The 115,343-nt window shown below is 44.1% G+C and carries 114 protein-coding genes, 1 tRNA gene and 1 riboswitch (1 of these 116 running past the window's edge); of the genes, 89 read left to right on the top strand and 26 right to left on the bottom strand.

The genetic code is table 11. From position 1 onward, the window contains the following. The 12 genes from AC1DBT_RS01940 to AC1DBT_RS01995 form a co-directional block, all read left to right on the top strand. Positions 1-311 (top strand): LPXTG cell wall anchor domain-containing protein (locus AC1DBT_RS01940; protein WP_480018377.1); only part of this gene is annotated, 311 nt, incomplete at its 5' end. Between the two features lie 324 nt (positions 312-635). Next, on the top strand, positions 636-1,214 hold the full coding sequence (locus tag AC1DBT_RS01945) for an HD domain-containing protein (RefSeq protein ID WP_480018378.1): 579 nt from the start codon (positions 636-638) through the stop codon (positions 1,212-1,214). 206 nt (positions 1,215-1,420) lie between these two features. Next, positions 1,421-1,549 carry a hypothetical protein gene (locus tag AC1DBT_RS01950; RefSeq protein WP_480018379.1) on the top strand — a complete coding sequence of 43 codons (129 nt, stop codon included), beginning with the start codon at positions 1,421-1,423 and terminating at the stop codon, positions 1,547-1,549. A gap of 215 nt (positions 1,550-1,764) precedes the next feature. Further along, positions 1,765-2,556, top strand: a complete 792-nt coding sequence (locus AC1DBT_RS01955; protein ID WP_480018380.1) for a class I SAM-dependent methyltransferase — start codon at positions 1,765-1,767, stop codon at positions 2,554-2,556. A 93-nt stretch (positions 2,557-2,649) separates the two neighbouring features. Further along, positions 2,650-2,982 carry a cupin domain-containing protein gene (locus AC1DBT_RS01960; protein ID WP_480018381.1) on the top strand — a complete coding sequence of 111 codons (333 nt, stop codon included), beginning with the start codon at positions 2,650-2,652 and terminating at the stop codon, positions 2,980-2,982. A gap of 309 nt (positions 2,983-3,291) precedes the next feature. Further along, positions 3,292-3,666, top strand: coding sequence for a 30S ribosomal protein S12 (gene rpsL, locus AC1DBT_RS01965; protein WP_006302362.1), 375 nt, complete (start codon positions 3,292-3,294; stop codon positions 3,664-3,666). Positions 3,667-3,735: 69 nt separating this feature from the next. Beyond that, a complete protein-coding gene (gene rpsG, locus AC1DBT_RS01970) occupies positions 3,736-4,206 on the top strand; it encodes a 30S ribosomal protein S7 (protein WP_006302363.1) in 471 nt (156 codons plus the stop codon). A gap of 34 nt (positions 4,207-4,240) precedes the next feature. Beyond that, complete coding sequence (fusA, locus tag AC1DBT_RS01975; protein ID WP_276776469.1) at positions 4,241-6,337, top strand: elongation factor G; 2,097 nt, start codon at positions 4,241-4,243, stop codon at positions 6,335-6,337. A 50-nt stretch (positions 6,338-6,387) separates the two neighbouring features. After that, entirely contained in the window at positions 6,388-6,696 is a 309-nt protein-coding gene (gene rpsJ, locus AC1DBT_RS01980; protein WP_006302365.1) for a 30S ribosomal protein S10, read from the top strand. 325 nt (positions 6,697-7,021) lie between these two features. Beyond that, positions 7,022-8,278: a serine/threonine transporter SstT gene (gene sstT, locus AC1DBT_RS01985; RefSeq protein WP_480018382.1), complete on the top strand. Its 1,257-nt coding sequence runs from the start codon at positions 7,022-7,024 to the stop codon at positions 8,276-8,278. A 233-nt stretch (positions 8,279-8,511) separates the two neighbouring features. Next, positions 8,512-10,002, top strand: coding sequence for a zinc ribbon domain-containing protein (locus AC1DBT_RS01990; RefSeq protein ID WP_480018383.1), 1,491 nt, complete (start codon positions 8,512-8,514; stop codon positions 10,000-10,002). A gap of 180 nt (positions 10,003-10,182) precedes the next feature. Then, complete coding sequence (locus tag AC1DBT_RS01995; protein ID WP_480018384.1) at positions 10,183-11,208, top strand: DUF6574 domain-containing protein; 1,026 nt, start codon at positions 10,183-10,185, stop codon at positions 11,206-11,208. Between the two features lie 261 nt (positions 11,209-11,469). On the opposite strand, the gene AC1DBT_RS02000 is transcribed toward AC1DBT_RS01995, so the two are convergent. Further along, complete coding sequence (locus AC1DBT_RS02000) at positions 11,470-12,768, bottom strand: serine hydrolase (protein ID WP_480018385.1); 1,299 nt, start codon at positions 12,766-12,768, stop codon at positions 11,470-11,472. Between the two features lie 158 nt (positions 12,769-12,926). Further along, positions 12,927-14,495 carry a YARHG domain-containing protein gene (locus AC1DBT_RS02005; RefSeq protein WP_480018386.1) on the bottom strand — a complete coding sequence of 523 codons (1,569 nt, stop codon included), beginning with the start codon at positions 14,493-14,495 and terminating at the stop codon, positions 12,927-12,929. A 510-nt stretch (positions 14,496-15,005) separates the two neighbouring features. On the opposite strand from AC1DBT_RS02005, the gene rplC reads away from it, so the two are divergent. From rplC to AC1DBT_RS02080, 15 genes are all read left to right on the top strand, one after another. Further along, the gene (rplC, locus tag AC1DBT_RS02010) at positions 15,006-15,626 is read left to right on the top strand and encodes a 50S ribosomal protein L3 (protein WP_480018387.1); all 621 of its coding nucleotides are present in this window, start codon (positions 15,006-15,008) and stop codon (positions 15,624-15,626) included. A 37-nt stretch (positions 15,627-15,663) separates the two neighbouring features. Then, positions 15,664-16,290, top strand: coding sequence for a 50S ribosomal protein L4 (gene rplD, locus AC1DBT_RS02015; protein WP_480018388.1), 627 nt, complete (start codon positions 15,664-15,666; stop codon positions 16,288-16,290). Next, entirely contained in the window at positions 16,290-16,595 is a 306-nt protein-coding gene (gene rplW / locus AC1DBT_RS02020) for a 50S ribosomal protein L23 (protein WP_006302373.1), read from the top strand. Before rplD ends, rplW begins: the two co-directional genes overlap by 1 nt. 129 nt (positions 16,596-16,724) lie before the next feature. Continuing rightward, positions 16,725-17,561 (top strand): 50S ribosomal protein L2, encoded by an 837-nt coding sequence (rplB, locus tag AC1DBT_RS02025; RefSeq protein WP_311439177.1) that lies wholly within the window; start codon positions 16,725-16,727, stop codon positions 17,559-17,561. Between the two features lie 31 nt (positions 17,562-17,592). Continuing rightward, entirely contained in the window at positions 17,593-17,850 is a 258-nt protein-coding gene (gene rpsS / locus AC1DBT_RS02030; protein WP_006302375.1) for a 30S ribosomal protein S19, read from the top strand. 15 nt (positions 17,851-17,865) lie between these two features. Beyond that, positions 17,866-18,225: a 50S ribosomal protein L22 gene (gene rplV / locus AC1DBT_RS02035; RefSeq protein ID WP_006302376.1), complete on the top strand. Its 360-nt coding sequence runs from the start codon at positions 17,866-17,868 to the stop codon at positions 18,223-18,225. A 7-nt stretch (positions 18,226-18,232) separates the two neighbouring features. Next, a complete protein-coding gene (gene rpsC, locus AC1DBT_RS02040; protein ID WP_006302377.1) occupies positions 18,233-18,943 on the top strand; it encodes a 30S ribosomal protein S3 in 711 nt (236 codons plus the stop codon). Beyond that, positions 18,943-19,368 (top strand): 50S ribosomal protein L16, encoded by a 426-nt coding sequence (gene rplP, locus AC1DBT_RS02045; RefSeq protein WP_006302378.1) that lies wholly within the window; start codon positions 18,943-18,945, stop codon positions 19,366-19,368. The genes rpsC and rplP overlap by 1 nt, the downstream gene beginning before the upstream one ends. 5 nt (positions 19,369-19,373) lie before the next feature. Further along, entirely contained in the window at positions 19,374-19,586 is a 213-nt protein-coding gene (gene rpmC, locus AC1DBT_RS02050) for a 50S ribosomal protein L29 (RefSeq protein WP_006302379.1), read from the top strand. An 18-nt stretch (positions 19,587-19,604) separates the two neighbouring features. Then, positions 19,605-19,871, top strand: coding sequence for a 30S ribosomal protein S17 (rpsQ, locus tag AC1DBT_RS02055; RefSeq protein WP_006302380.1), 267 nt, complete (start codon positions 19,605-19,607; stop codon positions 19,869-19,871). A 73-nt stretch (positions 19,872-19,944) separates the two neighbouring features. Continuing rightward, on the top strand, positions 19,945-20,313 hold the full coding sequence (rplN, locus tag AC1DBT_RS02060; RefSeq protein ID WP_010241540.1) for a 50S ribosomal protein L14: 369 nt from the start codon (positions 19,945-19,947) through the stop codon (positions 20,311-20,313). Between the two features lie 14 nt (positions 20,314-20,327). Continuing rightward, entirely contained in the window at positions 20,328-20,648 is a 321-nt protein-coding gene (gene rplX, locus AC1DBT_RS02065) for a 50S ribosomal protein L24 (protein ID WP_010241542.1), read from the top strand. Between the two features lie 229 nt (positions 20,649-20,877). After that, positions 20,878-21,855, top strand: coding sequence for a glycosyltransferase family 2 protein (locus AC1DBT_RS02070; protein ID WP_480018389.1), 978 nt, complete (start codon positions 20,878-20,880; stop codon positions 21,853-21,855). Next, positions 21,842-23,512 carry a hypothetical protein gene (locus tag AC1DBT_RS02075; RefSeq protein ID WP_480018390.1) on the top strand — a complete coding sequence of 557 codons (1,671 nt, stop codon included), beginning with the start codon at positions 21,842-21,844 and terminating at the stop codon, positions 23,510-23,512. The genes AC1DBT_RS02070 and AC1DBT_RS02075 overlap by 14 nt, the downstream gene beginning before the upstream one ends. Further along, positions 23,505-23,918 (top strand): GtrA family protein, encoded by a 414-nt coding sequence (locus AC1DBT_RS02080; protein ID WP_480018391.1) that lies wholly within the window; start codon positions 23,505-23,507, stop codon positions 23,916-23,918. The genes AC1DBT_RS02075 and AC1DBT_RS02080 overlap by 8 nt, the downstream gene beginning before the upstream one ends. A 219-nt stretch (positions 23,919-24,137) precedes the next feature. Here AC1DBT_RS02080 and AC1DBT_RS02085 read toward each other — a convergent pair whose 3' ends face one another. After that, the gene (locus tag AC1DBT_RS02085; protein ID WP_480018392.1) at positions 24,138-25,790 is read right to left on the bottom strand and encodes a lantibiotic ABC transporter permease; all 1,653 of its coding nucleotides are present in this window, start codon (positions 25,788-25,790) and stop codon (positions 24,138-24,140) included. An 11-nt stretch (positions 25,791-25,801) separates the two neighbouring features. Then, entirely contained in the window at positions 25,802-26,731 is a 930-nt protein-coding gene (locus AC1DBT_RS02090; RefSeq protein ID WP_480018393.1) for an ABC transporter ATP-binding protein, read from the bottom strand. 723 nt (positions 26,732-27,454) lie between these two features. On the opposite strand from AC1DBT_RS02090, the gene AC1DBT_RS02095 reads away from it, so the two are divergent. From AC1DBT_RS02095 to pyrE, 27 genes are all read left to right on the top strand, one after another. Further along, positions 27,455-30,100 carry an InlB B-repeat-containing protein gene (locus tag AC1DBT_RS02095; protein ID WP_480018394.1) on the top strand — a complete coding sequence of 882 codons (2,646 nt, stop codon included), beginning with the start codon at positions 27,455-27,457 and terminating at the stop codon, positions 30,098-30,100. 545 nt (positions 30,101-30,645) lie between these two features. Continuing rightward, positions 30,646-31,209: a 50S ribosomal protein L5 gene (gene rplE / locus AC1DBT_RS02100; protein WP_006302390.1), complete on the top strand. Its 564-nt coding sequence runs from the start codon at positions 30,646-30,648 to the stop codon at positions 31,207-31,209. An 82-nt stretch (positions 31,210-31,291) separates the two neighbouring features. Beyond that, the gene (locus AC1DBT_RS02105; protein ID WP_006302391.1) at positions 31,292-31,477 is read left to right on the top strand and encodes a type Z 30S ribosomal protein S14; all 186 of its coding nucleotides are present in this window, start codon (positions 31,292-31,294) and stop codon (positions 31,475-31,477) included. A gap of 85 nt (positions 31,478-31,562) precedes the next feature. Next, on the top strand, positions 31,563-31,961 hold the full coding sequence (gene rpsH / locus AC1DBT_RS02110; protein WP_048596368.1) for a 30S ribosomal protein S8: 399 nt from the start codon (positions 31,563-31,565) through the stop codon (positions 31,959-31,961). A 28-nt stretch (positions 31,962-31,989) separates the two neighbouring features. Continuing rightward, positions 31,990-32,526: a 50S ribosomal protein L6 gene (gene rplF / locus AC1DBT_RS02115; RefSeq protein WP_480018395.1), complete on the top strand. Its 537-nt coding sequence runs from the start codon at positions 31,990-31,992 to the stop codon at positions 32,524-32,526. Positions 32,527-32,586: 60 nt separating this feature from the next. Then, on the top strand, positions 32,587-32,955 hold the full coding sequence (gene rplR / locus AC1DBT_RS02120; RefSeq protein ID WP_006302394.1) for a 50S ribosomal protein L18: 369 nt from the start codon (positions 32,587-32,589) through the stop codon (positions 32,953-32,955). A gap of 11 nt (positions 32,956-32,966) precedes the next feature. Further along, complete coding sequence (gene rpsE / locus AC1DBT_RS02125; RefSeq protein WP_006302395.1) at positions 32,967-33,488, top strand: 30S ribosomal protein S5; 522 nt, start codon at positions 32,967-32,969, stop codon at positions 33,486-33,488. Between the two features lie 5 nt (positions 33,489-33,493). Then, positions 33,494-33,682 (top strand): 50S ribosomal protein L30, encoded by a 189-nt coding sequence (gene rpmD / locus AC1DBT_RS02130; RefSeq protein WP_006302396.1) that lies wholly within the window; start codon positions 33,494-33,496, stop codon positions 33,680-33,682. 11 nt (positions 33,683-33,693) lie between these two features. Then, positions 33,694-34,134, top strand: a complete 441-nt coding sequence (gene rplO / locus AC1DBT_RS02135) for a 50S ribosomal protein L15 (protein WP_480018396.1) — start codon at positions 33,694-33,696, stop codon at positions 34,132-34,134. A gap of 2 nt (positions 34,135-34,136) precedes the next feature. Beyond that, on the top strand, positions 34,137-35,417 hold the full coding sequence (gene secY / locus AC1DBT_RS02140; protein ID WP_061103260.1) for a preprotein translocase subunit SecY: 1,281 nt from the start codon (positions 34,137-34,139) through the stop codon (positions 35,415-35,417). Positions 35,418-35,696: 279 nt separating this feature from the next. After that, positions 35,697-36,323 (top strand): adenylate kinase, encoded by a 627-nt coding sequence (locus AC1DBT_RS02145; RefSeq protein WP_464362127.1) that lies wholly within the window; start codon positions 35,697-35,699, stop codon positions 36,321-36,323. After that, a complete protein-coding gene (gene map / locus AC1DBT_RS02150) occupies positions 36,320-37,114 on the top strand; it encodes a type I methionyl aminopeptidase (RefSeq protein ID WP_480018397.1) in 795 nt (264 codons plus the stop codon). The genes AC1DBT_RS02145 and map overlap by 4 nt, the downstream gene beginning before the upstream one ends. 175 nt (positions 37,115-37,289) lie before the next feature. Continuing rightward, a complete protein-coding gene (infA, locus tag AC1DBT_RS02155) occupies positions 37,290-37,508 on the top strand; it encodes a translation initiation factor IF-1 (protein ID WP_010241555.1) in 219 nt (72 codons plus the stop codon). A gap of 114 nt (positions 37,509-37,622) precedes the next feature. Next, positions 37,623-37,736 carry a 50S ribosomal protein L36 gene (rpmJ, locus tag AC1DBT_RS02160; RefSeq protein ID WP_002563183.1) on the top strand — a complete coding sequence of 38 codons (114 nt, stop codon included), beginning with the start codon at positions 37,623-37,625 and terminating at the stop codon, positions 37,734-37,736. Positions 37,737-37,751: 15 nt separating this feature from the next. Continuing rightward, the gene (gene rpsM, locus AC1DBT_RS02165) at positions 37,752-38,123 is read left to right on the top strand and encodes a 30S ribosomal protein S13 (protein WP_006302402.1); all 372 of its coding nucleotides are present in this window, start codon (positions 37,752-37,754) and stop codon (positions 38,121-38,123) included. A gap of 9 nt (positions 38,124-38,132) precedes the next feature. Further along, complete coding sequence (rpsK, locus tag AC1DBT_RS02170; protein ID WP_006302403.1) at positions 38,133-38,531, top strand: 30S ribosomal protein S11; 399 nt, start codon at positions 38,133-38,135, stop codon at positions 38,529-38,531. An 18-nt stretch (positions 38,532-38,549) separates the two neighbouring features. After that, positions 38,550-39,143, top strand: coding sequence for a 30S ribosomal protein S4 (rpsD, locus tag AC1DBT_RS02175; RefSeq protein WP_006302404.1), 594 nt, complete (start codon positions 38,550-38,552; stop codon positions 39,141-39,143). Positions 39,144-39,164: 21 nt separating this feature from the next. Continuing rightward, a complete protein-coding gene (locus AC1DBT_RS02180) occupies positions 39,165-40,109 on the top strand; it encodes a DNA-directed RNA polymerase subunit alpha (RefSeq protein WP_006302405.1) in 945 nt (314 codons plus the stop codon). 35 nt (positions 40,110-40,144) lie between these two features. Continuing rightward, positions 40,145-40,633 (top strand): 50S ribosomal protein L17, encoded by a 489-nt coding sequence (gene rplQ, locus AC1DBT_RS02185; RefSeq protein WP_006302406.1) that lies wholly within the window; start codon positions 40,145-40,147, stop codon positions 40,631-40,633. A 204-nt stretch (positions 40,634-40,837) separates the two neighbouring features. After that, positions 40,838-42,475: an ABC transporter ATP-binding protein gene (locus AC1DBT_RS02190; protein WP_480018398.1), complete on the top strand. Its 1,638-nt coding sequence runs from the start codon at positions 40,838-40,840 to the stop codon at positions 42,473-42,475. Between the two features lie 181 nt (positions 42,476-42,656). Beyond that, on the top strand, positions 42,657-43,994 hold the full coding sequence (locus AC1DBT_RS02195) for an ATP-binding protein (protein WP_480018399.1): 1,338 nt from the start codon (positions 42,657-42,659) through the stop codon (positions 43,992-43,994). Between the two features lie 195 nt (positions 43,995-44,189). Further along, on the top strand, positions 44,190-44,558 hold the full coding sequence (locus AC1DBT_RS02200) for a PadR family transcriptional regulator (protein WP_420027560.1): 369 nt from the start codon (positions 44,190-44,192) through the stop codon (positions 44,556-44,558). A gap of 149 nt (positions 44,559-44,707) precedes the next feature. Next, positions 44,708-45,295, top strand: a complete 588-nt coding sequence (locus AC1DBT_RS02205; RefSeq protein ID WP_061103255.1) for an HAAS signaling domain-containing protein — start codon at positions 44,708-44,710, stop codon at positions 45,293-45,295. A gap of 129 nt (positions 45,296-45,424) precedes the next feature. After that, positions 45,425-46,243: an energy-coupling factor transporter transmembrane component T family protein gene (locus AC1DBT_RS02210; RefSeq protein WP_480018400.1), complete on the top strand. Its 819-nt coding sequence runs from the start codon at positions 45,425-45,427 to the stop codon at positions 46,241-46,243. Positions 46,244-46,343: 100 nt separating this feature from the next. Further along, on the top strand, positions 46,344-47,279 hold the full coding sequence (gene truA / locus AC1DBT_RS02215; RefSeq protein WP_480018401.1) for a tRNA pseudouridine(38-40) synthase TruA: 936 nt from the start codon (positions 46,344-46,346) through the stop codon (positions 47,277-47,279). Positions 47,280-47,571: 292 nt separating this feature from the next. After that, positions 47,572-48,642, top strand: coding sequence for a glycosyltransferase family 2 protein (locus AC1DBT_RS02220; protein WP_061103253.1), 1,071 nt, complete (start codon positions 47,572-47,574; stop codon positions 48,640-48,642). A gap of 18 nt (positions 48,643-48,660) precedes the next feature. Continuing rightward, positions 48,661-49,314, top strand: coding sequence for an orotate phosphoribosyltransferase (gene pyrE, locus AC1DBT_RS02225; protein WP_311439009.1), 654 nt, complete (start codon positions 48,661-48,663; stop codon positions 49,312-49,314). 734 nt (positions 49,315-50,048) lie between these two features. On the opposite strand, the gene gltA is transcribed toward pyrE, so the two are convergent. The 13 genes from gltA to AC1DBT_RS02290 form a co-directional block, all read right to left on the bottom strand. Beyond that, positions 50,049-51,455, bottom strand: coding sequence for an NADPH-dependent glutamate synthase (gene gltA / locus AC1DBT_RS02230; RefSeq protein ID WP_311439008.1), 1,407 nt, complete (start codon positions 51,453-51,455; stop codon positions 50,049-50,051). After that, a complete protein-coding gene (locus tag AC1DBT_RS02235; protein ID WP_311431167.1) occupies positions 51,443-52,285 on the bottom strand; it encodes a sulfide/dihydroorotate dehydrogenase-like FAD/NAD-binding protein in 843 nt (280 codons plus the stop codon). The genes gltA and AC1DBT_RS02235 overlap by 13 nt, the downstream gene beginning before the upstream one ends. Before the next feature lie 123 nt (positions 52,286-52,408). Further along, on the bottom strand, positions 52,409-53,014 hold the full coding sequence (gene pth / locus AC1DBT_RS02240) for an aminoacyl-tRNA hydrolase (RefSeq protein ID WP_303869619.1): 606 nt from the start codon (positions 53,012-53,014) through the stop codon (positions 52,409-52,411). 8 nt (positions 53,015-53,022) lie between these two features. Continuing rightward, positions 53,023-54,018, bottom strand: coding sequence for a ribose-phosphate diphosphokinase (locus AC1DBT_RS02245; protein ID WP_276799053.1), 996 nt, complete (start codon positions 54,016-54,018; stop codon positions 53,023-53,025). 2 nt (positions 54,019-54,020) lie between these two features. Further along, the gene (gene glmU, locus AC1DBT_RS02250) at positions 54,021-55,427 is read right to left on the bottom strand and encodes a bifunctional UDP-N-acetylglucosamine diphosphorylase/glucosamine-1-phosphate N-acetyltransferase GlmU (protein WP_311439007.1); all 1,407 of its coding nucleotides are present in this window, start codon (positions 55,425-55,427) and stop codon (positions 54,021-54,023) included. Positions 55,428-55,659: 232 nt separating this feature from the next. Continuing rightward, a tRNA-Gln gene (locus AC1DBT_RS02255) sits at positions 55,660-55,733 on the bottom strand. Positions 55,734-55,906: 173 nt separating this feature from the next. Then, positions 55,907-56,827 carry a peptidoglycan-binding domain-containing protein gene (locus tag AC1DBT_RS02260; RefSeq protein ID WP_311439006.1) on the bottom strand — a complete coding sequence of 307 codons (921 nt, stop codon included), beginning with the start codon at positions 56,825-56,827 and terminating at the stop codon, positions 55,907-55,909. A 308-nt stretch (positions 56,828-57,135) separates the two neighbouring features. After that, positions 57,136-58,227, bottom strand: a complete 1,092-nt coding sequence (locus AC1DBT_RS02265; protein ID WP_311439005.1) for a polyprenyl synthetase family protein — start codon at positions 58,225-58,227, stop codon at positions 57,136-57,138. A gap of 2 nt (positions 58,228-58,229) precedes the next feature. Beyond that, complete coding sequence (galE, locus tag AC1DBT_RS02270) at positions 58,230-59,270, bottom strand: UDP-glucose 4-epimerase GalE (RefSeq protein WP_480018402.1); 1,041 nt, start codon at positions 59,268-59,270, stop codon at positions 58,230-58,232. A 171-nt stretch (positions 59,271-59,441) separates the two neighbouring features. Continuing rightward, a complete protein-coding gene (locus AC1DBT_RS02275) occupies positions 59,442-60,503 on the bottom strand; it encodes an NAD(P)-dependent alcohol dehydrogenase (protein ID WP_480018403.1) in 1,062 nt (353 codons plus the stop codon). Positions 60,504-60,785: 282 nt separating this feature from the next. Further along, the gene (locus AC1DBT_RS02280; protein WP_480018404.1) at positions 60,786-61,598 is read right to left on the bottom strand and encodes an energy-coupling factor transporter transmembrane component T family protein; all 813 of its coding nucleotides are present in this window, start codon (positions 61,596-61,598) and stop codon (positions 60,786-60,788) included. Beyond that, positions 61,595-63,505 carry an ABC transporter ATP-binding protein gene (locus AC1DBT_RS02285; protein ID WP_480018487.1) on the bottom strand — a complete coding sequence of 637 codons (1,911 nt, stop codon included), beginning with the start codon at positions 63,503-63,505 and terminating at the stop codon, positions 61,595-61,597. The genes AC1DBT_RS02280 and AC1DBT_RS02285 overlap by 4 nt, the downstream gene beginning before the upstream one ends. A 17-nt stretch (positions 63,506-63,522) precedes the next feature. Then, positions 63,523-64,200 (bottom strand): ECF transporter S component, encoded by a 678-nt coding sequence (locus tag AC1DBT_RS02290; RefSeq protein ID WP_480018405.1) that lies wholly within the window; start codon positions 64,198-64,200, stop codon positions 63,523-63,525. Between the two features lie 7 nt (positions 64,201-64,207). After that, positions 64,208-64,339, bottom strand: a riboswitch (FMN riboswitch). Positions 64,340-64,707: 368 nt separating this feature from the next. Here AC1DBT_RS02290 and murB point away from each other — a divergent pair. After that, positions 64,708-65,634, top strand: a complete 927-nt coding sequence (murB, locus tag AC1DBT_RS02295; protein ID WP_480018406.1) for a UDP-N-acetylmuramate dehydrogenase — start codon at positions 64,708-64,710, stop codon at positions 65,632-65,634. Between the two features lie 119 nt (positions 65,635-65,753). On the opposite strand, the gene AC1DBT_RS02300 is transcribed toward murB, so the two are convergent. Next, a complete protein-coding gene (locus AC1DBT_RS02300) occupies positions 65,754-67,118 on the bottom strand; it encodes a DUF711 family protein (protein ID WP_480018407.1) in 1,365 nt (454 codons plus the stop codon). 114 nt (positions 67,119-67,232) lie between these two features. After that, complete coding sequence (locus AC1DBT_RS02305; protein WP_480018408.1) at positions 67,233-68,024, bottom strand: Cof-type HAD-IIB family hydrolase; 792 nt, start codon at positions 68,022-68,024, stop codon at positions 67,233-67,235. Positions 68,025-68,538: 514 nt separating this feature from the next. Here AC1DBT_RS02305 and nrdD point away from each other — a divergent pair. Continuing rightward, positions 68,539-70,761, top strand: coding sequence for an anaerobic ribonucleoside-triphosphate reductase (gene nrdD / locus AC1DBT_RS02310; RefSeq protein WP_480018409.1), 2,223 nt, complete (start codon positions 68,539-68,541; stop codon positions 70,759-70,761). A 279-nt stretch (positions 70,762-71,040) separates the two neighbouring features. Then, positions 71,041-71,589, top strand: coding sequence for an anaerobic ribonucleoside-triphosphate reductase activating protein (gene nrdG, locus AC1DBT_RS02315; protein WP_048596344.1), 549 nt, complete (start codon positions 71,041-71,043; stop codon positions 71,587-71,589). A gap of 272 nt (positions 71,590-71,861) precedes the next feature. Here nrdG and AC1DBT_RS02320 read toward each other — a convergent pair whose 3' ends face one another. After that, positions 71,862-74,885, bottom strand: a complete 3,024-nt coding sequence (locus AC1DBT_RS02320) for an insulinase family protein (RefSeq protein ID WP_480018410.1) — start codon at positions 74,883-74,885, stop codon at positions 71,862-71,864. Positions 74,886-75,104: 219 nt separating this feature from the next. On the opposite strand from AC1DBT_RS02320, the gene AC1DBT_RS02325 reads away from it, so the two are divergent. Then, a complete protein-coding gene (locus tag AC1DBT_RS02325; protein WP_480018411.1) occupies positions 75,105-76,109 on the top strand; it encodes a DMT family transporter in 1,005 nt (334 codons plus the stop codon). 213 nt (positions 76,110-76,322) lie between these two features. Here the strand turns inward: AC1DBT_RS02325 and AC1DBT_RS02330 are convergent, their stop codons facing one another. After that, the gene (locus tag AC1DBT_RS02330) at positions 76,323-77,378 is read right to left on the bottom strand and encodes a coiled-coil domain-containing protein (RefSeq protein ID WP_480018412.1); all 1,056 of its coding nucleotides are present in this window, start codon (positions 77,376-77,378) and stop codon (positions 76,323-76,325) included. 162 nt (positions 77,379-77,540) lie between these two features. Next, a complete protein-coding gene (locus AC1DBT_RS02335) occupies positions 77,541-78,002 on the bottom strand; it encodes a universal stress protein (protein ID WP_480018413.1) in 462 nt (153 codons plus the stop codon). A gap of 193 nt (positions 78,003-78,195) precedes the next feature. Between AC1DBT_RS02335 and AC1DBT_RS02340 the strand changes: the two genes are divergently transcribed. The 8 genes from AC1DBT_RS02340 to AC1DBT_RS02375 all read left to right on the top strand — a co-directional run bounded on the left by AC1DBT_RS02340 (position 78,196) and on the right by AC1DBT_RS02375 (position 86,830). Then, positions 78,196-79,098 (top strand): undecaprenyl-diphosphate phosphatase, encoded by a 903-nt coding sequence (locus tag AC1DBT_RS02340; RefSeq protein ID WP_480018414.1) that lies wholly within the window; start codon positions 78,196-78,198, stop codon positions 79,096-79,098. 300 nt (positions 79,099-79,398) lie between these two features. Continuing rightward, positions 79,399-80,370 carry a transporter substrate-binding domain-containing protein gene (locus AC1DBT_RS02345; RefSeq protein ID WP_480018415.1) on the top strand — a complete coding sequence of 324 codons (972 nt, stop codon included), beginning with the start codon at positions 79,399-79,401 and terminating at the stop codon, positions 80,368-80,370. A 61-nt stretch (positions 80,371-80,431) separates the two neighbouring features. Then, positions 80,432-81,091, top strand: coding sequence for an ABC transporter permease subunit (locus tag AC1DBT_RS02350; RefSeq protein WP_480018416.1), 660 nt, complete (start codon positions 80,432-80,434; stop codon positions 81,089-81,091). Continuing rightward, positions 81,088-81,951: an amino acid ABC transporter permease gene (locus tag AC1DBT_RS02355; protein ID WP_006302447.1), complete on the top strand. Its 864-nt coding sequence runs from the start codon at positions 81,088-81,090 to the stop codon at positions 81,949-81,951. Before AC1DBT_RS02350 ends, AC1DBT_RS02355 begins: the two co-directional genes overlap by 4 nt. A gap of 9 nt (positions 81,952-81,960) precedes the next feature. Continuing rightward, on the top strand, positions 81,961-82,743 hold the full coding sequence (locus AC1DBT_RS02360) for an amino acid ABC transporter ATP-binding protein (protein WP_480018417.1): 783 nt from the start codon (positions 81,961-81,963) through the stop codon (positions 82,741-82,743). 106 nt (positions 82,744-82,849) lie between these two features. Then, positions 82,850-85,456, top strand: a complete 2,607-nt coding sequence (locus AC1DBT_RS02365; protein WP_480018418.1) for an ATP-dependent helicase — start codon at positions 82,850-82,852, stop codon at positions 85,454-85,456. Positions 85,457-85,558: 102 nt separating this feature from the next. Next, entirely contained in the window at positions 85,559-86,260 is a 702-nt protein-coding gene (locus AC1DBT_RS02370) for a 5'-methylthioadenosine/adenosylhomocysteine nucleosidase (protein WP_480018419.1), read from the top strand. 84 nt (positions 86,261-86,344) lie between these two features. Beyond that, entirely contained in the window at positions 86,345-86,830 is a 486-nt protein-coding gene (locus AC1DBT_RS02375; RefSeq protein ID WP_006302451.1) for an S-ribosylhomocysteine lyase, read from the top strand. Positions 86,831-86,981: 151 nt separating this feature from the next. On the opposite strand, the gene AC1DBT_RS02380 is transcribed toward AC1DBT_RS02375, so the two are convergent. Further along, on the bottom strand, positions 86,982-87,851 hold the full coding sequence (locus AC1DBT_RS02380; RefSeq protein WP_480018420.1) for a DegV family protein: 870 nt from the start codon (positions 87,849-87,851) through the stop codon (positions 86,982-86,984). Between the two features lie 261 nt (positions 87,852-88,112). On the opposite strand from AC1DBT_RS02380, the gene nhaA reads away from it, so the two are divergent. Next, positions 88,113-89,480, top strand: a complete 1,368-nt coding sequence (gene nhaA / locus AC1DBT_RS02385) for a Na+/H+ antiporter NhaA (RefSeq protein ID WP_480018421.1) — start codon at positions 88,113-88,115, stop codon at positions 89,478-89,480. 44 nt (positions 89,481-89,524) lie between these two features. Here the strand turns inward: nhaA and AC1DBT_RS02390 are convergent, their stop codons facing one another. Beyond that, positions 89,525-89,830, bottom strand: coding sequence for a hypothetical protein (locus tag AC1DBT_RS02390; protein WP_480018422.1), 306 nt, complete (start codon positions 89,828-89,830; stop codon positions 89,525-89,527). A 62-nt stretch (positions 89,831-89,892) separates the two neighbouring features. Between AC1DBT_RS02390 and AC1DBT_RS02395 the strand changes: the two genes are divergently transcribed. From AC1DBT_RS02395 to AC1DBT_RS02465, 15 genes are all read left to right on the top strand, one after another. Then, positions 89,893-91,188 carry an aspartate aminotransferase type Ic gene (locus AC1DBT_RS02395; RefSeq protein ID WP_480018423.1) on the top strand — a complete coding sequence of 432 codons (1,296 nt, stop codon included), beginning with the start codon at positions 89,893-89,895 and terminating at the stop codon, positions 91,186-91,188. Positions 91,189-91,371: 183 nt separating this feature from the next. After that, positions 91,372-92,292, top strand: coding sequence for a tetratricopeptide repeat protein (locus AC1DBT_RS02400; RefSeq protein WP_480018424.1), 921 nt, complete (start codon positions 91,372-91,374; stop codon positions 92,290-92,292). A gap of 28 nt (positions 92,293-92,320) precedes the next feature. Further along, positions 92,321-92,635, top strand: coding sequence for an STAS domain-containing protein (locus AC1DBT_RS02405; RefSeq protein WP_480018425.1), 315 nt, complete (start codon positions 92,321-92,323; stop codon positions 92,633-92,635). Between the two features lie 14 nt (positions 92,636-92,649). Next, the gene (locus AC1DBT_RS02410; RefSeq protein WP_480018426.1) at positions 92,650-93,423 is read left to right on the top strand and encodes a Sec-independent protein translocase subunit TatA/TatB; all 774 of its coding nucleotides are present in this window, start codon (positions 92,650-92,652) and stop codon (positions 93,421-93,423) included. After that, positions 93,414-94,193 (top strand): twin-arginine translocase subunit TatC, encoded by a 780-nt coding sequence (gene tatC / locus AC1DBT_RS02415; RefSeq protein WP_480018427.1) that lies wholly within the window; start codon positions 93,414-93,416, stop codon positions 94,191-94,193. Before AC1DBT_RS02410 ends, tatC begins: the two co-directional genes overlap by 10 nt. 50 nt (positions 94,194-94,243) lie before the next feature. Further along, positions 94,244-96,832 carry a DNA topoisomerase I gene (locus tag AC1DBT_RS02420; RefSeq protein WP_480018428.1) on the top strand — a complete coding sequence of 863 codons (2,589 nt, stop codon included), beginning with the start codon at positions 94,244-94,246 and terminating at the stop codon, positions 96,830-96,832. Then, positions 96,829-97,464: a dTMP kinase gene (gene tmk / locus AC1DBT_RS02425; protein WP_480018429.1), complete on the top strand. Its 636-nt coding sequence runs from the start codon at positions 96,829-96,831 to the stop codon at positions 97,462-97,464. Before AC1DBT_RS02420 ends, tmk begins: the two co-directional genes overlap by 4 nt. Before the next feature lie 129 nt (positions 97,465-97,593). Then, positions 97,594-98,730 carry a DNA polymerase III subunit gene (locus AC1DBT_RS02430; protein WP_480018430.1) on the top strand — a complete coding sequence of 379 codons (1,137 nt, stop codon included), beginning with the start codon at positions 97,594-97,596 and terminating at the stop codon, positions 98,728-98,730. A 27-nt stretch (positions 98,731-98,757) separates the two neighbouring features. Continuing rightward, complete coding sequence (locus AC1DBT_RS02435; protein WP_061103218.1) at positions 98,758-99,180, top strand: 6-pyruvoyl trahydropterin synthase family protein; 423 nt, start codon at positions 98,758-98,760, stop codon at positions 99,178-99,180. Positions 99,181-99,373: 193 nt separating this feature from the next. Further along, positions 99,374-100,420: a glycoside hydrolase family 5 protein gene (locus AC1DBT_RS02440; protein ID WP_480018431.1), complete on the top strand. Its 1,047-nt coding sequence runs from the start codon at positions 99,374-99,376 to the stop codon at positions 100,418-100,420. Further along, positions 100,411-101,412, top strand: coding sequence for a 16S rRNA (cytidine(1402)-2'-O)-methyltransferase (gene rsmI / locus AC1DBT_RS02445; protein ID WP_480018432.1), 1,002 nt, complete (start codon positions 100,411-100,413; stop codon positions 101,410-101,412). Before AC1DBT_RS02440 ends, rsmI begins: the two co-directional genes overlap by 10 nt. Positions 101,413-101,524: 112 nt before the next feature. Further along, the gene (gene metG, locus AC1DBT_RS02450) at positions 101,525-103,153 is read left to right on the top strand and encodes a methionine--tRNA ligase (RefSeq protein WP_480018433.1); all 1,629 of its coding nucleotides are present in this window, start codon (positions 101,525-101,527) and stop codon (positions 103,151-103,153) included. Positions 103,154-103,339: 186 nt separating this feature from the next. After that, complete coding sequence (gene rsmA / locus AC1DBT_RS02455; protein ID WP_480018434.1) at positions 103,340-104,287, top strand: 16S rRNA (adenine(1518)-N(6)/adenine(1519)-N(6))-dimethyltransferase RsmA; 948 nt, start codon at positions 103,340-103,342, stop codon at positions 104,285-104,287. Continuing rightward, entirely contained in the window at positions 104,274-105,377 is a 1,104-nt protein-coding gene (locus tag AC1DBT_RS02460) for a TatD family hydrolase (protein WP_480018435.1), read from the top strand. The genes rsmA and AC1DBT_RS02460 overlap by 14 nt, the downstream gene beginning before the upstream one ends. Before the next feature lie 148 nt (positions 105,378-105,525). Further along, positions 105,526-106,278, top strand: coding sequence for a DeoR family transcriptional regulator (locus tag AC1DBT_RS02465; RefSeq protein WP_480018436.1), 753 nt, complete (start codon positions 105,526-105,528; stop codon positions 106,276-106,278). A 54-nt stretch (positions 106,279-106,332) separates the two neighbouring features. Here the strand turns inward: AC1DBT_RS02465 and AC1DBT_RS02470 are convergent, their stop codons facing one another. Next, positions 106,333-107,157: a Cof-type HAD-IIB family hydrolase gene (locus tag AC1DBT_RS02470; protein WP_480018437.1), complete on the bottom strand. Its 825-nt coding sequence runs from the start codon at positions 107,155-107,157 to the stop codon at positions 106,333-106,335. A 248-nt stretch (positions 107,158-107,405) separates the two neighbouring features. On the opposite strand from AC1DBT_RS02470, the gene AC1DBT_RS02475 reads away from it, so the two are divergent. The 4 genes from AC1DBT_RS02475 to AC1DBT_RS02490 all read left to right on the top strand — a co-directional run bounded on the left by AC1DBT_RS02475 (position 107,406) and on the right by AC1DBT_RS02490 (position 111,149). After that, a complete protein-coding gene (locus tag AC1DBT_RS02475; RefSeq protein WP_480018438.1) occupies positions 107,406-108,350 on the top strand; it encodes a ComF family protein in 945 nt (314 codons plus the stop codon). A gap of 604 nt (positions 108,351-108,954) precedes the next feature. Beyond that, positions 108,955-109,926: a substrate-binding periplasmic protein gene (locus AC1DBT_RS02480; RefSeq protein ID WP_480018439.1), complete on the top strand. Its 972-nt coding sequence runs from the start codon at positions 108,955-108,957 to the stop codon at positions 109,924-109,926. 321 nt (positions 109,927-110,247) lie between these two features. Further along, positions 110,248-110,700, top strand: a complete 453-nt coding sequence (locus AC1DBT_RS02485; protein WP_480018440.1) for a LytTR family DNA-binding domain-containing protein — start codon at positions 110,248-110,250, stop codon at positions 110,698-110,700. Further along, entirely contained in the window at positions 110,700-111,149 is a 450-nt protein-coding gene (locus tag AC1DBT_RS02490; RefSeq protein WP_480018441.1) for a DUF3021 domain-containing protein, read from the top strand. Before AC1DBT_RS02485 ends, AC1DBT_RS02490 begins: the two co-directional genes overlap by 1 nt. Before the next feature lie 108 nt (positions 111,150-111,257). Here AC1DBT_RS02490 and AC1DBT_RS02495 read toward each other — a convergent pair whose 3' ends face one another. Continuing rightward, positions 111,258-112,544 (bottom strand): hypothetical protein, encoded by a 1,287-nt coding sequence (locus AC1DBT_RS02495; protein ID WP_480018442.1) that lies wholly within the window; start codon positions 112,542-112,544, stop codon positions 111,258-111,260. A gap of 359 nt (positions 112,545-112,903) precedes the next feature. On the opposite strand from AC1DBT_RS02495, the gene hpf reads away from it, so the two are divergent. The 3 genes from hpf to AC1DBT_RS02510 all read left to right on the top strand — a co-directional run. Further along, positions 112,904-113,482 (top strand): ribosome hibernation-promoting factor, HPF/YfiA family, encoded by a 579-nt coding sequence (hpf, locus tag AC1DBT_RS02500; protein WP_480018443.1) that lies wholly within the window; start codon positions 112,904-112,906, stop codon positions 113,480-113,482. Positions 113,483-113,570: 88 nt separating this feature from the next. Beyond that, positions 113,571-114,605, top strand: coding sequence for a DegV family protein (locus tag AC1DBT_RS02505; protein ID WP_480018444.1), 1,035 nt, complete (start codon positions 113,571-113,573; stop codon positions 114,603-114,605). 66 nt (positions 114,606-114,671) lie between these two features. Beyond that, positions 114,672-115,343, top strand: partial view of an NAD(P)-dependent oxidoreductase gene (locus tag AC1DBT_RS02510; RefSeq protein WP_480018445.1) — the 5' portion only. It continues 450 nt past the right edge of the window; only the first 672 of its 1,122 coding nucleotides appear in the window; its start codon is at positions 114,672-114,674; its stop codon lies beyond the right edge, outside the window.

Genomic DNA, 115,343 nt, shown 5'->3' on the forward strand with positions numbered 1-115,343 from the left:
ACTTAAAAGACAGCGCTCCAGCCACAATAGCAAAAGATGGCTATAAGTTTGACAAGTGGAGTCCTGCGCTTGATGCTACTGTCATAGCCAATGACTTAACAATAAAAGCCTGCTTCAAGGAAGCAGACGCACCTGCGCCAGCCCCAGCGCCAATGCCAGCTCCAGGCAGCAATAATCTACAAGCAGCAACCGCAACGGCTGTGCCACAAACAGGTGATAGCGCAAACGGGCTATTATACGCTGCGCTTATGGGGTTGCCAGGAGTATCGCTTCTTGCTGCAGGTTTTAGGAAAAGAAGAAAACAGCATTAAATAACTTAGTGCCAAATAGCCACTAAATGAAAACGACCTTTGGGATGCGTGTGCGTTTCTAAAGGTCGTTTTTGATAGCTGAGTTTATAGACAATTGCCATGGCGTAATCATAATCGTTTTAGATAAGCACAATCGTTTTATAGCTCATATATTTAGGTATCCAAGTTTTGGAGGAACATGACGTTTTTCGTGAGAATACGTAATGTGCTAAATACACGCCTTGGTATATTTATTTTATGTCGAGCACGCTTTCCAGCTTTGTCTTTTTTTGCTATAGTTAGTTTGTAAGAAAAAAGACTTTCGGAGATGTAAGTATGCTTTATATGAACTATGAAGATATGGTTTTATTTACGGACAAGAAAGAAGAAGTATTCGTAAATCTTGATGGTACATTGCAATATTCCCCTACAAGTTATAGTTTTTCCGGAGAGTCTATTGATGCAGAAGAAGTTGACGACTTAAATGAAGTTATTGCATTCTTTCAAACTAAATATTCTGTTGCATTAGCATTAGCAAAGAAAGCTTTCCGAGGGAAAAAAGACAAAGCTGGAAAACCTTATATTCATCATCTTATTGCAGTTTCTAATTCTGTTTCGACCTACCAAGAGCAAATTATTGGATTGTTACATGACCTATTAGAAGATACAGATTATACATATGATTATCTTCTTGACAATTTTGGTTATCTAGTGGCTAACGCAGTTCGTAGACTCACGCATAAAAAAGATGTTGATTACATGGACTACATTAAGCAAATTAAAACTGCAGCACCCTATGTTCGTAATGTCAAAATTGCAGATCTCTGTAATAATGTAGATCTTGGACGATTGTCAGAAGTAACTGATGAAGATAGACAACGCCAGAAAAAATATCTTAAAGCTTTAGTTTATCTACTATCTTAAGTTGGAAATTTCTGTTTCACATCAATAAAAAAGGCGAAAAAAGAATCTGCAGAGCGACTGTAGGTAAATGCAGATTTGCGAAACAACTTGTTGAAACTCCTATGTGAATTTTTATTTTTGGCAGAAACGCCTATAAGCAAACTATTCAACATGCAGCTCCTATTGAACCTTTTCTTTCTGCTATTGTTGACAGACAAGGCGGAACTATGGTTGGTTTGGAATTTAAGTTTAAGACAAAAGAAAGTTTGCCAAGTAAAACTAATGCCGCCAAGGAAATACAGATAGCGTCCTCGTATAATACGTTAGCCGAGCGCTTTGTTAAACAGGAGATGTAAGCTGGTTTGTGCCGCGTGTCTTACGGTGTGCGTCTCACGTATCGCCCCGTGCGTCTCACGCTGCGCGTCTCGCGCCTTGGGTCTCACGCCGCGCGTTCAAAATTGGTGATTCGTGTTTACGTCTCATACAATCGGGTATGATTAACCAAAGCTAACAATATTTCGTAGGCGGCACGCCTTTGCCAGCATGCCTGTCTTTTGGAGGTGAATCATACATGGATCACAACTCATACATGTTTGAAAACAAAAACATCGCAACCGTACCCGGACACTGGCTTTTGGCTCGTTTGGGCAAGCGCGTTTTGCGTCCTGGCGGACTTAAACTTACTCAAGCAATGCTTAATGAGGCCCAGCTTGCCAACAAAGTTGTGGTTGAGCTTGCCCCAGGTATTGGTAGAACGGCTCAAGAAATTCTCGCGCGCACGCCTTTGTCCTACACGGGTATCGATGCTAACGCCGATTCGGTTAAACTTGTATCGGCTTTGGTTAAAGATAAGGGAACATGCAGGCAAGGCATGGCTCAAGATACCAAACTCCCCGATGATTACGCCGATGTAGTTGTGTGCGAAGCTATGCTCACCATGCAAACGCCCGAAAACAAGCGTGCAATTCTTCGTGAGATTCATCGTATTTTAAAGCCGGGCGGAACCTTTGTAAGCCACGAATTAGGTATTACGCCTAACAACATTTCTGCTGACGATGAAGCGGACATTCAGCACGATTTATCTCGCGCAATTCGCGTAAACGTAAAGCCTATAACCCAACGTGAATGGGGAGATTATCTGCAGGAAGCAGGTTTTGAACTTACGTGGTCAAAAACCGCTCCTATGGCGTTGCTTAATCCTAGACGCAATCTTGCGGACGAAGGCTTATGCGGCGTTATAAAAATCATAAAAAACGTTCTTACTATTCCAGGTGCTAAACAGCGTGTTTTAGAAATGCGCGCAACGTTTAAGCGCCACGCTAACCACATGTGCGGAATTGCTATGGTTTCGCGCGCAAAGTAGCAGCATGAGCGCAACGCAAACAAAGCGGCAACACGTGCTGCGTGGCGACACACGCGCAAAGTAACTACACGCCTGACAAAAGAGGGAGACAACATGCCAATACAAGACGAACAAACATCGCGTGCGTTCTTGGGAATTGTACAGAATTTGCCAATCACGCGCGAGGGAATTGTGTCAAAAGTTCCATTTGAAACAAAAAATATGCAGGTAAGTGTCTTTTCGGTTGCAAAAGGACAAGAAATATCGGAGCACACATCGCCTAAGGCGGTAATCGTAACGCTTATATCGGGAGCACTTAACTTTACCGTAGGACAAGCCGCACATCATATGGTTGCAGGCGATTTTATATATCTTGCGCCTAACGAACCACATGCGCTTTCTGCGTGCGAAGATAGTCGCGTGCAGTTGGTTATGTTCAACGCATAATAAACTCGCGCTTGCGTATACAATGTGTATAAAAATTGTGAAGTATAGATACGCCCGAGTGCGCGGACTTTTGACAACTGTGTGTATTGGGCGTAAAATTCTTTCGCTTATGAACTTCGTGGGTAAATGCTGTCTCGTACAAGGTTCCATATACCTTGTACTACAGTTTTGAACAACCGCCTGTTGTTCCCAAGATTTGCCCTTGTCATATGTAATTCAACAATCAAAGACGGTGGTGCTGCACAGTCTTTTGATACATAGGTGCTCGCGCGCCGTTATTTCTGTATGTTCTAAGTAAGGAGAAGAGCTTTGCCTACAATCAACCAGCTCGTTCGTCAAGGACGCGTTTCTCAAAAGGCTAAATCCAAAAACGCAGCCCTTCAGCACAATCCACAAAAACGTGGAGTATGCACACGTGTTTTCACAACTACCCCTAAAAAACCTAACTCGGCACTTCGTAAAGTAGCTCGTGTACGTTTGGTAAACGGTATCGAAGTTACAGCATACATTCCGGGCGAGGGCCACAACCTCCAAGAGCACTCAATTGTTCTTATTCGTGGTGGTCGTGTTCGTGACCTTCCTGGTGTACGTTATAAGATCGTACGCGGCGCATACGACTGCGCGGCAGTTCAAGATCGTAAAAAAGCTCGTTCCCGTTATGGCGCAAAGCGTCCTAAGGAATAAGTTTTAGCTGCTCTTGTATTAGTTCGTTCAAACTTACAACGCTGTATTGTAAGGTTAAAGGAGAAAATTATGCCGCGTCGTTCAGCTGCCGTCCGCAGAGAAGTAATGCCGGACGCTGTTTACAACAATCGTCTTGTTACGCAATTGATCAATAAAGTTTTGCTCAACGGTAAAAAATCAACCGCTGAGCGCATTGTTTACGGTGCATTTGATTTGGTTAAACAAACTACCGAACAAGATGCCCTTGCCGTATTCAAAAAAGCTATGGATAACGTACGTCCAACTTTGGAAGTTAAACCTAAGCGTGTTGGTGGTGCTACCTACCAAGTTCCTATGGAAGTTAACTCACGCCGTGCTACTACACTTGCTATTCGCTGGTTTGTAACTTTTTCGCGTGCACGTAAAGAAAAAACCATGGCCGAGCGTCTTGCTCACGAAATCATGGATGCTGCCAATGGTGTAGGAGCTTCCGTTAAAAAGCGTGAAGACCTCTTCAAGATGGCAGAAGCAAACCGTGCCTTCTCGCACTATCGTTTCTAGATTATTGTTCAAGTCTTGAGAAAGTAGCACATAGATGGCAAAAGTTAAGTATAAGCTCGAAGATCTTCGTAACATTGGTATCATGGCGCATATCGATGCTGGTAAGACCACCACAACCGAGCGTATTCTTTATTACACAGGTAAAACTCACAAAATTGGTGAGGTACACGATGGTGCAGCAACCATGGACTGGATGGTTCAAGAGCAAGAGCGTGGTGTAACCATTACCTCTGCTGCAACTACCTGTTTTTGGAAAGATCACGTTATTCAAATTATCGACACCCCAGGTCACGTAGACTTTACCGCCGAGGTAGAGCGTTGCTTGCGTGTTCTGGACGGTGCTGTTGCAGTTTTCGACGCTGTAGCAGGTGTTCAACCGCAATCCGAAACCGTATGGCGCCAAGCTGCTAACTACGGTGTTCCTTGTATTGCATTTATTAACAAATATGACCGTGTTGGTGCAGACTTCTTCCATGCAATTGAAACCATGAAAGATCGTTTGGCTGCAAATGCAGTAGCCGCACAAATTCCTATGGGTGCCGAGTCTAACTTCTGGGGTCTTATCGACCTCGTTACCATGCAAGCATGGGACTTCAAGGAAGACGCTAAGGGAATGATTTACCCTGAGGTTATGGATGCAATCCCCGACGAATTCAAAGAGGTTGCTCAAGAGCGCCGCGACATGCTTTTGGATGCTGCTGCAAACTTCTCTGATGAGCTTATGGAAGCTGTTCTTGAGGAAGCAGACATCGATGTAGACATGTTGAAGGCTGCTATCCGTAAAGGTGTTCTTTCTGGCGAGCTTAACCCTGTATTTGTTGGTTCTGCATACAAAAACAAGGGTATTCAAGAGCTTTTGGATGCAGTTGTTGATTATCTGCCTTCACCTTTGGACGTTAAAGAAATCGACGGTAAAGACCTTAAAGGTAACGACGCCGTACGTCATGCCGATCCAAAAGAGCCTTTCAGCGCCCTTGCATTTAAGATTATGACCGACCCCTTTGTTGGTAAGTTAACGTATATCCGCGTGTATTCTGGTCAGGCCGAATCGGGTAGCTATGTTTATAACTCCGTAAAGGATAACCGCGAGCGCCTTGGTCGTATTTTGGAAATGAACGCTAACGATCGTGTTGATCGTGACGAGTGTTCTGCAGGTGACATTGTTGCATGCGTTGGTCTTAAAAATACTCAAACTGGTGATACGCTTTGCGACGAGAAAAACGCAATCGTGCTTGAGTCAATCGACTTTGCAGATCCTGTTATCGACGTTGCCGTAGAACCTAAATCAAAGGCCGAGCAAGACAAGATGAGCGTTGGTTTGGCAAAGCTTGCCGAAGAAGACCCAACCTTCCAGGTTCACACCGATCACGAAACTGGTCAAACCATTATTGCTGGTATGGGTGAGCTTCACCTTGAAATTATTGTCGACCGTCTGCGCCGTGAGTTCCACGTAGATTGTAACGTTGGTAAACCTCAGGTTGCTTATCGCGAAACTGCAGGACACGAAGTTAAACATGTTCAGGGTAAGTTTGTTCGCCAGTCTGGTGGTCGTGGTCAATATGGTGATGCAATTATTGATGTTGAGCCTAAAGAGCCAGGATTTGGTTATGAGTTTGTAGACGCAACGGTTGGAGGTTGTATTCCTAAAGAGTACATTCCATCTGTTGATAAGGGTATTCAAGAGGCTCTTACTTCGGGCGTTATTGCAGGTTACCCTGTTCAAGACCTTAAAGTTACCCTTGTTGAAGGTTCTTACCACGAAGTAGACTCATCAGAGGCCGCCTTTAAGATTGCAGGTTCTATGGCAATTAAAGCTGCATTGCAACAGTCCGATCCTGTATTGCTTGAGCCTATTGAGTCTGTTGTGGTAGAAACACCAGAGCAGTACATGGGTGATGTTATGGGTAACCTTACTGGTCGTCGTGGAAAGATCGAAGGTATGGAAGACCGTGCAAACACCAAGCTTATTCGTGCAAAGGTGCCTTTAGGTGAGATGTTTGGTTATGCAACCGATCTTCGTTCTCAAACTCAGGGTCGTGCTTCTTATACGATGCAGTTCGATTCATATGAAGCAGTTCCCAAGAGCATCCGTGAGCAAATTGTTAGCAAAGCCGGCGGAAGCGCAAATTAGTATTCGTAGCCTAAGATAGCGTGTGAGCTATCATTAATGGAGGTATTGAAGTGTCAAGTCAGAAGATCAGAATTCGCCTCAAGGGCTATGATCACGAGGTAGTTGATCAGTCCTCAAAGCTTATTGTAGACACCGCACAAAAAACGGGTGCACGTGTTTCAGGTCCTATTCCTTTACCAACCGAGCGCAAACTTTATACCGTTATTCGCTCACCTCACAAGGATAAAGATTCTCGTGAAGAGTTTGAGATGCGTACTCACAAACGTTTAATTGATATTCTTGACCCCAGCTCATCTACGGTAGATTCCCTTATGCGTATGGATCTTCCTGCTGGTGTTGATATTGATATTAAGCTTTAAGCGCTGTGCGTTTTAAGTAACGCGTTATATGCACGTGTATAAACCGAGCTCATCCGAGCTCGGTTTTTTGTTTCTTGTGCCTTGTGGCTTTGTAACTTGTGGCTTTAGGGCGCATGACTTTGCGGCTTGCGGCTTTTGCTACGCTCTTTGTTTCGGCCTGCATTTTGTATTTTTCTATTCTGTTAACTTTTGAGCTCAAAATTCGTTTGTCAGGCCTTTCAATCTTAATAACTTATATAATCTCTAAAACACGCACAAATCTTGTAAGAGTGAATACAAATTAATATCTATAAGACATTCTGCATAATTACCTAAGGAGGCTCACATGCATAGGATTGTTCAAAGGTGGAACAGCATTGACCTTATTTTGCGTATTGTCTTTGGTCTTTTTCTAGGTACGCTGCTTGGTATTTTTGTACCCGCTCACGTTTATGTGCTTGACCTTATTGGCAAGCTTTTTGTAAATGCACTAAAATCTGTTGCGCCAATTCTGGTATTTTTCCTTGTCATTGGTGCGCTTGCGCAAGCAAAAAGTGCGGGTAATATGAAGCTTATTATTGGGCTTTATACATTGTCTACCTTTAGCGCTGGTCTGGTAGCTGTGTGCGCAGCCATGCTTTTCCCCGTTGATTTTACCTTTGCGCATGTAGAAGCCGCGGCTTCGCCCTCGCCCGAAGGCATTGGCGAGGTCCTTAATTCGCTCGTGTTAAATATCGTAGTTAATCCCGTAGACGCGCTGGTAAAAGGTAATTTTATTGGTATTCTCTTTTGGGCAATTGCTTTTGGTGTTGCGCTTCGTTTAGCCGAGCCTTCAACCAAGGCATTTTTTGATAACGTATCTTCTGCCATTGGAAAAATTGTCCACTGGATTATTAACGCTGCACCATTTGGTATTATGGGTCTTGTTTATACAACCGTTGCAAGTAATGGTCTTCATATTTTCACCGAGTACGGCGCCGTTATTGCGCTGCTGGTATGCACCATGATTGTTACCGCTTTGGTTGTTAACCCTCTTTTGGTGTTTGCCCTTACGCGTAAAAATCCCTATCCGCTTGTATTGCGCACCTTGCGCGATTCAGGCGTTACGGCATTCTTTATGCGATCCTCAGCTGCTAACATTCCTGTTAACATGAATCTGTGCGAAAAACTTGGCTTTGACCCCGATAATTACTCTGTTTCCATCCCGTTGGGCGGAACCATTAATATGGGTGGAGCAGCTATTACGATTTCTATTATGGCTCTGTGTGCAGCTCATACGCTTGGTATTTACGTTGATATTCCAACGGCAGTTATTCTTTCGGTACTCTCAGCGGTTAGTGCTGCAGGTGCATCTGGCGTGGCAGGAGGTTCGCTTCTGCTTATTCCGCTTGCGTGTTCGTCGTTTGGCATTTCAAACGATATTGCCATGCAGGTAGTTGCTATTGGCCTTATTATTGGCGTCATCCAAGATTCGTGCGAAACGGCACTTAATTCTTCTACCGATGTTCTCTTTACCGCGGTGGGCGAGTATCGCATGTGGTTACGTGCTGGTTTGAGTTTTGAAATGGGTAAAGATCACGAACTTGTTCGTCTTAAAAAATAACGTATTGCGCCGTTGATTTCAGCTGATTTCATTAAAGTTAATTTATGCTATGTGCTTTTATAATGTGTTAAAATTATGTATGTTTAACATGTGCGTCAGTTTTGCGCGTGAGTAAGTTTAATCCGTGTGCTTCGTGTGCAGGCAATTACACACGCGCTCAATGCGCAGGTAAATTCTAGGCCTTTATGTGCTGTTTTGTTCTCATAGGGGCTATATAAGAGAAAAGAGGCTCTATGCAGTGCGAACGTTGTGGCGCGCCAAGAGAAGACAATACGAGCGTTTGCGCGCGTTGTGGCAACAAATTTCCTCAGCCAACTTCTAGCGAAGATGCAAGCATTCCTTCTATTGATAGTTTTGGCGATAATTCACGCTCCAATCAGGTAACTCCTCACGCGGACTCGTCCGCTCAAGAAGTTGCTCCTGTTCAGGTAGATCCGTCTTCTCACGTGGATTCAGCTGATGCTATTGAACCTGTGTTTAATCCCACGGTAGCTTCCGCTGTGGATCCTGCTGCAACCTCCGCCGCGCCCGTTGCCACACCTGCTGTTACACCAGCTGCCACACCAGTTGCATCGCCCGTGTCGCCTGTTGCATCGTCCTCACCTCAGGCGAACGGCTCCGTACCAGGTGCTCAAAACTCTCATGCCACCTCATTTTTCGCTTCAAAGAAAAATCGCAACCTTGCCTTTATCGGCGCAGCTGTTGTGGTAGTCCTTGTTATTGCATTTAATCTCTTTAACTATTTTTCGGGTCTTATTGGTCCTAACGATGTAAAACAAATTATAAGTAGTGATCAAGAACTTATGCAAAACGGCATCGTGCCTAGTCAATGTGTAACTCAGTCTACCTACACCGTTAAAGATGTTGTTGTCGAAGAGCAAAAAGACGTTACCGCAGAAATGCATAGAGGATACGGCGAAAAAGCATTTGGCGCAACCGCAACTAATATTGTGAGCGTGCGCGTAAAAGCAACCATTGTTAACGATAACTTTGAAACTACATTCATCACTCATTTATTGGTAACTAAAACTTCGCAAGGGTGGAAGGGTCTTGCTCCTATTGCCATAAATCCCAAGGATGCAACCACAACTCCATTAAAGGGTGTTGATAAGTCGGATAATTATTCATCCAAGGTAGAATATTCAGACAGCGATTTGCAAAATAACGACGGCACATATACCAGCACAATCACCGCAAGTATGCATGATGAAAATTGGTATGGTAAGACGGATTATTCCTGGTCTGATGTGTATACATTTTCCAACGATAAGGGCTGGACGTTAGACCACAGCACCAAGGATGAACCTACGATTAAAGTCGATTGGAATATGAAAGGGAAAACGTACGAATATGCCTATAAAAGTGATTACTATAGAAATGAAAACATCTCACTGACCATAAATGATATCAATGACAAAACTGCAGATATCTCATATAGTATTTCAAGTGAACCTGCTTCAAGTTCAAGTAGTGCTAAATCCATCAATTTAAGTGGTAGGAAAACAGCAACCATAAAGGCTAAACGTGGTGGTGATATTTCGATTGAGCTCAACGATGCCGATAACGGTGTAACCATTACTATTAGTGACGGAGAGAAAAAGCGCGTTGCAGGTCGTGGTGAAGTTGACGGCTTAGTTGTATCTATTGAAACTCAAAGCGACGATGGAAGTATTTTTGCAGGTAAATATTCCAAGAACTGTGTGTTGATAGAAAAGGCTCAATAGGCTTTGCATAACCAGACTTTAAGCGTCTGGTAGCTTAAGTCTTGCGCCAAGGCTGCCAGACGCAGCCATGCGCCAAGTTTGTCAAGCGCAGCTAACAAGTTGTTTTATATGGTTTGGTGCATTGTGTAACATGGGTGTACTCTAATATTTGCAAAGATGTATCTTTGAAAGTGAGGAACTATGGGAAATACAGTTTTTAGTTGTCCAAAGTGTGGGACTGGTTTAGGTATTGGCGACGCTCAATGCCCTGGTTGTGGTGTAAAAATTAACACCTCGGCATACGCTGCGTATCAGGCAGCGCCCCAGCAACCTGCAGCGCCCCAACAACCTGCAGCCGCGTCCAATCAGGCGGCATCTTCCAGCACGTTTACGGCATCCGCACCTGCATCTGCACCAACGTCTGCAGCCGCAAATAATGTCGGCGTCGCTCAAGGTCAGCCTGCGCCTGCCAGTACCGATTTTTCGCACGACTTCGAAAACGCTGCAAATCAGGCTGCTGCAAAATTTAACGATGTGATGTCTTCGCAAGAAATGCAGCAGGCAAAAGCACGTGCTAACCACTTTTTAGGCTGGCTTGTTGCATCATGGAAGCGTCCAACGCAAGAGCTTAACGCCCCTCATATGTATGGTGTTGTTTCATTTGCATTGCAGGCGTTTATTGTTTCGCTTATGCATTTTATTTCGATTTCTTCGGCTATCAATAGCCAGTCAAAAGCTGTATCTGGCTTTATGCCTCAGCTTGGCGGTGCCGCTCATGCAGTAGCTGGCGCAGCGAATAACTTTTTCTTTGATGTTTTTGTCAAAATGTTTTTCGTAACGCTTATATGCGAGCTTATTTTCCTTGCATGTTCATACGGTGCGTATAAGATGACGCACAGCCAGTCTATGAGCTTTTTTGCCTACATTACTAAGGTTGCACAATATTGTAATTTGAACTTCTTATTTGTGTGCATTGCTTTTGTTTGCAATCTTATTTCACTTTCGTTTTTCAGCGCAATCCTGTTGTGTGTTATGGGGCCGCTGTTCTTTATCGCTACGATCGTAGTAACGGCTAAAGACGCCGAACCAGCTCAAAAAGATATTATGCATGTTTCATTTTTGATGATGCTTGGTTCTTTTGTGTCGTTTGTGATTTATTTCATCTTTGTTTTATCGGTGCTCTTTGCTGGAATGGGATCAATAGCAAATAATCTTATGCATCTATAAAGCGGCTACAGTCTGGGCTGTTGCGGCTCATCAGTTCAGGCGTGCTAGTTGAGCTGCTTTTAGATTCTTTTGCATTGGTAATTAGTGAAGCGTGTTATGCCCGTTGGGTGTAACACGCTTTTTGCTGGTCCTTACGCGAGTGTTGACCAGTTTATGTGCAAGAAACGCTTGGTTTATGCGCGAGGGATACCAATACAAGGAATACCCAGTTTAGACGGGGAGTACTTGACTGGAGTACTTACTTTGTGTACAAATCTTTATTTAGTCAAGCTGGTTAAAATACGCATCTGCCTTTTGCGCAATTTCCTTCATAAGCTTGTTGGCATTGCCTGCTCCAATATCACATAACGCGACAATGACATAGGGGTGCTTACCTAAAACGATGCCCCCATCGTGACGCATTGAGCGCAAAGAGCCTGTTTTATGTGCAAATGCGCCACTTGATATGCCTTCGGCCATTCCTTCGTTGTCTGTTTGTTTGCTTAAGTACTCCAAGGCCTTGGTGCACATGGCGCTGCTTGCAGCTGTACCATTTTTAATTTTATACAAAATGGTAGCTGCGTCACGTGCACTTATCCAGTTTTCGGTATTAGTATTAAGCGCCATAAGTTGTCTATTCAGTGAGGTGTTCTTGCATCCCAACGTTTGAACGCGTTCGTTTATGGCGTCTTGCCCCAGCTTGTTGATAATCACGTTTGTTGCCGTATTATCGCTGTACATAATCATGTAACGACACAATTCGTCATACGAGTAAGATGCATGACGCTCTGTTTGTATAAGGCCGGTTCCTCCAACTACTTTCATGTTTTTAAGCGCAACCCGATCAGCGGGGTTCAACTGCCCATTGTCAACCGCTTCCATATATTTGCACAATACTGCTAATTTAATCATCGAAGCGGATACAAACGCTTTATCTGAATTTACTTGGCAATAGTTTCCATTAGAAGCGTCGATAATACACACCGAAACAGATGAGCCGTATGGCTGCGTAAGCCCCTCAATTTGTTGCTGAAGCTCTTTGATTTCTTGAGGCGCACTTTGTTCGGCTGAATTCTCATTTGTCTTGGTGGTATCCGCTCTGTCTGCGTTTTCTGCTATTCTATCTTGGACGATGTGAACTGTTGACGTGTCATCTGAAGCGCTTTGCGCCAATCTGGCTGATTGCTCTGCATTACAAGAAAATACATATGCAAGGACGAGCATCAAAAGCACAATTACTAAAACTATAGCTGCTAACGCGTACTTGTGCGCGGCGTACCAGGTTATCTTTTGGGCTGGATCGTTTGCGCTTGTGTTTGTATTTGTGTTTGCGTTTGTATGAGAACTTGTATTTGCGCTTGTACCTGCGTTTAGGCTTGCACCTGCGCCAGCACTGGTTTCGCCTGCGCCCACGCTTGCGCCTGCACCTGTGCCCACGCCTGCACCAACGCCCACGCCTGTGCCCATGCCTGCACCAACGCCCACGCCTGTGTCCACGCCTGCACCTGCACCTGTGCCCACGCCCGCGCCTGCACTAACGTCCACGCCTGCGCTCGTTGGTTGATTTTGTTTCTCAGTCATACAAGAGCCTATCTACCTGCTTGGATCATCAAATATATGCGGCAAAGAGAAAAACAAGGTGATTAGTCTCTTTGCCGGCATATCTTCCTTGACATATTTTTATAGCATTTCTTTTACCGTTATGTTTTAACGCTTTCGCCAATTGTGCGCGCCCAAAGCTAAACCTTTAAATACAACCAAGGGCTGTAGTCGCCGCGACCTTTAGCATAGGACTTGAACAGCTCGTTGTTAGCAGCCTCTACACCCTGAAGGGACACGTTGGCATGTGTGCACTTGTACCATGGGCAGTTGCGCTCAAAGTAGGTCTGAAGTCCTGGGTTCGAAAACGCATAGCCTTTGCGAGCAAATGGTTCGTTCCAAGCAACGCAGAGCTCTGCTGGAGTTAGATTTTTAGCTGCAAGTTCTTCTGCGGTGTATGCATGAGTATCCGAATCGGCAAGCACATAGCCATTTGCGTCGCGTCTTACCGATCCCGAAAGCGTTGCTCCTGTTGAAGATACGCATTCAAGAGTTACGCTGGTAGCTGACGCTGACGAGCTAATCTTTCCGCTGTATGAGGGCTTAAATGTTCCATAACCTGCGTCTTGGAGCGCTTGCACAGCATCTTTTGTTGATGCTTCGTCTTTCCATGTGCCAACGGTAACGGCGTATTTCTTGGTAAACTTTGCTTCGGGAATGGTTGCGGTATCAACGGTTATGGCAGTAAAGCCGTGAGAGGTAAAGTCGTGTGCGTGGTCATCGGCGTCTTTTTTGTCGTCGCTTTCGTAAACCCATATGCCCCAGAAAGGCTTGGAAGGATTGCACGAGATAGAAAGCGTGGCAGGAGTTTTACTTGAATTGTCGTCCGACTGATCTGTGCTGCTGTCTTCCGAGGTTGCGTCTTGGTCAGTTTGTTCTTGTTGTTGATTTTGCTCTTGCTGAGTGTGAAGATACCAAAATGCACCAGCGGCAATTGCAGCGATGCAAACAATTGCAACGATCAGCGAAATGATAATAATCTTTTTCTTATTTTTTTGCGCTTTCTGTTTAGGCGCTACAGCATTGTCGGCTTGCGCGTAGTCCATGGTATGAGGCTGTGCGGCTGCTGATACGTTGGGCAGCGCTCCTGTTTGCGCCGTTAAACCTTGGTTGTTATTTGCGAGATTGTTAACAGAAGGCATCACCATGGTGGGCATCACGTCTGCTGCAGGGTTAACAGCTTCGGGCATCACACCAGCCGTAGGGTTAACAGCTTCGGGCATCACACCAGCCGCAGGGTTAACAGCTTCGGGCATCACGCCAGCCGCAGGATTAACAGCTTCGGGCATCACGCCAGCAGCAGGATTAACAGCTGGTTCAAGCGCATCAGCCCCTAAGGAATTGGTCTCATGAGCATCCGCATTTTGCCACATATATACATCTGCACCCGTAACATCTTGGGCAGAAATCTCAAGCGGCTCCATTTCAAACGAAGCGTGTGCGTCAAGTGAAAGCGCAAGAGGCTCTTGTGGAAAAACATAGTCTTGACCGTCGCGCGCGTGCAAGGTAATGCTAGCTGCACATGAGGTTTGCGGCGCATCAAACGGATTTGAAATCTTAAGCTGCAAAAACGTTTTATGGGTTTGCGTGTTATTAAGAATTTGGAGCGCATCACAGGTTAGTTTGCACGGACTGTTTACATGAATATGATCCTGCATATTCGCCTGAGTTGCATCCAAACGATAGAGAACTTGCCACGGTGTACTCATGGGCTAGCCAAGCCTTTCTTTTGGCGCACAACAATATGCGTTGCGCGATACAGTTGCTATAACAATTTTGCCTCTTCAAGCAAGCAAAACCAAAGTGATTATTTGCAGCGGCGTGAGATGCCATGCGGCATAGCGGCGTGGGTCGCCATGCAGCAAACGTTGTCGCCTCTACAATTACTATAAATAATACAACAAAACGACCAAAAATATGAGTTATTCGTGAAAGTTTGCGTTCAGTCCCCAAAGTTAGTAGACTAATAAAGCTGCATTTTTATGGATATTTAGCATTTTGTTGCTTGTCTTATCCTGTGTTAAAGACAACTGCTCGCAACAAATGCCAAGTTCAAGCAGCATATATACGTTGTGGTCCGCTGAGGAAAGTGTAGGGTGCACTTGTTAGCAGACGTAAGGTTTTTAGGCCTTATTATGTGCGTTTAATGCACGCATAAGCACGCATAACGCGCGCATGCTAACGAAACGTCTCATGACCACCGAAGGTTAGGAAAACACATGGTCACAACGATTCTTGGTCGCAAGATCGGTATGACACAAGTATGGGATGAGAACGATAACATCGTTCCTGTAACGGTAATTCAAGCCGGTCCCTGCACGGTGTCGCAAGTTAAGACCAAAGCTACAGACGGCTATGACGCTGTTCAAATTGGCTTTGGTGACATTAAAGCTAAGCACGTTAACAAACCCTTGGCTGGTCACTTTAAAGCTCACAACGTTGAGCCTGCTCGCTATTTGACAGAAGTTCGCGTCGAAAACGGCGAAGATCACAAATGCGGCGACGTCGTCACCGTTAAAGATTTTGCAGACGTAGCTGCTGTAGATGTAATTGGTACCTCAAAGGGTAAAGGTTTCCAGGGAACCATTAAGCGCTGGAACTTCTCTTGTGGTCCTAAAGCTCATGGTTCACGCAACCAGCGCGAGCCGGGTTCCATTGGTCAGTGTGCATATCCTGCACGTGTTCGTAAAGGATTGCATATGGCTGGTCACATGGGCGATGAGCGTGTAACTGTTAAAAATCTTAAGCTTGTTCGTATCGACGAAGAGCAAAATCTTATGCTCGTTAAAGGTGCTGTACCTGGCGGCAAAAATGCTCTTGTCTCGATCCGTATGGCCTAAGGCCCAAAGCAAACCCTAGGCTACCAAGGAGATTAAGATGTCAAAGATTGAAGTAAAAAACGTAGAAGGGAAAAGCGCAGATACACTTGAGCTTTCTTCCGACGTTTTTGGTATTGAGCCCAATATCCCTGTTGTGCATCAAGTTGTTGTTGCATACGAAGCTTGCCTTCGTCAGGGTACTCACTCAACTAAAAATCGTTCTGCCGTTTCTGGTGGTGGTGTAAAGCCATTCCGCCAAAAGGGTACTGGACGCGCACGTCAAGGTACAATTCGTGCACCTCAATGGGTAGGCGGTGGCGTTGTATTTGGCCCCACTCCTCACTCACACGCACTTCGTAGCAACAACAAAGAGAAAAAACTTGCTATGAAAAGCGTTCTTTCTGGCAAACTTGCCGACGGCGAACTTATTGTTCTTGATAAATTCGCTTTTGATAAAGTTTCTACTAAACAAGCTGCTGCTATTATCAAGGCTCTTGAGCTTCAAAATAAGCGCGTTACGCTTGTTGTAGACGATGATGATGTTGAAACCTACCTTTCGTTTAGAAACCTTCCTAAGGTAGTTATCTATGCTGCATCCGAAGTAAACACTCGTATTCTTGTCGATAATGCTGCTCTTGTTATGACTGTTGATGTAGCTAAACAACTTGAGGAGGCGCTCAGCTAATGACTTGTGCCTATGAAGTAATTATTCGTCCAGTTGTATCAGAGCGTTCGTTCGATTTGATGAGTTCTGGAAAGTATACATTTGAAGTTGCTGCAAGCGCTCCTAAAGAAGAGATTGCAAGCGCAGTAGAAAAACTTTTTAATGTACACGTTACCAAAGTAAACACAATGTGGGTTCAGCCTAAAACAAAACGCGTTCGTTATGTTGCTGGCAAAACCCGTAAGTGGAAAAAAGCTGTAGTAACGCTTGCCGAAGGCGAGCAAATTGAGGTATTTGCAAATTCCTCTGCAGCTTCTGAAGAGTAAACAAGCGCCCGCTTTGTAATAAAGCGGGTACTTAGCCGCGCGTTATGGATACGCGCGGCAACGTGGTAGTCCGGTGTCGATAAGATAATCCCTAGGCTTATCGGCCAACGGAAAGAAGGGAAGAAAAGTATGGCAGTAAAGCACCTCAAGCCTACGAGTGCTGGTAGACGTTGGCAAACCGTCTCTGACTTTGCAGAGATTACAGCCACCGAGCCCGAGAAGTCACTTCTTGAGCCTCTTTCGTCTAAAGGTGGTCGTAACAACAACGGTCGCATTACTACTCGTCACCAAGGTGGCGGGAACAAACGCAAGTACAGAAGAATAGACTTCAAACGTCGTAAAGACGATGTACCTGCAAAAGTTGCTACTATCGAGTACGATCCAAACCGCTCTGCTCGCATTGCACTTCTTCACTATGTAGATGGTGAAAAGGCATATATCTTATGCCCCGAAGGCTTGCACGTTGGAGATCAGGTTCTTTCTGGATCAAAAGATGTAGATATTAAACCTGGTAACACGATGCCTCTGTCCGAGATTCCAGTAGGTACGCTCATCCATGCTGTTGAGTTCCAACCTGGTAAAGGCGCAGCTATGGCACGTGCAGCTGGAACTTCAATTCAGCTTATGGGTAAAGATAACGGTTATGCAATTTTGCGTATGCCGTCTTCTGAGCTTCGCCGCGTTTTGCTCACTTGTCGTGCAACTATCGGTGAAGTTGGCAATGCCGATCACTCCAACATTGTTGTTGGTAAAGCTGGTCGTCGTCGCTGGGCAGGCGTTCGTCCTACCGTTCGTGGTACGGTTATGAACCCTGTAGACCACCCACACGGTGGTGGTGAAGGTAAGAACCACACTTCTGGTCGTCCATCTGTTACACCTTGGGGTAAACCAACCAAGGGTTACAAGACTCGTGACCCGAAGAAGGCTTCAAACCGCCTCATCATTCGTCGTCGTCGTTCTAAATAGTTGGATACCTAAGTAAGAGGAGATTTACAAAATGAGCAGAAGTCTCAAGAAGGGCCCGTTTGTGGAGACTCGCCTCCTTGCGCGCGTAGCCGCTATGAACGAGGCAGGAAAAAAAGACGTCATTAAAACGTGGTCACGTTCTTCAACCATCTTTCCCGAGATGGTAGGACACACCATTGCTGTCCATGATGGTCGTAAGCATGTCCCTGTATATCTTACCGAGTCTATGGTTGGTCATAAGTTGGGCGAATTTGCTCCAACTCGTACCTTCCGCGGCCACAAGGCATAAAGGGGGTAAACGTTTATGGCTAACACTCAAGTTCAAGAGGTAAAAGCAACAGCTAAGTTTGTTCGCATGGCACCTCGTAAAGCACGTATGGTTGTTGATTTAATTCGCAACAAGTCTATTGACCGTGCTTTGGAAGCACTTCAATTCTCTACACGCGCTGCTGCAGAGCCTGTTACTAAGGTTTTAAAATCTGCTGTAGCAAATGCCGAGAACAATCACAACCTGCGCGCTCGTACGCTCGTTGTTAAAGCAGCTTACGTAAACGAAGGACCTACGCTTAAGCGTATTCGTCCTCGCGCTAAAGGTTCAGCTTCTCGTATTAACAAGCGCACGAGCCACATTACGGTCGTCGTCGCACCTGGAAAGGAGGCGTAGAGATAGTATGGGTCAGAAAGTACAACCAACCGGTTTTCGTTTGGGCATAACCGAGCAATGGCGTTCTCGCTGGTATGCAGGTAAAAATAACTATGCTCAAAATGTCGGTAGCGATCTTGAAATTCGTAAGTATCTCAAGAAGCGTCTTGCTTCTGCAGCTCTCTCTCGCGTTGAAATTGAGCGTGCCGGCGACAAGGTTAAAGTCGTCATCTTAACATCGCGCCCTGGTATTGTAATTGGTAAAAAAGGTACCGAGATCGATGATCTGCGCAAAGATGTTCAAAAAATTGCCAAGGTTGGCAAAGGCGACGTTAATGTCGAAGTTGTAGAAATTAAACAACCCGATCTCGACGCACAACTTACTGCTGACCGTATTGCAGAGCAGTTGGAAGGCCGTGTTGCATTCCGCCGTGCTGTAAGAAAAGCAGTTCAAGGTGCCACCAAAGCTGGCGCTAAGGGTATTCGTATTCAATGCTCTGGTCGTCTTAACGGTGCCGAAATGGGTCGTGTTGAGTGGTCGCGTGAAGGCCGCGTGCCTCTGCACACTCTTCGTGCCAAGATTGATTATGCACAAGCTACTGCAAGCACCACTATGGGCGCAGTAGGCATTAAGGTTTGGATTTATTTAGGCGAGAAACTTCCAGGACAAAGTGCTCCTAACCCTGCTTTAGAGGGAACAAGCCGTCCTCGTCGTCGCAATGAGAGGAGGAGTCGCTAATGCTGGCACCTAAGCGCGTTCTTCACCGTAAAGTACAGCGCGGCTCCATGAAGGGCCATGCAAAGGGTAATACTGAGCTGCATTTTGGTTCCTATGGACTTCAAGCTCTTGAAGCTCATTGGATCACCAATCGTCAAATTGAGGCAGCTCGTATTGCAATCACCCGTTACATGAAACGTGGTGGTAGAGTTTGGATTACAATTTTCCCGGACAAGCCGATTTCTAAGAAACCTGCAGAAACTCGTATGGGTTCTGGTAAAGGTAACCCAGAGGAATGGGTAGCGGTCGTTAAACCTGGTCGTATCATGTTTGAAATCGACGGCGTGTCTGAAGAAGTGGCTAAAGAAGCGTTGCGTCTTGCACAGCACAAGATGCCTATCAAGACCAAGGTTGTTGCCCGTGCCACGTCGGATGTGGAGGAGTAGACAACATGAAATACACCGAAATTCGTGAGCTGACCGATGAGCAGCTCGCTCAAAAACTCGAAGACGGTCGTTCTGAGCTTTTTAATCTGCGTTTTCAGATGGCAACCAGCCAGCTCGACAACACCGCTCGTGTAAAAGCTGTTAAACGCGACATTGCGCGCGTTCAAACAGAGTTACGTGCTCGTCAACTTGCAGCATCTAAAGCTGCAAATAACTAGTTGCAGGAGAGATAAGTTATGGCAGATACCGAAAGCAGGAATGCACGTAAGGTCCGCACCGGTGAGGTCATCTCGCTTTCCGGCGACAAGACCATCACGGTGCAAATTACGTATCGTAAACACCATCCTAAGTATGGCAAAATGATGACTATCAGTAAGAAGCTTCATGTTCACGACGAGAACAACGAAAGTGCTCTTGGTGATAAAGTTCGCGTTATGGAAACTCGTCCTTTATCTAAAACTAAGCACTGGCGTCTTGTCGAAATTGTGGAGCGCGCTAAATAACGATTTGTGATGCCCATCTCGTTTTAGTGTGTACGTGCTACATACTAAGCGAGGAGGGGTTGGAGGAACAGCAATGATTCAGATGGAGACCATGCTCAACGTCGCTGATAACAGCGGTGCTAAGCGCGTCAAATGCATCAAAGTCTTGGGTGGCTCAAAGCGCCGCTATGCTGGCCTTGCCGACGTCATTATGTGCGCCGTGCAGGAGGCTACCCCAGGTGGTTCAGTAAAGAAGGGTGACGTTGTTCGCTGCGTTGTCGTTCGTACTGTAAAAGAAACTCGTCGTAAAGACGGCAGCTATATTAAGTTCGATCAAAACGCTTGCGTTTTGGTTGACAAGCAAGGTGAGCCTAAAGGTACGCGTATCTTTGGACCCGTTGCTCGTGAGCTGCGTGATCACAAGTACATGAAGATCGTCTCGCTTGCTCCTGAGACGCTTTAGAAAGTGAGATGCTCATGGCTAAATTGAAATTCAAAAAGGGAGACCAAGTTCAGGTCATCTCGGGTAAGGACAAAGGTAAGCGCGGTGAAATTCTTCGTGCTTTGCCTTCCGAAAACAAAGTTGTTGTTGCTGGCGTTGCAGTGGTTAAAAAAGCTCAAAAGCCAACGCAGGCAAATCAACAGGGCGGTATTGTTGAGAAAGAGGCTGCAATCGACGCTTCTAACGTTGCGTTAATTGATCCTTCTACCGACAAGCCTTGCCGCTGCGGATTTAAGGTTCTTGAAGACGGTACAAAGGTGAGAATTTCTCGTCAAACTGGTACCGAGATCAAATAACTTTATCTGCATATATGCATATGAGAGCTCCGAAGCACATGTGGCTTCGGAGCTTTTTTGTTGACAAAAGAGCTTTTCTCTATGTGTTATACTGGTTACCAGGTTGTGTATGTTGGCCGTGCCAGCTTTGTATCTATGCTAACATGTGTTTTATCACCGTATTGATAGATTAGCATACGTAAAATTGGTATATAAGTTGTTTTATACAAGTATAGAAGGTTGTGTGTAGATGAAGGAAATAAATCTGTGGCTTGTTATTCCTTGTTATAACGAAGAGGAAGTTCTGCCTCTTACTGCACCTTTGTTTTTGAACGAAGTTAATCAACTGATATTAAGTCATAAAATTTCTTCTTCAAGCAAAATTTGTTTTGTTGATGACGGGTCAACTGATAACACATGGTCTATTATTAAGAAATTTTCTGAAACCAATCCAATATATCAGGGGATTCGTCTAGCACATAACGCAGGACACCAAAATGCGGTACTTTGTGGGCTTACGCACGCAGCTAACTCTAGCTTCTGTGATGCCTGTATATCTACTGACTGTGATGGTCAAGATGACATTCATGCCATATCAGCTATGGTTGATAAGTATTTGTCTGGATATGAAGTTGTATATGGAGTTCGTTCTAAACGTGCAACGGATACAGCATTTAAGCGAATAACTGCAGAATCGTATTATAAGCTTTTGGCAGCTTTGGGCGTTGATGTTGTATTTAATCATGCTGATTACCGCCTTATGGGTCGCAAGGCACTTACAGCGCTCATGAGTTTTAAAGAGAGAAACTTATTCTTAAGAGGTATTGTGCCTTCCATTGGGTTTAAAAGTGCACAAGTTTACTACGAAAGAAATGAGCGCATGGGGGGAGTATCTCACTACCCTTTGCGCAAGATGCTTGCTCTTGCAATTAACGGCATAACAAACTTTTCTGTTACCCCCATACATTTTATTGCGGCTTTAGGGTTTGCGTTTAGTTTATTGGGATTTTTAGGCATTATATGGGTTCTCTTAAGCTATTTCCTTAATTTAACAATTCCTGGTTGGTCGAGTATTTTATTATGTATTTGCCTTTTTGGTGGCTTGCAACTTCTTGCCTTGGGGATCATAGGAGAATATGTCGGCAAGATTTATATAGAAGTCAAGCAAAGACCTCGCTTTGTAGTTTCTGATTATACGTGGAAAGTATCAAATTATGTGCATGACTAAAGCCCGAGAAATAGTTTCTCGTATTCTCATTGGCTGTGAATATACTGCACATTGTGCAACGCGTTTATATATTCTTGCAGTTATGATGTTGGGCTTTATGCTTGCTCCTTTTATTTATTTTGCAGCAAAAACATCAATAGCGGTTTTTACCCCGCTTTATTTTTGTATTACATTTTTAATTCTTATCGCTATATATGCTGGTATATATTTCATTACAAAAAAATGTCAAGCAAAACAAGCTATGAAGCGCATAGCTGCGTGGTTTTCTTTGCGCAACCATTTTTTAATAGTTTTGTTTTTAACTGTTGTAATTGTGTTTATAGCACAGTTGTACTGCATATATGGAGCTTGGTTTTACGCGGGTTGGGATCTGGGTTTTCTTACCAATTTTGAACCTTCCGATACGTTTTATTATTCTTACTTTCCAAATCAATTGTTTTTGGGTGGTCTTTTTAGAATAGCTAATCGCTTGAGTATGTTATTGGGGCTCAGATCTACTTACCGGTTTTTGACTATAGGCAGTAGCTTTTGTGTAACAACATCAATTGCATTAACTTCTCTTGTGGCATATAGGCTTGCTCATATCAAAACAGCATACATCACATTATGTTTAGGTGTCCTTCTCATTGGGTGCAATCCTTGGTTTTTTGTTCCTTATTCTGATACATATTCCATGCCATTTGTTATTGCGCCTTTTTTTGTTATGGCATATGTCAAAAAACCGTTCCCAAAAATATTTCTAACTACGCTTATTGTTTTGCTGGGCTCATTTATTAAACCTACCGTGGTGTTTGTGGGAGTGGCTCTGGTTGCAGAAGCGTTGTGTGGCAAAATTTCTACAGGTATTACAACACGCGTAAGAATTCCCGTCCAAACTGAATCCATTCAGGCCAGCAATGAATCCAATAATACATGTTGTAAAAACGTTGTATCATCGGTTAGTGTAACCATTTGTGCGCTGTCGCTTGCTTGTTTATGTGGGTTTGGTATCAAAAAATATGTGAGTTCTATTATGGCTGCACATTATACCGTTAATTACGAGCGTTCATTTGGGGTGACTCATTACCTTATGATGGGTAGCAATCCTGTAGATTTAGGAATTTTTTCTCAACATGATTATATGCTTTCAGTGATGTATCTAAAACCTGGTCCAAGAACATCTATGAACTTACGTGTATGGAAGTCTCGTATAGCTTTTTTGGGTCCAAAAGGTTGCTTAACATTGTTGGGTAGAAAAAGTTTATCAAACTATATGGATGGAAGTTTTGCATGGACACAAGAGGGGAATTTCTTTGCAAGGATTGTTGGAAGAAATCAGCATATTTTAAAGTGGTTTGGCATTCAATATAATAATCCTGCACGTGACGCGGATTATATTATGCCTTTTATGCACATTCAGCAGATTATATGGTTTGCAACGCTTATAGGGCTGGTTTTTTGTCCATATGTGCGCAAATTGCCTGATGGTAGAAATGCTATGATGCTTGCAATACTTATGATCAGTGTCTTTCTCATGATCTTTGAATGTCGAGCAAGGTATCTTTTTCTGTATACACCGCTCTTCGTAATTCTTGCTGCACAAGGGCACCAAAAAATTTATAGTCTTGTGACTACGTTCTTAACACGGCGCAATAAGGGGTTCCGCACAAATGAATAAACTAATTAAACAAATATGTAACTTTGGTATCGTGGGTCTTATTGCAACGGCTCTTGATTATGTGTTGATGATTGTCTTCCACGAATGTTTTGGAATAGACATATTAATATCTTCTACGGTGTCGTTTGCGCTATCCACGGTCTTTAATTATTTGGCCTCTATGAAGTATGTTTTTAAGCATAAAGATTCATACTCTAAGCTGCAAGAATTTTGTATATTTGCCGTATTGTCAATCATTGGTCTGATGCTAAATACGCTTGTTATGTGGCTTGGAGAGGCCGTTTGTAATGCGTTTGCCATAGATTATGGTGCACATATGATCTATATCTATGTTAAGGTTCTCGCTACGGGTACGGTGCTTGTTTGGAATTTTGTTTCTCGTAAATTATTGCTCGACGCTTCGTAATCTATTTGCATATATGCAGGAAAAAGCTCCGAAGTCACACGTGCTTCGGAGCTTTTTTGTTGACAATAGTTTTTGTAGCTAGCTATGGTAAGTTACTTGTTCAACGTACGTATACTGCGCAAACATATGTCAAGTGATAACTTATCGCGTGAACACATGGCGTGCGGACTCGAATCGTGCAAACATATGTCACAAGCACTACAACGCCATGGACTCTGATTATCCTTCTACCAAAGGCGTGTTCATCAAGTGGTCGTACACAAAGTACGCTATCCCCAATAAAATTGCAGCTCCCAACAGGGTGCAGGTAACATAGGTAGTGTCGCCACCAAAAAACTCGCCTAAGGGGTTAAAACAAACAAGAGCCGTAATTCCAATGCAAATATAGCACAGGACAAAAAGTGCCAACGTCCATTTTTGTTTCTTGAACGCGTGTGCAATTTCGTGAGTATCGTCCCAGCTAAAATTGGGATCGCCAGCATCAATTGCCAGAGCGCACACAGAAAGAAACGCAATCGAGGCACACGGCATTATCAGCAACGCAAAACGTTCGGCCAAGGTCAGCGGCAGAAAGATGTTATACAGCACTTCTTCTATCGCAAGCGCTATTCCTATAGGGGTAGTTGCTGCAATAAGCTTTGCGCGCATAATGTCGCGCGCGTGCAAAGGCATCGTTTGAAGGTGCCACCATTTGTTGCCTTCCAACGTAATAGCATACAAGCTAGCTGGCGCCATGTTGGTATAAATGGGAATACACGCTACAACCGCGCATAATATGTGGCCTTCCATGTGGTTTATATAGGGAAATAGACAGAGAAAGCTTGCCGCTGCTAAACCAAAAAGCGGACCTATGAGTACGTTCATTGCAACTGTCGAGCTGCGACGCAGCAAGATTCCGTCTTTTTTTATGAGTGCAACCATGCTTCGATGTTTCATTACAATTGCGTGTAGCAAGTTGTCCGCTTGCTTGTTTGCTTGCGTGTACGTATCGTTTGTGCCAGCTTCCTCAAAAGAAAATGATCGCGTTTGTACCCTTACATCTTTAAGCGCAATGAGTGAGTCAAGATTTCTAGCAAGCCATGTAGCAAAAATCGTGTAGATAATCATAATTGGTAGAGCAAGTTTGGCAAGGGCTAATATGTCACCCATGCAAGCAGCGGCAAAGACATCAACAAACGAAAGCACCATGGTAATAGAGTTAAGATAGGGAAGGATAAAGCTTTGTAATTCGGGAATAGCAAGGCCGTATCCAATAATAATGGCCGGTACGATAACTATGCATGTTACCAGTGCCATCACAAAAATGTGTCCACCGCGAAACTTGCGATTAAGCGCGTATCCAGCGCAAAAACACAGGATAGAAAAAATTGAGGTATAAAGCGGTGTGAGAATGGTGCCAAAAACGGCAAGACGTATAAGACTTAGCATGTCAACGTGAGCACTCCAAGCAATAACGCCGCATATCATAAAGATAAGTGCAGAAATAAATGATCCGCTTAATGCGTCTATAAGTCGCGTCCAGGCAATGGTCAGCTGCGATATGGGCATAGTTTTAAGCTGCTGGTAACGTCCTGTTTCAAAAAGGGCGGAACCAAGACTCAAAAAGTCGGTTATCAAGATAGAAAGAAAAGCACATATAAAAACCGCTGTTGGGAGTATCTGTGGTCCCATGAGTTCTATAAGGATACTAAAGAAGCCGATGAAGGCTTGCATAAGCAGCACAAGGACAACAACAGCAACAATTGTGCCTCGTATGGCAGGGTTGATAAATGCCTTGGTATTACCTCTTCTTTTTGTGGTAAATGCTTTGGCCCAATTCTCAATAAGATCTATCTTAATGAGGGAATATATTTGTTTTAACGTGTGTGGCATCATGATCACATCTATTCTGCACTGGTGTTCGAGGTTGCTGCGTCAGATAAATCACAGGGTTCATCTGTACTTGCATTTTCGCGCGTAGATGCTGAGGACTCACCTGTGACAAGGCCTGCGGAATCGTCTGTTACAATGCTTGCGGAATCATCTGCGAGCTCGTTCATAAAAAGCGTTTCAAGCGATGTATTGTGAGTAAGCTCGGACATAGTTCCTTGCGCTACCAGGCGACCATTTTTAATCATGGCAGCTTTGTTGCAGAGCTTTTCGGCAACCTCCAAAACGTGCGTAGAATAAAATACAGCGCCACCTGCTTGGCAAATCTCGTGCATGATTTCCTTAAAGTGAAGCGTTGCTTCGGGGTCAAGACCTACAAAAGGCTCGTCGAGCACAAGCAAGCGAGGGTTATGCAAAAGCGATGCAATAATAGCAATTTTTTGTTTCATACCATGAGAATAATCGGCGCAGCGCATATTAAGCTTTGAGGTGAGCTCAAAAAGATCGGCATACTTGTGCATGCGCTCGCGTGCAAGGCGCGGATCAACGCCATACATATCGGCAACAAAGCGCAGATATTGAATACCACTTACATAGTTATAAATCTCGGGGTTATCGGGCAAATACGAAAAAATTTGCTTGGCGGCAAGAGGCTCATCCACAATAGAATGGCCGTCGATTGTAATGGTGCCGCTGTCAAAGGAGTGGATACCCACGATACTTTTAATAGTGGTTGTTTTACCTGCACCGTTAGGACCGATAAAGGCAAAAATATCGCCAGATTCAACGTTTAAGGTTAGGTCGCGTACTGCGAATGTTTCAAGATTGTGCGCGGATTCTGCGGCGCCCTTTGCGGTTTGTTTTGTAAACTTACGCGCAAATTTTTTAAGAAAGCCCTGTTGCGTTGGCTTGTACGATTTGGTCAAATGATCAATACGGAGCATAACAACCCCTCCCTGTTTATCAATAGTGAGGATATTATAGCCGATCTTAAAATAATGCTGAATAGTATGCGGTGGATTTGCGACGTAAAATTCCTTATACATGTGATTAACTGGGCTTATGCTACAAAATCTTAGGTTGAAGTGACGTTTGCGCGTGTTCCCATACGCATTAGAAAGTCTGTGTTTGCTTGCAGTTACGTCTCTGCGGGCGTGCTTTTACAAAACCTTTAGCCTAATATTCAAAAAAAAACCTTATTTGACACGAGTTTTTGTGGTGCCATTTCACAGAACAAAAAAAGTTTCTTGCATTTGTCCAGGTAAGCGCGTTGATACAATTTTAAGAACCTCTCAAAAGCGGTACGAAGGGCAATTTTTGGTTTCAGAACTCGTGTCAAACAGGATATTTTTCGAATTTCAGAACTCGTGTCAAATAAGATATTTTCGAATTTTTCTCAAAACTTTTTGTATGCCCTAAGGACACGTGAAATAATGCCGGGCCATGTAATTACGTGTCTAAAATCAACATTTATGCACTTTATATGCTTCTAACCTTGATTATCATGTATGTAGCTCACTTATTTTACTTGACAATTTTATAGGTCTGACCAGCGTATATTAAGTTAGCCGAGGATAAAAATAATGAAAATTGACAGCATTTCCCTTGAATAAATATGTGGGGGGGGGTATCATTCTGGATGATTTACTCAGATGGAGGCATTTTTTATGCATACATGTATTGATCGCGCCAAACTTTATACTTTGACTGCGGTAAGCATTGCAGCGTGTACCTGCGCTCTTGGCTTACCTTCTAGCGTTTTTGCTGAAACTCAAACTAGATCTGCGGCAGCTGCGGAGAAATCTGCTGCATCTGCTGACCCTGCTGCTCCTGTTCCTTCTTCTATCCCTGTTCCAGCTACAACCCCTGTCGCTGCTACGACCCACGCTACTCCCACAAATAATCCAGTCTATGACACAGCCGCTAACTATAAGAAAGTTAGTGAAAATGATAGTTTAATTGAATATACGTATGAAAATAATCCAAAAAAAATCACGAACCCATTTCCAGATATAATTTCAGATAAGGAGATTGAAGAAGCGTTTAAGAATAAGCAAATTTCTGTAGAAAAAATTTATTTTAAACCTGCTGCAACTTCAGATAATCCTCATCCTAAAAGTGAGCTTGTTAAAAATAGATTCTTAAAGAATGTTGATGGGGAATATATTGTTTACAAAGTATACAAAAATTTTCCAGATGACAACTCTGCACAGATTTATTCAAATTTTGGAATATCTATAAATGGTTCCATTGCAAAAGATGGGAGTATCTATGCTGGTTCTAAATCAACGATTACAGTTTCCTATGATCCTTTTACTTTTGAGCTGAATGGTTATAAAATTGCTGATAATTCTAAAAAGACTATTGATATCAAATGTATTAATTCTTCCTTTAAAAATTACTTGTATCTAAAGCTGACATACAAGTATAAGTTTAATTCAGAAAGATTTAATTTTTTACACAATTATTGTCATCAGGGTGAATGTGATAATTATTCATTGTTTTTTAATAGATACTTTTCTGCAGCAGATGCGCAGTTCCATTTTGTTGACGACTTGCAATACCGCGCGCTGAATCCTGGTGGCGTAAACGCTGATGGTTCGCTCAAGCAGCGCGGAAATTCTGATACGCATCCATCCTTGACTGATGACGATAAAAAGAAGGGAATCCTTATTTCTTCAGTCCCGCTTCATAAAATTGTGGGATTGACTGATATTTCTGATACTTCTACTGTAACAACCGATGAAGCTGCTTTTTATCGCAATGACAGCGGTGATCTTAAGACTCCTATTTTATCATTTAAAAAAGTCCCAAAAGCTAAAGATATAAAGCGTCCTACGCTTGCTGATCTTACTGGTATGAATATTCCAGGATATGTGTACTGGGATAACGACATCGATAAGCCTCAGAACAAGAATCATGAGTTTGCAAATGATGACGCAACCAACAAAACCCCTGGTAATCACTATCTTTCCTTTGCATATGAGATGAAGGATGGCCAACCTGTCAAGCGTCTTACGCGCAAACACTATTATGTGACGTTTAGACCTATCCCAACGCAGCTTGTCGTGCAATATAAGAATCTTGATAAGGCAATTGAGACAGGCAAGACATATACCCTCTATGCAGGGGATTATGCTGAGAACAAGAAGATTACGGGTGACTTTACGTCGTCTCAAGCGGGCAAGGCGCCCGATTTGAATGCTCTGAAAAGCATATTAAAAGCCAAGAGCACGTCTTTGATCCGCGAAGGTGTGGGCTATTTTTCCAATAAATTACCCTATCTCGCGCCCGGCTCATACATGGTAATGCCCACAGCACCTGCTCCTGACGGCTATGAATGGGTTCTTCAACCACAAGATGCTGCAGATCTTGCAAAAGCTCCTACGCAAGCTAAGATTGATATCACGGCGCATACCAAGGACGACAGCCCCACCCAACAAGTGGTTACGTTTGTTCCTCGCATGATAACACATACGGTTACCTTCATGAATGATGGTAAGCAATATAAGCAAGTCAAAGTACAGCATGGTAAGGCAATAGCTACTGATCTGCTCAAAGATGAGTCGATGCCTGATGCCCCTAAAAAAGATGGTTATGTCTTTAAGGAATGGAATACCGATCCTTCTGGTAAAGATAAATCTGGCGTATTTACAGGCAAGACTACGGTAAACCAGGACACAACGGTGTACGCGATATATGCTTTGAAGGCAACTGTTATGAACAAAGCTCCGCAGTTAAGCGTGCAAGATAAAACCATTACCGAAGGCACTCCTCTAGATTTAAGAAGCTTAATACTTTCTGCTTCCGATAAAGAAGACGGTGACCTCAAAAATAAAGTAGAAATTTCTGCAGGTAGTTTTGATTATACCGAGCCTGGAACTTATACGGTTTCGTTTTCTGTTGCCGATAAAGATGGTGCACGTGTAACGAAGCAAGCTACTGTAACCGTTCAGAAAAAGCCTGTACCGCCTGAGCCACAGCCAGAGCCAGAGCCGCAGCCACAGCCAGAGCCGCAGCCGCAGCCAGAACCACAGCCAGAGCCGCAGCCAGAGCCTGAGCCTGAGCCACAGCCACCAGTGCCAGTACCAACTCCCAAATCCACGCCTGCTCCAGAGCAGCAGCCGACTCCGGTTCCAACACCTGCACCCGTACCTACACCTGCACCTGCACGTAACCATATACGCGCGCTTCCCCAGACTGGAGACACTTGTGTGCTTCCAGAGTTTTCGGTACTTGCACGTGCACTTGGTCTAACCTTTGGATCTGTAATTGGTCTCATTTCGCACAAGCGTCGTCGTAGGCAGCACTAGCATCACATACCTTTAGCACCAAATCCAGCCCGCACTCACACCACCTGGCTTTTTGCCGCCGTGCGTGTCTCTGCGGGCGTGCTTTTACAAAACCTTTAGCCTAATATTCGAAAAAAACCTTGTTTGACACGAGTTTTTGTGGCGCCATGTCACAGAACCAAAAAACGTATTTTGCATTTGCCCAGGTAAGCGTGTTGGTACCGTTTTGAGAACCTCTCAAAAGCAGCGCGAAGGGCAATTTTTGGCGTCAGAGCTCGTGTCAAACGGGGTACTTTTCGAATTTTTCTCAAAACTTTTGTTTTCGGCTAAAAAAACGCCGCCGTCAGAAGCAAGCGCCTGCCCGAAATATGGAATTATCCTGATGTTTTTGTAAATGCGGCCAACAGCACCCAAATACTCCAAGAGAAACAGGTATCATTTACCGTTGCAACTTTATAGGGGATACGTAGGTGTCTTTTACAAAATTGCAGGTAGGCTCCCGATAAGGTGTCGGGAGGTGCGAGGCGATCCCCGCACTTAAAACCCCAAGAGTTTAGGAGTGTCCTATGGCAAAGAAGTCAACCGAAGCCATGCCTCGATTAAAGGCAAAATACTTCGATGAAGTACGCGATGTGCTTCAAAAGGAATTTGAGTACAAAAATGTTAACCAAATTCCAAAGATCGAGAAAATCGTCGTAAACATGGGTGTTGGCGAAGCCGCTGGCGACCACAAGGCAATCGAGGGCGCTGTATCAGACCTTCGTGACATTACTGGTCAACAACCAATGGTTACCCACGCTCGTAAATCTATCGCTACTTTCCACCTTCGCGCTGGTATGCCTATTGGCGCTAAAGTAACACTTCGTGGCGATCGTATGTACGAGTTCTTTGATCGTCTTATTTCTATTGCTATTCCACGTATCCGCGACTTTCGTGGTATTTCCTCTAAGAGCTTTGACGGCCACGGTAATTTCTCCATGGGCGTAACCGAGCAGCTTATCTTTGCGGAAATTGACTTCGACAAAGTCGATCACACACGTGGTATGGACATTACCGTTGTAACTACAGCATCTACCGACGAAGAGGGTCGTGCACTTTTAGCTGCATTTAACTTCCCGTTCAAAAAATAGTATTTGGTAGATGATGGAGTGGCTGTGCTTCGCACAGCAATCGTAAGGCTTTGGTAATAAAGCCAAGGTAAAAGGAGGATTTGTGGCTAAGACATCGATGATCGTCAAGGCAAACCGTGAGCCGAAGTTTTCATCACGCACACAAAACCGTTGCCAACGTTGTGGACGTCCTCACAGCGTATATCGCAAGTTTGGTTTATGCCGTGTTTGCTTCCGCGAAATGGCTTGTATAGGCGAGCTCCCTGGCGTGCGCAAAGCAAGCTGGTAGGAAGCTCTGGTGTGTAGGCATCTTTGCTACGGGCAAAGTGTGAACCACATGCACAGTTTCATCACGAACGAAGGAGAAGGAATCTATGAAGGTTACCGATCCCATAGCGGACATGTTAACGCGTATTCGTAACGCTAACTCCGCAGGTAAACCTGAGGTCTCTTTACCCTCCAGCAAGGTACTTGCTGAGGTAGCTCGCGTAATCTGCGAGGAAGGGTATATTGAGTCCTTTGAGATTGAAGATAGTAAACCTCAAAAAACTTTACACATTACACTTAAGTATGGAGAAAAGCGTGCCCGCGTGATCCGCGGTATTCGCCGTATTTCTAAATGCGGTCTGCGTATTTACTCCTCAGCAGATAAACTGCCGCGTGTTCTTGGCGGTCTTGGTACTGCTGTAATCTCAACTTCTAAGGGCATGATGTGCGATCGTGACGCTCGTAAATTGGGCGTTGGCGGCGAGGTCATTGCCTATATTTGGTAATCGTTACTCATCTGGATAGGAGCAGACAATGTCTCGTATTGGTAAGAAGCCTGTCTTGGTTCCAGCCGGTGTAACGGTGACCATTGACGGAACTCACGTTGTTGCTAAGGGCAGCAAAGGCGAGCTTGAGCGTACGTTTTCAAAGCTCGTTGTAATTAAAGAAGAGGGTCAAGAGCTTTTAGTTGAGCTCGCTGAGCCAACGGTAGAAGCCAACGCTCAACAAGGTTTAACACGCACCCTGCTTCACAACATGGTAATCGGTGTTTCGGAAGGTTTTGAGAAGCGTCTTGAGCTTGCTGGTGTTGGTTATCGTGCTTCACTTAAAGGTAAAGACTTGGATTTATCTCTAGGTTACTCGCACCCAGTTATTTATCCTTGCCCAGCCGAAATGTCATTTGAGGTTCCCGATAACACTCACATTGTTGTTAAGGGAATTTCTAAGGAGCAAGTTGGTCAAGTTGCTGCTGAAATTCGTTCTAAGCGTCCTCCTGAGCCTTACAAAGGTAAAGGTATTCACTACGAAGGCGAACACATTCGCAGAAAACTTGGTAAGGCTGCTAAGTAGTTTTACTTCACCTAGGAAGTCTGTTACCCCGTTAGGTAGCGGCATGTTGAAGGAGAAAGTATGAACAAGAACCAGGCTAAGCTTGCGGGTCTTAAACGCCGCAAACGCCGTGTTCGTTCCAAGGTATTTGGAACAGCTGAGCGTCCTCGTTTGAGCGTGCATCGTACAAACGCTCATATTTACGCTCAAGTTATTGATGACTGTGATGCTAAGGTAATCTGCGCTGTTTCTACCTTAACCGCAGAAATTAAAAGTCAAGTAAAAGTTGGTTCAAATAAAGAAGCTGCAGAGCTTGTAGGTAAACTTGTTGCCGAGCGTGCATTAAGCGCTGGTGTAAAAGAAGTTACCTTTGATCGTGGTGGACACATTTACCATGGTCGTATTAAGGCTTTGGCAGAAGGTGCCCGCGAAGCGGGTCTGAAGTTCTAGGAGGAATTTGAATGCCACGTGATCGTAAGCGCCAGGATGACTCCGAGCTTCAGGAGCGCGTAGTTTACATCCATCGCGTATCTAAAACTGTAAAAGGTGGACGTCGTATGTCCTTACTTGCACTTGTTGTTGTAGGAGACGGCAAGGGTAATGTAGGTATTGGTATGGGTAAGTCTGCCGAGGTTCCACAAGCAATTCAAAAAGCTGTGGACGATGCAAAAAAGAACATGTTCCATGTGCCTATCACAGAAAATGGTTCAGTTCCTCATGCTGTTAAAGAGCACTATGGTGCTGGTTGTGTATTGATTCAACCTGCTGTGCCTGGTACTGGTGTTATTGCTGGAGGTCCTGTTCGTCCTCTGTTCGAAATGGCAGGAATTACCAATGTACTGTCTAAGTCATTGGGTACCGGCAATGCTCTTAACATGATTAAAGCTGCTGCAAAAGGCTTGCAATCCTTAACAAGCCCTGAGGAAGCAGCTGCTCGTCGTGGTATGAGCGTAAAAGAGATGTTTAATGGAAAGGAGGCCTAAGCACCATGGCTGATAAAAAAGTAAGCGTTAAGCTTGTTCGCAGTGCTGTTGCATCTGTGAAAAAAGATCAAACATTGACCTGTCGTGCAATGGGTCTTCGTAAAATTGGTGACGTTTCGGTTCTCCCTGATAACCCAAGCGTCCGTGGAATGATCTTCAAGGTAAAGCACCTTGTTGAGGTTGAAGAGAACTAGGAGCAAGACATATGCAACTCAATGATCTTCGTCCTGCACAAGGTTCCAAGAAATCACGTAAGCGCATTGGTCGCGGAAACTCTTCTGGTTTTGGAACAACTGCTGGCCGCGGTACTAAAGGTCAGCTTTCACGTGCTGGTGGCGGTAAAGGAGCCGGATTTGAAGGTGGACAACAGCCTTTAGCTATGCGTTTGCCTAAGCTTCCCGGTTTTACTAATCACAATCGTGTAGCATACACACCTGTTAATGTTGATCGTCTGAACACCTTGTTTGCCGATGGCGAAACCGTAAACGACGAAGCATTAGTACAAAAAGGTGTAATTAAACACACCTATATTCCTGTTAAGGTTTTGGGTAACGGTGAACTTTCTAAGAAACTTACCGTATCTGTTGATAAGGTTTCTGCTTCTGCTAAAGCAAAAATTGAGGCAGCCGGAGGAAAGGTCGAGTAAGCGTGTTTAAGGGCATCTCGAGCGCATTTCGCATCAAGGAATTAAGAAACAAGATTTTCATTACAGTGGCAATCCTGTTGCTTTATCGTTTTGGCGCATATTTACCTGCACCTGGTGTGCCGTTTGCTCGCATGCTCCAGGCATTTCAAGAGGCTTCCGCTGGTAGTGGTGCAGTAGCTGTACTCAATCTTTTTTCTGGTGGAGCTCTTTCTCGCGTTTCTGTTTTTAGTTTAGGAATTATGCCGTACATCACGGCTCAGATTATTTTGCAGATGTTCCAGGCGGTTATACCTTCACTTGGAGAGCTTGCAAAAGAAGGCGAATCAGGACAACGTAAGATTACGCAGTATACGCGTTATCTTACGGTTGTTCTGGCGTTGGTAAATGCGGTTGGATATTACTTTTTATTCAAGAGTTATGGAATTAGTTTTTCAAACCTTGGTTTTCCTGAATATATCGAAGCGTTTATCATCGTAGGAGTCTTGCTCGTTGGCGCCATGATTATTATGTGGCTTGGTGAAGTTATCACGCAACGCGGTGTTGGTAACGGAATGTCACTTATCATCTTTGCTAACATTATGGCTGGCCTTCCTTCTGCACTTACCTCGTCGGTTAATACCTCTACCTTTGGAATGGTAACAACACTTGTTACGCTTCTTGTTATTTTGGCTATTATCCCCATTATTATCTTCATTGAGCGTGGCCAGCGTCGTATCCCTGTTCAATATGCTAAGCGCGTGATGGGAAGACGAATTATGGGTGGTCAATCTACCTACCTTCCTATTAAGGTTAATACGGCAGGCGTTGTTCCTATTATCTTTGCTTCTGCTTTGTTATATATGCCTGCTCAGGTTGCAGTATTTTTCCCGCGTGTTGACTGGATCCAGGCTTTTGCTAACTCCCTTTCTACGGGCTGGGTAAACTGGGTATTATCGGTTGTACTTATCGTATTTTTTGCCTATTTCTATACTGCTATGGTATTTAACCCCGATGAAACTGCAGACCAGCTAAAAAAAGCAGGCGGATTTGTGCCTGGTGTTCGCCCTGGTGGCGCAACGGCTGCATATATTAAAGATGTGTTGGATCACATTACGTTACCTGGTGCACTGTTTATGGCTGCAATTGCTGTTATTCCTTCTATTATGTTTAGGTTTACGGGGAATACGTTGTTGCAAGCGTTTGGTGGTACTTCGGTGCTTATTATGGTTGGCGTTGCTATGGATACAATTTCTCAGCTTGAAAGCCAGCTCAAAATGCACAATTACGAGGGACTTTTCCATTAGAGTTGCTGGGTACCATAGAGTGCATTTCTATTGGCACACTCATAAGATTATGAAGCGGAGCTTATGGCTCCGCTTTTTTGTTGGCTGAGTACATGATGGGGCCTATTATTCGAGAGTTTTAACCTTAATCCCTGTATTTTGCGCAGAGCAACCACGCTAGATCCCATAAACTGATAGTGAGGTTGTACGCTTTTGAAAAATCTCAATCTTCGTGTGTTTAAGCTAAAAAACGTGTTACATTAGTCATATCTGTTTAACAATCGAAAGGTGTTGAATCCTATGAATTTAGTACTTCTCGGTGCACCTGGTGCAGGAAAAGGTACACAAGCGCAAAAGCTTGTTGCTGAATTTGGTTTTGTTCATATTTCTACAGGAGACCTACTTAGAAGTGCGGTTTCGGCTCATACAGAATTGGGGAGTCAAGCCGAGTCTTATATGAAGGCGGGAAAGCTTGTACCCGATGAGCTTGTAATTGGGCTGGTTAAAGAACGCCTTTCGCATGACGATGTAGAAAAGGGATTTTTGCTTGACGGTTTTCCACGCAATTGCGACCAGGCTCAAGTTTTGGATGCCGAGCTTGCAACACTTGGTAAAACCCTTGATGGTGCGCTTTATGTAAATGTGTCTAAAGACTTAATTGTTAAGCGCCTGAGCTCGCGCAGAACTTGCCGCGCTTGTGCTTATACCGCTCCTGCTGGCTGTGATGTTTGTCCTGCTTGTGGCGGTCAGATGTATCAACGCGATGACGATAAGCCCGAAACTATTCAAAAGCGCCTTGAAACTTATGAAACCCAAACTGCTCCTTTAGTTGATTATTACAAAGCTCAGTCTAAACTCAAGGAGGTGGACGGAGCCGCTGACCCTGATGAGGTATTTACGCGTGTCAAAGAGCTCCTTTCCTTATGATCCATATTAAAAGTCCGCAAGAAATTGAAGAGATGAAGCGTGCAGGAAAACTTTCCAAAGAAGCTTTGCGCTTTGCAGGAACGCTGGTAAAACCTGGCGTTACTACCAAAGAAATTGACAGCGCGGTAGAAAACTTTATTCGTCTGCATGGCGGAATTCCTACGTTTAAGGGTTACTACGGATATCCGGCTTCGCTTTGTTCTTCTATTAACGATCAAATTGTTCACGGTATTCCTTCTCCGAGCACAGTACTTAAAGAAGGCGATATCATCTCCATTGATACGGGCGCTACCGTTGATGGTTGGGTTGGTGATAATGCTTGGACATTTTATGTAGGTGCAGTAAGCGACGAGGCAAAAGCACTGTGTGAAATTACACGCGACTGTCTTCACGACGCCATTGAACAGGCTATTCCTGGAAATCATCTGGGCGATATTGGATTTGCTGCACAAAGTTTGGCAGAAAAGCATGGTTATGGTGTTGTGCGCGATTATGTTGGCCACGGTGTTGGACACGACATGCACGAAGATCCCAATGTTCCTAATTACGGTAAAAAGGGACGTGGTGTAAGACTGCAGATAGGTATGGTTATTGCTATTGAACCTATGATTACGCTGGGAGATTATGCAAGCCATACGTTGCCCGATGGGTGGGGCGTTGTAACCGATGATGGTCAAATTGCTGCCCACTATGAAAACACGCTTGCCATTACCAAAGATGGTCCCGTTGTTTTAACGGCCGATGATCTTGGTGCCGATTGTATTATGCAAGGCGGCGAATCTGACTCATAAAAGTTGTGAGTCAAAAGACGAGCGCGCACGCGATTGGGGTGCATGCGGAGTAACATAAGAAGAAAGTCTGTAGGACTTTTGTGTAATTGTGTACAATACGTGTTGCTATTTCCATTCGTGCTGATTTTATGTATGATAAATGATCGCTGTGATTTGTAAGAAGAAAGTAGGTACGGTGAGTAAACAAGACGGAATCGAGCTTGAAGGCACAGTGCTGGAGCCTTTACCAAACGCAATGTTTAATGTAGAGCTCGAAAACGGTAAAACCATTCTCTGTACTATTTCCGGTAAGATACGCATGAATTATATTCGTATTTTGCCTGGCGATAAGGTAACGGTAGAAATATCTCCGTATGACCTCACCAGAGGTCGTATCACCTATCGCTACAAATAACCCCGTTACATCACGGCAGTTGTTTCGCCTGCGGCTGGGCGTTTATAAACAGATGCTTGTACTAAGCGCATCTGTTGCTACCAGTTTATTCGTACTACTGGGAGGAAGTTTAAGATGAAGGTACGCCCTTCGGTAAAGAAGATGTGCGACAAATGCAAAGTCATTCGTCGTCATGGCAAGGTTTACGTGATCTGCGAGAACCCTCGCCACAAGCAGCGTCAGGGCTAAGAGAGGAGCTCGAAGTTGGCACGTATTAACGGTGTCGATCTTCCACGCGACAAGCGTGTAGAAGTCGGTCTAACGTATTTATACGGTGTTGGGCAAACAAGAGCTACTAAAGTTTGTGCCGAGACCGGTATTAATCCAGATACTCGCGTTAAGGATCTTACAGAGGATGAAGTTACCAAGCTTCGTGACTATATCGATGCAAACTTCACCACTGAAGGTGACTTACGACGTGAAGTAAGGCAAAACACTGCTCGCCTGATGGAGATTGGTTGCTATCGCGGCCTTCGCCATCGTAAGGGTCTTCCTGTACGCGGTCAGCGCACCCATACAAACGCTCGTACCCGTAAAGGTAAGAGACGTCAAATTGGTGCTAAGAAGAAGGCCTAGGAGTAGATTATGCCAAAGAAAAATCAAAAGACCCAGCATATTCGTCGCTCTGAGCGTAAGAATATCGCAGTTGGTCAAGCTCATATCAAGAGCACATTTAATAACACAACTATTTCTATTACTGATCCCCAAGGCAACGTTATTGCTTGGCAATCAGGCGGAACTGTTGGCTTTAAAGGCTCTCGTAAGTCAACTCCATTTGCTGCTCAAGTTGCTGCTGAAGCATGCGCAAAGGCTGCTATGGAGCACGGTCTTCATAAAGTAGCAGTATTCGTCAAAGGACCGGGTTCTGGTCGCGAGACCGCAATCCGTTCTCTTCAGGCAGCCGGACTTGAAGTTTCTGGTATTCAGGATAAAACACCTGTACCGCACAACGGTTGCCGTCCATGCAAACGTCGTCGCGTGTAATAAGGAAGGACAGTAACTATGGCAATTGATAGGACCCCTGTCCTCAAGAGATGCCGTCAACTCGAGATTGAACCAGTTGTTATGGGAATTAACAAGAAGTCCAATCGTCAACCAAGACAACGTCGTCGTCAGTTGAGCGAGTATGGTACTCAGCTTCGTGAAAAACAAAAAGCTAAATTTATTTACGGTATTCTTGAGAAACAGTTTCGCGGTTATTACACCAAAGCTATGAAGGCTGAGGGTATTACTGGTGATAACCTTATGAGTTTGTTAGAAACCCGTTTGGATAATGTTGTATTCCGTCTTGGTTTTGCCCGTACTCGTAAAGAGTCTCGTCAAACAATTCGTCACGGACACATTACCGTTAACGGTAAACGTGTAGACATTCCTTCTTATCAGGTAAAGGCTGACGATGTTATTGCTGTTAGCTCTAAAGCAAAAGATTTGCTTCCTATTAAGGAGTCTCTTATCGTTTCTGAGCGTATGGCAGTTCCTGCTTGGCTTGAGGTCGATGTAGAAAAGCTTCAAGGTAAAGTTCTTCAAATTCCTGTACGCGACCAAATTGACCTTGATATCGATGCTCAGCTCATCGTTGAGCTCTATTCTAAGTAACCTGATTGGCAGGAGGTATTCATGTCAGAATTCATCCGTCCACAGGTTAGTGTGGTGGATATATCCGAAAACCTTGCTCGAGTCAATGTTGAACCATTGGAGCGTGGCTATGGTGACACATTGGGTAACTCCATGCGTCGTGTGCTGTTATCTTCGCTTGAAGGTGCAGCTGTAGAAGCTATTTCCATTGATGGTGTTCAGCACGAATTTTCAACGGTTGATGGCGTATATGAAGACGTTACCGACATTGTGCTTAACGTAAAAGGCTTGGTATTTCACGCTAACGGTTCAGGTGAAACGGCAGAAGCTTCAATCTCTATTGACGGTCCTTGCACTGTTACCGGTGGAGATTTTAAGATTCCTGCTGAATTTGAGCTTATTAACAAAGATCATGTTATTTGCACGTTGGGCGAGGGCGGCCACCTGGCAATGCGTATGCGCATCGGCGTAGGTCGCGGTTATGTTTCAGGTGACGACAACGAGCGCGATGAAGATCCCATTGGTGTTATTCATGTTGACTCGCTTTACTCTCCTGTTCGTCGCTGTGCAAAGACTGTTGAGCCTTGTCGTGTTGGTCAACACACCAATTATGACCGTCTGATTCTTGAGATCGAAACTAACGGTTCAATAAGTCCTCGTGATGCAGTTATCGAAGCTGCAGACATTATTAACCAACACATGGCAGCGTTCATGGATTTGGCCGAAGACGAAGAAGAGCCACAAGAGGATGTCTCGATTTTCTCTAACGAAGAGGAAGAAGAGAACACCGAGCTTGATAAGCAGATTGAGGATCTTGATTTGTCCGTACGCTCATACAACTGTCTTAAGCGCGCAGGCATCCATAATGTTCGTCAACTTGTAGAATTCTCTGAGAACGATTTACTTAACATTCGCAACTTTGGTGTAAAAAGTATTGAAGAGGTTCGCGACAAGCTTGAGGACGCAGGATTGGGACTTAAGCCTTAAGCCACAATAATGTGCTATTGAGGAGAAACTAGACCATGAGACACAATAAAAAAAGAGGTATGAAGCTTGGCACTGATGCCAGCCATACCAAAGCAATGAAAAGGAGCTTGATTGCGTCCCTGCTTGCGAATGACCGTATTAAGACGCTCGAAGCACGCGCAAAAGCTATTCGTCCTGAGGTAGATAAGGTTATCACTTGGGCAAAGAAGGGTGACGTTCATGCACGTCGTCTGGCTATTGCCAAAGTTGGTGACAAAGAAGTTGTACGTCAGGTATTCGAAAAGGCTGCTCAAGGCCTTTGGGCTGATCGCCAAGGCGGATATACACGTATTATGAAGCTTGGTCCTCGTAAGGGTGACGCCGCAGAAGTTGTTATCATTGAGGTTGTTACCGAAAGCGTTGCCAGTGCAGCTCCTGCAACCAAGGTAGAAAAGGTTGCTAAGCCTGCCAAGGCTCAAGAGGCTGAGAAAGCGCAAGACACCAAAGAATCAGCTGATTCAAAGGATGAGAACGCTCAAGCTTAAGGACAGCGAAAAAACTGAGGCATAATGTACGCCTCACGTTAAAACGCCTTTAAAGACCTCGTTTTTGCGAGGTCTTTTTTATTTTGCTAAACTTCATTTTTTGGCTAGACTTTATTTTCCAGTGGCTTTTTAATTGGCTCATTTATTCGTATAATCAGATAGCATAATATATGCCCTTGGTTTTTATATGCGAAAGGTTCTTCTGTGGCGCTCTGTTGTTCTCATATTACTTGTAGCTACCAGCACGACAGCGCCTTTGTTTTGCGTGACCTTTCGCTTACGTGTAAATCGGGTATGCGTATAGCACTTGTGGGTTCTAACGGTGCAGGTAAATCTACGCTTGTTAAAGTTCTTGCAGGTCATATGCCTTTTCAAGCAGGGCATGTAACACTTGATGATTATACAATTACTCCAAACGAATCGCTTGATGTTTTGACTCGTGCGCGCCTTTGTGGCTTTGTTCATCAAGACCCCTATACGCAGTGCATAAGTCCCTCTGTTTTTGATACGCTTGCGTTTGGCCCTCTTAATTTAGGACTTTCAGCGCAAGATGTACACGCTCGTGTAAAAGAGGCTCTGGAGTTTGCACATATTTCGCACCTTGCAGGGCGCATGCTCGATACACTTTCGGGTGGTGAAATGCAGCGTGTAGCGTTTGCAGCTACGCTGGCGCTTCATCCGCGCTACCTTGTGTTAGACGAAGCATTTTCACAGCTTGATCCGATTTCATCGCAGCAACTTCATGCAACAATTGAGCATTTGGTTAAGACGGGCTTTGATGGAGCGCCTTTGGGCGTGATAGAAATAACGCATAATGCTCAAGATTTAACATATGTTGATAAGGTTGCGGTACTTCATCAGGGAAAGATAGCCGCAGTAGTAAGTCCTTCCGAGTTTTTATCCAATCCTACCTTGCAATCATATGCCGATTTTATAGACGAATCCGCATATATGCGCACTATGAATGTGCAGAATGAGGTGCTGTTGGCAGTTGACGCGTGTGAGAGGCGGTCTCAGGCCACAGAAGCGCGCAACGAGCACGAAACGCGCGTAAAGCCTATAGGAGCGAGCTACGAACGTCCAATGCGGCCTCACGCCACAGGCGCGTGCTTACAGTCCACAGGCACGCCCGAGGGGTACGAAACGCGCACACAGCCCACGGGAGCACACAACGATCGCTCAACACGCATACAGCCCACACTGGTTGTATCTAAGCTTGTGCCGCGGCTTTTAGGAGACGCGCCATCCTCTCGTAGTGCTCAAAGCGCCTCTTCGTATAATTTTTCGTTATATCCAGGAGAATTAACAATTGTTGTGGGTAGTTCGGGATCGGGTAAAACCACTCTTGCGCTCAATCTTATTGGTGCGTGTAAAGCACAGCAGGGAAGTGTAACGCTTAACGGCCTGCCTGTTGCGCTGGGAGATTGCGCCTTTATGTTTCAGCGTGTTGAGGACCAGCTATTTTGTCCAACGGTGCTTGATGAGGTCACTTTTGGACTAAAAAATCAGGGACTTACTTGTAACGATGCCACGCATAAGGCAAAAAAGATGCTGTCGCTGTTAGGCGTTCCCGCGGACACATTTGAGTGCAATCCATATCAGCTGTCTGGTGGTATGCGAAAACGCGTGGGTATCGCCGCTATTTTGGCGTTGGATAAGCCGGTGTATATTTTAGATGAGTGCACAAGTGGATTAGATGGCGCAGGTAGACGCCTTGTTCGTCGTGCAATTCGCATGCTGTTAGATCAGCATAAAAGTGTTATGGTGATTACTCATCATATGAGCGAGTGGGAAGAGATTCCTCATAAGCTCCTTGTGGTTCGCGACTCGGTAAGTTTGTAAACGAAAGCGCTTGTACGCGCGCGCTAGCATGTAAGCGTTTTTCTCAAAACATTGAAGAAATGTCGGTTTTGGACATAAAAGACTTTGAAGAAATGTCGATAATTCGCTAAAATAACCTTGAAGAAATGTCGGTTTTGGGCATAAAAGACTTTGAAGAAACGTAAATGAAACGAGAAAAACTATGTATATGCAGCGAAAAGCTTACAACAAATTACTTGAGTGGAAAAACTCATACGCTCCGCATTATGCCGCTCTTTTGGAAGGGCCACGACGCGTGGGTAAATCTACCGTTGTCGGGCATTTTGCCAGCCACGAGTATCGCTCCTACATTCTCATTGACTTTTCTCAAGTATCGCGTGAAGTGCTCGCTTGTTTTGATGACATTGCTGATTTGGATATGTTTTTTATTCGTCTGCAAGCCGCAACAGGCACGACGCTTTATGAACATGCATCTGCACTGATTTTTGATGAAGTGCAACTTTTTCCGCGTGCGCGTCAGGCCGTTAAACATCTTGTTAAAGACGGTCGCTATCATGTGATAGAAACGGGTTCGTTAATCTCTATACAAAAAAATGTAAAGGATATCCTTATTCCATCAGAAGAGATGAAGATTCCTGTATATCCTATGGATTACGAGGAGTTTTGTTGGGCAACACAGCAGAACTTTGAGGTAATTAGGACGCTGTATGCACAAGGCAAGCACGTGGGCAGTGATATTACGCGCAAGCTTATGCGTGAACTACGTATTTATATGGCTGTAGGCGGTATGCCGCAAGCTGTTGAAGCATATGTGAATGGAAAGAATTTTCAAACAATTGATCACATAAAGCGACAAATTATTGAACTCTATGAAGCTGATTTTAGAAAAATTGATGCGTCAGGTAAGCTATCTACGCTTTTTCACTCCATTCCAGCCCAGTTAGCTAGAGGCACAAGGAAATATCGGATATCTTCTGCAACGGGTAAAAGGCGCTTAAACTCTGATAACCGTCTGATATCTGACCTCATAGATTCGCGCACGGTCCTTGCCTGTTATAATTCCTCTGACCCAAGTGTTGCCCTCTCGCAAACTAAGGATTTAGATAGCTATAAGCTTTACCTGGCAGATACGGGTTTATTTGTAACACTCATGTTTTCGGATAGGTCGCAGGCAGAAAACGAGATATACACAAAGCTGCTCTCAGATAAATTACCAGCAAATTTGGGCTATTTGTATGAAAACCTAGTAGCACAAATTATCGCTTCAACAGGAAGAGAACTCTTTTATCATACGTGGGATAGGGATCAGAGCTCGCATTATTATGAGGTTGATTTTTTGGTCTCGTGTGGAACAAAGGTGCATGCGTTTGAGGTTAAGTCTTCTGGTTTGGGAAAGTATGAATCTCTGAGGGCGTTTTGTAAAAAATACTCAAGCATAATTGCGCGTGCATATGTTCTTTCCCAAAAAGATTTTGCACATGTGGGCGAGGTAAATCTGGTGCCTCTTTATGCGATTTCTGCTTTGTTGGAGAAGTGCTAGCGGGTACATTCATTGCCGTTTCTTTTCTCATCTTTTAACTATGCACAGCATAACACCTATTGACTAAGATATACTGTGTGGTACAATGTATTATACTAACTGCGAATATGCATATACACCAAGCGCGTGTGGGTCTGTACCAACACTAAGAATACATGTACAGAACGCATTTACTAAGAGGCACGACAACATGCGATGGGCTTAAAACAGGATGGTTTTGCAATGAATGAGGAATGGGTATCGCAAATCAAACGAGGAACATTGGAATATGTCCTCATGCTTTTAATACTTCAAAAAGATCGCTATGGCTATGACTTAATCCAGACGCTTAATGCCTACCCCATGCTTAAGACCAAGGAAAGCACGATTTATCCGCTGCTCAGAAGATTACTAAAAAACGGTTATCTTGAGTCCTATTGGCAACATGTAGATGAAGGAACTCCTGCTAGAAAGTATTATCGGATAACGCCAGCAGGCACTTTGTATGTAAATCAATTAGATAGTGATTGGAACGTGCTTACTCAAAGCATTTCTAAACTAAAGACAAGTAATGCCAATAGTTAGAGGATAGTCTCGATGAACAAGGAGTTGACCCCACCAAACAAAACAGCACTGTTGCCGACAATTAGACAGATGATTGCAGGGCGCTCGTTATTACGTAACTTCACTTAAAAGATAGCTTAGTTGTCAGCATGCATAGAAAGGCGGACATCATGAATAAAAAACTTGGCAAGCGCCTCGAAAAATACCTGTCACAGGTAGATCGATATTTAATACATATGCCTGTTTCAGAAAAAACGGATATATTAAGCGAGCTTAAAAGCTCTTTTTACGAGCGTTTGAATAATGGGCAGCGTGAGGAAGACATACTTGCTGAAATGGAGCCGGCAAAAGTTGTTGCCTTGAATTACATGGGGGCGTCTATTGTCCAAAATAAAGAATTTTCTCTTTCGCAATTCATGAAAGTATTAGGATTTTATTCGTTTGCCTCGATGCTTTGGATTTCGATTATTCCAACGCTTGCGGTTTTAGCGGTATCATTTAGCTTTGCAAGTGCGATGAGCATTTTGTGTGCCGCACTAGGTTTTATAAAGGGGGTTTGGCCAAGCCCTTTGCTTAATGACATGGTGTTTGTATTTTTTGACCATGAAGTTTCGGGCGTGTACGCATTATTAGCAGGATTACTCCTAGCAATAGTTTTTGCCGCATTGGCAATGCTGTGTTGGAACGTAACCGTTAAAATAGTGCAATATCTGCAAGAGAAATCGTGGCGGCTTAAATTTCGGCGCGAGAAGTGCTAAAGGGGAGAGCTGTAACTGCGGCCAAAACGGTTTTGCTTGCAGCACGGCACGACCAACAGCAAGCAAAATGGTGCTTCTTACGGCACAGCACAACCAGTAGCAAGCAAAACGCACATGATGAGACAAACCATGACACAAGATACCACCATAGTTTCTAAAACCCACACAAACGAACAACCTGCTCGTCCTGCGGGCTTTTTGGCATATATCTGCGCGCCCTGGAGCGATATACGCTTTATCACCTGTGTATCACTTCTATTTTTTGTGTTGCTGTGGTGCGTTCACACATGGTATGGCCTTGCGATTTGTGTTGCTCTAGCGTTTCTATATGCGCATATATCAAAAATTTTTACGCGGCAAACAGCCATCTTTTTTCTACCGTTCGTTTGGTTTACGGTGCTCTCTCTGCTCTTTAACGGCTTAGTTTTTGGCACTCCCGATATGGTTATACTGGGAAGCTTTGGGTTTAGAATATCGGGCATTATACGAACTGCAATGGTTGGAAGCCGTATTTTATGCATGATTATGATTTGCACAAGCATTGCAACACGGTTTACGGTGCTTGATGCAGTTATTTGTATACGAAGTTTGCTATCGCCATTCAGATTTTTACATATTCCTGTTGACCATATTGAACTCATTATGTCCATGACGTTGTGTTCTATTCCTCCCGTTATGCGCGAGGTGCGCATGCTGATGATTTCTCAGCAAATTCGAGGCGTTGCGTTTCATAACGTATCGCTTAAAAAGCGTCTGAACGCATGGATAAGCGTCTTTGTACCACTGGTTATTCGGTTTTTTAGGATGTCAACCCTTCAAGCGTTGTCAATGAAGGAGCATGGATATAACGGTCAGCCGCAACGTTTGCCGCGGCCTCTTGCGCGCGGTGCATGGGCGTGTAACCTCTGTGTTTTTGTGATTGGCTGTGTCATACTGATAGTGTTCTAAACGCCTACGCGTAAACGCATAATTGACATGAGTAATTGACACGCGTAAGTGAATATGTACAAGTAAAAATGCATAAGCGAAAATGCATAAGTGAGGTTTTATGATCGATAAGCATACAGCAGACACGCCGCGCGAAATGAGTGCCACATCTGCCATCGAGCTGGCAAGCGCTGATGAGGACGCAACAAGCGCCGCGCACACATCTGCATTTGGCCCCTTTGTCGCAACCCTTGTTATACGTTTTGGCTACGTAGGTACTCATTTTTGTGGATATGCAGCTCAAAATGAATCGGTTCGAAGTGTTGAAGGTTGCCTTACGAGCGCCCTTTCTACATTTTTAAGGCGAAGCATTACGCTTACTTGTGCAGGTAGAACCGATGCTGGGGTGCACGCACACGCTCAGTATGTGAGCTTTCCTATCACCCAAAGCGAGCTGGGCATGTCTAAGCATAAAATTATGAGCGCACTGAGTGGCTTATGTCCCGATGACATCTCAATTAGAACGCTTTACCGTGCTCCGCTCGACTTTTCTGCTCGTTTTAGCGCACGCGAGCGAAGCTACACATATCGCATTGCACTTGGTCCGCTTAAGCCTATTCTTACTCATGAATTTGTATGGTGGGTAAAAAATATTCCTCATGTTTGCATGGATGATATGAACGAAGCAGGGGAGTATCTCACGGGTGAGCATAATTTCAAAAGTTTTTGTAAAGCCAGCTCTGCGCAGCTCTTGGAGGAGCAAGGTTTATCGCTTAACCGCTGCTTAACAAGCATTAAGGTTTCTCGCGATTATATCGTGGGCGAGCAGATTTTGCGCCTGGATATAACGGGTAATGCATTTTTGCATAATATGGTACGCATTATAACCGCCTCGCTTTTAGAAGTGGGCCGAGGCGCGCGCCAACCCGATTGGATCCAGGATGTGTTAAGACAACAAACCAGAACCGCCGCGGCAATGACTGCGCCTGCGCAAGGTCTTACGCTTGAGCACGTGGGTTATCCTGCAGGCTTGCTGGTGCCGTGGAACAATGAATAAAGTTAGGGTACGTTGATTCGCGATGTTACGCGCATAAGTGCAATACAACGCTCCTACGCACGCGATACACATGCACATTCACAAGACAGCGCACATATATCAAACAGCGCACGTTTAACGTCTGTTGCTGCAACGCACACACATTTTCGTGCGCCATTTTCACACGCTCATCGAATTTTGTATTTGTCTTGTAATTCGCGTGCTGTTCACTGCTTCAACACAACTTTATGGCGTAAGTATTCCATACTAGATGTGCAATAAGGGATAGAGCTTGTGTATAGGAGTACGAAATATGGCTCCAAAAGCGCCTAAAATTTCAGTTATCATGCCTGCATACAATGTAGAGGGGTATGTTCAGCGTGCCGTTGAATCTTTGCAGCAGCAAACGCTTACCAACTTTGAGCTGCTTGTTGTAGATGATGGTTCTACCGATAGAACGGGCGCCATTTTAGATGCCCTTGAAATGCGAGACACACGTATTACCGTTTTTCATACACCTAATGCTGGTGCGCCTGCGGCTCGTAATTTTGCGTTGGACAAAGCACGCGGATCATACGTTATGTTTATGGATGCCGATGACTGGGCAGACAATCACATGCTAGAAGATATGTATGTCTACGCCGTAAAGCATGGTCTTGAGCTGGTAATCTCTGGTTTTTATATTGATACGTATTATGGACGCGATAATCAGTTTACAACCGAAATCAAGCATTGCAAAACAAAGGTTTTTTCTTCTAGAGACGAGTTTAGGCTGTTGGCATATCGACTTTTTGATGAAAATCAGCTCTATACGCCGTGGAATAAGCTCTTTTTGCGCGAGCGCATAGAGGCAATACATGCACGTTTTCGTAATACGTTTTGGGATGATTTTCCTTTTGTGCTTGATTATATTCGCGATTGTGAAAAAGTAGGCGTATTGTCGCAGCCGTACTACCATTTTATTCGCGCACGTAAAGAGTCTGAAACCGCGCGTTGGCGCAAAGACATGTACCAAAAGCGCGAAGAAGAGCACGCGTGGATGTGCGATTTATATCAACACTGGAATTTGCACGACGAACCTCATGCCTTTGAGATGATTCAAAGACGCTATATTGAGCGGCTTATTGGATGTATCGAAAATGTTTGCAATCCTGCTTGTACGCTTTCGGTACCCCAAAAGCTGCAGCACATTAAAGATATGATTTCTACGTCGCAGGCTCAAAAAGCTGTTATGTTTGCGCATCCTCGTTCTAAAATGATGGAGCTTATGCTTGTTCCTATCAGGCGCAAAAATGCACGTCTTTGCTATCAAGAAGGTAAATTTATTTCGTTTGTTAAACGTCACAATGCACATTTGTTTGCTTTGCTTAAAGCACGGCGATAAGTTATGAGGAGATAAACTATGGCATCGGTTACACTTGCAACAAAACAAGAAATTGCTCATGCGCTGTTGGCGGAGAAGGCCGTGTTCCTTAATCCTTCGCATCCGTTTACATGGGCAAGTGGGATTATTAGCCCTATTTATTGCGACAATCGTTTAACTTTAAGCTATCCTGCTACCAGAACGCTGGTTGATGAGTCACTTGCTGCGCTGGTTAAGCAGCTGTACCCTCAGACAGAGATCCTTATGGGAACTTCTACGGCAGGCATTGCGCATGCGGCAATTGCAGCAGATAGGCTTGGGCTTCCTATGGGATATGTTCGCGGTTCTGCCAAAGATCACGGCCGCAAAAACCAAATTGAAGGTCATCTTGAGCCTCAACAAAAATGTGTGGTTGTCGAAGATCTTATCTCTACAGGTGGGAGCGTTTTGGATTGTGTTAATCCATTACGCGAGTTCGGCGCCGATGTTTTGGGTATTGTAAGCATATTTACCTATGGCATGCAAAAAGGTATCGAACGTTTGGCAGCAGCTCATGTTACCAACACAAGTTTGTGTGATTTAGACACCTTGGTTAAAGTGGCTGTTGAGGAACACTATATTCAACCAGCCGATGAGGCTCGCCTTTTGGCGTTTAGAGATAATCCTGCTGATGAGTCGTGGCGCACTGCATAGTGTAGGCACCACAACGTTTGTCTTGTTCAAAACATAACGAGCTTGTGTTCGCGCTTTTTCTACTATTTTTTGTTAATTACGTATACATAAGCGCAACATCCCATGATGCATGGCAGAATGTAGCCTGGAACGGTCCATATACTATCGACAAGATGTGCAAGTACCGATAGGATTATAAGCACGGGAAGCATTACCAAAAGGCGTCTTGCTTTGGTATGAATATACGTTTTGTTATACCTTTCGCAGGATAGCTTATACCAGCTGTAGAGTGCATAAGCACTTATCGCAAGTATATATATCACGTGGAGTAAATCACTGTAAATTGACGCGCTCGTAAGAAAAACTAACGGACTTAAATATCCTATCAATAAACGGGAGTCAAAGCCCTCAATGAGTTTAGCCTTGGTTTTCATAGCATCACCAGGTACCTACAACGGGATTGGGGTATGCAGCGCCTCAATCGGTTTTAATGTATCAGAAAACTTTATGCATAAGATTAAGCCGATATATCAATGAGCGTGATGTCATATAAACTCCTTTTCTATTTTATACAGGAGCAATTTATATATGTCAAGAAAAAAATCACCTTGATAACGCGAGGTATCAAGGTGATTATGAAGCACCACACTACACAAGATAAAGCGGCAAGCATGCTACCATGTAGCAGTTTTATACAAGCCTACCACGAGTAACCAAATTTACACAAACTTGCTGCGAATGCCCAAAAGGCGTGTTTATGAGGCGAGAAGAGTCTTAGTTATGCTAGCGGCAGCACGTTTACCAGCGCCCATTGCCAAAATGACCGTAGCTGCACCAGTTACAATGTCGCCACCTGCCCATATACGCGGATTGGACGTGCGCCCGTCTTCGTCGGCAGTAATATAGCCCCATTTATTAAGCTCCATGCCGCCAATAAGTTTTGCAAATGGGTTAGCGTTAGTACCAATAGCCGATATAGCAACATCACACGCTATGGTTTCAAGTGCGCCTTCAATAGGAATAGGGCGTCTGCGTCCCGATTCATCGGGCTCGCCCAATTGCATTTTTTGAACCTTTACCCCACAAACACAGCCATCATCACCTGCAATAAATTCTACGGGCGCAACAAGAGGCATTACTTCAACGCCCTCTGCTTTGGCATGGTGGAGTTCTGCTTTACGAGCAGGCATTTCTTCTTCACTACGACGATAGGCAATAATCGCGCGCTTGGCTCCTAAACGTTTAGCCGTACGAACCGCATCCATAGCAACGTTTCCGCCACCAAACACAACTACATTGCGGCCGTGTTTGGTAGGCGTGTCAAAGGTAGGAAAATTGTTTGCTTGCATAAGATTTGCGCGTGTTAAATATTCATTAGCAAAAAAGACGTTTGGTAAGTTTTCTCCGGGGATGTTAAGAAACTTGGGCAAGCCTGCACCTGTTCCTACAAATATCGCATCAAAACCCTTTTCGTCCAAAAGTTCTTGCGCATTTGCCAAACGACCCATAACCGAGTTGTATTCAAACGTTACGCCCAGTTTTTTAAGGCCATCTATCTCTCGTTTTACAATCTTTTTAGGAAGACGAAATTCGGGAATACCATACACCAACACACCGCCAGCAGTAAAAAAGGCTTCAAAAATGGTGACATCAAAGCCGTTACGTGCAAGTTCACCAGCGCATGCTATACCTGCAGGACCCGATCCAATGATGGCAACTTTTTTACCATTTTTTGCCTTCATTTTGGGTGCACCAGCAAGTTCACTTCGGTCACCTAAAAAGCGTTCAAGCTGACCAATGGCAACAGGCTTGCCTCTACGCCCACGCACGCAAACGCCTTCGCACTGTGTTTCTTGAGGACACACACGTCCACAAATGGCAGGGAGCAAAGACTGTTCATGAATAATATCTAAGCCCTCGCCATATTTTCCTTCGTAAATCTTTTGTATAAATGCTGGTATGTTGATATTTACGGGGCAGCCTTCTACGCACAGAGGCCTTTTACAACGAAGACAACGCTGCGCTTCAGCATGAGCCATTTCAACCGTAAAACCCTTATCAACAGGGCGAAAATCTTTTGCGCGAAGTTCTGCAGGCTCTTCGTTATCGGCCACACGATCGGCTTTCATGTTGGGAATCCAACGATCTTTTACTTCGGGCATGACTGACTCTTTTCCTCGTATGCTTCAAGCGATTCGGCTTCTTCTTGTCGGTAGGCGCCAAGTCGTGCGCGCAGGTCATTCCAGTCGACAAGCGTTGCATCAAAATCAGGGCCGTCTACGCACGCAAACTTTGTTTGTCCGCCCACTTCAACACGACAACAACCACACATTCCGGTTCCATCTACCATAATGGGGTTAAGCGACGCAATAATAGGAACGTTGTATTTTTGTGCGGTCATGGTCGAAAAGCGCATCATAGGAACAGGGCCTACGCAAAAAACGCGGTCGATAGCGCCTTGGCTGCAAAGACGCTCAAGCGGAGCGGTAACTACGCCTTGCTCGCCATATGAGCCATCATCGGTGGTAATGTGAATATGGTCTTGAGGTAATAGCTCTTTGAACTGCGGCTCTAACAATAAAAGTTCTTTAGAGCGCGCGCCCATAATAGCATGTACCTCGCATCCAGCTTTGGATAACAGCTTTGCAACGGGGAAAGCAATTGCCAATCCTACGCCGCCGCCAATGACTGCCCAGCGGCCTTCATGCATTTCTGTTGGTTTGCCTAAAGGGCCTGTTACATCAAGGAGTTCCTGACCTGCCTCAAATTGTGAAAGCAGGTAGGTTGTTTTCCCAATGCACATAAAAATGAATTCGATCCAGCCTTCTTGCGCATTCCAGTTGGCAAGCGTAAACGGCACGCGCTCTCCCGTTTCGTCGGCACGAACCATTAAAAATTGGCCAGCATGAGCGTGTTTGGCAATTTCGGGAGCGTACACGCGAAATTGAAACACTTTTTCTGAGTATTGTTTTTTCTCGAGAATTTTATACATTGCACATGATCCTCTCCTTGATGACAACACACATCCCCCAATGTATGCGCATCACATGTGGCACAACGTTCCCCTTTAACGATGTACCGAATGAAAATCTTTATACCAATACTAGCAATATTTTTATGAATTATCGGCAAGAGTTTTTTGGAAGCCGTTTGCCAGACATTTTTGACAAGTCACCGACGCTGCGTCTACCGCAAAGTCAAAAAGTTCTTGCTGCTTGCCGCGCACGGGTGTAAGAACATAGGTTGCCAAGTTCATACGCCCCGATGGCCTGCCAATGCCGCATTTAAGGCGCGCAAAATCAGAAGTTTGAAGCTTCTGCGCAAGTGAGCGTAAGCCGTTGTGCCCGTTGAGTCCGCCGCCCCATTTGAGCTTTACGTTTCCTAAATCCATGTCACAGTCATCGTGGAGCACAAGAATATCACGTGTAGTGAGTTTAAGTTCACGCAAAAGTTTTGAAACAGGACCTCCAGAAGTATTCATATAACCCTGTGGTTTTGCGATATATACCATCGAGCCATCAGCACGCGAAGCTGCTGCTACTAAGCATCCTGCTTGAGATTTCCAATAGCTGGCATGCAAGTTGCGTGCGAGGGCATCGCACGCCTCAAAGCCAATATTATGAGGCGTGCGCGCATATTCCGCTCCAGGATTTCCCAAACCAATAATGCACGATATCTGTGTTGGGATATGTTTTGGTGTAAAAAGATTGTCGCGGGACATCAAACGAGCTACATCTCTGAGTTTCCAGCACCCGATTCAGAAACTGAATGGTTGGTATAAACGTTGTAAATACAATTTGCCACAGTATCTGCAACGGTTATTGATTTAATCTTAGAACCAGGTGTGTTGGCTACAGGGCAAGGAATTGCGTCTGTTACCACGCATTCAACAATAGGAGCGTTTTCAAGACGAGAAATAGCTTCTCCCGAGAACACACCGTGTGTTGCAGAAACGTAAATATCTCCTGCGCCCATTTCTTTAAGCTTGGTGATAGAACCCACTAAAGTACCCGCGGTATCAATCATGTCGTCGTTAATAATGCACGTTTTGCCTTTAATGTTACCAATAATGCCCATAACTTCGGCGGCGTTATGCTTTGGACGACTTTTATGCGCAATGGCAACTTCGCAGCCCAAGTAATCAGACAATTTTTTGGCAACTTTTGCACGTCCCATATCTGGCGATACAACTACGGTGTTATCCCAGTCAAAATCTTTTTTCTTAAAGTAATCACCAAACAGATAAAGAGCTGTTAAGTGCGTTACGGGAATGTCAAAGAATCCTTGAATTTGGCCAGAGTGTAAATCAACCGTGATAATACGATCTACTCCTGCAGCTTCAAGCAGGTTAGCAACCAAACGTGCGGTAATAGGCTCACGTGAGGACGCTTTACGATCTTGGCGTGCATATCCGTAGTGGGGGATAACCGCGGTAAAACTTGCAGCAGATGCGCGTGAAGCAGCGTCTGCAACAATAAGGGTTTCCATCAGCAAATCATTAACATTTTTACCTGCGATACTTTGAATGAAGAATACTTCATCGCCGCGAACGGATTCCATAAAACGTGCGTAAATTTCACCGTTTGCAAATTGGTTAAGCGTCAAACCTTGAAGCTGAAGATGTAAAACATTTGCAATGCGTTCAGAAAGCTCGGTTGCACCATGACCGGCATACAACTTGATCTCTTTTTGATACGCAGTTGGCTCGCATAGTTTTTCGTACATGCTTAGTCCTCTTTCTTAAGCTTATCCCAATACTGATTTGCCCAATCCTTTTTTATGAGCTGTGAAGAACGCTCTATTGCAAGTGATCCTGCAGGAACGTCCTTGGTAATACAAGAACTTGCACCAATAAGTGCATTGTCTCCAATAGTAACAGGTGCCACCATCATAGTATCGCTTCCGATAAATACATGGTTGCCAATTTCGGTATGGCTTTTGTGCTTGCCGTCGTAATTGCAGGTAATAGAGCCGCCACCAATATTAACGTCAGATCCTAAACGAGCATCGCCGATATAGGATAAGTGAGGAACTTTTGAGCGCTCCCCAATTTCTGAGCCTTTAATTTCTACATGAGTTCCTGCTTTAGCATTATGTTTTAGATGTGCATTGCCACGAATATACGCACGTGGTCCGCAAACTACACCATCGTCAATGCATGAGTCTACAATAACTGTTTCGTCTACAATGCACTCGTTTCCTACGGTTGCATTTGTCAGCCTGCTTTGAGGACCAATAACGCAATCCGATCCTATATGTGTTGAACCCCATAAAAATGTTTGAGGTAAAAGCTCGCAGTCTTGGCCAATGCATACCTCAGGTCCAACCCATACTTGGTGCGGATCCAGCATGCTTACGCCTTGTTCCATAAGGCACTCATTGATACGCATTTGCATAATTTTAGTTACCTGTGCCAGTTGTATGCGACTGTTGACCCCTAAAACTTCGCGATAATCCTCAATATGAAGCGCGGCTACTGGTTGTTTAAGCTTACGATAAAGTCCAATCATATCGGTGAGATAGTATTCGTGCTGAGCATTTTCGCAGGTAAGTTCATCTATGTGTTGAGAAAGACGTCCACCGCAAAAACAGTACACACCCGAATTACATTCAGTGAGTTGTTCACGCTGCTGCGGGGTGCAATCTTTATCTTCTATAATTTGTGAAATTTGATCGTTTTCAAAGGTAAGACGACCGTATCCTGCGCAGTTAGGAGGTGTCATGCTTATAACCGAGCAGGCATTGTGGTGCTCTTTATTAAAAGAAACAAGATTTTGTATAGTTTGAGGAGTAATTAAAGGCGAGTCGCCGTAAAGTACGACAACAGGACCTTGAAAGCTGCCTAATTGCTCCTTTACACAAAGAACAGCGTGACCTGTTCCTCGTTGTTCACGCTGTTCTACAAAAGTAAGTTGTTGCACCTGGTCTTTAAAGTTAATTTTGTCAAAATACGAACGTATTTCTTCTCCTTTATGACCAACTACTATGATAATGTGAGTAGCTCCTGCTTGTTGTGCTGCTTGAGCTGTCCACCAAATAAGTGGCTTATCAAGTAATTTATGCATAACTTTGGAATGATGAGATTTCATGCGTTTACCCTCGCCAGCAGCAAGGATGATTGCAGTCATGGGCATACGACGTGCCTTTCAATACATTGTGTATAGAAACATCATTAGTATCTCACATTTTATGATTTATAAAAGAGTGATATAAAAGAGAAGAAAATAAAACAAAAAAGTCAAGAGTGAAGCGATGTAAAATCAAGCCTCATGAAAAAGTTGAGAGCGGAAGCCCTGTATAAAGGAAGCCCTGTATAAACAAAGTCTAATAAAAAAGCCAAGCAAAAGCTTGGCTATTCATAAACAATGGCTGGAGCAGCAGGGATCGAACCTACATTCCAGGTACCAAAAACCTGTGTCCTACCATTGGACGATGCTCCATTGTGCGCTTAAGTAGACTATCATATTTCTGTATAGCGTGCAAGTAGGAAGTAGTGACATTTCTATATCTCAAGAGGCGCACACAAAAGTGTGTTTATGTTGCATGCGCTCCTTCGATTACGATTACGCCCCTTATATGTTGTTAAAGCTACTTTGCAAGCCTTGCTAGCTTGTTACTGTGCATATGTTGCACAGAGTGCATCAAGAAGCATAACCGCAATAGTTTGTGCATCTGAGGTGGTAAACGTTCCGTCATAGCTTAAGCCTTCGGGCAGCTCAAGCCGAACAACGTGTGCGTTTGTGCACTCGTCACAACAAACCGCTTGAAGGCGTTGTGGGAGCGTTTCGATATTATCGCACGAAAGGGTTGGCACGCTTAGCACATGAGAATCTTTCGCAGGAGCCTCGGTGGAGAGCACAAAGATGCTCGTTAAATTTTGAGGAGCATTATCAATAGTTTCAAGCAGAGCAATGCCGCTTTTCTCGCTTGTTGCCGAAGCAAGATTCCATATTCTACCAGCAATGTTTCTTGAGATAGGATCTTGTGCGGTAAGACCTATGTGTATACGCTCGAGCACATCGGCTGCGCGAGAAAATGTCATCTTTCCCATCACTTGTACCGATGTGCTTTTTTGTCCCTCCCATACGTGATGAAGACGCTCTATTGCATCAAAGGTATCCTGAAATGCCATACCATCACCAAGAGAGCCTTGACTTTCCTGAAATTCTTTAACTGCAGCCTCGGTATGGACACCATAATATCCGTCGGCCTCTCCGCAGGAAAAACCTAAGATATTCAAGCATGTTTGCAGCTGTTTAACATCGTTTCCGTGAAAGTTGGGCAAACGCAAGTAAAGCGTGCGGTCGCCCATGGTGTACGACGCGTCTACAAGCTCTGACCACATTTGTTTGTCTACGTCTGAGCTCAGCGAAAGATTATGATCAAGGCGAAATTTTCCCACGGCTCGTGCAGTTGACGCGCCAAAGTGCTGTTGTTTAATTTCAGATGAATCGATAGCGTAATCCAGGCGTGTTAGACGACTTTGAATATCCTCAACAGCCGCTCCCGTTGACCCTTCACGAATCGGGTTCATAGATCCTCCTTGTAACATGCTTTTATGAACTCAATGCTGCTTTATAGACCGCAGGCATTAAGCTTGGTAGTGTTTCATGTGAGCAATAGTGTGGTTTATAATTCAACATAACCAATTCGTATTGTATAAAAAAACTCCATGATGTATACGAAAGTTTTAGAATTTGCGAACGTTTTCACGAACAAACAACGAAACGAATCTCACGTCCGCGCGTATCCATGTGTAATTGTGGGCGTTTATATGTTTTGCTTGAGCAACTTGGCACGGTTGAACACGAACTTACGACTAAACCTCCCTTTACGCATACCCTATGCATTCCGTTGAATAAAAAATGCGGTCATTGCATGCAAAATAGCAACGGTGTCTTTAGAGAAAAGATTTTCATCTATACATGCATCAGCTTGTTGTGCTAAAGAACGCGCAAGGTTATGACTGTGCGTGCGCGCGCCTGACGCTTCTATGAGGGCGCAAGCATCGTCTAGTTCATCTGGCGAATTATGGGACTTGGTTAAAATTTCTTTGAGCCGCGCGCTTTGTAGTGCGTTCAAGTGCGAAAGTGCATACAGCGTGAGATAGGTTCGTTTACCCTCAACGATGTCACTTCGGAGATCTTTCCCAAGTTTGTTTGCATCGCCAAAAAGATTAAGCTCATCATCTTTCAACTGAAATGCTAAGCCTGCTTGTAGTCCATAAGCTCGCAGAGCCTCGCTGCGCTCTTGGTTTGCGCCAGCAAAGAGTGCTCCTATAACAAGGGGCGTGCTTGCGGAGTAATATGCTGTTTTTGATGTTGCCATATAGAGATAATCATCAAGCGAAATATCCCAACGATTTTCGGTTGACCAGCCTACATCAAGCGCCTGGCCTTCTATGGTGTGCTTCTCCATAGTTATAAATTCTTGTATGAGCCGAACTCGCAATTCATCAGAAATGCTCGAAAGCGAATTTATGCATTCTAGTGCATGCACAAGGGCACTATCACCCATATTAGTAGCAAGACCTGTTCCATGTACTCGATACAGACATGGCTTGCCACGGCGCAAAAGACTCTCATCAGCTATATCATCATGAATAAGCGCCGCCGCTTGAAAATGCTCAAACGCGCAACTTATCTGAAGAAGTGTATCTGATACAGACTTTTGTATACTGCAGTTGTCTTTAAGCATACCTTCATATCCACATGCATAAGCTCCCAATACACACAGTGCTGGACGAATTAATTTTCCGCCGTTCACGGTAAAGTGTGCAAGAGGCTGGTAGAGGTATGCTTGCAAATCTGTCTGCGCTTGAGAACCTAAGGGCTCTTGCAGGCTCTGTGTAAGCGCGCGCACAATATAGGGTAGCGTTTCCTGCAAAAACGTAGTAAATGCTAAGCTTTCATGCGCGCCCTTGTTGTGTTGCATGTTTAACATTCGTAACCCGATGGATTGCTTGATTGCCATTTCCAACCGTCGCGACACATGTCCTTAATATCGTATTGCGCTTTCCAGCCCATTTCTTTATACGCCTTGCTGCAATCTGCATAATTAGTTGCCACGTCACCTGGTCGACGGGGTTCAATTTTATAGGGAAGCTCTTTGCCACACGCCTCGGAAAATGCATGAATAATTTCAAGCACAGACGTTCCCTTACCGGTGCCCAAATTGAACACTTCGCAGCCTTGTTTACCTTGCATCCAACGAAGTGCTGCAAGATGACCTGTTGCAAGATCCATAACGTGAATATAATCACGAACGCCTGTTCCATCGGGCGTTGGATAATCGTTGCCAAAAACATGCACGTATTCGCGTTTACCAACGGCAACTTGAGCTACATAAGGCAACAAATTATTGGGTATGCCGCGCGGGTCTTCGCCTATAAGTCCTGAAGGATGAGCGCCAATGGGATTAAAGTAACGAAGGAGTACAACATTATACGAAGGATCGGCTACAACGATGTCGCTCAGAATTTGCTCGATCATCCATTTTGTCCAGCCGTAAGGATTGGTTGCATTTTTCTTTGGACTTTCTTCGGTAAGAGGAAGCGAATCAGGATCGCCGTAGACCGTTGCCGAGCTTGAGAAAATAATAGAGCGACAGCCATGTTTTTTCATTACCTGGGTAAGCACCAGCGTGGACATAAGGTTGTTTGAATAATATTCAACTGGTTTAGAAACCGATTCGCCAACAGCTTTAAATCCTGCAAAATGAATAACGCTTGAGATGTTGTGTTTGGTAAAGACCGAATCAAGCGCGCTTGCATCGCAAACATTTGCCTGGTAAAACGTAAGATGTGCAAATGCTTCATAGCCTACAATGGTGTGAATACGGTCAAGAACATGTATGTTAGCATTTGATAAGTCATCTACGATAACTACATCATATCCCGCACTTAAAAGGACAACGCAGGTATGACTTCCAATAAATCCTGCTCCGCCTGTTACCAGAACACATTGATGCTGTTCCATAGTCACACCGCTTTCTGTACGTTAAGTCGTTAGTAAACAATCATTTTGTATAGTATACGCCCGTGCCGTGAGTAATAAGAAATTGGATTGTGTAAGCGGTAAGAAAACCCACAAACCGCACTGGGCAGTTTGTGGGCATTATGGCCTTAAATGGTGCAAAGCTTGTCTGTTTTAGTCTTCCAAAACAACAACAGGCTTAATGAGGTCTACTGGTTTTTCACGCATAGTAAAGATTGCCTCTTCGAGATGTTCCCAACCATGATAGAGGTGCGTGATCTCGGGATGAAGATCCAGCCTACCTGCAGAAACAAGTGAGCTTAACTTCTCCATGCGTAAACGCCCTCCGGGCATAAGACCGCCGCGAATATCTTTATGGCCCATGCCAACGCCCCATTCAACACGAGGAATGGTAACAAATTCACCCGAACCAAGATAGTTTACGTTACCAATTTTTCCACCAGGCTTTAAGGCTTTGACCGCCTCTTCAAAGGTGGAGCAATTTCCGCCTGCAATACAAACGCGATCCACACCTTTACCTTGAGTCATCTTGAGGACTTGTTCAGAGATAGAGCCGTCTTTATAACTGATAAATTCGTTGGCGCCATAGCCTTTAGCAACTTCAACACATTTTGGACGAGTTCCAACTGCAATAATACGCGATGCTCCGCGAAGGACAGCACCTGCTACACTCATAAGGCCTACCGGACCAATACCAATAACTAAAACTGTGTCGCCAAATTGGACGTCTGCAAGCTCAACCGCATGAAAACCTGTGGGAACCATGTCTGACAAAATGCACGCGTCAGCAGGAGAAATGTTTGAAGGAAGATGCGCAAGGTTGCCGTCTGCATCGTTAACATGGAATAGCTCTCCAAAAACACCATCTTTAAAGTTAGAGAATTTCCAACCTGCAAGCATGCCCCCCGAATGCATGGCATAACCTGCTTGTGCTTCAAGGGAGTTCCAGTCGGGCGTAATTGCAGGAACCAAGACGCGATCACCAGGCTTAAAGTCTTTTACCAGTTCGCCAACTTCTACAACCTCGCCGCAGCATTCGTGACCCAAGATCATGTTGTGACGATCGCCAATAGCGCCTTCCCAAAGCGTATGCACGTCGGACGTACATATCGCAACAGCTAATGGCTTACAAATTGCGTCAAGCGGACCGCATTTGGGAGCGTCTTTTTCTATCCATCCAGACTCTCCAATTTTGAGCATAGCATAGCCCTTCATGGGTACCCCTCCTTCTTTATGCCCTTTGTATACGAGACTAATTATATTTTTGTGCAAACAAGATATACGTGCATTTAGGTAAACGATACGCTGTATTCCGTTAATGGTATGGGTTTGTATGCTTGTCTGTGGCCGCCTTTATGAATGAGCGTGCGAAAGAGTTTATTCGTGTGTAGCGATTCAAAAAAATGAGCAGTTCATAAGTTATATGAACAAGCATTGCGTTACGTATTTGTGCGCTTAGCGAAGCTACGAAGGGTCTACAGAGGAGCTACGAAGAGGCTACAGAGGAAATATATTCATGAATATGCAAGTGATGCGCAAGGAAATGAAAACTATCAGAAATACGGCACATTGTATATCAAGTTGTGCAAAATGCAGAGGGTGCCATTGTGTTCGTGCAGCACTCGCGCGATAATTGCGTGCATCTAATGCTTGCGATAGACCTTGTGCATGGTGATACGTTTTAGTCAGCAAAGCAGTTAACGTAGAGCTCATGATATGAAACTGGCTTTTGAGAGTGTTTTTTTTACAGTGCGCACCGCGAATAAGTTGAGCTTCGCTCAGAGAGGTGGCTTCAAATGCAATAAGCGGAATAAAACGCAGCATGAGCGAAAACACCATGGCAATCTCGCGCGCAGGAAGACCAATGCGTGCAAGTGGTGCCAAAAAGGCTTCAAATGCATTGCATATCTGCACGGTAGACGTGGTGCGAATGAGAACTGCGCCTAGAGTGAGCGCGCATAGTATACGTAGCGAATGCAAGCACGAAAGTGCAATTCCGCCGCGCGTAAGCGTAAAAAATCCCAAGGATACCAGCGCTTCTCCTTGTTGTATAAAAATCATGTTACATATACCAACAGCGATAATAATTCCTAGGAAGTGTTTGCATGAGCGCGCAAGTTCTAACAGTGAAATATGTGCCAACAAAGTGATAACAACGATGAGCGCACCATGTATAAGCAAATCGGTAAAGGTTGATATGCTAAAAATTGAAAACGTGAGTATAACCAGCGCAAGAATTTTAGTGCGTGGATCCAAGCGGTGCATACGTGAAAACGTGTCTTGTTGATGGTTATTGTTAATATGCGTCATAACATGCTCGTTTCGTTGGGTATCGCATGGGCGCATGTAGATGAATCTGTATTTGTTTGATTGCCTTCACAGGATGTGGCTGCTCTGCTCAAAAGAGACTTGAGCGCGTGCATAAAGCCTGCGGTGGTGCGTAGATGCTCTCTGTCATGGTCAAGTATCGTAAGGCAGGGCTTTGCCCAGATCATGGAATCGGGTAATCCAAGCCCCCATGTTTTTAACATGTTTGCTTTTTCATAGGTAAAAATTTCTGAGGGTGCGCCCTGCGCCACTATACGCCCCTGATGAAGTACCAAAACATAGTCACATTGTGCGGCTTCATTCATATCGTGCGTGGCCTCCAAAAGAGTAAACGAACCTTTAAGTTGGGCTAATAAATCGTTAATATCTGCGCGCGAACGGGGGTCTAAACCACTTGTTGGCTCATCCATAAGTATGAGCTTAGGTTTCATTGCCAACATGCCGGCAATTGCGCATCTACGCTGCTCGCCGCGCGAAAGCTCGTCAGGCGCAGCATCTTTTTTGTGTGCCATTCCTACCGCTTCAAGCGCTTCGTTTGTCCGACTTGCACTATCAGCCGCGCAAAGTGCTTGATTACGCGGACCTTGTGCCACATCGTCGTATACTGTTTGACCAAAAAGCTGTAATTCGGGATTTTGCATAACATACCCAACGCGTCCTAGAATATATCGACGATCACGTGCTAACTTAAGCGATCGGGTGCCTACGAACAAATTTCCCTGTGTTGGTTTTTCAAGACCGCTTATCAAACGAAGCAGCGTTGATTTTCCCGAACCTGTTTGTCCTATAAACGCAACGCGTGTTCCGTATCTAATCTTAAAATTAAGGTTGCATAGCGCCGCTTTACTTGTTTGCTGATAAGAAAAGCCAAGTGATTGTGCCTCTACGGCATATGCTTGCGCTTCTAAAGAACTATGCGTCAGATGAGTTTGTGTATTTGTTTCCTGCATGTTTGCGGTTGCATGCTGGTATGTATACGCATCGCCACATTCCGCCGTGTCTCTTTGAGCATTGGTATTTATGCATGTACGCAGCAGTTTTGCCAGGTCATCAGGCGTCATATCAACAGCGCTTGGGTAGCCAAAAGCATGACACAGGTTAGAAATTTGTGCCGACAAGGGAAGATCAAGACCTATATCGCGAAGAAGCTTGTCACGGCAAAATACCTTCCGCGGTGTATCATCTGCAACAATGTGGCCGTGGTCTAAGACCACAACCCTGTCAGCCTCAAGTGCTTCGTCCATAAAATGCGTGATATGAATGATGGTTGTTTTTTCACATGAAAGCTGTTTTAGCAGGCTATTGAGTGTTTTTCTGCTTGCCACATCCAGCTGCGCGCTTGGCTCATCCAAGATAAGAACATAAGGATCCATAGCGAGTGCGCCTGCGAGGGCGAGTCTTTGTTTTTGTCCGCCTGAGAGCTGATGGGGATTTTTAAGCCGCAGACCATCGAGGCTAAAACGAGAAAGCTCCCGTTGTACACGACGATCAATCTCATGAGGGGAAACGCCTAAATTTTCTGGACCAAACGCAATGTCATCTTCAACAACGTTGTTAATAATCTGTTCGTCGGGGTTTTGAAACACATACCCCAAACGTTCTTGTGCGTGCGCATAGGCAAACAAGTTTTTGGTTCCTTGCGCAAAAACACAATGGTCAAGTAGGCAAACATGACCTTGATCAGGCGCCATAAGCCCAGCGATCACGCGCGCAAGCGTTGATTTTCCCGAACCATTTGCGCCCAGAATGCATACACGTTCTCCTGCATTGATTGACAAATTGATGTTTTTTAGTGCATAAAACGTTTTGTTATAACAAACAGACACATGTTCAAGCTGAATGGTTGGTGCGTTCATATTATTTTGTTTGGCATGATGATAAGTTTGCATGTGCACACGCTTAGCCTTTAGTGTTTGGTACTGCGTGTAAACGCACGCGACACAGGGACAAAAAGAACCAGCGCCAGTGCACTATTAAGCACAGATTTTATAACATTAAAGGGGATAATAAGGGGAACGATAAGACCTGTAACTGCTGCTATGGGCATACCTGTATAGAGTGGCGTTATAAGCAGATTGCCTACAATACATGCAATAATTGAACAGATACTGCCGACAAGTAATCCAACTATCAGGCTATGATGCGTTTTATGCCAACGATAGAGCAAAACTGGCGGCATGACATATGAAACCGCAGCTATAATTGCCATGATTGTTCCGTAGATGCCCGATGAAGTTGCAACATGTACAAGATAGGGGATAATGCTTATAGTTAAGCCAACAATGGGATCAAATAATAATCCTCCAAGCACGGCAATAACGCACGATGGATCGTATTTAAGATATGTGATTCCAGGCATAATAGGAAATTCTAATACAAGCGTAGAAATTGCCGAAATAGCACATAAAAGGGCTGTAATTGCAATGCGTTGTGTTGACCACCCTTGACCTCTATAGGTGCTGTTGTGCGCCGATTCAGCGTAGGCAGATTCTGATAAATTTGAATTGCAATATGCCTGTTGTGTGTCTTGAACAGGTGGTTTGTTGTTCGCGGCATCTTGAGATGGTGTTATAAAATCACGCATAGCGCTATCCTCGTTTCTTTCATCCGGACTATAACCGTTGGCCTTGGAATTTCACCAAGTCAGCCACAAAGGCTCGCGGGCTTTGTGCTGTGTGCACTATACCGCCAGTGGGGATTTGCACCCCGCCCTGAAACTTACGGTCTTACCCTATCACGGATATCATGAGTTTGTAAAGTCACGGGAACGCTCCATGTAAATACATCCATAAACCTGTTGTCAAACTGTTGTAAGAAATGCAATCACGCAACCATAAAGGTTTTATGCATGTTTATCGCCACAAAGTAGCACGGTGCACCGCGCGGTTAGCGCGTTTTACAAGGCTTCAGAACATGTTTTATCGGTATAAGCATTTACCCAGGATTATATTTATACTAAAATTTAATGAAATATGTGTCGCGTCCGAGGCTGTGTTTGCTCTTATACGGCAAGCGCCTGTTGCCTTGTGAAGATGCATATAACTGTATATCCGATGGTGAAAACCACCAAAGATAGGAGTGTGACAAAGGCATGTCTGACAGTGCCGATCATTTGCAGGCTTTAGCTGCAAAATTTCAAGCTATTGTAGGCGAGGACAACGTTGTATGTAATGAGCCCATGAGTGAGCATACAACTTTTAAAATAGGTGGTCCTGCTGATATTTTTGTTATTCCCGATACGCCCGAAGATGTTCAATCACTCGTTAAGATTTGTAAAGACGAACAAGTTCCCTATTTTATTTTAGGTCGTGGATCAGATCTGCTTGTTGGAGATGCTGGTTATCGCGGCGTTATTATTGCAATTGCAGATGGTTTAGTTAATGTTTCTATTAACGAATGTCAAATGACTTGTCAGGCAGGCGTAAGTTTGCGCGAAGCGTCAGAAATGGCATGTGAGTTAGGGCTCACTGGCTTTGAGTTTGCCTGTGGCATTCCAGGCTCTATTGGTGGTGCCTGTTTTATGAATGCAGGTGCATATGATGGGTGTATTGCCGATATTTTAACTTCTGTACGAGTACTTATGCCCGATGGAACTCTTTGCGTTATTCCAGCAGAAGAGCTTAATTTAGGTTATCGTCAGTCACGCGTAAAAGATGATGGATTAGTGGTTGTGTCGGCAACATTTACCCTACGCGAAGGCGATCCGTCTGAAATTCGTGCAAAAATGGACGATTTAACAGCAAAACGAGAAGAAAAACAACCACTTGAGTACCCCAGTGCTGGCTCAACGTTTAAGCGCCCTGTTGGCCATTTTGTAGGTCCTTTAATAACCAAGGCAGGGTTGCGTGGCTATCAATCGGGAAATGCAGCAATTTCAACTAAGCATGCTGGCTTTGTTATTAATTTAGGCGGCGCAACTGCGCGTGATGTTCATAATGTTATTGAGCATGTTCAAGCCGAAATTAAACGTCAATTTGATGTTGAACTTGAGCCCGAAGTGCGTTTCTTAGGCGAATAGCACCATCTTGAGCGCAAATTACGCTTGATGTTTTATACATAAGCCTCTCGTTTATCTACAACGAGAGGCTTTTTCTTATAATTTACGCGCTTCCTATGTAACAACATGAGCGCATGCATCTAATTTTTAAGTGAGTTTAAAGGCGCAGGGAATTGACCTTTTCGATGTGCAAAAACATTTCCTGCAAACGTGTTGAGTTTCATAACAGGAGCGGATCCAAATAATCCACCAAATTCCAGCATATCGCCCACCTTTTTTCCAAGTGCTGGAATAACGCGCACTGCAGTTGTCTTGTTGTTAATAACGCCGATTGCCATTTCATCGGCGATAAGACCAGCAATAGCCTCTGTTGAGGTGTCGCCAGGAACAGCAATCATATCAAGTCCTACCGAGCATACGCATGTCATAGCCTCAAGCTTTTCGATGGAGAGCGCACCAGTTTGCGCGGCTTTGATCATGCCGGCATCTTCAGACACAGGAATAAATGCTCCCGATAAGCCACCAACAAATGAGCTTGCCATAACTCCGCCTTTTTTAACCGCGTCGTTAAGCAGTGCAAGCGCGCAGGTTGTTCCAGGACCTCCGCATTGGCCTACGCCTATAGTTTCTAGTATTTGAGCCACCGAATCTCCTGCTTGCGGAGTTGGTGCCAACGATAGATCAACAATTCCTTTAACGGCACCTAAACGTTTTGCTGCCTCGCGGCTCATAAGCTCGCCAGTTCGTGTAATTTTGAATGCCGTTTGTTTAATTACTTCGGCAACCTCAGAAATTGAAGCCGTTTGAGGTAGTTCTTGGAGCGCCGCATGCATAACTCCAGGCCCCGATACGCCTACGTGGATAACGCAGTCGGCTTCACCGCCACCGTGTACGGCTCCCGCCATAAAGGGTGAGTCTTCAACCATGTTTGAAAAAACCACCAACTTTGTGGCGCCCAAGCATTGGTTGTCACGCGTGAGCTCGGCGCAGCGCTTAACAGTTTGTGCCATAAGCCAAACGGCATCCATATTGATTCCTGCGCGCAAGGTTGCTACGTTTACCGAGGAACAGACATGTTTTGTAGCTGCAAGTGCGTCTGGGATACTTGTAATAAGGCGCATGTCTGCTTCGCCAATACCTTTATGAACAAGCGCGGAGAATCCTCCGATAAAATCAACGCCTAACGTTTCGGCAGCTCTATCGAGGCACTGCGCAAGAGGAGTAAGATCTTTGTCCTTGCACGCAGCAGCTACGTAGGCAAGTGGTGTAACCGAGATTCGTTTATTTGCAATAGGGATGCCGTATTCACGCTCAAGATCACGCGCAACATCTACTAAGTTTTCTGCTTTAGAAACAATGCAATCGTATATTTTGGTGCACATGCGCGAGATGTTTTCATCAGCACAGGCATGCAGCGAAATACCCATGGTTATGGTGCGCAAGTCAAGATTTTGCTGGTGAACCATTGTTTGAGTTTCATATACTTCTTGAGGTGTGATTGCCATGGCGTATATTTCCCTCCCTAATATAAGCGTACTGTGTTTAAGTCGTACTATGTTTGTGTCTTACTATAACTCATGCGCGCTCGTTTGTGCACGGTGCCCGTATGTTACGTGCGATTAGATAAGTCCTAGTTGCTTGCATGCAAAATAAATGCCATCATCATCAATATCACGCGTGATGAATTCGCTTTTATCTTTAATGCTATCTTGGGCATTCCCCATAGCCACGCTATGAGCGCATACGTCAAAAATACCCATGTCATTGCCTCCGTCACCAAAGCAGATAACTTGATCGGCACTCAAATTAAAATGCTCAAGCATAATGCGTGCGCCTTTGGATTTTCCGCCTTCGCAAGGCATAACGTCGATAAATTTATCATCCCAACGCGCATATTTTAAGTCGTGCGTTTTGTCAAACATAAGATGCTCTTCGCCTGGGTAAAGATAGGCATTCAGCTGAAAGACATCGTGTGTAAGTGCGCGTGAAATATCGCGAACTTCGTAATGCTGATTGACAAACTGCTCCACATCTATAACGCGCTGACTGCGGTCGCTTACGTAATAGCAATCAAGTTCTTGAAATTGGCAAGAATATAAACCCTGTTTAACTTGAGCAACAACAATCTCTATATCGTGCTTGCTAATAGGGCATGAATATAAAACCTTGTCTTGTGCGATGCAATATTGTCCGTTAATGGTAATAGCAGCCTCAAACGGGGTGGTGTCTATAATATCAAGCATGTACGTTGGTCTACCCGTTGCCAAAATCGGCATAATGCCGCGTCGTTTAAGTTCTTTAACAGCATGAATTGCAGAAGCAGGCTCGCTATTGGTTACGTGACTTAACAGTGTTCCGTCTACATCAAAAAAAGCAGCTTTAATACCCGAAAGTTTTTTCCAAGTTCCCACAGATTCTCCTTTATCGTAGGTTACCTACGATGTACTTCTACGTCGTGCTTTTTATAGTTTTATAAGCTCGCGTATAGTGTGTAATAGATTGACATGTACTTTTAATCATACAGAACATCTGTGACGTGTGGTAGATATGCACATATCGTCAGAGTTTGTACATAAGAATGATGTTTGCAATTTTCGGTGGCCGGCACAATTGTGACCATCTTGAATATGGTCACTTTGAATGTGACCGTTTTGAATATGATGACCCTGAATATGGTTACTCTGTAAATTTTTCGCGTTCGGTTCGCTCGACTGAGCAAATTATAAGCACTGAACAGCGGCTTCCATATAAGCCCTTTTTGTCAATACCTAAAATAAAGAAAAATTCACAAGATATTGGGGAAATTCGCTTGCATTAACACTACAGGTTGTGGCAAGATAGAACACGCACACAAAGTATCTCTTATGAGACTGTGCAAAATTTGATGTACATAAACTTTTATTTTTTTTGCGTTGAGGAGCAACCATGAAGATTATTAAGCGCAATGGTTCTGAAGTGGAGTTTAACCTTCACAAAATCATAAACGCTATTTCTGCAGCCAATAAAGAAGTCACCGAAGACGAGCGTCTAACCGAGCGCGAGATCACCTTTGCTTCTCTTAACGTAGAAGATCTGTGTAAAAATGCTGGTCATACGGTTACGGTTGAAGAAATCCAGGATATGGTTGAAGACCAAATTATGGCGCTTAACCATTTTAGTGTTGCACGTAAATACATCATTTATCGTTATGTACAAGCGCAGAAGCGCCACCGCAACACAACAGATGACACCATCTTGTCACTTATTGAATCAAACAACGAAGAAGTTAAGCAAGAAAACTCCAACAAGAATCCTTCCGTTGTTTCGGTTCAGCGCGATTATATGGCAGGAGAAGTTTCAAAAGACCTGGCAATGCGTGAGCTGTTGCCGCAAGATGTTGTTCAAGCGCATAAAGATGGACTCATTCATTTTCATGATGCTGATTATTATGCCCAGCACATGCATAACTGTGATCTGGTTAATCTCGATGACATGCTGCAAAACGGTACAGTTATTTCGGGAACTATGATCGAAAAACCACATAGCTTTTCTACTGCCTGCAACATTGCAACGCAGATCATAGCTCAAGTTGCATCGTCACAATATGGCGGTCAGTCTATTTCCCTTGCTCATTTAGCACCTTTTATTGAGGTATCTCGTAAAAAAATACGTGGTCAGGTTTTAGCCGAGCTTGAGCTTATTGGAGCTCAACCCAATGAAGATAAAGTTAACGATTTGGTTGAAAAGCGCCTGCGTGAAGAGGTTTCGCGTGGTGTGCAAACTATTCAGTATCAAGTTGTTACGCTTATGACCACCAATGGTCAAGCGCCCTTTATTACCGTATTTATGTATCTTAACGAGGCGCGCAACGAGCAAGAAAAGAAAGATCTGGCGCTGTGTATTGAAGAAATGCTCAAGCAACGTTATCAAGGTGTAAAGAACGAGGCAGGCGTATGGATTACTCCTGCATTCCCTAAGCTGATTTATGTGCTTGAAGACGACAACATTCATGAAGATGATCCATATTTCTATCTTACAAAATTAGCTGCAAAGTGCTCTGCACGTCGTTTGGTTCCCGATTACATTTCCGAGAAAAAGATGCGCGAGTATAAGCTCTCTACAGGTGAAAAAGTAGGACATGGAGATGTGTTTACCTGCATGGGATGCCGCTCATTTTTAACGCCCGATCGTTCCAAAGGTGGATACAACAACATTGCCAATGCTCAAAACTATGTTGAGGGTAAGCCAAAGTATTATGGCCGCTTTAATCAAGGAGTTGTAACCATCAACCTTCCTGACGTTGCGCTTTCTTCGGGTGGCAATATGGATAAGTTCTGGAAGATATTTGATGAGCGTTTGGAGCTTTGCCATCGTGCGCTTCGTTGCCGTCACGATCGCCTCTGTGGAACGCTTTCGGATGCAGCGCCTATTTTGTGGCAATATGGAGCGCTTGCTCGTCTTAAAAAGGGCGAAGTTATAGATAAGCTGCTCTACGATGGATATTCTACTATTTCGCTGGGATATGCTGGTTTGTATGAGTGCGTTAAATATATGACCGGGCATAGTCACACCGATAAAGAGGCAACTCCATTTGCACTTGCGGTTATGCAGCGCATGGATGATAAGTGCGACGAATGGAAACAAGCAGAAAATATCGACTACTCGCTGTATGGCACGCCACTTGAGTCCACTACATACAAGTTTGCAAAAGCACTTCAGAAGCGATTTGGTATTATTAAGGGCATTACCGATCATGGATATGTTACTAATTCGTACCATGTGAACGTTCGTGAGAAAATTGATGCGTTTACTAAGCTTAAATTTGAAAGCGAATTTCAACGTTTGTCACCAGGAGGAGCAATCTCTTATGTTGAGGTTCCTAACTTGCAAGACAATTTGGAAGCTGTTATTCGCGTAATCCAGTATATTTACGAAAATATTATGTATGCCGAACTTAATACCAAAAGCGACTATTGCCAAAATTGTGGTTACGATGGGGAAATCCAAATCAAAGAAGATGACGGAAAACTCATTTGGGAATGTCCCAACTGCAAGAATAGGGATCAGACTAAAATGAATGTTGCGCGTCGTACCTGTGGATATATTGGAACGCAGTTCTGGAATCAAGGTCGTACCCAAGAGATAAAAGATCGCGTGTTACACTTATAAACACAAGATGTATCCCTCCTAAGACGCATGAGTGTTGTTGGGAGGGATATTTATATATGTTGGAGTGGGGAGGGGTAGACACCCTTCACGCTTTGTCTTAAAGCGTTTTGTCAGTTGAACGTGTCTTTGGGTAGGGTGTAAACCTTGCCTTTGAGCGAAGAACATGCTTTGTTATTGCGCTGGTGTGCTCCGTGCTTTGATTTTGCATGCGGACATGTAATCGTGAGATGTAAACGATGCTTTCTACAAGATGTAGGTATGTAGTGAACAGGAACGAATGTGAATTACGCCACCATTAAATATTGTGATGTTGCCAATGGTACTGGCGTAAGAACCGTTTTGTTTGTTTCTGGTTGCCGTCTGCATTGCCCATTTTGTTTTAATGAGGCAGCGTGGAATTTTCATGCGGGAACTCCATTTACCAAAGACGTTGAAGATACTATTATCGAAAGCTTAAAGCCGGTGTACATAGACGGTTTATCGGTTTTGGGGGGAGAACCCACCGAGCCCGAGAATCAAGAGGGTTTGGTAGACTTCATGGAGCGCGTTCGCAATCTGTTTCCTAAAAAAAGTATATGGATGTATACCGGTCACACCTGGGATCAGCTTATGCCTGGAGGTTGCCAATATACGCCTTTTACCATGAGAATCCTTAAAACGCTTGATGTTTTAGTTGACGGCCCTTTTATTCAAGCACAAAAAGATATAACGTTGAGATTTAGAGGTTCAGCAAATCAACGTTTAATAGATGTACCTCAATCTTTAGCGCAAAATCGCGTTATTTTGTGGCACGATGATCCGCTTTTTGATTCGCACACGTGGGATTAGCGTGTGTATTGTGACGGCGCACTGTAACATTGCGCTGTAATATCGTGCTGTGACGACGTGTTGTTCCGCCGTATTGTGACATTTTAGATGAAACGCACGAATAACACGCATGAAATAAAACGTATAAAATAACACGCAAAAAATAACGAACACGAAATACCACATCCGCTCACTCAAAAAATAAAACCTACCTAAGCACGTGTGATTTGGCTGAGGTAGGTTTTTAAAACTCGTTTATTGTATTGAGTTTAACTATATAAGTTTATATGCGTTTATGCGTCGATGAGCTTGACCACCTTATCAAACACAACATCGGATGTGTCAACGCTTTCTTGCGAGCCAAACACGCATACATTCATGTTTTGGGCATCGTCTACCCATTTTGTTGCAAGGTCGTGTATGTCTTTGCTTGTGCAGGTGAGCTGACTCGCGCGAATCATTTCTTGCCAGTTTTGTGGTTTATGACTTAAAATTTCAGAATCTTGGCGGCGTGCTTGAGCGTAGGGTTTAATCGGCGCGTCAAGTGACGCCGTGCACGAAACAATATAGCCTTCAAGCTCACTTTGTGTTGGATTCCATGCGCGCAACCATTCAAAGCTTTTAGCATAGGTTGTAAGTGTTGTGTCAATAGAGGGGTCGCGATATGACCAAAATCGGCTATACCCATAAGCTGTGCGCGTAAATCCGCATCCATATGCTCCGCTTAACACGCGAACATTATTCCATAGGTAGTCAAGCGACAAAACGCGCGCGCTTATAAGTGAAGCGCCAATTGTTTGTGCGTCAAAATGAACGTCTGCGCAATCGGCACCCACAAAATTGACGTGTGAAGGTATAATAAACGCTTCGTTTTGTGGATGAAGTGCAGGTATGCTCAATACATTTTTAGAGCTGTGCTCCTCGCGTGCATTTTGCGAGCCCTCGCCTACAAATTGCATACGATGGCTTATAAAACGCTGATAGTCGTCTTTTGATCCGGTAAAGCTTACTTGTACATTGTTTGCGGTAAAAAGCGTTTGCGCAAGTTGTGACAACTTTTTTGCTACGCTTTGTTTTGATGATTCCCAGTTGTCCAAAAGCTCTTTTAAGAACATGTAATGAGAAACGCCTTCAATTTGATCTACTAACGCTGCACTTGGAATGCGTTTTGACGCAAGCCTTTCGGATACACATGCGTGACCGGAAGAAATAAAGCCCTGCTCCATGCTTATTTTGCGTTGAGTGAGCAAAGACTTAATCTTATCAAGTTCACTAAATTGTGTGTTCGTCCAAATATCGCTTGGCAACTCAATGAGGTGGTTGATATTCTCACTCAGTGCGCTTGCATGCACAACAAAGTAAGGATAAACCTTTGAGAGATCATTAAAATTATGATATATACTACAAAACGCTGAACATTCGCCCAGCTCACGCTCGCAAGCAACGTCAAGTTCATCGGCACTGTACGTTGAAGTTGAAAGCTTACCAAGAACTTCTTGCAAAATGCCTACATAACACATATCGCGGTATTCAATACAGCTGAGGTCAAAATAAGCATACAGATATGCAATTTGATGAGTAGCAATATCGTGATATAGATACGAGATATTGTGGTGTTGCTCAAGCTGAACAGGTGTTTCTTTGGGCGCCGCGTCAATATCGCTTACGTGGAGTTGCGGAAGCGTTGCCAGCGCATCGGGGGAATCTGGGGTTTCCTGCAGACGTTTAAGCTCCTGCGTATGAGCAATCAGCTGTTTAATTTCTTCATCAGAGCTTGCATCTTTGAGTTTTTGTAATTTCTGTTCTTCAGTAGTATCCGTATCTGCTACTGCAATGAGCTCAACTTCGGCATTATGCGTACTTTTGCATATAATGCTTTCCAGTAGCTTTTCAAAGTAGCCGTTTTCAAGCCCCGCCTTCATCTCGTCAATGCCCTGTTGATAGCGCAAATAATCAAGTGCTGCTGCGTCGTTATACAACCAGCCGTTAAGAGCTTGAATTGAAATAGCAACGCCGTCGCTATAGTTATCCCAGTCGCCTTCACGTAGGATAAACTCGGTTTGCGAAAGTGCTGCCTGAATACGATCTTTATCAAGTCCTGTTTGTGCATATTGAGCGCACTTTGTTTCGATAAGCTCGCGAAACTTATGCGCACTTTGAGGACGCGCTCCTTTGAGCTGGAAAATGAGTTGTGGCTGCAAGCACCCGTCTACTACGGCACAACTTACGTCGCTGCCTAATCCTGCATCCAAAACTGCCTTTTTCAAAGGGCTTTCGTTGGTTGAACAAAGTACATCGCTTATGATTGACGCCGCCAGAACGCGGTTTCTGTCTTGATATGTGCCAATCACATAACCAAGATTGATAACCGCATTGTCAGGCGTTGTTTTCATAGTAAATTGCGTGAGTTCGGGCGTGACGCTCTTTTGAAGTTCAAGTTTGTTAGGAGCTTGTTGCGTGCGCTCGTCTGCGTGCATAAAATGTTCGTTGATTTTATTAAGCATGGCATCTATGGATAAGTTGCCATACAAAATGGTATAGCTATTATCAAGTTTGTAATGGCGCGCGTGTGCGTCTAAAAATGCCTCATAGCTTAAATCGGGGATATGGTTAATATCGCCCCCCGACACATATTTATAGCAGGTATCGGGGAATAAAGCCTCGTTGAGTTTGTGATAAGCCATGGTATCGGGGTTTGATAGGCTTCCTCGCATTTCGTTAAGAACAACTCCGTTATACGAAAATGGACTTTGTGGATCTTGCGCCTCAAGATGCCAGCCTTCTTGTTCAAAAATATGAGGCTCATGGTAAATATTGGGGTGCAAAACCGCATCTAAATAAATATCGGTGAGGTTCATGAGGTCTTTTTGGTTGGTACTTGATACTGGATAGATGGTTTTGTCGGGGAACGTCATTGCATTTAAAAACGTTTGCATGCTAGTTTTAAGCAGGTGAACAAAGGGCTCCTTAACACGATATTTTTGTGAGCCGCAAAGTACCGAGTGCTCAAGTATGTGAAATACCCCCGTTGAGTTGGTAGGGGGTGTTTTAAAACCAATGGTAAACGACTTATTATTATCGGCGCATGCAATCCAAAGCGCACGAGCTTTGGAAGGCTTGTGGGTAAATATATATGCGTATCCGTTTAATTCGGAAAGTTCTTGTACGTCTATAACCTCAAAATTATGATGGACTGTTCCAATGGCAAGTGCAGCTATTGGCTGCGTAAAATCTTGTACAGACTGGTGTGTGTCCAAATGGGCATCTAATTTATTTTGATGGTTAGCAGCGTGGTTGTGTGCATGAACGGTATGCATGTGCACTCCTTATCGAATGTATGTTTTGAAGTTATTGTACAGGATTGCCAAGCATACCGCCGATTATTCGTGAACCTCACATATGAATGTTGTGAAGGTCGTTAAAAGTTTGAGTAAGCGGGCAAACACTACGATATGTTTATAAACGTATTTATATAAAAAATCTTGTATAAAATATGCGCTTAGTGATTGATGGCGGCGCGCACATAAGAGGAGGAAGTGTTGAATCGTCAACATGTGGATGCTTTATCAGAACATGTAGAAGAATATCGGTCACATGGTTGGCGTCTCTTGCGTGCGTCTTATTATAAAGATACGTTGCAACCCGCGTTTATGCGTTTTAAAGCACAACATCGACTGGCGTATGGTATTGTGCTTACGCTTTTAGGCGGAAGTCTTTGGGGCATGAATGCAACACTTTCTAAAGTTATTATGGATACCTATGCGGTAACTCCGATGTGGCTGGCATGCGTGCGCGAAATTTTTACCGCAATATTGTTTTTAGGCCTTGCCAATAGGCAAACGCCGCGCCAACTGCGCGCCGCGCTTCACTCAAAACATGCGCTCATCATGATGGTTGTGATGGCGTTTGATGTGATTTTGCTTTCTCAAGTGTCGTATCTTGAGGCAATTTTTTGGACCAATTCGGCAACTGCTACTATTTTGCAAAATCTAGGCGTGGTTTTAGTTATGCTCTATGTGTGCATTACCAATAAGCGCATGCCACGCTGCCGTGAAGCGTGGGGGTTGTGTTTAGCTGTTGTTGGCACGTATTTTATCTCAACAGGTGGTGACCCAACACAGCTTAAGCTGCCACTTGAAGGTCTTGCATGGGGTATGGTGTGTGCAACTGCTGCTGCGATTTTGGCAATTCAACCAATTAAGCTTATGAACCGTTACGGAAATTTTGTAGTAAATGGCCTTGCATTTTTATGTGCAGGTCTTATGCTTGCGTGTTATGTGCAACCGTGGAATTCTATTCCTCATTTTGGGGTAACAGGAACGCTCTATCTTGTTTTTACGGTTGTTTTAGGAACGTTTGGAGCGTATGCGCTCTTTCTTGAAGGCGTTAAAGAAGTTGGCTCGGTTAAAGGCGTTATGTTAGGAACAAGCGAGCCGCTGGCTGCAACAATCTCAACTGCGCTGGTAATGGGTACGATGTTTTCTCCTGGTGAACGATTTGGCTTTGCACTTATCATTATTATGGTGTTCTTAACTGCATAAGCTTTGTGGATCTGCTTGTAAAACATAAACACATGCAAAAACAAAAACGCCAAAGAGAAGCCGTATAAAACAGCACGCTTCAAGATTAAGCTGATCAAAGCACTGTTCATAGCTGTCCAAAACAGAAATCCTGAGTTCAAAAACACCCCTTTAATTTGAGCGTAAGCATACAAATTAAAGGGGTGTAGTATTGCTATCGGATGTTATTAACCGCTATATACGGCTCATTTCTTCGCTGCAACGGCTGTACCAAAAATCAGCATTAGGCGGACAGTATTTACGTGCTGCAGAGGGAGTAAGTCCTCCGCCATATCCTCGTGCGAGGCCCGAAACATGCGCTCTAATAGCGGTGTCCCAGTCGCCCCAGCTTGCATTGCCCCAGCCCCAAGCGTTATGCGGTCTAAAGCAATACGCACCTTTGGAGCTTTCGACCATAGAAATTGCTGGCGACCATCGAGGGTCAACGCCGCTATCCCATGCTGCTTCGGCAAAGGTTTTGCCATGTCCTGCAAGAGGAGAGCCGCTTAAATATGAATTGATACGACCCGACCATTTAGCAACAAATGAATCACGGTCACTACTCATATTTACCTGCGATAACGGTGAAGTTGGCGCATCTACCGTAACGGTATTGCCCGATGCTGTGGTAAACGTTGCGCCTTCGGCTTGGCGAGCCTTTTCTTCGGCTTCTTTTGCAGCGGCCGCTTCGGCTTCTGCACGTGCAGCAGCTGCTTGTTGAGCGCGCGTACGTGCCTCTATTGCCTTATTCATAGTTGCAGAAGCATTTTCAACTGCCTCGTCTTTTGCTTTTTTATCTTGCTCAAGCTCTTTTTGCGTGTTTTTAACATCGTTAACAGTTTCAAGTAATTTGCTGACTGCATCATTATTTTTTGTTTGAATAATATTTAGGTACTGCATGAGCGATATGAAGCTGTTAAAATCAGGCGCCGATAAAAGCATTTCAACCAAAGACGAACCCGATCTACTCATTCGATACATGGTACGAATAGAAAGCGCCGCTTGAGCTTTAAGCTCGGGTAATTGCTGCTGCAGCTCTTGCAACTTTGCATTATTTTCCTGAACGTGCTGCTCTGCTTCGGTTGCTTGTTCTTGTGCTTGTCGTAAGGCGTCTGCCGATTGTTCCACCTCTTGTTGTAGCTGCTCAATTGTGCCGTCATCAGTTTGATCTGCAAATACCATACATGTAGATGAACAAATGACACAAACAGACAACAATACAGAGACAAAACCATGCCATGCTTTATGCATTGTGATGATCTCCTGTAACTCCGGCATATGGATTGACGCCGGTTCGCTCTAGTTCACTATATCTGTTGCAGTTTTGCGAATTTATATTCTACCTTAAATATGTCACTCTCATCTACTTTCCATGTGAGCATGGACATTATATGGAAGTTTATATATGAATATCTACTTAATAACAAGCGTATCGCATTTGGGATATCTGACTAAAAACGTAGAAATTGAGCCCAAAAGTGCATATTTAATCGAAGAAAGTCCGCGCGCACCGCAGATAATCAAATCGGGGTTAACTATATCGAGCATGTCTTCTTTAAGTGTTTCACGAATACGACCTGCGCGAATGATTACACGTACACCTTGTATGCCTTTATCTGCTTTGAGATCTTCTACCTGCTTGGCTATTGAAGACTTAAAGCCTTCTTCTAGGCCCTGCAAAATATCAGCAGGATATGTGCTTGCAGTTTCGAGTGCAGACGCGTCTATAACATGACCGATAACCAATTCAGCATGGTAGTTACGTGCAAATTCAGCAGCTTTTTGGAGTACGTAATCTTGATGCTCACATCCATCAAGCGCCACAAAGATGGTTGAGTAGCCAAGTTTTTCTTGAGCGGTTTCTTGGATAGACATATATCCTCCTTAACTGTGCAACTAACCATGTACGGATATACTGGTCATGAGATGCTATTCTTGTGGGCAAGTTTATATGATTCTAAGCGTTTTTTGTGTCACATTTTTGTTAACGGTAAAAATCGTTCTGTAAAAGTTATGCTAAAGCAAGCAAATTAGCACTATAAGGCACTACAAATATATAAGGAGTATCATGTCCGCCATTATTGAACTTTTAAAAGCACTGTTATTTGGAATTGTAGAAGGCATTACCGAGTGGCTTCCTATCTCCTCAACAGGTCATATGCTTTTACTCGAAAAATTTGTAGTTCTTGATGTATCGCCAGCGTTTTGGCATATGTTTTTGGTAGTTATACAGCTTGGTGCAATTTTGGCGGTATGCGTGTCCTTTTTTAAAGAGCTTAACCCGTTTGCTTTTGCGCTCACCAAAGCGCAGCGAAATTCCATTTGGGCTATGTGGGCAAAAATTATAGTTGCCTGTATACCTGCAGCGGTTATAGGTATTCCTTTGGACGATTGGATGGACGAGCATCTTGGGAGTCCGTTTGTGATTGCCGCTGCACTTGTTGTATACGGTGTTGTGTTTTTGTGCCTCAAAGATTCGCAGGGAGATCTTTCTGTGCGCGCTGCTAAACATGCAAAAGTTGAGTCGTCCGCGTTACAAAAGCGTACGTTTTTAGACAAACGTGTTACAACGCAGACTATGGATAAGTTGAGTTGGAAACAAACTATTGGAATTGGATGTTTTCAGGTGCTTTCTATTATTCCAGGTACTTCACGGTCTGGTTCCACAATTATTGGCGCACTGCTTATGGGCTGTTCGCGGAGCGTTGCCGCGCAATTTACGTTTTATTTAGCGGTTCCTGTTATGGTGGGGGCGTCGGGATTGCGCCTGGTAAAGTTTTTCATAAAGGGAAATACGTTTTCGGCTATGGAAGCATCTACGTTGGTAGTAGGCTGTTTAGTAGCGTTTTTAGTGTCTATGGCTGTTGTTAAGTTTCTTATGGGCTATATTAAACGCCATGATTTTTCGCTTTTTGGTTGGTATCGAATTATGCTAGGTATTTGTGTTGCTGTGTATTTCTGGCTTATGTAATTAAGCTGATTATATACAAAGTATGCATAATTATGCCATAAAATATCTTAAATTTCGTATCTAAATCCATAATTATTACGTGTTCATGTAGGTCGTGTGAGTTTAACGTTTCAGGTTAGAAAAATTATAGGTCTGAGCGCACGGATACAATATTTGTCAGGTACTATAGATAACCACATACGCCGTAATCGTTGTGTGCCTGCATATTTTCGCACATAACGGTCGTATATAAGTATTCGTAACGCTTTGTTGTAGGCTTGGGATACAAGCCTATAGATGTAAGCAAAAGGAGGTAGCAATATGGCGTTTTCGTTATTCAACACTTCGGTCACAAGACGACAAGCTCTTCGCTTAGGTTTGGGCGGAGCATGTTGTTTGGTTGGATTATCTCAAGCAGCCTGTACACCACAAGATGTTGCTCCCTCACAAGAACAGCCAACAGTTAAAGGTATCGATAAAGAAGCATTTGACGCGCTTATTGCGCAAGGTCCTGTGGCTTCGCAAGCCGATATTGACAAAAGCACATGGGCAAGCCAGGTGGCAAAAGCACAAAAGCTTCGTGTTGGTGGTGTAAAAACTTCTATTCTATTTGCATCTCTTGACGAAGCCGATGGGAAAATTCGTGGTTTTGATGCAGGTTTGGTTTCATTGCTTACGCGCTATGTCTTAGGTGATGAGTCAAAGAGCGATCTTACCTTGGTTACGTCTAATACGCGTGAGTCGGTTCTTCAAAACGAGCAGGTTGATGTTGTATTTGCAACGTATTCCATAACGGATGCTCGCAAAAAAGCTGTGTCATTTGCAGGCCCTTATTATTCTACACAACAAGGGATTATGGTTGCTCAGTCCAACACTACTATTAATGGGTTGTCCGATCTTGCTCAGAAAAACGTTGCCGCGCAGTCGGGTTCTACAGGCCCTACGATTTTAGAGCAGCTTGCGCCCGAGGCAAAAGTTCAAGAGTTTACTACCGACGAAGAGGCTCGAAATGCACTTTCGCAAGGTAGAGTAGACGCCTATGTTATTGATGAAACTATGCAACGCGGTTCAATTGTTAGAAATCCAGGCAAATACAAGCTGGTAGGAGAGTCTTTTGGCCCGGTTGATTATTACGGCATTGGACTTCCTCTTAACAGCGATGGTGTTGATTTTGTTAACACGTTCCTTAAAAAGGTTGAAGATGCTGGTTTATGGGCAGAACTATGGAAAGTTGCAATTGGCAACCGCACCGAGGCTACCAAAGTGCCTACTCCACCTTCAATAGGAGTATAGGCTCGTAAAGATACGCCTTGTTAAGTTATAGCATCGTACAGTTGTTCATAAGCGAGGAATAATGGGATTTCAAGAATTATGGGCTGCGTATGGTTCGATGTATCTAATGGCGTGGACAGTTACTATGAAGATGGCACTTATTTCGTATGTAAGTGCCACTCTTCTTGGATGCATTGTTTCGATTATGCGTATAAGCCCTATTTATCCACTGCGTTTAACAGGGGATGCGTACATACATATATTTCGTAATATACCTGCAATTTCTTTACTTGTCATTGTGGTTTATGCTCTTCCAAATTTAAAGATTATTTTGCCGTATGACGCTTGTGTTATGGTAACGGCAGCACTCATTGGTGCAGCATTTGCTTCGGAAAATATTATGACAGGCATCAATACCATTGCATTAGGCCAAATTGAGGCAGCTCGATCACTTGGCTTTACGTTTATGCAGAGTTTAAAGGCTGTTATTTTGCCCCAAGCGTTGCGTTCGTGCGTGCTTCCTATGACTAATCTTTTGATTGCGCTGATATTAACTACGGCAATTGCTTCTCAGGTGCCGCTAGTTCCGCAGGAGCTTACCGGACTGGTTTCCTACATTAACACGCGCGCCGTAGGTGGAGTTGCTGCATTTGCCATATCCGCCTTTGGCTACGTCTCTGCTTCAATTGTGGTTGCATATGCAGGAAACAAACTGGACAGGATGGTGAGAATTAAGCGATGAATACTAATTCTTACACATCGGTTCGTGACGCGCTCTTTGAGCAGCCTGGCCCTAAAACCAAACGGTTGGTTTCAATTATCACCTTTGTGTCTTTAATTGTGCTTGCGGCATTTGTGGCAAGTATTGTGTATCGTTTTTACATAACCGGTCAATTGGCACCTCGATTTTGGAATTTCTTTTTGTTACCCACAACGTGGATCTTTTTATTACAAGGTCTTGTTGGTACGCTTTCGATTGCTCTCGTAGCAGGAGTTCTTTCTTTATTGCTTGGTCTTGTGCTTATGCTTTGCCGTATAAGTCATAACCGTTTTCTTAAGATTCCAGCACGTATATGTATCGATTTCTTCCGTGGAGTGCCAAGTCTTTTACTTATTTACTTTTGTTTCTTGGTAATTCCGCAATACGGTATTAAAATGCCTTCGTTTTGGATGATTGCGCTACCTGTGGCGTGTGCCGCGGCAGCTGTTTTGGCGGAGGTCTTTCGCTCGGGCGTACATGCTGTTGCAAAAGGTCAAAAGGAAGCAGCGTATGCGCTTGGCTTTACTCGTGCCCAAGTGTTACAAAAGGTTGTTTTGCCGCAGGCAATTCGCTACGTTATTCCAGCGCTTATAGCGCAGCTCGTTGTTGTTGTGAAAGACACTACGGTTGCCTATGTTGTAAGTTATCCCGATTTGTTGCAAAACGCACGGGTTCTTATCACCAATTACGATGCACTTGTTTCGGTGTATTTGATCGTTGCGCTTATCTATATTGCAATTAACTGGTCGCTTAACAACATTTCTAAGTGGTATACCAAAAAGACAAGCGTGCCGGTGTCAAGCTCAAAAGTTGATTTGTCGGTTGAAATGAGCGAAATTTAGGGAGTCGGTATGGAAGATATAAAACAAGCCGAAGGAACGCCAAAATCCTCTCAGGATATTCCTGTTGTTGAGTTTAAATCGGTGAATAAGTATTTTGGTAAATTACATGTATTAAAAGACATAAACCTCTCTATTAAAGCAGGTGAAGTGGTTGTAATTATTGGCCCTTCTGGTTCGGGAAAGTCTACCTTATGTAGAACAATTAATCGCCTTGAAACCATTGATTCGGGCTCGATACTGCTTGATGGCGAGCCTTTGCCTCAAGAGGGAAAAGAACTTGCAGCAATGAGAAGTCGTATTGGCATGGTTTTTCAGTCGTTTAACTTGTTTGCACATAAAAGCATCCTCGATAACGTGTGCATGGCGCCAATTGCCGTTCTTAAACGACCAAAAGACGAGGTACAAGCTGAAGCTTTAAAGCTTTTAAAGCGCGTAGGTGTAGAAGCACAAGCACACAAAGTTCCTGCCCAGCTTTCTGGTGGTCAGCAGCAACGTGTGGCAATTGCTCGCTCGCTTGCAATGCACCCCGAAGTTATGCTGTTTGATGAGCCTACCAGTGCACTTGACCCTGAGATGATTAACGAAGTACTGGATGTTATGGTTTCGTTGGCAAAAGAGGGCATGACCATGGTTGTTGTAACCCATGAGATGAATTTTGCTGCCCGTGTTGCCGATCGAATTGTGTTTATGGCTGATGGACAAATTTTGGAGGAAGCTTCTCCACAAGAATTCTTTGCCCAGCCAAAAACCCAGCGTGCGCAGGACTTTTTGGACTCTATTACCAATCACTAAGCATACAATTCCAATTAATGTCGCGCCATGCGTGTAAACTAAAAAAGAAATAGTAGTGTAGTGGCTGCATATTTTATGTAGCCACCATTTGATTTTGGAGATGTGCATGGCGTTAGTTGCTCAAGATACATTGTTTTCCCCACAGGATTTTAATGCTGATATGTCCCATAGTCATCAAAGTGATAAACGTGACGCTTTGCCGCGCACGCGACAAAGTAGGGTAGATATAGATTCTCTTAATCCGCAACAAAAACAGGCCGTGTTGTGCACCCAGGGCCCTCTTTTGGTGCTTGCAGGAGCAGGTTCGGGCAAAACGCGTGTTTTAACGTATCGTATTGCATATCTTATTGAGGAACAAGGGGTAAGTCCTTGGTCTATTCTTGCAATTACCTTTACCAATAAAGCTGCAAAAGAAATGCGCGAGCGTATAGAAGCGCTGCTTCCTGGCAGAACGCAAGGCATGTGGGTGAGCACCTTTCATGCCATGTGCGTAAGAATTTTGCGCACGCACGCTGAGCGCTTGGGATATTCAAAAAATTTCACTATTTATGATACCGATGATACCAAACGCCTCATTAAGCATATTATGGGTGATTTAAATCTTGACCCCAAAAAATATGCGCCCAATGCCATTCGCGAACGTATTTCTCAGGCAAAAAACGCTGCTCAGACGCCTCAAGATATGGAGGAGACTGCTGGCGGATCTGCGCTGCTTGAAACCGCTGCAGAGGTTTATCGTATATTTGAGCAACGTCTGCGCACGGCAAATGCAATGGATTTTGACGATTTATTGGTCAAAACATATGAGCTGTTTTCTAAAAACCCCGATGTTTTGGAATACTATCAAAATATTTTTAAATATATCAGTGTTGATGAGTACCAAGACACCAACGCTGTTCAATATGCACTTACCAATTTGTTGGCACGCAAATATCAAAATTTAATGGTTGTAGGTGATGACGACCAATCCATTTATTCTTGGCGTGGAGCCGATATTACTAATATCTTGTCGTTTAGAAAAGACTATCCGCAGGCTCATGTGGTAAAGCTCGAACAAAACTATCGATCAACAGGCCATATCTTGCATGCTGCTAATGCGGTGGTCAAGCATAATTCAAGGCGCGAAGCAAAAGAACTGTTTACCAAAGCAGGCGATGGTCAAAAGGTTGAGGTGTTTCAGGCTTCTGATGAGCGCGATGAAGGTCGTTGGATTGGTGCCGAAATTGAGAAGCTCCATGACAGTGGGTGCGCGTATAGCGATATAGCAGTGTTTTATCGTATGAACGCGCAATCTCGTATTTTAGAAGATATGTTTTTACGTGCAGGCGTGCCATATAAAATTGTGGGTGGTACGCGATTCTTTGACCGCGCAGAAATCAGGGATGTGCTTGCATATCTTAAAGTTGTGGTTAATCCCTTTGATGATGTGAGCGTTTTGCGTATTATCAATACACCGCGCAGGGGTATTGGTACAACATCTATTGATAAAATACAGACGTATGCCAATGATCGAAACATCTCGTTTTTTGAGGCAGTATGTGCTTGTTGCGATGAAAAAGATCTTCTGAATGCACGTTTGCGCACCAAACTTTCTGAGTTTGTAGCGTGTATTCAAAAAGCTCAAACTATGCACGGCGATTTGTCGAAAGTTGTTTCGGCAATTTTGGACGAAACACATCTTGTTGAGGCACTTAAAAGCGAGGGCAGTGTTGAGGCCGAATCTCGAATCGAAAACATTCAAGAGTTTTTAAGCGTTGCTGCAGAATTTGAAGCATCGCACGACAATATGGAAGAAACTCTGATGAGTTTGCAAGACCTCGCCGAAGCAGGTTTAATTGATAGTCAACAGTTAGACGAGTTGGGTGTGTCCGCCTTGGATTCTCAAGCGGCGCCTGCTGTAAATTCTCGTCCATCTGCGCAGGTAAAAGACATTATAGCCGCTCATCAACAAGGCAACTCACAAACACTTGACACGGTTCAAGCGGCTGCTGTTGAACATACAGCCGATCAGGGTGCAGTTGATGCCAATTTAGCTGCATTTATCGAATGGCTTGCGCTGCGTTCAGATCTTGATACACTTTCTGGCCAAACAAGTGCTATTACTATGATGACGGTACACGCCGCTAAAGGTTTGGAATTTCCTGTGGTATTTGTTGCAGGTATGGAAGACGGCATTTTTCCTCACGTAGCCTTTGATAGAAGCGAATCATTAATCGAAGAAGAGCGCCGCCTTGCTTATGTTGCCATCACGCGCGCTCGTAAACGCTTGTTCTTAAGCTATGCAAGCGTAAGACATATGTTTGGCAGTACGCAAACTAACCCCAGAAGTCGCTTCTTAAACGAGATCCCCGAAGAAGACATACATGCAACAGGCGTTGGTTCGTCGGGCTTCACAGGTGTTGGTTGGGAAAAGCGTGGAGATCGGCACGGAACGTTTGGATCGGGTAGAGGCCAAGATGTCTATGGCGGACACGTTTTTGGTTCGTATACACGCTCTACGGGAACAAGCACGCAATCTCAAGCTACTGGCATACAAAAAGATAGTACGCATGCGCTTACGTCCTTTAAGCGCGGCGACCGTGTTTCTCACAAAACGTTTGGCATAGGTGTTGTAAGAAACGAAACACGCGATACCGTAGAAGTGTTTTTTGAAAAGACGGGTAAAACCAAGAAGCTCATGAAAGGTTTTGCGCCTTTGGTTAAGCTCGATTAAACGCGTGTCGCCTTAAAACGGGCAGTGTAGCATTTCTGTAAATGTACTATTTTCTGTAAAGCAAACTTAAACACGTTCCACGTATTTTGCGAAAGAGGTTATATGATTCAGACGTATGGCATTATTGGTGCTATGAAAGTTGAAACCGAACTTCTGGTAGAACATATGCAGCAGACGCGCCACACACGTTTTGCGTCTATGGACTTTTTTGAAGGCGTGTTATGCGGCAAGCACGTTGTTGTGGTTCAAAGTGGCATCGGCAAAGTAAATGCAGGTATTTGTGCCCAGATCCTGTGTAATATCTATCATGTGGACGCAATCATCAACACCGGCATTGCTGGCGCTTTGGATTTGCGCTTAATGGTTGGTGACGTTGTGGTTTCAACGGAGGTAGTGCACCACGATTTTGATGTAAGCAACTTGTCGTACCCCCTAGGACAAATTCCTGGTATGGATACGCTTGCCTTTAAGGCGTCTTATGAGCTTATAGACGCTGCAGATAAAGCCATATGTTCTGCTCGTCCAGATATACATTCTTACATGGGACGTATTGCGTCAGGAGATCAGTTTGTGCATACGCGTGCCCGAAAAACCGAGATTGTGCAAGAGTTTGGCGCGCTTTGTTGCGAAATGGAAGGTGCCGCAATTGGGCAGGTTTGCCATCTGAATCATATTCCCTTTGTTGTTATGCGCACCATTTCTGATAATGCTGATGAAGAATCGGGAGTTGATTATCCTAAGTTTGAAAAACAAACAGCGCATGATAACGCACGGATTATCGAGCACATGCTTGTAACGCTGTAAGGTAGTACCGTCAGTTATACGAGTTATGCTATATACAGTTTATGCGTGGCTTATGTTTTACGTAATGCAAATGAGGCGAGTTTGATGGAAAAGATTGCAAGTTTTACCGTTAATCACGAGCTTTTAGAGCCTGGTGTGTATGTGTCACGACGCGATACATATCCAAACACTTCGTATGAGGTAACTACCTTTGATATTCGCATGTGCGCGCCAAATCGTGAGCCTGTTATTGATACGGCGGCTTTGCACGCGCTGGAACATATGGGGGCCACGTATCTGCGCAATAACAAAGCATGGGCGTCACGTGTTTTATATTTTGGTCCTATGGGCTGCAGAACAGGTTTTTACCTTTTATTGTTTGGCTCATATCAAACGCAAGATGTTATTGACCTGTTGTGCGAGTTGTTTTCAAGTATGGCTACACATGAGGGTACAGTTCCAGGGGCTTTACCCAAAGAATGTGGTAACTGGCATGATAGTGATTTGCCTATGGCAAAATGGTGGGCAAAGCGTTTTCTTGAGCAAACGTTGCTTCACATAGATAACGCGCACATGAATTATCCTGCGTAAGCATCTGAGAATCTACATCATTCATATAAGACGAAGCTTAATAAAAATACCCTCAAATGGATCATTTGAGGGTAAAATTTAATCTTTGCTGTATGAGCGGTATTAGAGGCAAAAATCAATTGTTTTATGCCACCGATTTACGCGCAGTCTTTTAGTTATCGAGCACTTTTTGAATGCCCAAGCCAATTAAATCGGGACCGGTATGAACAAGCAGCTCAGGGGTTATATCTGCATGTTCAATACCTGCTAAATCTTTAATATCGGCACGCAACCGCTTATTAAAGTGCTCAAAAAGTTCTCTGTTTTTCTCGGTTGTACAAATTGCTATACGAACCTTACCCCAGCGGTCTGCGTGATCTTCTACCAGCGCAGCAAGCGTATCGAGTGCTTTATCCCATCCGCGCGCCTTTTTCTTGATGGCATATGCGCCGCTCTCGTCGCAGGTAAGAATCGGCTTGATGTTTAATACCTTGCTGATGTTATAAATTGCAGCATTGATTCGTCCGCCTTTATAGACATAATCAAGTGTTTTGGCACAGAAAAATACACGTGAATGATCTATGTACGCTTCAATTTTTTCTTCAAGCGCTTCAAATGGTGTTCCTTGCTCGATGAGTTCTACTGCGCGCTCTACTACCATGCCCGATACCATACCTACGAGGCGAGTATCAATAACAAGCGTAGGAAAGTCGCTCATTTGATCGGCAACCATGCGCACAGTCTCATAGGTTGCAGAAAGTTTGCTTGCAATCGTAAAAATTACTGCTTTGGTATAGCCTGCCTCACGCGCGCTCACAAGAGCTCTGTGTATTCTATCGGGCGAAGGTAGAGATGTGGTAGGAATTTCTTTATCTAAGCGCGCAAGAATTTCTGATGAAGAAATATCCACGCAGCTCTCATAAGTTGAACCGTCTGAATAGGTAATGCGCTGTGGCACCACTATAATATCGTGTGCACGTACGAATGACTCGGCAACGTCAGAGCCAGAATCTACTATACATGCAATATGTTGATTATTCATGCATCCTCCAGTTGAGGCTAAATTATCTTTACGGGTATTTTCTCATGAATTTGATAGTTTTCTACCAAATTGCACGGTAATTCAATAACTATAAGTATACTATGTAAACAAAAAATAAACTCATCAAATAAATCCTATGTTTTAACCTTGGCATGTATCAATTTTAGAGCTGTAACGTCAACTGTTTGATAGTATATATGCATACATTGTCGGGTATTTATACGGTACCTCAATATAAAAGTTTAGGAGTAAGTGCACATTATGAAACAGCGTATATTCACCACTATTAAAGAGCCTTCGGTTATTGCACGCGTTATCAAGCGCACGCCGTTTGAGGCTCTCAGCTCAGACGGTACCCTTGCCGCGGCCGTTATGGTTGCAGCTGCTCTGTGTGCAGTTATTGTTGCCAATACCCCGTTATATGCCAGCGTTCATCATGCGTTTACTCAAAGCTTGGGAATTTGGATTGCCAATTTTTATGTGTCCATGACATTTGAAGCTTTCATTAACGACTTTTTAATGGCCATTTTCTTTTTACTTGTTGGTATAGAACTAAAATACGAAATGGTTGTAGGACAGCTTAGACGGCCTCGTCAGGCTCTTTTACCTATGCTTGCAGCGGTTGGGGGAGTGTGCGTCCCAGCGCTTATCTACACTGCGTTTAACTGGGGAAAAAGCGTCCACGGATGGGCAATTCCTATTGCTACCGATATTGCATTTGCCCTTGGTGTTATGTCGCTTTTGGGTAAGCGCGTGGCTCCTCAGACCAAAGTCTTTTTCCAAACACTTGCTATTGCCGATGACTTATTGGCAATTGTGGTGCTTGCCTTGTTCTATGGGCAAAGTTTAGACGTGGTTTGGTGCGCTGCCACTTTAGGAGTTATGCTTTGTTTGGCGCTTCTTCATCGCGCAAAAATATTTTCTGCAAAGCCATATCTTATAGTAGGCTTTGTTCTTTGGGTTTGTATGTATAATTCTGGCGTTCACCCTACGCTTGCAGGCGTAATTTTGGCATTTTTCTTACCAGTTAAAAGTGATATCCGTCTTTCACATTTGCATAGTTGGCTTAGTCATCAAACAAACATGCTTGATGAGCACCTTGATACGGATGTGCATATTTTAGGACAGCACGACGTAAGTTACGATGCTCAGCGCATTGAACGCATTATGCACCATGTAACGCCTCCGCTTGAGCGTGTTGAAGGCTATATTTCTGTTTTAGTTAACTTTGTAATTTTGCCGATATTTGCATTTACGAATGCTCAGATTTGTTTAACTGGAACTAATTTTTCTACGCTTGCAAGTGATCCTGTTGTCCAAGGTGTATTCTTGGGGGCAACACTTGGAAAACCAATAGGTATCATATCGGTTACGTTTGTACTGGTTAAAATTGGTTTTGCTAAGCTGCCTAAGCATGTTGACTGGATTCAGATTATTGCAGTGGGCATCATGGGAGCTCTTGGCTTTACGATGTCAATTTTGATTTCTGGTTTGGCATTTGATGTACCACAAGAAATTATGGCGGCTAAATTTGCCATCCTGATGGGTTCATGTGTTGCAAGTATCGTGGGTATTTTGTTTGTGTTTGTTGCACAGGCCATAAAGGCAGACGCGCGCGCGAAAGTTTAGAGAAAACTATTTGAGATTTTTATTTGGTATCTATGGGTTGCGTTTTATTCAACGCACCCGTAGACATATCCCCAGCCATGAGCAGTAATAATTGAATTTAAGTGATCGCATAATACGCTGCGTTTATACGAGCCTCCAGGGAGGAGCTCGATGATTTCGCGTAAGTCAGCGCTTAAATCATCAATTTCTGCACGCATTTCAACATCAATTTTAGTCACAGAACCAGAAGGCTTGTGTGCGTATAATGCATCTACAAGCTTTTGTAGCTCGCCATATTCGGCGGCTCGCGCGCTGCCGCGCCTGTAAACTGCAGGATTGCAGCTATGTTGTGGAACGGTAATCTTTTTCATGAGTTCATGGTAACAAGCAAAAGGGGTTATACTTAAAAAAATGACCTGAAGGGATAAAAACCATGACTTGTACATATGAAACTATGACTTCAGACGAGCTCAAGAGCGAGATTTCTGCGCTTTCGCTTCAGCTTAAGAAGTACAAAGCAATGAATCTTTCGCTTGATATGTCACGAGGAAAGCCGTCACGTGCGCAAATAGAACTTTCTCGTCCGCTGCTTGATGTAATTAACTCACAAACTCCCTTGGTAGACGGTGACGCGATTGTTGATAATTACGGCTCGCCCGATGGTTTGCCATCAACAAGAAATTTAGTGAGCAAATTGTTAGATGTTCCGCAGAAAAATGTTATTGTGTCGGGATCGTCGAGCTTAAATCTTATGCACGATTTGATTGTCTATGCGTTTACCCATGGTATAAGCGGTCAAGATCCTTTTTATAAGCAGGGGAAAATCACGTGGCTTTGTCCTGCTCCAGGTTACGACAGGCATTTTACTATTACCGAAAAACTTGGCTTTATCAATAAAGTTATTCCTATGAATGACGAAGGCCCCGATGTTGCCATGATTCGCGAACTTGTTGAACATGACCCGTCTGTAAAAGGCATATGGTGCAATCCTAAGTACTCTAACCCAACGGGAGTAACCTATTCTGACGAAGTTGTACGCAGCTTAGCGCAGCTTAAGCCTGCCGCGCCTGATTTTCGTATCTACTGGGATAATGCGTATGCGTTTCATTGCTTTAAGCAGCCCGATGTTAAGCTTCTTAACATTTTTGATGCGCTTTGTGAGGCACACGCGCAAAATTTGGTGTATGAGTTTGGTTCGTTTGCAAAAATCACTTTTCCAAGTTCGGCTATTGCATATGTATGTGCGTCTGACGATGATATTGCAACTATTCATGATGCATTCTTGGAAGAACGCGTAAGCTCCGAGAAATTAAGTCAGCTTGCTCATGCGCTCTATTTTAAGACGCCTCAAGATGTATATGACCATATGCAAAAGCACGCAAACATTATTGCACCAAGATTTGCCCTTGTAGAAGAAAAACTTTCTGCTCATCTAGGAAATCTTGGCATTGCTACGTGGTCTCATCCGCGCGGCGGCTATTTTGTTTCGTTTGATGTTATGCACGGGTGTGCAAAAAAGATTGTGTCATGTATGAAAGAGCTTGGCGTTACGCTTACCACCTGTGGCGCAACGTATCCCTATGGTAAAGATCCTCTTGATAGCAATATTCGTCTTGCGCCAACGTACCCTGCGCTTGAAGACTTAAGTTGTGCGCTGGATATCTTATGCGTGGTGACAAAATTTGTATGTGCTCAACACATTCAAGAAGAGAATAGTTGCGTTTCTTAATTTCAGTTTAATTAAGGATGCATAAGTTTGTCTCACATACAAAGAAACTATGAGTTATAGTCATATGTATATGTCTGCGTAACGTGTATGTTTTTGCAGCACATTTCTTAGACTTTTTCGTTTGATACGCACGTATCTAATACTTAAACGAATGTTACCTTTATTGTACGAAAGGTTTTTGTTATGACGCATATGAGCTCAAACGCAACGCATAAACGAGCAGCGGGAATGAAATTAGCTGCTTCGCATAGGCGTCAACAGCATGCTCAAAAGTTGCAGGAAGAACAGGATAAACGCCGTCCTAAAAGTCCTGAACAACAAGCAAAAGATCGCAAGAAGAAATGGTTTGAGGTAGGCGTTGTTGTCTTTGGTATTCTTATGGCGTTGGGTATGATGCTGCCGTCATTAGCGCCTATTTTTTCGCATCAGGCACAGCAACAATCAGAAAAAGAAGCTCAAGATCAGGCAAAAAAGAGTAAAGAGAAAGATGCCGATACAAGCAGTAACACCTCTGATACTTCGTCGTCTTCATCGACGTCTTCTGCTCAAGACGAATTTAGTGCGTTGATTGATAAATATGAAGCGCGTCTTAAAAAAGATGATCATGATTTAGCAGCCCTACTTAACTTGGGAAACGCCTATTTTGCGCGTGGACAAGTAGCACTTGGTAAAGCGCAAAGTGATTCGGATAAACAAACAGTGGCGCAATTTTTTGCTAAAGCGCAATCGAATTTTGATGCTTATCTTGCGCTTAAAGACTCTAAAGCAGTGCGCGTAAACAAGGCGATGTGTGCCTTCTATCAAGGCGACGCTGCATCTGCTCAGCAGCAAATTCAAAGCATACTCGATCAAGGAGATTATGCGCCTGCATGGGTTAATCTAGGTATTATATACGAGTTACAGGGCAAAAAGGATGAAGCACAATCTGCATTCCAAAAAGCAAAGGATACAGACGAACATAATGAGTATGGCATTGCTTCGTTGGCAGATATGCATCTTATGCGTCTAAAACAACAAGAAGCTCAGTCTCAGCAGCAGTCGCAAGGCTCGTCTTCAACTGACAACAGCCAAGATCTTGCCGATAAACTAAACTCTAACCAATAGGCAAAATCTACGCAGATAAGGGGTGAACATGTCACTTTCTATTACATATAAACATGAAGACACGCAAGGTATGGTAAGCGTTTCTGGTGAAGTTGACGTATCGTGTGCCGATGAATTGCGTTCTAAATTGCAAGAAGCGCTTTCCGATAACATTAAACAGCTCATTATAGATATAGAGCATATGAGCTACATTGATTCAACCGGTATTGGTGTATTGGTTGGCATGGCTCATCAAGCAACAACATGTGGTGTAAATACGCAAGTTATTCATCCACAGCGTAATGTGCTTCGTATACTTTCTATGCTTGGCGTATGTGAAGAGCTGGGCATTTCTCAATCATAAGCAAGGAGGCTTTTGTGTTTGGAATTAGCGAAACAGAGCTTGCCCTTATTGCGTTATTTGGTTTTTTGCTGTTTGGGCCCGATAAACTTCCAGGTATGGGAAGAACTATCGGTCGTGTGCTTAAACAGTTTAGACAAGCGCAGGAAGACTTTAACGAAGTTGTACAAACTGAAGTTATAAATCCTATGAACGATGCTGTTAACGGTACTGCAAACGATGGTGCGGCTCAAAAGAAAGCGCAAGGTTTGCATGATGCGCTCTCCGATGACGCTGATATTGCAGATGACGCGGATGAAGCATCTTCGGAGCCTGTTGTGCGAAAAGAATCGTTTGCCGAGCGTCGTGCACGTTTGGAAAAAGAAAAGCAGGAACGCGAAAAGCGCGCACAGGAAAAGCTCGAGCGCGCACAGCATGAACAGCTCGATACACTTTCAAACACACATACCGAGCAAAAAAAGCCTGCTCAAAGCGGTGCTCAGTCCTCAAAATCCGAGGATAACCAAGCTGATGAAGAAAACGGTTCCTGCGATACGGCACAAGATGTAGCTGCAGAAAAAGCTGGTGAGCAATCAGCTGTAGATGCGTCAGCTGCGCCTAACCCTTTAAGCGCACAGGCGCTTTATGCACTTAAACCAAAACAAAGGCTTGCGCAAACTGCAGAGGCGCGCGATCATTATGAGCCTGAACTTGCGCAAGATGCTGACCGTGGTGTTTGTAAAAAACCTGAGTCTACATCCGCACCTGCATGTGAAGTCACAACACAGAAGGAGGAACCCTCATGCCAGTAGGTCCTGCTCGTATGCCCTTACTTGATCATTTGGGCGAACTCCGCAGGCGTCTTACCATTATCGTAGTATCTGTTGTGGTAACCGCCCTTATTGTATATGCTGCAACGCCTGTGCTTATAGATTTTCTTATGGATCCTATCCGTGCTTCGTTGCCCGAAGGCTCTCATTTGATGGTACTTACGGTGCTTGGTGGCTTTACTATTCGTTTTAAGGTTGCTATTTTCTTTGGCATTATTATTGCAGCTCCTATTATTATTTGGGAGATGCTTGGATTTTGTCTACCTGCGCTTAAGCCAAGCGAGCAAAAATGGGTTATTCCAACGGTTGCTGCTATGGTGTTTTTGTTTTTGTTTGGTATGGCGTTTTGCTACATTGTTATACAACAGGCAGCTATCGGTTGGATGATTGACCAAATTACCGACTTTGCAACTGTTGCACCCGATGCCGAAGACTATCTTAATATTATTATGCTTTTGGAGATTGGCTTTGGATTTGCATTTCAGTTGCCACTCGTAATTTTTTACCTGTCAATTTTCCATTTGGTTCCCTATAAAGTTTTCAGGCAACAATGGCGTTTCATTTACGTTGGATTGCTTATTATTTCTAGCGTTGTTACGCCTGATGCATCGCCGGTTACTATGATTTTGATGTTTGCCGCATTAGTTGCTCTCTACGAGATTGCTTTAACAATTGCACGCTATGTTCTTATTGCGCGTCATGGCAAAGCATCACTTTCGTGGACGCGTGAAGAATACAGTGAACACCTCTAGCACATCTAGCAGGAAAACTCTGATACTAATACTGAGTATGAGGAGGCATTTTGAAACTTATCGTTACCGAGAAAAATGACGCTGCACAACAGATAGCACGCTTGTTGTCAAAGGCGGGCAAGCCGGTTGTAGATAAAGTTTACGATACACCTGTTTATCGTTTTAAGCATGACGGTACCGATTGCGTGACCATTGGACTTCGTGGCCACATCATGGCTCCCGATTTTCCTCACGAATTACACTATAAAAAATCAACGGGATGGTATGCGCTTACCGAGGATGGCGAGATTCTTTCTGCTCATCTGCCAAAAGAGTTGGCGTGCCCTCCGTTTGAATCTAAACGCAAACCCTACTTAAGCGACGGTATTGATATTAAGGGCTGGAAAGTTCCTAGTTTGCCGTATTTGATATGGTCACCCATAGAAAAGCTTCCTGCCGAAAAAGGTATTATCCGAGCGCTTAAAAACTTGGCAAAAAAAGCAGATACTATCATTATTGCAACAGACTTTGACCGCGAAGGTGAGCTTATTGGATCTGATGCGCTCCATCAGATGCAGCAAGTTGCTGTGGACGTGCCGGTTTTTCGTGCGCGGTATTCTGCTTTTACTCAGGCCGAAATTGACCATGCGTTTGAGCATTTGGTTAAGCTCGACCAAAACCTGGCGGATGCAGGCGAAAGCCGTCAGTATATTGACCTTATCTGGGGTGCTGTTCTTACGCGCTATCTTACGATGGCAAAATTCAGTGGATTGGGTAACGTTCGCTCGGCTGGTCGCGTGCAAACGCCTACGCTTGCGTTAGTGGTAGAAAAAGAGCGCGAGCGCAACGCCTTTATCCCCGAAGACTATTGGGTTATTTCGGGCATGTTGTCTGTAACGCCTGACGCAAGCGCAGACGAAAAATTTAAGACAACGCATGCTATAGCTCGTTTTAAGGATAAAGAACAGGCAACTGCAGCGTTTAATCGGGTGCGTAGCGCACGTTCGGCAATTGTTGAGGAAATCGAAGAAAAATCGCGTACAACGCGGCCTCCAGCGCCTTTTAATACCACGTCTTTACAAGCGGCAGCCGCCGCTGAGGGTATAACTCCAGCGCGTACGATGCGTCTTGCTGAGTCGCTGTATATGGAGGGTCTGATTTCGTATCCGCGTGTAGATAACACGGTATACCCCTCCTCGCTTAATCTTCGCGCATGCGTTAAAAATCTAGCGCAAGTACCTCAGTATCGTTCGTATTGTAATGAGCTGTTATCGCAAGAAAAGCTTACGCCAACACGAGGAAAGCAACAAACTACCGACCATCCTCCCATTTATCCAACCGCCGCTGCTGATTCTACAAAATTAGATGCCGCAGCGTGGAAACTTTACAACTTAATTGCGCGGCGCTTCCTCGCCACGCTTTCTGCGCCTTCGGTAGCACAAAATACCAAGCTTAAGCTTAACATTGCCGATGAGCCCTTTGTTTCTTCGGGAACCGTTATTACCACTCTTGGATTTAGAGCAATATATCCGTATGGACTTCATAAAGACGAGCAATTACCTGCAGTTTCGCAAGGTGATGTTTTGTCGGTTCATGATATGAATATGGATGCCAAGCAAACAGAACCTCCTGCGCGTTACAGCCAAGGTCGTCTTATTCAGGAAATGGAAAAGCACGGCTTGGGCACTAAGTCAACGCGTGCTTCTATTATTCAGCGCTTGTATGACGTTAAATATCTAAAAGGCGATCCTGTTGAAGCAAGCCAGCTTGGTTGTGCGGTTATTGATGCGCTTACTCAATACGCGCCACATATTACCAGCTCAAATATGACTTCTGAACTTGAAGAAGACATGACGAGCGTTGCAGAAGGAGCCTCAACGCAAGAGCACGTTGTTGATCACTCGCGCGCTTTGTTGGCGTCTGTTATGGGTACGCTGATTGATCATGTTCAAGACTTAGGCGATGCAATATCTGACGCAGTTACAGCCGATGCTAAGGTTGGTGTTTGTCCAGAGTGCGGTAAAGACCTTGTAATGAAAAGCTCTGCAAAGACGCGCTCAAATTTTGTTGGATGTGTTGGATGGCCCGATTGCAATGTAACGTATCCTGTGCCTACTGGGCGCATTGAAGCGCTTGAAGGCGAAAAGAGCAGGTGCGAAACGTGCAAAGCACCTCGTGTAAAAGTTCATCCCTTTAGGCAACGTGCGTTTGAAATTTGTATTAATCCTGCATGTCCAAGCAACCTAGAGCCCGATATAGTTGTTGGCGTTTGCCAAACGTGTGCACAAGCAGACAAAGATTGCAAGCTTATTGCGCATAAAAGCGAAAAAACGGCCAAGCGTTTTATTCGTTGCGAAAATTATGATGAATGTCAGACAAGCTATCCTTTGCCTCAACGCGGTGCGCTCACAGCTACACAACAGACATGCCCCGAATGTGGCGCACCTATTGTAGAAGTGCAAACGCAGCGCGGACCTTGGAAGATTTGCGTGAATATGAATTGTCCACTTAAGAAAAATGCTGCAGCAAAGAAAACGTCTTCACGTAAAGCATCTTCACGTAAGACGTCTGCACGTAAAAAGACAACTACCAAGCGCACAACAAGCACTGCTCGCAAAAAAGCATCTTCTGCACGTTCAACTCAAAAGAGTTCATCATGAGTGCATCGGGTTTATTTATAACACTTGAAGGTGTGGATGGTTGTGGTAAGTCTACGCAAATTCAGCTTCTAAGATCGTGTTTTGAGCAGGCTTCTTGTAAGGTATTATGTTTGCGCGAACCTGGTGGCACGTCTATTTCTGAAGCAATACGAGCTCTTGTGTTAGACCCTGCGCATACGTCTATGTCTTCTGAATGCGAACTGCTTTTGTATGAAGCTGCACGCGCGCAGCTTGTTCATGAGGTTATTAAGCCTGCTTTAGCGCAAGGTTGTATAGTTTTATGTGATAGATATTTTGATTCAACTTATGCATATCAATATGGCGGCCGCAAGTTGGCAGAAGATATGGTGCTTCGGGCAAATGACCTTGGTTCGTGTGGCATTGTTCCGCATAAAACATATGTGCTTGACGTAGATGTTGCTTGTGCATATGCGCGTGCTACTAAAACGAGTGTTGACAGGCTTGAGCAGGAAGGGCTTGCCTTCCAACAAGACGTTCAAAAAGCGTATAAAAAGCTTGCTCGTCTTCAGTCACAACGGGTTACGCTTATTTCGGGAGAAGGGACACCGCAAGAAGTGTTCTCAAGGCTTTATGCTGATATACGCAAAACCTTTCCTCAGCTGTCCCTTTAGTTTTGTCACTCTTTCTACGAGCTTTGTGTAAAATGCACGTTCAAAAGATATGCCCATTGATGGTTTGTATGATAAGTACAGGTAACGTATGGCATATACGTTTTAATTTTGAATATGAGGTGAACATACGTGAGCGCTTTTGATATAACTTCGGAAAATCTTCTTGGTGTTTTGGCACTTCAAACCCATGTATGTTCTTTTTTTAAGCAAGCATATGCCCAAAAACAACTTTCTCATGCCTATCTCTTTATTGGCAATTATGGATTAGGAATTTCTGAAGCTCTTGATGAATTGGCAAAAATGCTTCTTTGTCCACATGGCGGCGATGAGTGTGCTTGCTGCAGACGCATTATGCATAAAAGTCATCCTGATGTGCATCAATTTTATCCTCAAGGTGCACAAGGCTATGTTGTTGAGCAGATCCACGATCTTCTTGACGTTGTGCATCGTGCGCCTATTCAGGCAAAACGTAAGCTTATCGTGATTCACGAAGCGCAATCCTTAGGCGCGTCTTGTGCCAATGCTTTGCTTAAAACGCTTGAAGAGCCTCCAGCTTCGGTATACTTTGTTTTGGTAAGCACATCCGCAGCGCAGGTGTTGCAAACGATATCATCTCGTTGTCAACATATTCCGTTTACGTTCATAAATCAAGCTCAAGCAGCAAAATTGGTTCAACAGGCGGCAGGGTCAACACCCGAACAAGCACGATGGGCCTTGTATATTAAACAAAGTCCAAAGGCGGCTATAGATTTTTTGCGTTCGTCTTCAAAAATGAATATACGAAGCAAGATTATGCATATGTTTGCGATCATGCCTGATGCAGATAGCTGGGATCTTATTGAGCTGGCCGATGAGTTATGTGTGCTCATTCAAATTCCTCTTGATCAAAAAACTGATGAGCAACAAGCCGATCTTGAACGTTCGCAAGACTTTTTATCAGCAGGCGCGCGTAAAAAGATGCAAGCAGCACACAAACGCCAGCTTAGTCGCGCACAGCAGATATCGGTAGAAGAGATCATAGATATAAGTGCCTCTTTGTTACGAGATGCTATGTTTTTCAGCGAAGGTTCGCACGCAGAAATTATGAATCAGGATGCTGTGAATATATGCGATTGTCTTGCAGCGCGCGCCTCAACTGATGCTATGTTGGCGGCTCTTACCTGTGTCGATCATGCAAAACAACAAATGCGAGCTCATGTGTCTGCGCAGTTGGTACTTGAAGCGTTCTTTTTGAACGTGCATCGTGCGCTTATTGCTGGTAGATAATGCGCAAAGGATAGAGGGGAAACTTATATGGGATTTAGTTTAAAAACTCAAAGTTATTTTAATGCTGCCCATTTTTTAACAAATTATAAGGGAAAATGCGAAAATCTGCACGGGCACCGTTGGCAAGTAATTGTGTACCTCTATAAAGAGAATCTTTCATCTCAAGGTGAAGACAAAGATATGCTTATAGATTTTGGTGAGTTTAAGCAAATTGTTCGCGCGGAAGTTAAAAAATTTGACCACACCTTTATTGTTGAAGAAAATTCTTTACGCCCCGAAACGGTTCGTGCACTTGAACAAGAAACTTTTACGCTTACGTTTGTACCGTTTAGAACAACTTCAGAAAATTTTGCGCGATACTTTTATCAACGTTTTTGCGCGCTTGGTCTTCCTGTTGTACGTGTTGAGGTTGATGAAACGCCTCATAACTGTGCCATATATGAAGCGTAAACAAGCAATTTAGCTAAATGTATGCGTATACTCGTATGGGAAGAAGTGCGCTTTTTGCGTGTATACAAAATGTATAAATTAGGCAAAAAAATACTTATCATTTTTCATGTTTGTCTAACCTTCGGGGGATTTTTTGGTACACTTACCATAAGCAGCCAAACACGTTAGGCTGTACGATCGCAAAAGGACGCCGATGTCTGATATTGCATTACATGGGGTAAATCTGTCAGGTTGGTTAAAGCTCGAGCCATGGATTACGCCTGAGTATTTTGCGCAAGCGCAAGTCCTTGATGAATGCGCTATGGTTAAATCGATGAGCAAACAAACCTACGCTGACCTCATTCAATATCATCGATCAACGTTTATAGGCGAAATTGATTTCAAAAATATTGCTGCCCGCGGTTTTAATGCCGTGCGTTTGTGTGTTCCTTTTTATGTGTTTGGCGACGCAGGTCCTTTTACCTCTCAATTTATAGGCTGTGCCGATTATGTAGATCAGGCTTTTGATTGGGCGGACGAAATTGGCTTAAAAATTGTTTTGGTGCTTGATATAAACCCTGGTAATGAGGGTGAGCTTTCTGAACACCTGCCAGAATTTTCTTCGTTTAATGTCTATAAAAACGATGCACTTAAAACATTAAGCGCGCTTGCAAAACGCTATGCGTATCGCGCTGCGCTTGCTGGTTTTGAACTTGCGGCGCACCCTCGTATACAAAAAACTTTTGCGTTTAAGCGTCAAAGCGGTATACCTGCTCATTTGTTGCGCAATTATTATCGTGAAGGCTACGAAATTATTCGTTCGCTTGCTGGTGATGATGTGCTGGTTATTATGCCCGATGCGCACGAGCCTCATATGTGGCGCTCGTTTATGGCGTCTGGAAATTACAAACACACCATGCTTGACATACATCTCGATCATTTTGATGAGTATTTTGAAATGCGTGGCGCGCTTACAACGCAAACATTGCTAGCGGCTTCAAAGAATTATTTACACGCGGCGCAAAAAAACGGTTTCAAAATTATGGTGGGTACCTGGTGCTCGGCACTTCCTGGGCTGGATAGCGCCATGACGCCCGAAGGTCATATTGCGCAAGAGCGCATTTATATGTCCGATCAGCTTGATTTATACCGCGGCTGTGATGCGTGGTTCTTCCAAACATGGAAAACGCAGGGTAGGCTTTCGGGCTGGGATGCCCGTCATGCATTCTCTTCGTTTGAAAGAAGAATGATATGCGCCTAAAGCCTCAAGACGATTCTTCAAAGCTTGCCTCGCAGAGCGCGTTGCAGGATGCTTCATGTGAGACGTCTTTATCGGTAGAATTGAGCACGCACGCGCCATCCGCCTTATCTCAGCAGACAAAAGCAGGATATGTATCGCTTGTTGGAACCCCTATTGGCAATTTATCCGATATGTCACCGCGTGCGATATCGGTGCTTAAACATGCTGATGTGCTGCTTTGCGAAGACACGCGTGTTACATCCAAGCTTCTTAACCACTTTGATATTCACACCAAGCTTATCCGTGCCGATGAGAACGTTTTACCCGAAAAAATTCCTGCAATTCTTACGCGTCTTGCAGCTGGCGAACACATTGCTTTAGTTTCAGACGCAGGGATGCCTGGGGTATCAGACCCAGGTCAGGTTTTAGCTGACGCGGCACTTAATGCAAACTATCGTGTTGAGGTGATTCCTGGTCCTTCCGCGGTGTTAAGTGCTCTTGCGGCGTCGGGTTTCGCAATGAGTAATTTTTATTTTGAAGGCTTTTTACCTCGTAAAACAAGCGCGCTTCGCAAACGTTTGCACGTGCTTGCGCGTATTCCTGCAACGCTTGTTATCTATGAATCGCCTCATCGTGTGCTTCAAACACTTCAAGAGTTGGTAGGGGAGTTTGCTCATGTACGTTGCGCGCTGGTTCGTGAGCTTACCAAAATTCACGAAGATTGTATGCGTGATACTATTGAGGATCTTATAGTGCGCCTGCAAGCAGCTGAACACGTGCGGCCGCTCCGCGGTGAATGTGTGTTGGTTGTAGAATGTACGCCCGAGCGTGCGCGTGAGTGTTTGGATAATTTGGAACGCATGGACACGCATGTTGCGCGTACGTTGGAGGATGCTATTGCCGAAGGATTGCAACATCATATAAGCCCATCGGCGTTAGCAAAACAGCTGGCACATGAATTTGATATTTCTAAATCGAGTGTTTACAATAAAATAATTGCAATATCCATGTAAGTTTGTCGTAATTTACATGCTCAAACGTATAATAAATATGCTTTTAGGTTGTTGCGGCGGCCATGCGTTGCACATAAAAGCATAGAGCAGTTTCAAATCTCAAGGAGTTTGTATGGCACAGACACAATGCCCCTCTTACTTTATAACAACGCCTATTTACTATGTAAATGCAGCTCCGCACCTAGGAACTGCATATTGCACTATCCTTGCCGATGTGCAGGCGCGTTACCGTCGTATGATGGGCTACAACGTTAAGTTTTTAACTGGTATGGATGAGCACGGTCAAAAAGTTGCCGAAGCCGCGGCAGCTCACAATCTTTCGCCACAAGCATGGTGTGACAGCCAAGCTCCTTTGTTTACTAACTTGTGGAAAAAGCTTGAAATCTCTTACGATGATTTTATTCGCACCACCGAGCCGCGCCAATACAAGGCGGTTCAGGAGTTGTGGAATCGCATGAAAGAAACGGGATATTTGTATAAGGGCAGCTATGATGGCTGGTATTGCACGCCCGAGGAAACATATTTTACCGAAACTCAAGTAAGCAAAGCAGCCGAAGCACAACAAAGCGAAGGCGAAAATCTGTGCCCTGATTGCGGACGTCCGCTCCAACGCGTGAAAGAAGAATCATATTTCTTTAAACTTTCTGCATTTCAGGACAAGCTCCTTGCGTTATACGACGAACATCCCGAGTTTGTACAACCTGCGTTTCGCATGAACGAGGTTCGCTCCTTTGTTGCATCGGGTCTGCAAGATTTATCGGTAAGCAGGACGAGTTTTGATTGGGGTATTCCCGTTCCATTTGATGCTAAGCATGTTACCTACGTTTGGTTTGACGCGCTGTTGAATTATATGACATCTGTTCGTTATGGTCTTGACGACGCTGCTTCTAAGGATGAGTTTGCATTTCGTTGGCCAGCGCAGTGTCACGTTGTGGGAAAAGATATTATTCGTTTTCACTGTGTAATTTGGCCTGCAATGCTCATGGCGCTGGGCGAGGCTTTGCCTCAAAGCGTTTTTGCACACGGATTTTTAACCGTGCGTAATCCTCAAACAGGAAATGCAGAGAAAATGTCTAAATCTCGCGGTAATGCCATTGCTCCTTCGGAAGTTATTGATAAACTTGGCGTTGAAGGCTACCGCTATTACTTTATGACTGACGTAACTCATGGTGAAGATTCGGCAATTTCGTTTGAACGTATGGAGCAAGTCTATAATGCCGATTTGGCAAATAGCTGGGGTAATCTTGTTTCTCGTACCATTACTATGTGCGATAAATATTTTGATGGGAAAACGCCTGTTGTTGATGATGCGTGGAAGCAACAGATAAGTCCGCTTCGCGACATTGCCCAACGCATGTTTGAGCCGTACCAAAAAAATATGGAGTCCATGAATTTTGCTGCTGCAAAAGACGTTGTTATGGAGCTTGTTCACGCAGCTAATCACTATATCGAGGACATGGCACCTTGGAATGTTGCAAAAGATCCCACGCGCGCAGAAGAATTGCGTTTTATCCTGCTTAACCTGCTTGAATCAATTCGTATTGCAGCGCATCTTTTGGCACCATTTATGCCCGAAACTTCGCATGAAGTACTTATGCGCGAAGGCCTTGATCCCGAAGCCGAGCTGGTAGGCGGTACGATGATTGAAGGACTTTCACTTGATGTTATATGTGCATGGGGAGGTCTTGCAGGCGATCAGCCTGTTGTAAAGGGTGCTGCTCTTTTCCCTCGCCTTGCATAAGATGAAGCGGTAAGCGCATACCAGATGCTTGAGGGCACTGATGAGCATGATATTGCTTGACTGAAGGCGTTAAGCGTTGATATGAGCTTGTATCAATATCGGCTCTTTTGTTGGTGTCTGCACCTACAGACACCAAGACATGCGTTTGAGTGAGTTTGTACCGCAATCAACACTACGTAGAGGAGTATGGTGTTTTCTAAACTGGCATCAAAACGCGCTACCTTGGATGTTTTGTCTTCGTTTGGTCTATATACAAAACATCGCCTTGGTCAAAATTTTTTGATAGATGATAGTGTTATTGGGCACATTTTAGAGCTTGCACGTGTCCAAGCGGATGACTACGTTATCGAAATAGGGCCAGGTATCGGCACGCTTTCATGTGCGCTTTTACCTCGTGTCAAAAGGCTTTGTGCAATTGAAGCCGATCGCGTATTGCCAGATGTGTTGGCTGAAACGCTTGGTGAATACGCCGATAAATTTGAGCTTATATCTGCTGACGCGCTCAAAGTTTCTGCTGACGAGATTCGCGCAAAACTTTTTTCTGCAGATTGTGATGGATACGCGTGCTCGGTAAAGCTGATAGCAAATTTGCCGTATCAAATTGCTGCTACTGCAGTTTTGCGCTACCTCGAAATGTTGCCCGAGCTCAATGAGCTTATTGTTATGGTGCAATCAGAAGTTGCGCAAAGAATGGCAGCGCAGCCGGCTCACAAGCTCTACGGTGCGTATTCAGCAAAGCTTGCACTGTATGCGGAGTGTGTTGGTGGTTTTAAGGTTGCGCCCTCAAACTTTTTTCCCTCTCCTCATGTTATGTCTGAAGTTATACACATACAGCGAAGGTCTGCGGATAACCAGCTGTGTAAAGCTCACGAGAGGGCATATGTTGCGCGCGTTATCGACGCCGCTTTTTCTCAACGACGCAAAACGCTTCTTAATTGCTTATGTGCCTGTGGTTTTGATAAGCAAGATGTTCTTAAGGCTTGCGATAATGTTCAAATTGACGTGCGCGGTCGCGGCGAAAAACTCACACCTTCTCAATTTGTTGAGCTAGCTCGTACGCTTGGGTCTATGTCTACACAAACTAGTACGTTACCATGCAATTTTGACGAAAAGAAGCGTGATGAGCACATATAAACCCACCGCTGAACTCTGCGATTTTTTACCAGACGATCTTATGCTTTTCCATGGTAAACGTGGCAAGGCGGTTCCTATGCCATTGTCTGACACACCTGTTGCCGACACGCATGGGCATCTGCATTGTTTGCGTGAACTCACCAGTTCGGCAGCTCTTGCTCGCGCAGCATTAGCAGGCGTTGGCATGCTCGTTGATCCTATAGACCCTGTTGAAGATATACCTTTTGGTATTTATAGTGCGTCTACGGTTGATGCGTGGCGTGCTCGTACCATTGACGAAGCCCATGCGCTTCTTGAATATGCCAAGCAAAAAGGGGTTGTGTTCCCGTATTTTTCACATCCGCATATACGCGGTTATGAGCAGCCGGCGTACAATCGCCTGCTGGATTCGTTTAGAATTATTGCAGGCGTCCACCCTTATGGAGCAGCTCAATTTGACGCGTCTGCGCGCGAGCGCCTTATGCAGTTGCTTGATCTTCCGTATTGTGTGGGAATTGGCGAAATCGGCTTAGATTTTGGTCCATATAATAAGGTTGCTCCTAACGATCAAATTCATGCACTTGAATTTCAGCTGCGTCTTGCGCATGAAAGAAACTTACCTGTTGAATTGCATATTCGCGATGCACAAGATGACAACACGGTAGCAGCACATGTACAAGCGGTGCAGGTGCTTAGGAACATAGGTGTTCCGCCCCGAGGTTGTGTACTGCATTGCTTTACATCTACGCCGCAGGTCATGAAGCCATTTGTAGAAATGGGGTGCACCATTGCGTTTGGTGGCGTGTCAACGTTTGCGTCTGCGCCATATGTTCGCCAAGCTATACAGGCATGTCCGGTAAACCAAATGGTTACCGAAACCGACGCTCCCTATATGGCGCCTGTACCTATGCGTGGTCATGCGTGCGAAATTGCACATGTTGTATTTACAGCAGCTTCACTTGTGGCAACGAAGTGTACAGCGTCTTTTGATTCAAAAGAAGCAACGTGTATTCCACCTAAAGAGTCATATACGCTAAGCCCCGTTTCTCAATCAGAAGTTTATGGTGCACTATGGAACAACGCATATGAACTTTTTATGAAAGAAATCTAAAATACTTTCGTTTTTGGGCTTTTGGACCATAAATTATTACGTTTAGAGAATAGTTCGTAAATATTTTCTGAAAATCTGTGTGGATATGTTATGTATATGATGAGTAAAAGCACGGATTGTTAAACGCACGTCTTGTTAAGGAGGTTACATGTCCAAACGAGACAGTAAAATTCTAGAAATTTTAACTGAAAAAAAGCGCATTGATGTGACGACACTTGCGCAACGGCTCAATGTTTCTAACGTGACCGCGCGTAAAGATTTAGACGCCCTGCAAGATAAGGGTCTTGTTGTTCGCGAACATGGATATGCACTCCTTGCAAACCCTAATGATGTTGCTGGACGCTTGGCATATCATTACGAAGAAAAGCGCAGCATTGCCGAGCGAGCTGCTGATTTTGTGTATGACGGATCGACGATTATGATAGAAAACGGCAGTTGTTGTGCTTTGCTCGCGCGCATTATTGGCGAAACCAAAAAGAATGTGAGCATTATCACAAACAGTGCTTTTATCGCGTGGTACGTACGAGATCTTCCCGAAGTTCATGTTACGCTGTTGGGGGGTTCTGTTCAGCCCGATTGCCAACTGACCGTAGGTCCTTTGATGCGCCTTGGTGCGCAGCAATTTTCGGTGGAGTACCTCTTTATTGGTACAGATGGTTGGTCAGAAAAAAGCGGATTTACAAATTGTGATCAAATGAAGGCCGAAGCTGTTCGTGCGATGGCCGACGTTGCAGCAGAAGTTGTTGTAGTAACTGAACCCGAAAAGTTCACGCATTACGGACCAGTGCCTATTCGACTTGACTCGCGCATTGCGTCAGTTGTGACAGGTAAAAACATACCAAAATCAGCGTGCGAATACCTTGAGGCGCATCATACACATGTATATTTAGCTGATAAATAGGGTGCGCAGTCAAAAGACTGCGCAAACATGGTGTGTGCTACGTTTATACAGACGCTATGCATTGAGAATAAACTTCTCTATAACCTCTGCTACGCCGCCTTCATTGTTATTGTCCTGGGTAACATAATCAGCTTGTGTTTTCATGGAATCATCAGCGTTTGCCATGCATACGCCTAAACCTGCGGCTTTGATCATTTCGGTATCGTTAGCGCTGTCGCCAACGGCAATGGTCTCGCTCATGTCAATACCTAAGTGATGAGCCAAACGCTTAAGCGCCGCACCTTTAGAAATACCTTTTGGCGTAAATTCAATGTAGCAGTTAGAAGAAAACGTAACGCCTACGTCGCGCGTAAGGTCGCGCATGTCATGAGCCAGTTGTTGCAGATACGAAAAATCATTATTCATGTATAAAATCTTAACGATATGCGTGTTGCGTAAAAATTCCAGATCTGCCTCACGTGTTTCAATAGCAGGTATTCCCGTTAACGTGAAGATATTTCTGTCGTCGTCGCGCCATTTTGTGGTATAAATCGAGGCGAGCGTATATACGTGAACACCAACATTTCCCAGTTGAATACCGTGTTTCCATATTTTGTTACAAAAATCCCACGGTGTTGGCGGCTGTAAGTCAATGATAGTATTGTGCGCATTTTCGGTGATGCACGCGCCGTTACACGAAATTGCATATTCGTCTTTCATGTCTTTTGCACCAATTTCATCGAGAATGTATTGCATAATAGCAAAGCTTCTACCAGACGATGGTACGATGTAAACGCCTTTTTCTCGTGCCAGTTCAATAGCACGGCGTACGCGCGACGGTACATGGCGAGCGTCGTTGAGCAGTGTTTCATCTAAATCTACAGCAACAAGTTTATACATATATTCCCATTCGTTTGAAAGTATAGGTGTTGAGCTTATGCAGCGTACCTTCGTATGTATACAGTTTAGCGGTGTTAATGCGTATTGTTGCTTGCGTATTTTCAATATGCTCGTAATTCACAGCTTTTATGGATTCAAAACGTGTGCTTCATAGGGTGATGGACCATACCAAACAAATGTTTGCATTTTGATTGGTAACGTGCTACTATAAAATTGCTCATACGTGCTGTTCCAAAAAAGGAATAGCAATGGATACCTGTGGAAAAATTTATGAAGAGGCGCTGCGTCAAGCACGTGCAGCTAAAGCTTTTGTATATAATCCCTATGTTTCGTTCTGTACGTTTGAAGCCTATCAGCAGTGTGTACGTAACATATGCGCAAGCGATTTGTATGCGCGTCAACGAGGTTCTTTTGTCAAACGTGCGTTGGGATTTTCGTTTGAAAAGCTTATGTGTCCTATACTTTGCGTTGCTTGTAATAAACGATGCAACAGTTTTATATGTAAATCATGCTTTCATCGCTTGTTGTGGATAGATCCTGTGTGGTCGTGTCCAAATTGCTCGGCTCCTGGTGGTTGGCTTACCTGTAGCGAATGCAGCAACCCATGGGGCTTTGCGTCATGTCATGCGGTGTATGAGTTTTCATCGTATACAAGACAGCTTATTTTGCAATTTAAAGACCAACGAGATACTCGTTTATCTGCGTGTTTGGCGGCTCTTTTGGCGTGTTTTTATCGTTTTATGTGCGCCGCGTTTTATCCAAACGGCACGAGCGCAAGCGCTGTAAAATCCAAGCTGATCTTTTCGCAGCAAACATCGCAGAATATATGCCGCGCACCACCACGCTTACCTCATAACGCTGTGTGCTTTATCCCTGCAACTCGCAAAGCATATCGTTATCGGGGCTTTGACCATATGGAGCTTGTTACACAACTCTTTGCGTACGCTCTAGGAATTTCTTATTGCGACGTTTTACTAAGGCCATACGCATTGGATCAAAGGCATCTTTCAAAGCAGCAGCGTATTGATAACCTTACGGGCACCATTTCTGTACTACAAGATATGAGCAATAAACGGGTTCTGGTATTAGATGATGTTATTACGACAGGCGCGAGCATGCGCGAAGCAGCAAGAGCGTTGAAGCAAGCAAACGCTGTAGATGTATCAGCTCTTGCGTTTGCACGCGTTTGGTAAACCGTATGCGTATGCTTAGAAAGAATTGAGCTTTTACCTGGGATTAGTTAGGATTTTGGTGAGGCGAGGCCTTTAGTCGTGCGTTTGTATAAGCTTGTGTACATGTCTTGTGTATTTGCATGCGCATGTGTGCATGCGTGCGCTGTATGTACTGGTATCTTGTATTTATAACCTTATATACAAATATTACAGGTGTATTTATTCAACGTATTCTATGGTGGACGTATGTGCTCAAGCTGGTATACTTAAGATAACTTATCTAGGTTTGTGGTTGCGGAAGCACTGAAGAGTTTGTGCTCGGCATGGTGTTTCTTAGTCCAAGGCAGACGAGGTCAAAAGGATCCACGTAAATACAGGTGTACGCATGTGTGTGAGCATGGCTCGTCCTAGGGGTTAGTCATACCGTCTGTTGATTTCAAGGCATACGGCCTTGCAGGCGAGAGAGTTTACAGTATGGATACCGCGGTATACCAGCGAAGACTCCAGTATGCGAGTGTGGGGTCAAATACCAGGTCAACTAGGTAAGTTGTTGCTGTTTGTAACTCAAAGTACACGTTTTTCGAGATGATATTTTGTCATACGGCATGTGTTAAAGGAGCGTTGTATGAATAGGCGTTGTGTATCATATCTACTATGTTCACCAGTTGTTCTTGTAACCGCGTTGGTCCTTAGTGGATGTTCGTTTTCTTCGATTCCTAATCTTTCTTCGCTTCAAAAACCTTCAGTGCAGCAAGCACAATCAGATTCTCAAGCTAAGCTTAGTCCAAAAGTAACAGACGAAAACCTTGTTACACCTCAAACACTTACCGTTGGTATAAAAATGAGTTCAACTGTTGCTCCCTTTGTAATGCAGGCTGATAATTCTGAACTTTGTGGGTTGGATATTGATTTAGCATATGCTTTAGGTGATGCGCTTGGACTCAAAGTAACATTTGTTGAGATATCAGATGTGGGAAGAAGCTTGGGAAAAACCTGTGATATTGTGCTTAACGCAAAGTCTAACGAAACAACTGTTGCCAAGATTGTAGGTGGCTATGCAGAATCTGCAGCTGCGCTTTATGGTAAATCAGCTGGAACACAACTTAAAGTTTCTGATTTGTCTGGCAAGCGCGTTGCATTGCAAAAAGGTTCGCTTTCCGAGCTTGCCTACAAACGTTCTGGCTTAGCTATGACCACGGTAGATTGCTCCAACCTCAATGAGGCTTTTGATGCAGTCCAATCGGGCAAAGCTGATTACGTACTCTGTGAGGCCTATGCAGGTGCTTATATGATAAAACATGCAAAGAATATTGCATGTGTTGGGACACTTGATAAGCCCGTTCAGGCGGGTATTGCAGTTGCGTCAAAAAATCAGGCATTACAGGACGCACTAGAGAAAGCTTCTTCTAATATTCAAAGTAACGGTGTTTACCAGCTCATTCGCTCACGTTGGGTTGGCGCAAATGCTGTTTTCTCAGCAGATACACAAATCAAGGGTATACAAACACCCCAATCGCAAAATAAGGATGCTTCTGATTCTAAAAATAAGGATGCTTCTGATTCATCAACTGCAGGTTCAAATGCGGTAAATCTCTAGGGCTTATTTGATTGTATTTGGCTGTGATAAGTGTAGAGGATACGAAAGTGCCTGTTATATGGGAATATAACAGGCACTTTTAACACTGCGTTCATTGTCTAACGTGAAGTGCGTAAGCTAAGGTTTTAGGTGTATCTGTGAACACCTTTATTCGCAGCTGCTTATGCGCGGCGCTTTACCTTGTTTCGCATGTTTGGAAAGATTTTTGTATATTATGCAGTAAAGTAACCACTTATAGCGTTCGTACAACCACTTATTACACAATTGTAGAAATTGCACGCTGCTATCTTATAGAATTCTCAGCGTACAGGAGGTGAACTCATGAAAATTGAACTTAAACTTGATAAAACATATGAGGATCCAAAAATTGTTATCATGACAAATCAAGTTACGGACGAAATAAAACTTATCATGGAAATGCTTTCCGATGAGCGCGCTCATGTGATTGCTGGGTTTAAAGACGGAGATGCGGTGGTACTTGATCCAGCTGATATCTATCGCATTTTTGCTTGCTCTGGCAAAGTTTTTGCCCAAACAAACCAAGGCGATTACGCGCTTCGTTTGAGGCTCTATGAGATAGAACAGTGGCTTATAAACAAGGATTTTGTACGGATATCAAATTCTGAGATCATCAATTTAAGCAAAGTGAAGAGCTTTGACTTGAGCTTTACTGGAACAATTTACGTAAAGTTGTCAAATGGAACTGGAACATACGTTTCCAGAAGATACGTTGCCAAAATTAAACAATTCTTAGGCATGAAAGGTGGTAAATAATGAAAAAGACACTCATTCAACTTGGACTTCTTGGATTTCCTCTAGGCATTGCAATTGGTTATGTGATAACGCTGTTTATATCAATTGGTATTGGGGACAATTGCTACTATCCCGTCAATCAAGAGCTCATAAACACAGCTGGAACCGAATTAAACGCTGTTCTTCTTCAAACGCTTTTGTGTGGCATAGTGGGCTCGTTGTTTTCAATGGGATCGGTTGTTTGGGATATTGATTCGTGGAGTATTACCAAACAAACAGGCGTTTATTTTGTAATTGCTTGTCTAGCGATGTTTCCCATTGCTTATTTTGCAGGTTGGATGCCGCATTCTGTTGTGGGCGCCGCACTGTACGTGGGTATATTTATAGCAATATTTGCGATTTGCTGGATTACTCAGTATCTTTCGATAAAGCATAAGGTCAACGAAATGAATGCTTTGGTCACTAAGTAGATCCAATACAAATGCGCACCGTTCGTATCAGACGGTGCGCTTGTATAATATTAGGTAACCATACGTTTAAGTTGCTTAAGGCGAACGCATAACGCGTAATCAAAAGTATTACGGCAGTGTTTTCTCCCAGTTAGGGTTAACTGCAATTCCTCCGATATGAACGTTTTCACCGCGATATGCTGCCAAGCTTTTAACGTCAAACAAATGCTCATAAGCGCCAGTTTTAAATACGTAGCGAGAAAAATCAAGCGTAGCCGAATCGTCCTCGCCGTTATCCAGGCGATACACAGCACAAGAGGTAACATCAAATCTTGGGATATTTCCACCATGAGCAAGCGCTTCAAATGTGAAGAGATGTTTTCCTGCTCCCGTTGTTACATCAACGGAATATACTTTGCCTGTTCTGGTTACAAAACGATATTCACTACCATCCAACACGCCTCTTTGTCCACCTATGTCATCTTCGTCTATATCAATAAAGTTTTCGTTGGGGTCTATAATATCTAGAGTCCTTCTGGTATGGTTTGCAAGATCCCACGCTTCTAAAACCGCATGTCCAGCCTTTGGGTCTTTATTGTTGTCTCGACTGGCATCGGGATTATCGTGCAGATAGCTTAAAAGATAAATACTATTGTTGTAACGCTGAAACTCTTTATTGGCGTGTGAAATGCTTTCATCATGTGCAACGCTTTCAAGCACGCGCGGGCATTGCGGATTGTTTTGATCTGCAGGGTAAACCTGTACAAGTACATCAAAATTGTCAATAGCCGCGAGTTCTTCATTTGATGCACCTGTGTGCTCTTGATACACGGCTTGAGCTTGTTCAAGAAGATGAGAAGCATATCTTGTTTGAGTAAGCGCATAAAGCGTATCTTCACAAACACCCATATTCATGTAGCCGCCGTCTACGTTAATGGTTTCGGCCCTTTCTGAGCTTCCTACAACAACAGGCTGGTTGTGTTCGCCAGGTTTGCCTCCGCCTCCATAAAAGGCAATAAATCCACGGCCGTTATCGTGCGCATATCGTGCATATTCTACACTTGGCTTAAAATCGCGTGAAATCGCTTTTGTTCCCTGATCATTGGTGAAAAATTCAGATTTTGCACCAGCGTAAAAAATACCAAGATCACTCCATAGAGGCTCTGCCGAGGGCATGCTGCCCGTATTAAAAGCACGGGTATTTCCCGACGCGTCTGCAAGCACCAGATAGCCAACATTGGGATTAAAGTCTAACAAGTTTGTGCGCGTTTTACTCAGACGTATTGCAAGTGCCTGATCTTTGGTTGTAAAGTCTTTGGAATTTATGGTTGGTGGCTGCGTAAAAATATACAAGATACCAACTAGTACCGCGCAAAACGCAACACTTACCGTAATAATTAAGGTACGATGTTTCATGCATCATCACCCCATTTGCGACAAGAGCACCATGTGTATGTAGTCTATCTTTATACTAGATAGTTAACTGAAAGTATATCATATGTACTTGCTTGTAAAACTTGTATGGCCTTTGTTTTGCTCAAAAATGTGACGAGCGTTTACCAAAAAATGAGACGAGAACTTTCTTGAAAGGGCATGCGCATTAAGCGAAAAAATTCAGCCGTATAGCTATATTTGTTTGACGGATAAGCTTTGCGGGTATGAAATATAATGTAAAGCACACCAAATTCGGTGTGGATGAACGGATTGATTGCCGGTGCAGCTGTTACAAAAGTTCATACACCTGGATTTGAAGTAACTTTATTAAAGGAGGAATCATGACAGACATTAAAATTTCCGGTCGTAAGGTTTCCGTAAGTGACGCGTTGCGTGATCATGTGCAACTTAAAGTAGGAGATGCGCTTAAAGTCTTTGATATTACGCCGATGACCTGTGATGTGGTTCTTCGTGTAGATAAAAATCATTCAAATCCTGATCGTAAAACCTGCGAAGTTACCGTTTATGTGCGTAATAATGTAGTTCGTGTTGAAGCAAGCTCAGAAGATATGTATGCCGCTATTGACGCTGCAAGCGACAAAGTTACCAGGCAGTTGCGCAAATATAAAACCCGTATTATCGATCGCAAACAACGCTCTCAAGCGCCTGTGCCTGCTCCATCTAAGGATTTGTCTGACCTAATTGACGAGGTTGCCGATGACGACATGCTGGTACGTGAGAAGTATATTGACCTTCATCCTATGACCGAAGAAGAAGCGCTTGTACAAACGGATTTAATTGGTCATGACTTTTATGTGTTTGAGAATGCAACAACTGGGTTAATTAATGTTGTTTATCATCGTCATAATGGTGGATACGGTATTATTAAACCTAAACTTGAAACAGAAGATGGCGAGTAGTTGTATTCATAGAGCGCATGCGTGCGGTTGCGTTTCATAATCACATGTGTTAAAACTACGCCATCTTAACCGTTTGTGAGGATTGATTATGGATACAAACCAGTATAGCTCAATGGATGAACAGCCAAAATTCGCCGACGTTCAAAGCAGTAACCAGGATTATCCGTGTCGGAATAGCATTCATATTATTGTGGATTCTACCTCGGATTTTTCGCCGGCCATTATTAAGCGCTTGGGTTTGGAAGTCATTCCGTTTACGTATGTCGATGAGGCAGGCATAGAGCACATGGATGACATGTGGCAAACTATGTCTGCCCACGATTTTTATGAGCGCATGAGAAAAAATCCTAAGATGCACTTTTCTACAACGGCAGTAACTCCTGGTAGATACTACGAGTATTTTGAACGCTGTGCTCAAAAGGGAATACCAACGCTGTATTTATGCCTGTCGAGTGGATTGTCGTCTTCAGTTGAATCGGCACGTCGCGCGCAAGCGATGATTAAAGAAAAATTCCCTGATTTTGAGCTTTATGTGCTTAACAATCGCTGTGATTCAGCAGCAGGGGAGTTGCTTGCTATTGAGGTTGCCCATCAAGCATCACTGGGTTTAACTGCTCAAGAAGTATATGAATGGGCACGTGACGCTCGTTATTTCCTACAGGGTTTCTTTACGCTTGAAAACTTTGACGCGCTTGCAGCTGGAGGAAGAATTCCTCCAGCGGCGGCGAGTGTAGGCGGAAAGCTTAACATTAAACCGGTGCTTTCGTATGATCTTAACGGTGCGCTTACCTTGCGCGGAATGTGTCGTGGTCGTAAAAAAGCACTCAAAGCTATGGTTCAGGCATTTGAAGCAGGATATGCAAAAGATACGTCGTTGCCGCTTGCAATTGTTTCAACCGATGCCGAAAAAGACGCCGATTGGCTTGAAAAAGAAATCAGAAAAGTTAAAGGTTGCGATCGCGTGACTATTATCCGCTCTCAAGTGTCTCCTATTTTAGGCTCACATGTTGGACCAGGCATGGTTGCTATGGTTTATTGGGGCACAGATAGAAGGTGCGAACAGTCTTTAACCGATAAAATTGCGCAAAAAATTAAGAGGACTATGGGCGGAGCAGTTTCGTAGCTAGCCTCAGACGCGCATTTTGGTATATCGTACACATCTGTTTTCTTACTAAGGATTGATTCATCTATGAAGCAACGTATTACAACTGTGGCGTGGATCGGCACTGGAATTATGGGTGCACCTATGGCGCACCATCTTCTTCGTGCAGGATATCACCTGATTGTGCATTCGCGTACTAAACAAAAGGCTCAGGCGCTCATTCAGGCAGGTGCACAGTGGGCAGAAGACGTTGCTTGTGCAGTGCGTCATGCTGACGCTGTGTGCACCATGCTTGGCTATCCGCAAGATGTTGAAGATGTTTATCTTACACAGACGGGCATTTTGCAAAACGTTGCTAAAGATACCTGGATTATCGACTTTACTACGTCATCTCCGCTGCTTGCTCAAGAAATTCATCAGGCAGCGGCTCTTAAGCATTGCATAGCATTTGATTGTCCGGTAACGGGAGGCGAAACAGGGGCAAAAACGGCACATCTTACCGCGCTTATTGGAGCTCGTGAACAAGATATTTTGCCTGTTGTTCCTTTGATTTCTGCTTTTGCAAACAAGCGGTTTTACTTTAATGAAGCAGGAAAAGCGCAGGTTGCAAAACTTTGTAATCAGGTTTCCCTTGCTTCTTGTATGGTTGGCTATGCGGATGCGCTTGCGCTTGCTAAGCAATCTGGTTTAGACGCTGCGCAGGTTATTGATATGATTTCATCGGGCATGGGTTCTTCGCGCGCACTTTGTGAGTTGGCT

Source organism: Fannyhessea sp. C0108B2, assembly GCF_056583915.1.

What these genes read in the sequence shown, in the direction of transcription:
- AC1DBT_RS01945 (WP_480018378.1), top strand. Translation starts at nt 636, where the DNA reads ATGAACTATGAAGATATGGTTTTATTTACGGACAAGAAAGAAGAAGTA.
- AC1DBT_RS01950 (WP_480018379.1), top strand. Translation starts at nt 1,421, where the DNA reads ATGGTTGGTTTGGAATTTAAGTTTAAGACAAAAGAAAGTTTGCCAAGT.
- AC1DBT_RS01955 (WP_480018380.1), top strand. Translation starts at nt 1,765, where the DNA reads ATGGATCACAACTCATACATGTTTGAAAACAAAAACATCGCAACCGTA.
- AC1DBT_RS01960 (WP_480018381.1), top strand. Translation starts at nt 2,650, where the DNA reads ATGCCAATACAAGACGAACAAACATCGCGTGCGTTCTTGGGAATTGTA.
- rpsG (WP_006302363.1), top strand. Translation starts at nt 3,736, where the DNA reads ATGCCGCGTCGTTCAGCTGCCGTCCGCAGAGAAGTAATGCCGGACGCT.
- fusA (WP_276776469.1), top strand. Translation starts at nt 4,241, where the DNA reads ATGGCAAAAGTTAAGTATAAGCTCGAAGATCTTCGTAACATTGGTATC.
- sstT (WP_480018382.1), top strand. Translation starts at nt 7,022, where the DNA reads ATGCATAGGATTGTTCAAAGGTGGAACAGCATTGACCTTATTTTGCGT.
- AC1DBT_RS01990 (WP_480018383.1), top strand. Translation starts at nt 8,512, where the DNA reads ATGCAGTGCGAACGTTGTGGCGCGCCAAGAGAAGACAATACGAGCGTT.
- AC1DBT_RS01995 (WP_480018384.1), top strand. Translation starts at nt 10,183, where the DNA reads ATGGGAAATACAGTTTTTAGTTGTCCAAAGTGTGGGACTGGTTTAGGT.
- AC1DBT_RS02000 (WP_480018385.1), bottom strand. Translation starts at nt 12,768, where the DNA reads ATGACTGAGAAACAAAATCAACCAACGAGCGCAGGCGTGGACGTTAGT.
- AC1DBT_RS02005 (WP_480018386.1), bottom strand. Translation starts at nt 14,495, where the DNA reads ATGAGTACACCGTGGCAAGTTCTCTATCGTTTGGATGCAACTCAGGCG.
- rplC (WP_480018387.1), top strand. Translation starts at nt 15,006, where the DNA reads ATGGTCACAACGATTCTTGGTCGCAAGATCGGTATGACACAAGTATGG.
- rplD (WP_480018388.1), top strand. Translation starts at nt 15,664, where the DNA reads ATGTCAAAGATTGAAGTAAAAAACGTAGAAGGGAAAAGCGCAGATACA.
- rplW (WP_006302373.1), top strand. Translation starts at nt 16,290, where the DNA reads ATGACTTGTGCCTATGAAGTAATTATTCGTCCAGTTGTATCAGAGCGT.
- rplB (WP_311439177.1), top strand. Translation starts at nt 16,725, where the DNA reads ATGGCAGTAAAGCACCTCAAGCCTACGAGTGCTGGTAGACGTTGGCAA.
- rpsS (WP_006302375.1), top strand. Translation starts at nt 17,593, where the DNA reads ATGAGCAGAAGTCTCAAGAAGGGCCCGTTTGTGGAGACTCGCCTCCTT.
- rplV (WP_006302376.1), top strand. Translation starts at nt 17,866, where the DNA reads ATGGCTAACACTCAAGTTCAAGAGGTAAAAGCAACAGCTAAGTTTGTT.
- rpsC (WP_006302377.1), top strand. Translation starts at nt 18,233, where the DNA reads ATGGGTCAGAAAGTACAACCAACCGGTTTTCGTTTGGGCATAACCGAG.
- rplP (WP_006302378.1), top strand. Translation starts at nt 18,943, where the DNA reads ATGCTGGCACCTAAGCGCGTTCTTCACCGTAAAGTACAGCGCGGCTCC.
- rpmC (WP_006302379.1), top strand. Translation starts at nt 19,374, where the DNA reads ATGAAATACACCGAAATTCGTGAGCTGACCGATGAGCAGCTCGCTCAA.
- rpsQ (WP_006302380.1), top strand. Translation starts at nt 19,605, where the DNA reads ATGGCAGATACCGAAAGCAGGAATGCACGTAAGGTCCGCACCGGTGAG.
- rplN (WP_010241540.1), top strand. Translation starts at nt 19,945, where the DNA reads ATGATTCAGATGGAGACCATGCTCAACGTCGCTGATAACAGCGGTGCT.
- rplX (WP_010241542.1), top strand. Translation starts at nt 20,328, where the DNA reads ATGGCTAAATTGAAATTCAAAAAGGGAGACCAAGTTCAGGTCATCTCG.
- AC1DBT_RS02070 (WP_480018389.1), top strand. Translation starts at nt 20,878, where the DNA reads ATGAAGGAAATAAATCTGTGGCTTGTTATTCCTTGTTATAACGAAGAG.
- AC1DBT_RS02075 (WP_480018390.1), top strand. Translation starts at nt 21,842, where the DNA reads ATGTGCATGACTAAAGCCCGAGAAATAGTTTCTCGTATTCTCATTGGC.
- AC1DBT_RS02080 (WP_480018391.1), top strand. Translation starts at nt 23,505, where the DNA reads ATGAATAAACTAATTAAACAAATATGTAACTTTGGTATCGTGGGTCTT.
- AC1DBT_RS02085 (WP_480018392.1), bottom strand. Translation starts at nt 25,790, where the DNA reads ATGCCACACACGTTAAAACAAATATATTCCCTCATTAAGATAGATCTT.
- AC1DBT_RS02090 (WP_480018393.1), bottom strand. Translation starts at nt 26,731, where the DNA reads ATGCTCCGTATTGATCATTTGACCAAATCGTACAAGCCAACGCAACAG.
- AC1DBT_RS02095 (WP_480018394.1), top strand. Translation starts at nt 27,455, where the DNA reads ATGCATACATGTATTGATCGCGCCAAACTTTATACTTTGACTGCGGTA.
- rplE (WP_006302390.1), top strand. Translation starts at nt 30,646, where the DNA reads ATGGCAAAGAAGTCAACCGAAGCCATGCCTCGATTAAAGGCAAAATAC.
- rpsH (WP_048596368.1), top strand. Translation starts at nt 31,563, where the DNA reads ATGAAGGTTACCGATCCCATAGCGGACATGTTAACGCGTATTCGTAAC.
- rplF (WP_480018395.1), top strand. Translation starts at nt 31,990, where the DNA reads ATGTCTCGTATTGGTAAGAAGCCTGTCTTGGTTCCAGCCGGTGTAACG.
- rplR (WP_006302394.1), top strand. Translation starts at nt 32,587, where the DNA reads ATGAACAAGAACCAGGCTAAGCTTGCGGGTCTTAAACGCCGCAAACGC.
- rpsE (WP_006302395.1), top strand. Translation starts at nt 32,967, where the DNA reads ATGCCACGTGATCGTAAGCGCCAGGATGACTCCGAGCTTCAGGAGCGC.
- rpmD (WP_006302396.1), top strand. Translation starts at nt 33,494, where the DNA reads ATGGCTGATAAAAAAGTAAGCGTTAAGCTTGTTCGCAGTGCTGTTGCA.
- rplO (WP_480018396.1), top strand. Translation starts at nt 33,694, where the DNA reads ATGCAACTCAATGATCTTCGTCCTGCACAAGGTTCCAAGAAATCACGT.
- AC1DBT_RS02145 (WP_464362127.1), top strand. Translation starts at nt 35,697, where the DNA reads ATGAATTTAGTACTTCTCGGTGCACCTGGTGCAGGAAAAGGTACACAA.
- map (WP_480018397.1), top strand. Translation starts at nt 36,320, where the DNA reads ATGATCCATATTAAAAGTCCGCAAGAAATTGAAGAGATGAAGCGTGCA.
- rpmJ (WP_002563183.1), top strand. Translation starts at nt 37,623, where the DNA reads ATGAAGGTACGCCCTTCGGTAAAGAAGATGTGCGACAAATGCAAAGTC.
- rpsK (WP_006302403.1), top strand. Translation starts at nt 38,133, where the DNA reads ATGCCAAAGAAAAATCAAAAGACCCAGCATATTCGTCGCTCTGAGCGT.
- rpsD (WP_006302404.1), top strand. Translation starts at nt 38,550, where the DNA reads ATGGCAATTGATAGGACCCCTGTCCTCAAGAGATGCCGTCAACTCGAG.
- AC1DBT_RS02180 (WP_006302405.1), top strand. Translation starts at nt 39,165, where the DNA reads ATGTCAGAATTCATCCGTCCACAGGTTAGTGTGGTGGATATATCCGAA.
- rplQ (WP_006302406.1), top strand. Translation starts at nt 40,145, where the DNA reads ATGAGACACAATAAAAAAAGAGGTATGAAGCTTGGCACTGATGCCAGC.
- AC1DBT_RS02195 (WP_480018399.1), top strand. Translation starts at nt 42,657, where the DNA reads ATGTATATGCAGCGAAAAGCTTACAACAAATTACTTGAGTGGAAAAAC.
- AC1DBT_RS02200 (WP_420027560.1), top strand. Translation starts at nt 44,190, where the DNA reads ATGGGCTTAAAACAGGATGGTTTTGCAATGAATGAGGAATGGGTATCG.
- AC1DBT_RS02205 (WP_061103255.1), top strand. Translation starts at nt 44,708, where the DNA reads ATGAATAAAAAACTTGGCAAGCGCCTCGAAAAATACCTGTCACAGGTA.
- AC1DBT_RS02210 (WP_480018400.1), top strand. Translation starts at nt 45,425, where the DNA reads ATGACACAAGATACCACCATAGTTTCTAAAACCCACACAAACGAACAA.
- truA (WP_480018401.1), top strand. Translation starts at nt 46,344, where the DNA reads ATGATCGATAAGCATACAGCAGACACGCCGCGCGAAATGAGTGCCACA.
- AC1DBT_RS02220 (WP_061103253.1), top strand. Translation starts at nt 47,572, where the DNA reads ATGGCTCCAAAAGCGCCTAAAATTTCAGTTATCATGCCTGCATACAAT.
- pyrE (WP_311439009.1), top strand. Translation starts at nt 48,661, where the DNA reads ATGGCATCGGTTACACTTGCAACAAAACAAGAAATTGCTCATGCGCTG.
- gltA (WP_311439008.1), bottom strand. Translation starts at nt 51,455, where the DNA reads ATGCCCGAAGTAAAAGATCGTTGGATTCCCAACATGAAAGCCGATCGT.
- AC1DBT_RS02235 (WP_311431167.1), bottom strand. Translation starts at nt 52,285, where the DNA reads ATGTATAAAATTCTCGAGAAAAAACAATACTCAGAAAAAGTGTTTCAA.
- pth (WP_303869619.1), bottom strand. Translation starts at nt 53,014, where the DNA reads ATGTCCCGCGACAATCTTTTTACACCAAAACATATCCCAACACAGATA.
- AC1DBT_RS02245 (WP_276799053.1), bottom strand. Translation starts at nt 54,018, where the DNA reads ATGTACGAAAAACTATGCGAGCCAACTGCGTATCAAAAAGAGATCAAG.
- glmU (WP_311439007.1), bottom strand. Translation starts at nt 55,427, where the DNA reads ATGCCCATGACTGCAATCATCCTTGCTGCTGGCGAGGGTAAACGCATG.
- AC1DBT_RS02260 (WP_311439006.1), bottom strand. Translation starts at nt 56,827, where the DNA reads ATGAACCCGATTCGTGAAGGGTCAACGGGAGCGGCTGTTGAGGATATT.
- AC1DBT_RS02265 (WP_311439005.1), bottom strand. Translation starts at nt 58,227, where the DNA reads ATGCAACACAACAAGGGCGCGCATGAAAGCTTAGCATTTACTACGTTT.
- galE (WP_480018402.1), bottom strand. Translation starts at nt 59,270, where the DNA reads ATGGAACAGCATCAATGTGTTCTGGTAACAGGCGGAGCAGGATTTATT.
- AC1DBT_RS02275 (WP_480018403.1), bottom strand. Translation starts at nt 60,503, where the DNA reads ATGAAGGGCTATGCTATGCTCAAAATTGGAGAGTCTGGATGGATAGAA.
- AC1DBT_RS02280 (WP_480018404.1), bottom strand. Translation starts at nt 61,598, where the DNA reads ATGACGCATATTAACAATAACCATCAACAAGACACGTTTTCACGTATG.
- AC1DBT_RS02285 (WP_480018487.1), bottom strand. Translation starts at nt 63,505, where the DNA reads ATGCAAACTTATCATCATGCCAAACAAAATAATATGAACGCACCAACC.
- AC1DBT_RS02290 (WP_480018405.1), bottom strand. Translation starts at nt 64,200, where the DNA reads ATGCGTGATTTTATAACACCATCTCAAGATGCCGCGAACAACAAACCA.
- murB (WP_480018406.1), top strand. Translation starts at nt 64,708, where the DNA reads ATGTCTGACAGTGCCGATCATTTGCAGGCTTTAGCTGCAAAATTTCAA.
- AC1DBT_RS02300 (WP_480018407.1), bottom strand. Translation starts at nt 67,118, where the DNA reads ATGGCAATCACACCTCAAGAAGTATATGAAACTCAAACAATGGTTCAC.
- nrdD (WP_480018409.1), top strand. Translation starts at nt 68,539, where the DNA reads ATGAAGATTATTAAGCGCAATGGTTCTGAAGTGGAGTTTAACCTTCAC.
- AC1DBT_RS02320 (WP_480018410.1), bottom strand. Translation starts at nt 74,885, where the DNA reads ATGCATACCGTTCATGCACACAACCACGCTGCTAACCATCAAAATAAA.
- AC1DBT_RS02330 (WP_480018412.1), bottom strand. Translation starts at nt 77,378, where the DNA reads ATGCATAAAGCATGGCATGGTTTTGTCTCTGTATTGTTGTCTGTTTGT.
- AC1DBT_RS02335 (WP_480018413.1), bottom strand. Translation starts at nt 78,002, where the DNA reads ATGTCTATCCAAGAAACCGCTCAAGAAAAACTTGGCTACTCAACCATC.
- AC1DBT_RS02340 (WP_480018414.1), top strand. Translation starts at nt 78,196, where the DNA reads ATGTCCGCCATTATTGAACTTTTAAAAGCACTGTTATTTGGAATTGTA.
- AC1DBT_RS02345 (WP_480018415.1), top strand. Translation starts at nt 79,399, where the DNA reads ATGGCGTTTTCGTTATTCAACACTTCGGTCACAAGACGACAAGCTCTT.
- AC1DBT_RS02350 (WP_480018416.1), top strand. Translation starts at nt 80,432, where the DNA reads ATGGGATTTCAAGAATTATGGGCTGCGTATGGTTCGATGTATCTAATG.
- AC1DBT_RS02355 (WP_006302447.1), top strand. Translation starts at nt 81,088, where the DNA reads ATGAATACTAATTCTTACACATCGGTTCGTGACGCGCTCTTTGAGCAG.
- AC1DBT_RS02360 (WP_480018417.1), top strand. Translation starts at nt 81,961, where the DNA reads ATGGAAGATATAAAACAAGCCGAAGGAACGCCAAAATCCTCTCAGGAT.
- AC1DBT_RS02365 (WP_480018418.1), top strand. Translation starts at nt 82,850, where the DNA reads ATGGCGTTAGTTGCTCAAGATACATTGTTTTCCCCACAGGATTTTAAT.
- AC1DBT_RS02370 (WP_480018419.1), top strand. Translation starts at nt 85,559, where the DNA reads ATGATTCAGACGTATGGCATTATTGGTGCTATGAAAGTTGAAACCGAA.
- AC1DBT_RS02375 (WP_006302451.1), top strand. Translation starts at nt 86,345, where the DNA reads ATGGAAAAGATTGCAAGTTTTACCGTTAATCACGAGCTTTTAGAGCCT.
- AC1DBT_RS02380 (WP_480018420.1), bottom strand. Translation starts at nt 87,851, where the DNA reads ATGAATAATCAACATATTGCATGTATAGTAGATTCTGGCTCTGACGTT.
- nhaA (WP_480018421.1), top strand. Translation starts at nt 88,113, where the DNA reads ATGAAACAGCGTATATTCACCACTATTAAAGAGCCTTCGGTTATTGCA.
- AC1DBT_RS02390 (WP_480018422.1), bottom strand. Translation starts at nt 89,830, where the DNA reads ATGAAAAAGATTACCGTTCCACAACATAGCTGCAATCCTGCAGTTTAC.
- AC1DBT_RS02395 (WP_480018423.1), top strand. Translation starts at nt 89,893, where the DNA reads ATGACTTGTACATATGAAACTATGACTTCAGACGAGCTCAAGAGCGAG.
- AC1DBT_RS02400 (WP_480018424.1), top strand. Translation starts at nt 91,372, where the DNA reads ATGACGCATATGAGCTCAAACGCAACGCATAAACGAGCAGCGGGAATG.
- AC1DBT_RS02405 (WP_480018425.1), top strand. Translation starts at nt 92,321, where the DNA reads ATGTCACTTTCTATTACATATAAACATGAAGACACGCAAGGTATGGTA.
- tatC (WP_480018427.1), top strand. Translation starts at nt 93,414, where the DNA reads ATGCCAGTAGGTCCTGCTCGTATGCCCTTACTTGATCATTTGGGCGAA.
- tmk (WP_480018429.1), top strand. Translation starts at nt 96,829, where the DNA reads ATGAGTGCATCGGGTTTATTTATAACACTTGAAGGTGTGGATGGTTGT.
- AC1DBT_RS02435 (WP_061103218.1), top strand. Translation starts at nt 98,758, where the DNA reads ATGGGATTTAGTTTAAAAACTCAAAGTTATTTTAATGCTGCCCATTTT.
- AC1DBT_RS02440 (WP_480018431.1), top strand. Translation starts at nt 99,374, where the DNA reads ATGTCTGATATTGCATTACATGGGGTAAATCTGTCAGGTTGGTTAAAG.
- rsmI (WP_480018432.1), top strand. Translation starts at nt 100,411, where the DNA reads ATGCGCCTAAAGCCTCAAGACGATTCTTCAAAGCTTGCCTCGCAGAGC.
- metG (WP_480018433.1), top strand. Translation starts at nt 101,525, where the DNA reads ATGGCACAGACACAATGCCCCTCTTACTTTATAACAACGCCTATTTAC.
- rsmA (WP_480018434.1), top strand. Translation starts at nt 103,340, where the DNA reads ATGGTGTTTTCTAAACTGGCATCAAAACGCGCTACCTTGGATGTTTTG.
- AC1DBT_RS02460 (WP_480018435.1), top strand. Translation starts at nt 104,274, where the DNA reads ATGAGCACATATAAACCCACCGCTGAACTCTGCGATTTTTTACCAGAC.
- AC1DBT_RS02465 (WP_480018436.1), top strand. Translation starts at nt 105,526, where the DNA reads ATGTCCAAACGAGACAGTAAAATTCTAGAAATTTTAACTGAAAAAAAG.
- AC1DBT_RS02470 (WP_480018437.1), bottom strand. Translation starts at nt 107,157, where the DNA reads ATGTATAAACTTGTTGCTGTAGATTTAGATGAAACACTGCTCAACGAC.
- AC1DBT_RS02475 (WP_480018438.1), top strand. Translation starts at nt 107,406, where the DNA reads ATGGATACCTGTGGAAAAATTTATGAAGAGGCGCTGCGTCAAGCACGT.
- AC1DBT_RS02480 (WP_480018439.1), top strand. Translation starts at nt 108,955, where the DNA reads ATGAATAGGCGTTGTGTATCATATCTACTATGTTCACCAGTTGTTCTT.
- AC1DBT_RS02485 (WP_480018440.1), top strand. Translation starts at nt 110,248, where the DNA reads ATGAAAATTGAACTTAAACTTGATAAAACATATGAGGATCCAAAAATT.
- AC1DBT_RS02490 (WP_480018441.1), top strand. Translation starts at nt 110,700, where the DNA reads ATGAAAAAGACACTCATTCAACTTGGACTTCTTGGATTTCCTCTAGGC.
- AC1DBT_RS02495 (WP_480018442.1), bottom strand. Translation starts at nt 112,544, where the DNA reads ATGAAACATCGTACCTTAATTATTACGGTAAGTGTTGCGTTTTGCGCG.
- hpf (WP_480018443.1), top strand. Translation starts at nt 112,904, where the DNA reads ATGACAGACATTAAAATTTCCGGTCGTAAGGTTTCCGTAAGTGACGCG.
- AC1DBT_RS02505 (WP_480018444.1), top strand. Translation starts at nt 113,571, where the DNA reads ATGGATACAAACCAGTATAGCTCAATGGATGAACAGCCAAAATTCGCC.